This is a genomic window from Bacillus sp. WMMC1349, from assembly GCF_013155385.1.
Classification (GTDB): domain Bacteria; phylum Bacillota; class Bacilli; order Bacillales; family Bacillaceae; genus Bacillus.
Genome location: NZ_JABJUQ010000007.1, coordinates 965,344 through 1,080,686 on the forward strand (window position 1 = coordinate 965,344; position 115,343 = coordinate 1,080,686).

Annotated in this window: 114 protein-coding genes, 2 pseudogenes and 1 other annotated feature (2 of these 117 only partly in view); of the genes and pseudogenes, 67 read left to right on the plus strand and 49 right to left on the minus strand. The window is 38.3% G+C overall.

All coding sequences use genetic code 11. The features are described from left to right. Positions 1–381, minus strand: the 5' portion of a protein-coding gene (sigM, locus tag HOO54_RS07255; RefSeq protein WP_172293796.1) for an RNA polymerase sigma factor SigM. The gene continues 111 nt to the left of window position 1, outside the view; only the first 381 of its 492 coding nucleotides appear in the window; it begins with the start codon at positions 379–381; its stop codon lies off the left edge, out of view. Positions 382–695: 314 nt separating this feature from the next. Between sigM and HOO54_RS07260 the strand changes: the two genes are divergently transcribed. Beyond that, on the plus strand, positions 696–1,295 hold the full coding sequence (locus tag HOO54_RS07260; protein ID WP_172293801.1) for a lysophospholipid acyltransferase family protein: 600 nt from the start codon (positions 696–698) through the stop codon (positions 1,293–1,295). 68 nt (positions 1,296–1,363) lie between these two features. Here HOO54_RS07260 and HOO54_RS07265 read toward each other — a convergent pair whose 3' ends face one another. Both HOO54_RS07265 and HOO54_RS07270 read right to left on the minus strand, forming a co-directional pair. Beyond that, entirely contained in the window at positions 1,364–2,662 is a 1,299-nt protein-coding gene (locus tag HOO54_RS07265; RefSeq protein ID WP_172293804.1) for an acyl-CoA thioesterase/bile acid-CoA:amino acid N-acyltransferase family protein, read from the minus strand. Further along, a complete protein-coding gene (locus HOO54_RS07270; protein WP_172293808.1) occupies positions 2,659–3,255 on the minus strand; it encodes a TetR/AcrR family transcriptional regulator in 597 nt (198 codons plus the stop codon). The genes HOO54_RS07265 and HOO54_RS07270 overlap by 4 nt, the downstream gene beginning before the upstream one ends. 186 nt (positions 3,256–3,441) lie before the next feature. Between HOO54_RS07270 and HOO54_RS07275 the strand changes: the two genes are divergently transcribed. From HOO54_RS07275 to HOO54_RS07290, 4 genes are all read left to right on the plus strand, one after another. Then, entirely contained in the window at positions 3,442–3,870 is a 429-nt protein-coding gene (locus HOO54_RS07275) for a DUF805 domain-containing protein (protein ID WP_172293811.1), read from the plus strand. Between the two features lie 71 nt (positions 3,871–3,941). Further along, positions 3,942–4,340, plus strand: a complete 399-nt coding sequence (locus tag HOO54_RS07280) for a DUF805 domain-containing protein (RefSeq protein ID WP_172299417.1) — start codon at positions 3,942–3,944, stop codon at positions 4,338–4,340. Positions 4,341–4,437: 97 nt separating this feature from the next. Further along, entirely contained in the window at positions 4,438–4,860 is a 423-nt protein-coding gene (locus tag HOO54_RS07285; RefSeq protein ID WP_172293814.1) for a DUF805 domain-containing protein, read from the plus strand. 316 nt (positions 4,861–5,176) lie between these two features. Then, complete coding sequence (locus HOO54_RS07290) at positions 5,177–5,596, plus strand: DUF805 domain-containing protein (protein WP_172293817.1); 420 nt, start codon at positions 5,177–5,179, stop codon at positions 5,594–5,596. A 66-nt stretch (positions 5,597–5,662) separates the two neighbouring features. Here the strand turns inward: HOO54_RS07290 and HOO54_RS07295 are convergent, their stop codons facing one another. Then, a complete protein-coding gene (locus HOO54_RS07295) occupies positions 5,663–6,982 on the minus strand; it encodes a hemolysin family protein (protein ID WP_172293820.1) in 1,320 nt (439 codons plus the stop codon). A gap of 627 nt (positions 6,983–7,609) precedes the next feature. Here HOO54_RS07295 and HOO54_RS07300 point away from each other — a divergent pair. Then, entirely contained in the window at positions 7,610–8,983 is a 1,374-nt protein-coding gene (locus HOO54_RS07300; protein WP_172293822.1) for a hemolysin family protein, read from the plus strand. 240 nt (positions 8,984–9,223) lie between these two features. On the opposite strand, the gene crcB is transcribed toward HOO54_RS07300, so the two are convergent. The 3 genes from crcB to HOO54_RS07315 are packed head-to-tail and all read right to left on the minus strand — an operon-like array spanning position 9,224 to position 10,688. Then, positions 9,224–9,580, minus strand: coding sequence for a fluoride efflux transporter CrcB (crcB, locus tag HOO54_RS07305; protein WP_172293824.1), 357 nt, complete (start codon positions 9,578–9,580; stop codon positions 9,224–9,226). Beyond that, a complete protein-coding gene (locus HOO54_RS07310) occupies positions 9,577–9,969 on the minus strand; it encodes a fluoride efflux transporter FluC (RefSeq protein WP_172293826.1) in 393 nt (130 codons plus the stop codon). The genes crcB and HOO54_RS07310 overlap by 4 nt, the downstream gene beginning before the upstream one ends. A gap of 14 nt (positions 9,970–9,983) precedes the next feature. Next, positions 9,984–10,688, minus strand: coding sequence for a glycerophosphodiester phosphodiesterase (locus tag HOO54_RS07315; protein WP_172293828.1), 705 nt, complete (start codon positions 10,686–10,688; stop codon positions 9,984–9,986). A gap of 144 nt (positions 10,689–10,832) precedes the next feature. On the opposite strand from HOO54_RS07315, the gene HOO54_RS07320 reads away from it, so the two are divergent. Then, positions 10,833–11,912 carry a mechanosensitive ion channel family protein gene (locus tag HOO54_RS07320; protein ID WP_172293830.1) on the plus strand — a complete coding sequence of 360 codons (1,080 nt, stop codon included), beginning with the start codon at positions 10,833–10,835 and terminating at the stop codon, positions 11,910–11,912. Between the two features lie 15 nt (positions 11,913–11,927). Continuing rightward, positions 11,928–12,665, plus strand: coding sequence for an NAD-dependent protein deacylase (locus HOO54_RS07325; protein ID WP_172293832.1), 738 nt, complete (start codon positions 11,928–11,930; stop codon positions 12,663–12,665). A 27-nt stretch (positions 12,666–12,692) separates the two neighbouring features. On the opposite strand, the gene HOO54_RS07330 is transcribed toward HOO54_RS07325, so the two are convergent. Then, a complete protein-coding gene (locus tag HOO54_RS07330; protein WP_172293834.1) occupies positions 12,693–13,589 on the minus strand; it encodes a polysaccharide deacetylase family protein in 897 nt (298 codons plus the stop codon). 221 nt (positions 13,590–13,810) lie between these two features. On the opposite strand from HOO54_RS07330, the gene dat reads away from it, so the two are divergent. Further along, positions 13,811–14,659, plus strand: coding sequence for a D-amino-acid transaminase (dat, locus tag HOO54_RS07335; protein WP_172293836.1), 849 nt, complete (start codon positions 13,811–13,813; stop codon positions 14,657–14,659). Between the two features lie 39 nt (positions 14,660–14,698). Here the strand turns inward: dat and nhaC are convergent, their stop codons facing one another. The 5 genes from nhaC to HOO54_RS07360 form a co-directional block, all read right to left on the minus strand. Beyond that, positions 14,699–16,063: a Na+/H+ antiporter NhaC gene (gene nhaC, locus HOO54_RS07340; protein ID WP_375335800.1), complete on the minus strand. Its 1,365-nt coding sequence runs from the start codon at positions 16,061–16,063 to the stop codon at positions 14,699–14,701. A gap of 434 nt (positions 16,064–16,497) precedes the next feature. After that, positions 16,498–18,429, minus strand: a complete 1,932-nt coding sequence (locus tag HOO54_RS07345) for a TOMM precursor leader peptide-binding protein (protein WP_172293838.1) — start codon at positions 18,427–18,429, stop codon at positions 16,498–16,500. Next, entirely contained in the window at positions 18,429–20,252 is a 1,824-nt protein-coding gene (locus tag HOO54_RS07350; protein ID WP_172293840.1) for a putative thiazole-containing bacteriocin maturation protein, read from the minus strand. The genes HOO54_RS07345 and HOO54_RS07350 overlap by 1 nt, the downstream gene beginning before the upstream one ends. Before the next feature lie 118 nt (positions 20,253–20,370). Continuing rightward, a complete protein-coding gene (locus tag HOO54_RS25130; protein ID WP_172293842.1) occupies positions 20,371–20,745 on the minus strand; it encodes a heterocycloanthracin/sonorensin family bacteriocin in 375 nt (124 codons plus the stop codon). A gap of 210 nt (positions 20,746–20,955) precedes the next feature. Beyond that, positions 20,956–21,378: a universal stress protein gene (locus tag HOO54_RS07360; RefSeq protein WP_253907636.1), complete on the minus strand. Its 423-nt coding sequence runs from the start codon at positions 21,376–21,378 to the stop codon at positions 20,956–20,958. A 424-nt stretch (positions 21,379–21,802) separates the two neighbouring features. Here HOO54_RS07360 and bmrC point away from each other — a divergent pair, with 424 nt between their 5' ends. Continuing rightward, positions 21,803–23,557, plus strand: coding sequence for a multidrug ABC transporter ATP-binding protein BmrC (bmrC, locus tag HOO54_RS07365; RefSeq protein ID WP_172293846.1), 1,755 nt, complete (start codon positions 21,803–21,805; stop codon positions 23,555–23,557). Then, positions 23,554–25,572 carry an ABC transporter ATP-binding protein gene (locus tag HOO54_RS07370; RefSeq protein ID WP_172293848.1) on the plus strand — a complete coding sequence of 673 codons (2,019 nt, stop codon included), beginning with the start codon at positions 23,554–23,556 and terminating at the stop codon, positions 25,570–25,572. The genes bmrC and HOO54_RS07370 overlap by 4 nt, the downstream gene beginning before the upstream one ends. A gap of 15 nt (positions 25,573–25,587) precedes the next feature. Here HOO54_RS07370 and HOO54_RS24190 read toward each other — a convergent pair whose 3' ends face one another. Continuing rightward, entirely contained in the window at positions 25,588–25,716 is a 129-nt protein-coding gene (locus tag HOO54_RS24190) for a hypothetical protein (RefSeq protein ID WP_253907637.1), read from the minus strand. 789 nt (positions 25,717–26,505) lie between these two features. Here HOO54_RS24190 and HOO54_RS07375 point away from each other — a divergent pair. From HOO54_RS07375 to HOO54_RS07410, 9 genes and pseudogenes are all read left to right on the plus strand, one after another. After that, positions 26,506–26,937: a DUF5082 domain-containing protein gene (locus HOO54_RS07375; RefSeq protein ID WP_172293850.1), complete on the plus strand. Its 432-nt coding sequence runs from the start codon at positions 26,506–26,508 to the stop codon at positions 26,935–26,937. Positions 26,938–26,942: 5 nt separating this feature from the next. Beyond that, positions 26,943–27,203, plus strand: a complete 261-nt coding sequence (locus HOO54_RS07380) for a DUF5344 family protein (RefSeq protein ID WP_172293852.1) — start codon at positions 26,943–26,945, stop codon at positions 27,201–27,203. 20 nt (positions 27,204–27,223) lie between these two features. After that, positions 27,224–29,380: a deaminase domain-containing protein gene (locus tag HOO54_RS24695; protein WP_172293854.1), complete on the plus strand. Its 2,157-nt coding sequence runs from the start codon at positions 27,224–27,226 to the stop codon at positions 29,378–29,380. A gap of 26 nt (positions 29,381–29,406) precedes the next feature. Next, the gene (locus tag HOO54_RS07390) at positions 29,407–29,763 is read left to right on the plus strand and encodes an Imm3 family immunity protein (RefSeq protein WP_172293856.1); all 357 of its coding nucleotides are present in this window, start codon (positions 29,407–29,409) and stop codon (positions 29,761–29,763) included. Between the two features lie 419 nt (positions 29,764–30,182). Beyond that, the gene (locus HOO54_RS07395; protein WP_172293858.1) at positions 30,183–30,668 is read left to right on the plus strand and encodes a hypothetical protein; all 486 of its coding nucleotides are present in this window, start codon (positions 30,183–30,185) and stop codon (positions 30,666–30,668) included. A 201-nt stretch (positions 30,669–30,869) separates the two neighbouring features. Further along, positions 30,870–31,250 (plus strand): annotated as a pseudogene (locus tag HOO54_RS07400) (pre-toxin TG domain-containing protein); the annotation flags it as partial. Between the two features lie 123 nt (positions 31,251–31,373). Further along, a complete protein-coding gene (locus tag HOO54_RS24700) occupies positions 31,374–31,499 on the plus strand; it encodes a hypothetical protein (RefSeq protein WP_301539275.1) in 126 nt (41 codons plus the stop codon). A 101-nt stretch (positions 31,500–31,600) separates the two neighbouring features. After that, complete coding sequence (locus HOO54_RS07405) at positions 31,601–31,954, plus strand: hypothetical protein (protein WP_172293860.1); 354 nt, start codon at positions 31,601–31,603, stop codon at positions 31,952–31,954. 265 nt (positions 31,955–32,219) lie between these two features. Then, positions 32,220–32,708 carry an SMI1/KNR4 family protein gene (locus HOO54_RS07410; protein ID WP_172293862.1) on the plus strand — a complete coding sequence of 163 codons (489 nt, stop codon included), beginning with the start codon at positions 32,220–32,222 and terminating at the stop codon, positions 32,706–32,708. A 422-nt stretch (positions 32,709–33,130) separates the two neighbouring features. On the opposite strand, the gene HOO54_RS07415 is transcribed toward HOO54_RS07410, so the two are convergent. The 6 genes and pseudogenes from HOO54_RS07415 to HOO54_RS07440 form a co-directional block, all read right to left on the minus strand. Beyond that, on the minus strand, positions 33,131–33,853 hold the full coding sequence (locus HOO54_RS07415) for an ABC transporter permease (RefSeq protein WP_172293864.1): 723 nt from the start codon (positions 33,851–33,853) through the stop codon (positions 33,131–33,133). Beyond that, positions 33,846–34,584, minus strand: a pseudogene (locus HOO54_RS07420) (ABC transporter ATP-binding protein). Before HOO54_RS07420 ends, HOO54_RS07415 begins: the two are co-directional and overlap by 8 nt. Further along, positions 34,585–34,818: an AbrB/MazE/SpoVT family DNA-binding domain-containing protein gene (locus HOO54_RS07425; RefSeq protein ID WP_172293866.1), complete on the minus strand. Its 234-nt coding sequence runs from the start codon at positions 34,816–34,818 to the stop codon at positions 34,585–34,587. A 526-nt stretch (positions 34,819–35,344) separates the two neighbouring features. After that, complete coding sequence (locus tag HOO54_RS07430; RefSeq protein ID WP_172293868.1) at positions 35,345–36,565, minus strand: MFS transporter; 1,221 nt, start codon at positions 36,563–36,565, stop codon at positions 35,345–35,347. 15 nt (positions 36,566–36,580) lie between these two features. Further along, positions 36,581–37,624, minus strand: a complete 1,044-nt coding sequence (locus HOO54_RS07435; protein ID WP_172293870.1) for an ArsR/SmtB family transcription factor — start codon at positions 37,622–37,624, stop codon at positions 36,581–36,583. 237 nt (positions 37,625–37,861) lie between these two features. Next, positions 37,862–38,065 carry an alpha/beta-type small acid-soluble spore protein gene (locus tag HOO54_RS07440; protein ID WP_172293872.1) on the minus strand — a complete coding sequence of 68 codons (204 nt, stop codon included), beginning with the start codon at positions 38,063–38,065 and terminating at the stop codon, positions 37,862–37,864. A gap of 228 nt (positions 38,066–38,293) precedes the next feature. On the opposite strand from HOO54_RS07440, the gene HOO54_RS07445 reads away from it, so the two are divergent. After that, entirely contained in the window at positions 38,294–38,518 is a 225-nt protein-coding gene (locus HOO54_RS07445) for a hypothetical protein (protein WP_172293874.1), read from the plus strand. Positions 38,519–38,551: 33 nt separating this feature from the next. Here HOO54_RS07445 and HOO54_RS07450 read toward each other — a convergent pair whose 3' ends face one another. From HOO54_RS07450 to HOO54_RS07470, 5 genes are all read right to left on the minus strand, one after another. Continuing rightward, positions 38,552–39,652: an ABC transporter ATP-binding protein gene (locus tag HOO54_RS07450; protein WP_172293876.1), complete on the minus strand. Its 1,101-nt coding sequence runs from the start codon at positions 39,650–39,652 to the stop codon at positions 38,552–38,554. A gap of 88 nt (positions 39,653–39,740) precedes the next feature. Next, positions 39,741–40,628: a PucR family transcriptional regulator gene (locus tag HOO54_RS07455; protein ID WP_172293878.1), complete on the minus strand. Its 888-nt coding sequence runs from the start codon at positions 40,626–40,628 to the stop codon at positions 39,741–39,743. A gap of 20 nt (positions 40,629–40,648) precedes the next feature. Further along, the gene (locus tag HOO54_RS07460; RefSeq protein WP_172293880.1) at positions 40,649–40,858 is read right to left on the minus strand and encodes a YheE family protein; all 210 of its coding nucleotides are present in this window, start codon (positions 40,856–40,858) and stop codon (positions 40,649–40,651) included. Positions 40,859–40,923: 65 nt separating this feature from the next. Next, the gene (locus HOO54_RS07465) at positions 40,924–42,273 is read right to left on the minus strand and encodes a YheC/YheD family endospore coat-associated protein (RefSeq protein WP_172293882.1); all 1,350 of its coding nucleotides are present in this window, start codon (positions 42,271–42,273) and stop codon (positions 40,924–40,926) included. Beyond that, a complete protein-coding gene (locus tag HOO54_RS07470) occupies positions 42,270–43,352 on the minus strand; it encodes a YheC/YheD family endospore coat-associated protein (protein WP_172293884.1) in 1,083 nt (360 codons plus the stop codon). The genes HOO54_RS07465 and HOO54_RS07470 overlap by 4 nt, the downstream gene beginning before the upstream one ends. 188 nt (positions 43,353–43,540) lie before the next feature. Here HOO54_RS07470 and HOO54_RS07475 point away from each other — a divergent pair, with 188 nt between their 5' ends. Together HOO54_RS07475 and HOO54_RS07480 are read left to right on the plus strand one after the other, a co-directional pair. Further along, positions 43,541–44,671 (plus strand): DUF445 domain-containing protein, encoded by a 1,131-nt coding sequence (locus HOO54_RS07475; protein WP_172293886.1) that lies wholly within the window; start codon positions 43,541–43,543, stop codon positions 44,669–44,671. A 104-nt stretch (positions 44,672–44,775) separates the two neighbouring features. Next, the gene (locus tag HOO54_RS07480) at positions 44,776–45,129 is read left to right on the plus strand and encodes a YlbF/YmcA family competence regulator (RefSeq protein ID WP_172293888.1); all 354 of its coding nucleotides are present in this window, start codon (positions 44,776–44,778) and stop codon (positions 45,127–45,129) included. 359 nt (positions 45,130–45,488) lie between these two features. Here HOO54_RS07480 and ileS read toward each other — a convergent pair whose 3' ends face one another. Beyond that, the gene (gene ileS, locus HOO54_RS07485; protein ID WP_172293890.1) at positions 45,489–48,575 is read right to left on the minus strand and encodes an isoleucine--tRNA ligase; all 3,087 of its coding nucleotides are present in this window, start codon (positions 48,573–48,575) and stop codon (positions 45,489–45,491) included. A gap of 56 nt (positions 48,576–48,631) precedes the next feature. Beyond that, positions 48,632–48,856: a binding site (T-box leader), on the minus strand. A gap of 171 nt (positions 48,857–49,027) precedes the next feature. On the opposite strand from ileS, the gene HOO54_RS07490 reads away from it, so the two are divergent. From HOO54_RS07490 to HOO54_RS07505, 4 genes are all read left to right on the plus strand, one after another. Beyond that, positions 49,028–49,183 carry a hypothetical protein gene (locus HOO54_RS07490; RefSeq protein ID WP_172293892.1) on the plus strand — a complete coding sequence of 52 codons (156 nt, stop codon included), beginning with the start codon at positions 49,028–49,030 and terminating at the stop codon, positions 49,181–49,183. Positions 49,184–49,322: 139 nt separating this feature from the next. Continuing rightward, positions 49,323–50,186, plus strand: coding sequence for a Cof-type HAD-IIB family hydrolase (locus HOO54_RS07495; protein WP_172293894.1), 864 nt, complete (start codon positions 49,323–49,325; stop codon positions 50,184–50,186). Positions 50,187–50,432: 246 nt separating this feature from the next. Beyond that, positions 50,433–51,920, plus strand: coding sequence for a coproporphyrinogen III oxidase (locus tag HOO54_RS07500; protein WP_172293896.1), 1,488 nt, complete (start codon positions 50,433–50,435; stop codon positions 51,918–51,920). 116 nt (positions 51,921–52,036) lie between these two features. Next, positions 52,037–52,804 (plus strand): enoyl-CoA hydratase, encoded by a 768-nt coding sequence (locus HOO54_RS07505; RefSeq protein ID WP_172293898.1) that lies wholly within the window; start codon positions 52,037–52,039, stop codon positions 52,802–52,804. Between the two features lie 49 nt (positions 52,805–52,853). Here HOO54_RS07505 and HOO54_RS07510 read toward each other — a convergent pair whose 3' ends face one another. Next, the gene (locus HOO54_RS07510) at positions 52,854–53,039 is read right to left on the minus strand and encodes a YhzD family protein (RefSeq protein ID WP_172293900.1); all 186 of its coding nucleotides are present in this window, start codon (positions 53,037–53,039) and stop codon (positions 52,854–52,856) included. A gap of 126 nt (positions 53,040–53,165) precedes the next feature. On the opposite strand from HOO54_RS07510, the gene HOO54_RS07515 reads away from it, so the two are divergent. The 8 genes from HOO54_RS07515 (at position 53,166) to HOO54_RS07550 (ending at position 63,847) form a co-directional block, all read left to right on the plus strand. Further along, complete coding sequence (locus tag HOO54_RS07515) at positions 53,166–54,062, plus strand: ABC transporter ATP-binding protein (protein WP_172293902.1); 897 nt, start codon at positions 53,166–53,168, stop codon at positions 54,060–54,062. After that, the gene (locus HOO54_RS07520) at positions 54,055–55,329 is read left to right on the plus strand and encodes an ABC transporter permease (protein WP_172293904.1); all 1,275 of its coding nucleotides are present in this window, start codon (positions 54,055–54,057) and stop codon (positions 55,327–55,329) included. The genes HOO54_RS07515 and HOO54_RS07520 overlap by 8 nt, the downstream gene beginning before the upstream one ends. 752 nt (positions 55,330–56,081) lie before the next feature. Beyond that, positions 56,082–56,978, plus strand: a complete 897-nt coding sequence (locus tag HOO54_RS07525) for an ABC transporter ATP-binding protein (RefSeq protein ID WP_172293906.1) — start codon at positions 56,082–56,084, stop codon at positions 56,976–56,978. Further along, positions 56,971–58,239, plus strand: a complete 1,269-nt coding sequence (locus HOO54_RS07530) for an ABC transporter permease (protein ID WP_172293908.1) — start codon at positions 56,971–56,973, stop codon at positions 58,237–58,239. The genes HOO54_RS07525 and HOO54_RS07530 overlap by 8 nt, the downstream gene beginning before the upstream one ends. Positions 58,240–58,362: 123 nt before the next feature. Continuing rightward, positions 58,363–59,589 (plus strand): metallophosphoesterase family protein, encoded by a 1,227-nt coding sequence (locus tag HOO54_RS07535; protein WP_172293910.1) that lies wholly within the window; start codon positions 58,363–58,365, stop codon positions 59,587–59,589. A 12-nt stretch (positions 59,590–59,601) separates the two neighbouring features. Further along, the gene (locus tag HOO54_RS07540; protein ID WP_172293912.1) at positions 59,602–62,547 is read left to right on the plus strand and encodes an ATP-binding protein; all 2,946 of its coding nucleotides are present in this window, start codon (positions 59,602–59,604) and stop codon (positions 62,545–62,547) included. Between the two features lie 61 nt (positions 62,548–62,608). Beyond that, a complete protein-coding gene (yhaM, locus tag HOO54_RS07545) occupies positions 62,609–63,562 on the plus strand; it encodes a 3'-5' exoribonuclease YhaM (RefSeq protein ID WP_172293914.1) in 954 nt (317 codons plus the stop codon). 60 nt (positions 63,563–63,622) lie between these two features. Then, positions 63,623–63,847, plus strand: a complete 225-nt coding sequence (locus HOO54_RS07550) for a sporulation YhaL family protein (RefSeq protein WP_172293916.1) — start codon at positions 63,623–63,625, stop codon at positions 63,845–63,847. Between the two features lie 145 nt (positions 63,848–63,992). Here the strand turns inward: HOO54_RS07550 and HOO54_RS07555 are convergent, their stop codons facing one another. Beyond that, complete coding sequence (locus HOO54_RS07555; RefSeq protein WP_172293918.1) at positions 63,993–64,862, minus strand: peptidylprolyl isomerase; 870 nt, start codon at positions 64,860–64,862, stop codon at positions 63,993–63,995. A 161-nt stretch (positions 64,863–65,023) separates the two neighbouring features. Here HOO54_RS07555 and HOO54_RS07560 point away from each other — a divergent pair, with 161 nt between their 5' ends. Then, positions 65,024–65,110, plus strand: a complete 87-nt coding sequence (locus HOO54_RS07560; protein WP_003180245.1) for a YjcZ family sporulation protein — start codon at positions 65,024–65,026, stop codon at positions 65,108–65,110. 122 nt (positions 65,111–65,232) lie between these two features. Then, positions 65,233–65,331, plus strand: a complete 99-nt coding sequence (locus HOO54_RS07565; RefSeq protein WP_081605348.1) for a YjcZ family sporulation protein — start codon at positions 65,233–65,235, stop codon at positions 65,329–65,331. A 50-nt stretch (positions 65,332–65,381) separates the two neighbouring features. Here the strand turns inward: HOO54_RS07565 and HOO54_RS24900 are convergent, their stop codons facing one another. Beyond that, positions 65,382–65,564, minus strand: coding sequence for a hypothetical protein (locus HOO54_RS24900; RefSeq protein ID WP_309244901.1), 183 nt, complete (start codon positions 65,562–65,564; stop codon positions 65,382–65,384). A 73-nt stretch (positions 65,565–65,637) separates the two neighbouring features. After that, entirely contained in the window at positions 65,638–66,153 is a 516-nt protein-coding gene (locus tag HOO54_RS07570; protein WP_172293920.1) for a DUF3267 domain-containing protein, read from the minus strand. 213 nt (positions 66,154–66,366) lie between these two features. Between HOO54_RS07570 and HOO54_RS07575 the strand changes: the two genes are divergently transcribed. Next, positions 66,367–66,714 (plus strand): YhaI family protein, encoded by a 348-nt coding sequence (locus tag HOO54_RS07575; RefSeq protein WP_172299421.1) that lies wholly within the window; start codon positions 66,367–66,369, stop codon positions 66,712–66,714. Here the strand turns inward: HOO54_RS07575 and HOO54_RS07580 are convergent. Together HOO54_RS07580 and HOO54_RS07585 are read right to left on the minus strand one after the other, a co-directional pair. Next, positions 66,711–67,331 carry an HTH-type transcriptional regulator Hpr gene (locus HOO54_RS07580; protein WP_172293922.1) on the minus strand — a complete coding sequence of 207 codons (621 nt, stop codon included), beginning with the start codon at positions 67,329–67,331 and terminating at the stop codon, positions 66,711–66,713. The genes HOO54_RS07575 and HOO54_RS07580 overlap by 4 nt on opposite strands. A gap of 192 nt (positions 67,332–67,523) precedes the next feature. Continuing rightward, positions 67,524–67,880 carry a YtxH domain-containing protein gene (locus HOO54_RS07585; protein WP_172293924.1) on the minus strand — a complete coding sequence of 119 codons (357 nt, stop codon included), beginning with the start codon at positions 67,878–67,880 and terminating at the stop codon, positions 67,524–67,526. Between the two features lie 125 nt (positions 67,881–68,005). Between HOO54_RS07585 and yhzF the strand changes: the two genes are divergently transcribed. Then, the gene (yhzF, locus tag HOO54_RS25350) at positions 68,006–68,176 is read left to right on the plus strand and encodes a membrane protein YhzF (protein WP_483862009.1); all 171 of its coding nucleotides are present in this window, start codon (positions 68,006–68,008) and stop codon (positions 68,174–68,176) included. 71 nt (positions 68,177–68,247) lie between these two features. On the opposite strand, the gene HOO54_RS07590 is transcribed toward yhzF, so the two are convergent. The 3 genes from HOO54_RS07590 to HOO54_RS07600 all read right to left on the minus strand — a co-directional run bounded on the left by HOO54_RS07590 (position 68,248) and on the right by HOO54_RS07600 (position 70,589). Next, positions 68,248–68,775 carry a tryptophan transporter gene (locus tag HOO54_RS07590; protein ID WP_172293926.1) on the minus strand — a complete coding sequence of 176 codons (528 nt, stop codon included), beginning with the start codon at positions 68,773–68,775 and terminating at the stop codon, positions 68,248–68,250. 125 nt (positions 68,776–68,900) lie between these two features. Continuing rightward, the gene (gene serC / locus HOO54_RS07595) at positions 68,901–69,974 is read right to left on the minus strand and encodes a 3-phosphoserine/phosphohydroxythreonine transaminase (RefSeq protein ID WP_172293928.1); all 1,074 of its coding nucleotides are present in this window, start codon (positions 69,972–69,974) and stop codon (positions 68,901–68,903) included. A gap of 192 nt (positions 69,975–70,166) precedes the next feature. Beyond that, on the minus strand, positions 70,167–70,589 hold the full coding sequence (locus HOO54_RS07600; protein ID WP_172293929.1) for an HIT family protein: 423 nt from the start codon (positions 70,587–70,589) through the stop codon (positions 70,167–70,169). Positions 70,590–71,074: 485 nt separating this feature from the next. On the opposite strand from HOO54_RS07600, the gene HOO54_RS07605 reads away from it, so the two are divergent. From HOO54_RS07605 to HOO54_RS07615, 3 genes are read left to right on the plus strand one after another with little or no spacing between them, the layout of a single operon-like run. Further along, entirely contained in the window at positions 71,075–71,815 is a 741-nt protein-coding gene (locus HOO54_RS07605) for an ABC transporter ATP-binding protein (protein WP_172293931.1), read from the plus strand. Continuing rightward, the gene (locus tag HOO54_RS07610) at positions 71,808–73,031 is read left to right on the plus strand and encodes an ABC transporter permease (RefSeq protein ID WP_172293933.1); all 1,224 of its coding nucleotides are present in this window, start codon (positions 71,808–71,810) and stop codon (positions 73,029–73,031) included. Before HOO54_RS07605 ends, HOO54_RS07610 begins: the two co-directional genes overlap by 8 nt. Before the next feature lie 54 nt (positions 73,032–73,085). Next, a complete protein-coding gene (locus tag HOO54_RS07615; RefSeq protein WP_172293935.1) occupies positions 73,086–73,784 on the plus strand; it encodes an EcsC family protein in 699 nt (232 codons plus the stop codon). A 134-nt stretch (positions 73,785–73,918) separates the two neighbouring features. Here the strand turns inward: HOO54_RS07615 and HOO54_RS07620 are convergent, their stop codons facing one another. Both HOO54_RS07620 and HOO54_RS07625 read right to left on the minus strand, forming a co-directional pair. Continuing rightward, positions 73,919–75,052, minus strand: a complete 1,134-nt coding sequence (locus tag HOO54_RS07620; RefSeq protein ID WP_375335827.1) for a M20 family metallopeptidase — start codon at positions 75,050–75,052, stop codon at positions 73,919–73,921. Positions 75,053–75,248: 196 nt separating this feature from the next. Further along, positions 75,249–75,752 carry an antibiotic biosynthesis monooxygenase family protein gene (locus HOO54_RS07625; protein WP_172293939.1) on the minus strand — a complete coding sequence of 168 codons (504 nt, stop codon included), beginning with the start codon at positions 75,750–75,752 and terminating at the stop codon, positions 75,249–75,251. A 128-nt stretch (positions 75,753–75,880) separates the two neighbouring features. Between HOO54_RS07625 and HOO54_RS07630 the strand changes: the two genes are divergently transcribed. The 6 genes from HOO54_RS07630 to HOO54_RS07655 all read left to right on the plus strand — a co-directional run bounded on the left by HOO54_RS07630 (position 75,881) and on the right by HOO54_RS07655 (position 84,615). Continuing rightward, positions 75,881–78,010 (plus strand): transglycosylase domain-containing protein, encoded by a 2,130-nt coding sequence (locus HOO54_RS07630; RefSeq protein WP_172293941.1) that lies wholly within the window; start codon positions 75,881–75,883, stop codon positions 78,008–78,010. 134 nt (positions 78,011–78,144) lie between these two features. Further along, complete coding sequence (gene hemE, locus HOO54_RS07635) at positions 78,145–79,191, plus strand: uroporphyrinogen decarboxylase (RefSeq protein WP_309244867.1); 1,047 nt, start codon at positions 78,145–78,147, stop codon at positions 79,189–79,191. A 75-nt stretch (positions 79,192–79,266) separates the two neighbouring features. Then, complete coding sequence (gene hemH / locus HOO54_RS07640) at positions 79,267–80,205, plus strand: ferrochelatase (RefSeq protein WP_172293943.1); 939 nt, start codon at positions 79,267–79,269, stop codon at positions 80,203–80,205. A 14-nt stretch (positions 80,206–80,219) separates the two neighbouring features. Next, complete coding sequence (gene hemY / locus HOO54_RS07645) at positions 80,220–81,638, plus strand: protoporphyrinogen oxidase (RefSeq protein WP_172293945.1); 1,419 nt, start codon at positions 80,220–80,222, stop codon at positions 81,636–81,638. Positions 81,639–81,818: 180 nt separating this feature from the next. After that, on the plus strand, positions 81,819–82,391 hold the full coding sequence (locus HOO54_RS07650) for a TetR/AcrR family transcriptional regulator (protein ID WP_172293947.1): 573 nt from the start codon (positions 81,819–81,821) through the stop codon (positions 82,389–82,391). Between the two features lie 58 nt (positions 82,392–82,449). Further along, positions 82,450–84,615 (plus strand): YhgE/Pip family protein, encoded by a 2,166-nt coding sequence (locus HOO54_RS07655; RefSeq protein ID WP_172293949.1) that lies wholly within the window; start codon positions 82,450–82,452, stop codon positions 84,613–84,615. Positions 84,616–84,772: 157 nt separating this feature from the next. Here the strand turns inward: HOO54_RS07655 and HOO54_RS07660 are convergent, their stop codons facing one another. Next, complete coding sequence (locus HOO54_RS07660; protein WP_172293951.1) at positions 84,773–85,765, minus strand: ketoacyl-ACP synthase III; 993 nt, start codon at positions 85,763–85,765, stop codon at positions 84,773–84,775. Positions 85,766–85,879: 114 nt separating this feature from the next. Between HOO54_RS07660 and HOO54_RS07665 the strand changes: the two genes are divergently transcribed. Then, complete coding sequence (locus tag HOO54_RS07665; protein WP_172293953.1) at positions 85,880–86,923, plus strand: M42 family metallopeptidase; 1,044 nt, start codon at positions 85,880–85,882, stop codon at positions 86,921–86,923. Positions 86,924–87,238: 315 nt separating this feature from the next. Here HOO54_RS07665 and HOO54_RS07670 read toward each other — a convergent pair whose 3' ends face one another. Together HOO54_RS07670 and yhfH are read right to left on the minus strand one after the other, a co-directional pair. After that, positions 87,239–88,525: a glutamate/proton symporter GltT gene (locus HOO54_RS07670; protein WP_172293954.1), complete on the minus strand. Its 1,287-nt coding sequence runs from the start codon at positions 88,523–88,525 to the stop codon at positions 87,239–87,241. A gap of 253 nt (positions 88,526–88,778) precedes the next feature. Then, a complete protein-coding gene (gene yhfH, locus HOO54_RS07675) occupies positions 88,779–88,913 on the minus strand; it encodes a protein YhfH (protein WP_172293955.1) in 135 nt (44 codons plus the stop codon). Positions 88,914–89,087: 174 nt separating this feature from the next. Between yhfH and HOO54_RS07680 the strand changes: the two genes are divergently transcribed. The 4 genes from HOO54_RS07680 (at position 89,088) to HOO54_RS07695 (ending at position 93,910) form a co-directional block, all read left to right on the plus strand. Further along, positions 89,088–89,822, plus strand: a complete 735-nt coding sequence (locus tag HOO54_RS07680; protein ID WP_172293956.1) for an MBL fold metallo-hydrolase — start codon at positions 89,088–89,090, stop codon at positions 89,820–89,822. A 12-nt stretch (positions 89,823–89,834) separates the two neighbouring features. Beyond that, a complete protein-coding gene (lplA, locus tag HOO54_RS07685; RefSeq protein ID WP_172293957.1) occupies positions 89,835–90,824 on the plus strand; it encodes a lipoate--protein ligase in 990 nt (329 codons plus the stop codon). A 151-nt stretch (positions 90,825–90,975) separates the two neighbouring features. Then, positions 90,976–92,517: a fatty acid--CoA ligase family protein gene (locus HOO54_RS07690; protein WP_172293958.1), complete on the plus strand. Its 1,542-nt coding sequence runs from the start codon at positions 90,976–90,978 to the stop codon at positions 92,515–92,517. A 142-nt stretch (positions 92,518–92,659) separates the two neighbouring features. Beyond that, the gene (locus HOO54_RS07695) at positions 92,660–93,910 is read left to right on the plus strand and encodes a M48 family metallopeptidase (RefSeq protein WP_172293959.1); all 1,251 of its coding nucleotides are present in this window, start codon (positions 92,660–92,662) and stop codon (positions 93,908–93,910) included. Between the two features lie 60 nt (positions 93,911–93,970). Here the strand turns inward: HOO54_RS07695 and HOO54_RS07700 are convergent, their stop codons facing one another. The 6 genes from HOO54_RS07700 to HOO54_RS07725 all read right to left on the minus strand — a co-directional run bounded on the left by HOO54_RS07700 (position 93,971) and on the right by HOO54_RS07725 (position 101,015). Beyond that, complete coding sequence (locus tag HOO54_RS07700; protein ID WP_172293960.1) at positions 93,971–95,113, minus strand: S8 family peptidase; 1,143 nt, start codon at positions 95,111–95,113, stop codon at positions 93,971–93,973. A gap of 369 nt (positions 95,114–95,482) precedes the next feature. Beyond that, positions 95,483–96,055 (minus strand): histidine phosphatase family protein, encoded by a 573-nt coding sequence (locus HOO54_RS07705; protein WP_172293961.1) that lies wholly within the window; start codon positions 96,053–96,055, stop codon positions 95,483–95,485. Between the two features lie 60 nt (positions 96,056–96,115). Then, entirely contained in the window at positions 96,116–97,222 is a 1,107-nt protein-coding gene (locus HOO54_RS07710; RefSeq protein WP_172293962.1) for an acetyl-CoA C-acyltransferase, read from the minus strand. Positions 97,223–97,225: 3 nt separating this feature from the next. After that, complete coding sequence (locus HOO54_RS07715) at positions 97,226–98,656, minus strand: AMP-binding protein (protein ID WP_172293963.1); 1,431 nt, start codon at positions 98,654–98,656, stop codon at positions 97,226–97,228. Then, positions 98,643–99,197 (minus strand): biotin transporter BioY, encoded by a 555-nt coding sequence (locus HOO54_RS07720; RefSeq protein ID WP_172293964.1) that lies wholly within the window; start codon positions 99,195–99,197, stop codon positions 98,643–98,645. Before HOO54_RS07720 ends, HOO54_RS07715 begins: the two co-directional genes overlap by 14 nt. Positions 99,198–99,485: 288 nt before the next feature. Next, complete coding sequence (locus HOO54_RS07725) at positions 99,486–101,015, minus strand: FAD-dependent oxidoreductase (RefSeq protein ID WP_172293965.1); 1,530 nt, start codon at positions 101,013–101,015, stop codon at positions 99,486–99,488. A gap of 115 nt (positions 101,016–101,130) precedes the next feature. On the opposite strand from HOO54_RS07725, the gene HOO54_RS07730 reads away from it, so the two are divergent. Further along, on the plus strand, positions 101,131–101,988 hold the full coding sequence (locus HOO54_RS07730) for an SDR family oxidoreductase (protein WP_172293966.1): 858 nt from the start codon (positions 101,131–101,133) through the stop codon (positions 101,986–101,988). Between the two features lie 26 nt (positions 101,989–102,014). On the opposite strand, the gene HOO54_RS07735 is transcribed toward HOO54_RS07730, so the two are convergent. Then, the gene (locus HOO54_RS07735) at positions 102,015–102,245 is read right to left on the minus strand and encodes an IDEAL domain-containing protein (protein ID WP_172293967.1); all 231 of its coding nucleotides are present in this window, start codon (positions 102,243–102,245) and stop codon (positions 102,015–102,017) included. Between the two features lie 271 nt (positions 102,246–102,516). Between HOO54_RS07735 and HOO54_RS07740 the strand changes: the two genes are divergently transcribed. The 3 genes from HOO54_RS07740 to lepB all read left to right on the plus strand — a co-directional run bounded on the left by HOO54_RS07740 (position 102,517) and on the right by lepB (position 104,378). After that, complete coding sequence (locus tag HOO54_RS07740; protein ID WP_172293968.1) at positions 102,517–103,098, plus strand: competence protein ComK; 582 nt, start codon at positions 102,517–102,519, stop codon at positions 103,096–103,098. Positions 103,099–103,241: 143 nt separating this feature from the next. After that, complete coding sequence (locus HOO54_RS07745) at positions 103,242–103,853, plus strand: TVP38/TMEM64 family protein (RefSeq protein ID WP_172293969.1); 612 nt, start codon at positions 103,242–103,244, stop codon at positions 103,851–103,853. A gap of 12 nt (positions 103,854–103,865) precedes the next feature. After that, the gene (gene lepB / locus HOO54_RS07750) at positions 103,866–104,378 is read left to right on the plus strand and encodes a signal peptidase I (RefSeq protein ID WP_172293970.1); all 513 of its coding nucleotides are present in this window, start codon (positions 103,866–103,868) and stop codon (positions 104,376–104,378) included. 63 nt (positions 104,379–104,441) lie between these two features. Here lepB and HOO54_RS07755 read toward each other — a convergent pair whose 3' ends face one another. Continuing rightward, positions 104,442–106,217 (minus strand): S8 family peptidase, encoded by a 1,776-nt coding sequence (locus HOO54_RS07755; RefSeq protein ID WP_172293971.1) that lies wholly within the window; start codon positions 106,215–106,217, stop codon positions 104,442–104,444. A 189-nt stretch (positions 106,218–106,406) separates the two neighbouring features. On the opposite strand from HOO54_RS07755, the gene HOO54_RS25135 reads away from it, so the two are divergent. The 5 genes from HOO54_RS25135 (at position 106,407) to HOO54_RS07780 (ending at position 110,023) form a co-directional block, all read left to right on the plus strand. Further along, positions 106,407–106,610, plus strand: coding sequence for a DUF2690 domain-containing protein (locus HOO54_RS25135; RefSeq protein ID WP_216664732.1), 204 nt, complete (start codon positions 106,407–106,409; stop codon positions 106,608–106,610). Between the two features lie 617 nt (positions 106,611–107,227). After that, entirely contained in the window at positions 107,228–108,316 is a 1,089-nt protein-coding gene (locus HOO54_RS07765) for a Rap family tetratricopeptide repeat protein (RefSeq protein ID WP_172293972.1), read from the plus strand. A 613-nt stretch (positions 108,317–108,929) separates the two neighbouring features. Next, complete coding sequence (locus tag HOO54_RS07770) at positions 108,930–109,172, plus strand: spore coat associated protein CotJA (protein ID WP_172293973.1); 243 nt, start codon at positions 108,930–108,932, stop codon at positions 109,170–109,172. Then, on the plus strand, positions 109,169–109,432 hold the full coding sequence (locus HOO54_RS07775) for a spore coat protein CotJB (RefSeq protein WP_172293974.1): 264 nt from the start codon (positions 109,169–109,171) through the stop codon (positions 109,430–109,432). Before HOO54_RS07770 ends, HOO54_RS07775 begins: the two co-directional genes overlap by 4 nt. Positions 109,433–109,453: 21 nt before the next feature. Beyond that, positions 109,454–110,023 carry a manganese catalase family protein gene (locus HOO54_RS07780; protein ID WP_172293975.1) on the plus strand — a complete coding sequence of 190 codons (570 nt, stop codon included), beginning with the start codon at positions 109,454–109,456 and terminating at the stop codon, positions 110,021–110,023. A gap of 29 nt (positions 110,024–110,052) precedes the next feature. Here HOO54_RS07780 and HOO54_RS07785 read toward each other — a convergent pair whose 3' ends face one another. Next, on the minus strand, positions 110,053–111,240 hold the full coding sequence (locus HOO54_RS07785; RefSeq protein ID WP_172293977.1) for an MDR family MFS transporter: 1,188 nt from the start codon (positions 111,238–111,240) through the stop codon (positions 110,053–110,055). Positions 111,241–111,352: 112 nt separating this feature from the next. Here HOO54_RS07785 and HOO54_RS07790 point away from each other — a divergent pair, with 112 nt between their 5' ends. From HOO54_RS07790 to addB, 5 genes are all read left to right on the plus strand, one after another. After that, complete coding sequence (locus HOO54_RS07790; RefSeq protein ID WP_172293979.1) at positions 111,353–111,646, plus strand: SgrR family transcriptional regulator; 294 nt, start codon at positions 111,353–111,355, stop codon at positions 111,644–111,646. After that, positions 111,600–113,102 (plus strand): ABC transporter substrate-binding protein, encoded by a 1,503-nt coding sequence (locus HOO54_RS07795; RefSeq protein ID WP_172293981.1) that lies wholly within the window; start codon positions 111,600–111,602, stop codon positions 113,100–113,102. Before HOO54_RS07790 ends, HOO54_RS07795 begins: the two co-directional genes overlap by 47 nt. 162 nt (positions 113,103–113,264) lie before the next feature. Then, on the plus strand, positions 113,265–114,056 hold the full coding sequence (modA, locus tag HOO54_RS07800) for a molybdate ABC transporter substrate-binding protein (protein ID WP_172293983.1): 792 nt from the start codon (positions 113,265–113,267) through the stop codon (positions 114,054–114,056). An 11-nt stretch (positions 114,057–114,067) separates the two neighbouring features. After that, the gene (gene modB / locus HOO54_RS07805) at positions 114,068–114,724 is read left to right on the plus strand and encodes a molybdate ABC transporter permease subunit (RefSeq protein ID WP_172299425.1); all 657 of its coding nucleotides are present in this window, start codon (positions 114,068–114,070) and stop codon (positions 114,722–114,724) included. 96 nt (positions 114,725–114,820) lie between these two features. Then, a protein-coding gene (gene addB / locus HOO54_RS07810; RefSeq protein ID WP_172293985.1) for a helicase-exonuclease AddAB subunit AddB crosses the window boundary here: on the plus strand, positions 114,821–115,343 show its start. It continues 2,975 nt past the right edge of the window; 523 of the gene's 3,498 nt are visible here — the first part of the coding sequence; its start codon is at positions 114,821–114,823; its stop codon lies off the right edge, out of view.

Genomic DNA, 115,343 nt, shown 5'->3' on the forward strand with positions numbered 1-115,343 from the left:
ATAGTTCAGCTCTTTTAAATAATATAGCGTCAGCGCTTCCCGATAGTTGTCAGGCAATTGGTTCATATATAATGTCAACACTTCCTTTATTTCGACTTGATCAGCCGGGCTTTGGACCGCAGTTTGAAAAAGGCTTCCGATCAGATCGTCAGAAATGGTTACTTCCTTTTTATGTTTTCTGACATAATCAATAAATGCATTGCGGGCCACTTGAAAAAGCCATGGCTTCACTTTGCTATGATCGTAGGAGTGGATATGTATATATGCTCTCATAAAGGTCTCCTGCAGCAAATCCTCTGCTAGATGTTTATCTTTCGTCATGGAGAGCAGGAACCTGTAAACATCATTCATATACATTTGGTAAATTTCATCGATAGTCACTGCCTTTTCTCCCCTCTATGTTATAAACGCATAAGAAAGGTTTGAAGTTGCACTTAATTTGCCTATGTCTGTTTTTTCCACAATTTCTTACCCTTAGATATTATATCTATAATAGTAACAAAAATCTGCGAAAACTCTAACTTTTCGCTGTTTCCATTGTTTTTAAACTTTTAGACAGTCTGTTTAAACAAGGCAGGCTGTAGCTGAATCACTGTAGATAAGTAAAATCATTTTTTTAGTACCAGGTATCAAAAAAAATTGTTATAATAAAAGAAGAAAACCTCATTTGACAATAACAATAAAGGAAGTGCCATATGTATAAATTCACTGCTTATGCTGCAAAAATGATTCTTTCTTTACGCGGCGGAATTAAAGTATACAATAAAGAGAATCTTCCTACAGATACTGGTTTCGTAATTGCTTGCACACATTCTGGATGGGTCGATGTCGTTGCATTAGGTGCCGGTATTTTGCCTCATGAAATTCATTACATGGCAAAAAAAGAGCTTTTTGAAAAAAAATTGACTGGTTCGTTCCTTTCAAGCATTAACGCTTTTCCAGTCGATCGAGAAAACCCGGGACCAAGCAGTATTAAAACTCCGATCAAATTATTAAAAGAGGGAAAAATTGTGGGCATTTTCCCGAGTGGAACGAGATCTTCTGAAGATGTCCCTTTAAAAAGAGGAGCAGTCACGATTGCCCAGATGGGAAAGGCTCCGCTTGTACCAGCTGCATATAGCGGGCCATCCAATGGAAAAGAGCTATTCAAGAAAGGTAAAATGAAACTGATTATCGGTAAACCTCTCAATCAGGAAGATTTTTCTCAATATTCTTCAAAGGAAAAATTAGCGAAAATGACAGAGGCGTTGTCCGATAGTATTAAGGTTCTCGAGAAACAACTGGAGGAACTGTAAGAAAACAGTTGGGCTGTCTGCATGGATCAGGGGAACAGCCCGCGGAAAGCGAGCAAATTCCCCGATTTTTATTCATCCGCACTGCTTTCATGATATTCCTTGCTTGATGAGGAAGAAGTGACTTTTTCTAAAAATAAAAGCAGCTCTTCCCAAAATTTCTGAGAAGCACGGGCGTCTGACACAGTTTCCCCTCCATAGATAATGTTTTGGTTTTGACGAGCCGTAGTCGGAAAATAGGGCGGTCTGATATGATGACCTGCATTTTCAAAGCAAACATGTTGAACAAAATGTTGATAGCCGCTTAATATCAGCCGTTTAACCACTTTCTCGCTCATTAATCTAGAAGGCCATACTGCATCATCTGTACTTGAAGTTAAGAGAATCGGGCCTTTTATATGTTCCACTTTAATAATTGAAGGATGATCATCTTTTAAATGCTGGATAGCCTGCTGATAAAGTTGAACAAAGACTTGAGGTTGTCTTGTTATTTTTTGTTTTAAATATTTCCATAGCTGAGATGGTCTCAACAATTCAAGGGGAGCAAAGGCTAACGGTGTTCCGTTTAGACTCCATGAAGATGTTTTTCGGAAGTTTTTCAGCCCGACACCTTGAAAAATAATTCCTCCTCCGACATGTGAAACGACAAAACGGACTTCAGGAAAATGTGAAGCAATTAGAAGTGCTAATTCCCCACCTTTTGATCGTCCAAATATACCCATTTTCTTATGATTGATGCCTTTTTGATGAAAAATCCAGGTGATGACGTTTTGAAAATATTCAAGTGGAATTTCAACCAATTGTTTAGGGAGCTGTTTGTACTGAAAATAGGGAAGCGCAAGTGTTGCATATCCATGATTTGACAACAAAGTTGCGATGGTTTCATCAAGACCCTCATCAGATCCGCCTACTACAATGATGATGGGTGGTCGTTCAACAGAAAGTGGCCGAAAAAAGGTTCCAGTCCAACCATCTCCACCTACTTCTTGTCTGCATGTCGTCCCTGAGAGTAGCACTCGTTTGATGTCTTGACTCACGATAGTATTATCATTTTGTTTGATTTCAATCCGATAACGAGAAGGATGGACTGTTTTTTTCTGAAATGAATGAGAAGATCCAATTGCTTTCATCGACCAAAACAGCCCCATTTGTTCTTGCCCATCATATGTCCCATTTAATGGAGCCATGACATGAGGATCTACTACCCCAAATTCATTAGCTTGAAAAACGGCATGCGACTTCCATGTCATGTTTGCTTCATCTTTCACTGTCACCATCATGTTGATCAAATCATGGGGCTGAAGCCCACTCACTTTTAAATTAATTTTTTCATCCCATTTGGATTCTAAAGGGATGTGTAAACGAATCAAAACAGCATATCCTTTTCAAGTTTCATCTGAAACAAATCAACGCATTCATCAATGAAGTCATCGATACTGCCAGGAAATGTGTGATGGAATGCTGGAAAACGATGAAACATGATATATTGATTTAATAAACTAAAAAACATATGACTGATCATTTGAAAGTTGCCACTTGAAATCTTTTTATGGCCGTGCAGTTTTGAAAGATAGGTTGCTAAAAAATCATTTAAACGTTTAGGAATTTCCATAATTAACTCAGAAAGCTCTGGATCTTGTGCTGCTTCAGTTAAGTAAACCCAAAAAACGCTGTTTTTATCGATGTTCTCTTCCAAATAAGCTTTAGCAATTAAAGTCAAATCCTCTCGCAGATCTTCAGTCAATTTCTCTTTTATTCCATCAAAAAAATGACTTGATGTCACATGATGAACAACACTTTCACGAAATAAATTTCTTTTGTTTTCAAAATGTCTAAAAAGAGTTAAATGATTCACACCTGCTTTCTTGGCGATTTCTCTAGTCGATGTAGCTGTATAGCCTTTGTCTTTGAAAAGAATCAGTGCTGCCTGAATGATGCGTTCTCTCGTTAATTGTTTTGTCATTGGATTCTCCTAAAAATGTAATCGAGTGGTTACATTTTAAAAGGAATTGATCATGTAGTCAAGTGGTTGCATATTTTTACATGAATTTCCTATGATAAGTCTGTATTTGCTGTTTTTATTGTTGTTTTTATGGTATGATAGATTCGTTTTTCACAAATCAATATAGCAAACGATGGAGGAAATTGTATGAAGTGGTATTTGAATGTTTTAAAGAACTATGCGAAGTTTGAAGGAAGAGCAAGACGGAAGGAATATTGGATGTTTTTTCTTTTCGATTCTCTAGTTAGAATTGCGATTGCGCTTGTTGGCGGAGTCATCGGGGGGCTAATAGGTGGAACAATAGAAGGTTTCTTTGCAGGAATAGTCCTAGGATTTTATTTAGGAGCGGTCATTTATAGTTTAGCTGTATTGATCCCAACTTTAGCTGTCAGTGTTCGCAGATTACATGATACAGGGAAAAGTGGTTTGTGGATGTTGCTATCATTAGGTTTTATCATTCCTTTATTGAATATTATCTTAGGACTTGTATTGACTGTCTTTTACTGTTTTGACAGTGAGGAAAAAGAGAATCAATATGGTCCAAATCCTAAGGCAGATCTAAAAAGTATTGATTGATTTATATGTAGTTTTATAATTTTATAATATAGTTAATCGTTTTTGCACTATTTGATGATGGAGGAAGTTGTATCAAATGGTGTTTTAAGGCTTTTAAGAACTATGCAAAATTTGAAGGGAGAGCAAGCCGCAAAGAGTATTGGATGTTTTTTCTTTTCGATGTGATTGTTAGAATCATGCTCATTCTTATTTGCGGAGTGATTGGGTATCTAATAGAAGGAACACTAAATGGTTTTGGAGGAGGAGCTATAATAGGGATAGTATTGATCATCTATGTTTATCATTGGGTAATGTTAGTCCCACATTTGGCTTTTGGTGCTCGTAGACTGCATGATAGTGGACACAGTGGTTTGCTTTTATTATTACTCCTTGCTCCCATAGGTATTTTTGTTTTAATAGTTTTTATGTGTTTAGATAGCGAAGTAAAAGAAAATAAACATGGACCAAACCCGAAAGTGGCATTAAAGTAATCATAAGAATGTTTCATATTGTTTTAGTATATAAATATTTTATGGTATAATAAATTTGTTTTGCACTAATAATATGGTCTTTTTTGGAGGTAATCGTATGAAATGGTATTTGAAAGGTTTCAAAAACTATGCAAATTTTAACGGAAGAGCTAGGCGCAAGGAATATTGGATGTTCCAGCTCTTTAATTCTATCATTCTCCTAGCTCTATTCTTAATTGGAAGACAAACTGGGATAGCAGCAGGAGTAGCAGCAGCAGAAGGAACAGGAGAATTTGGAGTAAATTCACAACTAGCATTTTTAACGGGATATATCCCATTAATTGTATATGTATTGGTTGTTTTTATTCCAGCTTTAGCTATCACTGTCCGCCGGTTGCATGATATTGGGAAAAGCGGCTGGTGGGTGTTACTTGACTGCATCCCTATTATCAATATTGTGGGCTCTATCGTTGTGCTAGTCTTTACTTGCCTAGACAGTGTAAAAGATAATCAGTACGGATCAAATCCAAAGGCGTCTTAAAATAATTTGCAAACTTTACCCCAATTACTAGAGCTAAAACTTCTGGTAATTGGGGTTTATTATGATGAAATAAACCTAGATTGATATTCCGATCAAGGAGCTATAACCTAATAAAAAAAGGAGCAGTCTAAAAAGTCCTTTTTCAACATAAATCAGGGGGAATTGCGAGACCCAAGAGGAGCAAGGAACGAGCTCCGAGGAGGCTCGCGGATCGCCCGCGGAAAGCGAGCAAATTCCCCAATTTTTATTCATCCACACGACTTTCAGGACAACCCCAAAACTGTTTTGTTGTTGGACTCATCAAGGAGGTAATGAATTGAAGTGGTATTTAAAGGGATTAAAGAACTATGCAAAATTTGAAGGGAGAGCAAGACGAAAGGAATTTTGGATGTTCAGTCTCTTCAATGTTATAGCTTGCTTTGTTTTATTGTATGTTGGGAATTTCATTGGAGGGTTTGTTGCAGGACTGAATGCCGCTGGATATCTTGTAGCAACTGTATTAGCCAGAAAAATTGTATCGGTCCTGATCACGATCTATCTAATCGCCATTTTTATCCCATCCTATGCTGTCGGTTACCGCAGAATTCAAGATACGGGGAAAAGCGGTAAGTGGGTATGGTTAAATTTGATTCCGCTTATAGGTGCTATCATTTTAGTTTCAGTATTTTTTTGCAAAGACAGTGAAGCAAAAGATAATCAGTATGGTCCAAATCCGAAAGCAACTTTAAAAGAATAAAGTGTGAAGTTTACTTACATACATATAAAAAAGCTTACCGGCAAAATGTGTCGGTAAGCTTTTATACTATTCCGCTTCTTCAATCAGTTCTTCTACCGCTTTTTTAACCTCTACATATGAGACATGATGACCATCGATCTCATTAATGATAAATTCAAATCCTTGTTCGGTGAGCATGTCGCCTTTTTGGACATCATATTTTTGTGTGAGAAACCAGCCGCCAATGGTGTCAACTTCTTCATTGTTGAGATGGGTACCGAGCAAATCATTGACTTGGTCAATCAGTACTTTACCATCAAGAATGTAGTGGTTTTCTTCAATTTTGCGGATTTCATTGATTTCATCTATATCAAATTCGTCGCGGATTTCGCCAACGATTTCTTCAATGATGTCTTCAACTGTGACAAGACCTGCTGTACCGCCATATTCATCGGAAAGAATCGCCATATGGACGCGTTCTTTTTGCATTTTCAACAACAGATCATGGATTGGTATCGTTTCGATCACATGAATGATCGGATAGATAAATTGTTCAATCGTGTCTTCTTTGGTACATTCTCCGCTGATGCAGGCGGTCAAAATTTCCTTTATATTGACGACACCGATGATATTGTCTTTATCACCGTCTTCGATCGGATAGCGCGTATATCCTTCCGCTTTTGTAATATCGATCATGTCTTCAATTTTCATATCGTTTGGAAAACTGACAACTTCTGTTCTTGGAATCATGATTTCCTTGGCAAGACGATCATCAAATTCAAAAATTTTATTGACATATTTGAATTCAGATTGATTGATTTCACCGCTTTTATAGCTTTCTGACAGAATAATTCGCAGTTCTTCCTCAGAGTGTGCTATCTCGTTCTCAGAAACCGTCTCAAGACCGAATGTTTTCGTCAAAAGTCTCGCTGATCCGTTCAAAGCCCAAATAAATGGGAACATGATCCGGTAAAACCAGATCAGGGGTTTTGCGAACAGAAAGGAAATCTTTTCGGCCTTTTGAATGGCAAGTGTTTTCGGAGCAAGTTCCCCGACAACAACATGGAGAAACGTGATAATGGTGAATGCGATCACAACTGAAATAAGATGTGAAACAGAACTTGGGATATGAAACTCAGCAAACAGCGGTTTAAGCAGTTCGGCGATGGTCGGCTCTCCTAGCCAACCAAGACCGAGAGCTGTCAGAGTAATTCCGAGTTGGCAAGCTGATAAATATTCGTCCAAATGTGTGATCACTTGTTTGACCGAAACCGCTCGTTTATCTCCTTCAGCAATCAGCTGATCGACCCGTGTGCTTCTGATTCTGATAATCGCAAACTCAGATGCTACGAAAAATGCTGTTAAAGCAATTAAAACAGCAACAAAAATCAAATTAACTATTTCCAATTAGGACCTTCATTCTGACGTGAGAATGAAGGTAACACCTCCTGTTTAGTAAAAGATTAACTAAAGCAGCAGCATGAATGATTGGATCACCGTCTTGTCAACATTGCCAGTTCATATTGTCACGTACCTCATTTCATCGTTACGGGTGAAGAGGGAACTTGGACAGGGCCAACCTTTGCTGCTTGCGTTTAGTGATGAAATAACGTTTCTGTCAGGCGCAAGTTGCCCAAGGTTCACGTTATTATCAATATTCCGTTTTGTTATGTCCGCTATTGCCGTTAGCTGATCGCTACGATATGTCTCTGCCCCATCTGCTTCCCTCCTCACTCATCAAGTTATAGATATAAAATATTTTAATATATTAGAAGCTGTTTATACAAGTTAATTGAATAAAAACGGATTATAATTGATGGAAATATCTTTTATTTTCTAAAAATTCACGAATTTTCAGTTTGGATATTTGACTGATTCTTTTTTAATCAAGTATGATAATAGTATATATTGACTTGGAGGTGGTATGATGGGACCCTCTACATAGTCATTCATACAGAACGCACATCAGTCATACAGAAAGAATTTGAATTCATCAGGAGGTGACTCCTTATCCTGCATAGAGGATAGGGTTAAATGGACGATATCGTTAGTCTGATGATCATTGGCATTCTAATTGCTTTAACCGCTTTTTTTGTCGCTTCAGAATTTGCCATTGTCAGAGTGAGAAGCTCACGGATCGATCAGCTTATAACGGAAGGAAACAAAAAAGCAGTTCGTGCAAAACAAGTGATATCGGATTTAGATGAATATTTATCAGCTTGTCAACTCGGTATTACAATCACCGCTTTAGGTCTTGGGTGGATGGGGGAACCTGCATTCAAAAAGGTATTGCATCCACTTTTTGAAAGTATGCATGTTTCAGATTCCATTTCACAGCCACTATCAGTTGCCATTGCTTTTTCTGTTATTACATTTTTGAATGTGGTTGTTGGTGAACTCGCTCCTAAAACGATTGCGATCCAAAAAGCGGAGCAGCTTACACTTTGGTTGGCAGGACCATTGCACTTTTTCAATGTGGTCATGTTTCCATTCATTTGGGTATTGAATGTGTCAGCCAGATTGTTAACGATGTTATTCGGTGTGAAACCGGCGTCGGAAAACGAGGAATCACACTCAGAGGAAGAACTGCGAATCTTGTTATCAGAAAGCTATAAAAGCGGAGAAATTAATCCGTCTGAATATAAATATGTGAATAAAATTTTTGAATTTGACAATCGAATGGCTAAAGAAATCATGGTTCCTCGTACAGAGATTGCTTCTATACCTGTCGATTTACCGATTGAAGAGGCGCTTTCTGTTATGCTGAAAGAGAAATATACGCGCTGGCCGGTATATGAAGGTGATAAGGACCATGTCATCGGCATGATTAATACAAAACAACTGTTTACTGATCTGATGTTTATGTCAGAAGATGAAAAAAACCGGGTTACACTGAGAGCATACATTCGTCCTGTCATTGAAGTGATTGAGACGGCTCCAATTCAAAAGCTTCTGATCAAAATGCAAGGGGAACGGATACACATGGCGATCTTAACCGATGAATATGGGGGAACGTCAGGCCTTGTTACAACAGAAGATGTTCTTGAAGAAATCGTTGGAGACATTAGAGACGAATTTGATGAAGATGAAATGCCGCTTATTCAGAAAATAGCTGATCATGAATACATGATGGACGGAAAAGTGAGAATCGATCAAGTCAATGAGTTATTTGAAGAATCCATCGATGAGAAGGAAGTCGAGACAATTGGTGGTTTAGTGTTGAAAGAGAATATAGACATTGCAGAAGGTCAGACTGTACATGTCGGTTCCTTTGCAATTACTGTTCTTGAAATGGAAGGACGTCTGATTAAGCATGTTGAAATTAAGCAAGAACAAACAACTGAACATCTGGGACTAACACCGTCAGATCCGGTCGTTGTTCATCAAGTCACCTTGAGCGAAAAATAAGCTCAAGGTTTTTTAGTGTTTATATGTTCTATTTGCTAAGAAAAGAAAGCGCACCTCTGATTGAGCTTTCTTTGCGGAAGAATGATCAAGTAGAAAAGCAAACAAAGCGCACGTTTTCGGGAAAGTATCGTGGAGTCGGGTAAAGTGAAAATTATAATGCTTCAACATCTTGACAGGTTAGCGGCTAGCCTACAATGGAAAGTTTCAAGAATCCATTCTTTGGATTCTTGAATATTTTCATCATAATAAAAGAAGACTGCCAGCCCAAAATCCACCAATACAGCATGTCATCGTCATTAACATATATATAGTGCCTGCTTTTAAGCGTTTTTCTAATAAAAGCTGAACAGCTTCGACACTAAAGGTGGAGAATGTTGTAAATCCACCGAAAAAACCAGTTCCGATGACAATAGACAGTAATTGATGTTTTATATTAAGGCTAACAAAAATCCCTAACGCAAAAGAGCCGAGAATGTTAACTAGTAAAATACTAATCGGAATGTTTGGTTGCGGAAATTTGTTCTTGATCAGGCTACCAAGCCAAAATCTGAGGACAGAGCCGATACCTCCTGCGATCATAAAACCAACTGTCATCATGATTTGACCGCTCCTTTCCCATGCCTCGAGAGCCGGCTACTGAGACTTAAGCCTATGAATGCAAGACATACTCCGCCAGTAAGTGTTGCTCCTAAATAGATCATTCCCATATAAGGTGCAGAAGAATGAAGCAGCAGCACGGCTTCTTTAGAAAACGCGGACATTGTTGTATAGCCTCCACAAAAGCCGGTCCCTAAAGCTAGTTGAATATAAGGTTTTTTCGGGCGAGCGGTGAAAAAGCCGGTAAGAAGGCCTAAAAGCAAACTTCCAGATAGATTTTCAATTAAAGTAGACCAAGGAAAAAATGAGCCACCCGTCCACATGTTTAATACATAGCGAAAAAGTGAACCGAGTGTCCCGCCTAGAAAAACGGCAACATAAGACTTCATGAACTTCCTTCTTTCTAAAAATAATCAGGATAATCAGTAATAATTCCATCGATTTTCCAGCTTTGTAAACGACGTCCGGTCTTCTGTCCATTGACTGTCCATGCGAAAGCTTTCATACCATGGCGATGAACGGATTTGATTAAAAAAGGATTGAGCATCGTTTGTTTCATGTTGACATATTGCGCAAATGAAGAAATGTATTGCAGTTGATGTCGTGAGAACAATCCAAATCTCGGTCTGATCAAAACAGCGGTCGGCAGTGAAGGATAAAGTCTATGAAGCGTTTTGATGGCTTCAGGATCAAAAGATTGGACGATAATATTTAATGAAAAACCGAATTGATCAATCAGTTTTCCAAGCGAGTTTTCAATACCCGGCTGTGTTTTTGAAGACTTGATTTCAATAAGTAAACCCATTTTTTTGTGGTACTTTTGTAAAACAGCTTCAAGTGTTGGAATCTTTTCACCTTGAAAGGCAGGTGAAAACCAGCTTCCTGCATCCAATTTTTCAAGTTCATGCATTGTAAAATGTTTAACAAAACCAGTTCCGTTTGTCGTCCGATCCACTTTATCATCATGGATAACTGCTAGTTGATTGTCACGAGTCATTTGAACATCAAGCTCAATAAAATCAGCTGAGAGCTCCCACGCTTTTTCAAAAGCAGCAAAGGTATTTTCCGGTGCATAAGCTGAAGCTCCGCGATGAGCGATAATCTGCACAAATGTCAGCTCCTCTTTAAAAAAATCGATCCCTTATAAGAATAACGGAAGATATCAAGCAAGTAAATCAGGGTAAATCATAAGAAATTTTTCGAAGCTTTTAGTATAATGAATTCTTAACAGCGATCATAAGGAGAGAAAGTGATGTTTACACAATATATGACTATAGAGTTTGCTACTAAAATGGGTATCAGCGTTGGCATTTTGCTTTTATTTTTCTTACTTAGAAAAATATTTACGAAATATTTATTTAATCTGATTCTTAAATTAACAAATAAACCTAAAACTGATTTTTTTAATCAGGTGGCGCTTGCTTTTGAAAAGCCAGCTAGGTGGTTTTTTACGATTGTCGGTATCTATTTAGCGATTATTTACTCCCCCTTTTTTGATACTCATATGGCGATCGTTCATAAGTTATACAGGGTGTCGTTAGTTATTGTGATTGTTAGCGGACTTTACAATTTAACAGCTTCATCGTCAGTTGTGTTCGATAAAATTAATAAGCGATTTGAACTGGCTATGGATGATATTCTTGCACCGTTCTTATCTAAAGTTCTCCGTTTTATCATTGTCGCATTAGGAATCAGTGTAATAGCTGGAGAGTTCAATTATGATATTAACGGATTTGTTGCCGGTCTCGGGCTTGGCGGCTTTGCATTTGCGCTTGCAGCGAAAGATACAGTCGGAAATTTTTTCGGGGGAATCGTCATCATCATGGAAAAGCCCTTTACAATAGGGGATTGGATTGAAACGAATATTGTGATAGGGACGGTTGAAGATATATCATTTCGAAGCACAAAAGTCCGCACAGCTGGAGAAGCTCTTGTCACAGTTCCAAACTCAGTTCTGGCAAATGAAGCGATCAAGAACTGGACGAAAATGAGAAAACGCCAAATTACATTTTCACTTCATATTGATCCATCAACACCGCGGGAAAAGGTTGAAAGGTGTGTGGAACGATTTAAAGAGATGCTCCGAACGCATGATGGCGTTCACCAAGAAGTGATTATGGTTAATTTAGAGGTGTTGCAGGACACACATTTAAGCATCTTTTTTAATTTCTATACAAATACAACAGTGTGGGCGGAAAATTTAGAAATTAGACAAGATGTGAACTATCGAATTATTGACATTATGGATGAAGAACAAGTTGACTTTGTTTCACCTGGTCATCATTTGTTTGAATTGAGTAAAACGAAGTCGATGAACGAAAAATCTAAATAAAAGGAGAACGACACTATGCAGGGAGAAGCTGAGAAATTCGTTGATTTGCTTGAAAAGGCTCAGTATATTACTGTTTTAACAGGTGCAGGAATGAGTACAGAATCAGGTATTCCAGATTTCCGTTCTGCAGGTGGGATATGGACAGAAGATACATCAAGAATAGAAGCGATGAGCCGTGATTATTTTGAGCGTAATCCAAAGCTTTTCTGGCCGAAATTTAAAGAGCTTTTTCAACTGAAAATGAGCGATTCGTTTCAGCCGAATGCCGGCCATTGTTTCTTAGCAGAACTTGAAAAGCAGGGGAAGGATGTCAACGTGTTTACGCAAAATATTGACGGACTTCATATCGAGGCAGGAAGCCGCCATGTTTATGAACTGCACGGTTCACTCCAAACGGCGGCTTGTCCAAAATGTGGAACTCGATATGGACGAGCTCAAATGTTGCAAGAAGAAGTTCCAAAATGCTGCCGCTGTAGTATTATTTTAAAACCGGATGTTGTGTTGTTCGGTGACATCGTTCAGCATTTAGACACCCTTTTTCAAGTTCTCAATTCAACTGACCTGCTGTTGGTGATCGGGACCTCACTTGAAGTAGCACCTGTCAGATTTGTTCCTGAAGAAGCGCATATGATCCCAGGTTTAAAAAAGGTCATGATCAATTTGGATGAAACTGCTTATGATCAACTGTTTGATCTTGTTATACATCGGAAGATCGCTGAATTCATAAGTGAATTAAACCATTTTCCAATATAAAAAATCCCCTGGTTAACAGGGGATTTTTTATTCATGGATAGGAATCATCGACTGATCGATCACTTCAAATGAATAACCCATATTTTTTAGGTTAGTAATCAAGATTGGCAATGATTGAACTGTTGTTGGAATATCATGCAATAAGATTACAAGAGGCTGCTTTGTCTGCCGCTTTTCAAGCATGCTTAACTGATTCAAAACTTCCGGAACGTATTTTTGGCTTCTGTACTTCCAATCAAGGCTATCAATATTCCAGTCCCAATAAATAAATCCGTTTTTTTTCAACACTTTTGCCTGAGCATTGGTTAAGTATGGTTTGCTTCCATACGGTGTTCTAATCAGGTTGGTTTTGACACCAGTAATAGACTTGAGCGTTGCTTGTGCCTGCTTCATTTCTAGATTCGGAGAATGAGCATTTTTGTAAAACAATTTTTTGTTGTGGGTGACCCCATGAAGCCCAAGTTTATGACCTTGCCGTTTCATCTGAAGAACAGCTTCTCGATGGTATCTCATGTTTGGTTCAAGCATGAAAAATGTTGCTTTTACATCAGATTCACTTAAGATTTGAAGCAACCTTTGAGTCGCTGATGAAGGTCCATCATCAAAAGTCAAATAAACCGTTTTCCCCGGCTTTTTTTTCACAGTTGCCTGTTTCTTTTTGTCGTGTTTTTGTTTGGGAACATCCTGTTTTTTGCTCAAATGGTTAGCGAGTTTGTCTCGTGTTGTTTCTTTGAGCGGGATGCTGTCTCCTTCATGACGCATTTGACTGTTTTCTGTCATTGTCAATTCTTTTTTCTGTATAGTATCGGGAGATTTCGACAAATCCCAAACATAAAGAAGAATCAGACACAGAATGACAAAACATGCTGATTTCGTCAGTAAATAAAGCACAGATGGGGATGTTTTTTTCGAATCTTTGCGCATGTTACTCTCTCCGTATCATTTTCTAATTATATTAGAATCCTTATCTCATAAAATAAGGGATCATATTTTTCAAGTATACAGGATTAGAAGGAAGATGAATACAGCTTATCGAAAAAAATGTCATTTTTTAAAAGAAAATGTTGAAGGAATCCTATTTCTTAAAAAATTTTGACAATATTCACATGTTAGAATAAGAAGGAATGATGTAAAGGGGTGGGGAAATGAAGGTGCTTTTTAACGGTCGTTTCGTTGACCGGTACGAATGTAAGGTTGATATTGAAGATAGAGGGTATCAATTCGGAGATGGGGTTTATGAAGTGATTCGTATTTATAACGGTACCTTTTATCTGTTACATGAGCACATCGTTCGATTGTTTAGAAGTGCTTCTGAAATTGAGATGGTCCTACCATTTTCAGAAGCTGAGTTGAGAGACCAGTTAAAGGAACTGATCATCATCAACCAAGTTGATGATGGTGGAATTTATCTGCAGGTCACTAGAGGAACAGCGCCAAGAAAGCATCAATATAAACCAGGGCTTAAACCGCAATTCATAGCTTATCCGCTCCCAGTTGAAAAACCTGTCTTCCAACAGCAAACGGGTGTTTCTGTGATAACCGCAGAAGATTTGCGGTGGCTGAGATGTGATATTAAAAGTCTGAACTTGCTATATAATGTGATGGCAAAGCAAAAAGCTTATGAGGCTTCGGCATTTGAAGCGATTTTGCTTCGCGGCGGGGTTGTAACAGAAGGGACAACTTCAAATGTTTTTGTTGTCAAACATCAGATCATCTATACTCACCCTGCGACAAACTTGATTTTAAACGGTATCACACGGAGGAAACTGCTTGAGCTTTTTCGAAAAAACGGCTGGTTATATCAAGAAAAAAAGATTACGAAAGATCAACTGCTGACAGCAGATGAAGTCTTTATTTCTTCGACAACAGCTGAGGTCATGCCTGTCACTGTGATTGACGGGCAGAACATTGGAGCTGGGACACCAGGACGGCTGACAAAAGAAGTGCAAAAAGCATTCCAACATCATATTTTGCTAGAAACATCTAAAAAATAAACAACAGCGCCGTTTCCACATGGAAACCGGCACTGTTGTTTATGATTGACGAAAACCAAACAATATAGAAAATAGCGGTGATAAATAAAGAAAAAACACAAATGGCAAGTATTCGATCACAGGTACTCCAAGTGCAGTTGACATGAATGCACCACTGACACCCCATGGGATCATGGGATTAATAAGTGTACCGCCATCTTCAAGCGATCTTGATAAATGTTTGCGATCAATTTCAAGTTTGTCATAAAGCTTTTTAAAAGACTGCCCTGGAATTAAAATAGACAAATATTGTTCGCCTGTCAGCAAATTGATTCCCATACTTGCTAAAACCGTTGAGAAAACGAGCCTTGCTTTTGTACGGATACCTTTCATGACACCTTCAAGCAGGCTTGAGATCAGCCCGGTTTTTTCCATCAGACCGCCAAGAGCAAAAGCGATCATAATAAGTGAAACAGAACCCATCATCGATTGAAGCCCACCGCGGTTGAGAATTTTCTCAACTGCTTCATTTCCAACTGAAAAAACCGGTCCGTTTTGCATAGCAGCCAAAAATGAAGAGATATTGGCTGCAGGCTGGATAATCGCAGCGAGAACAATGGCTGAAACGATTCCAGCTACCAAAGATGGAATGACAGGTATGCGTCTGACAGCGAGAACAATCACCAGTAATGGTGGTAAAAGGGACCAGCCGCTGATGGCAACTGTACTTTCAATCCCTTTGACAATCGATTGGATGTTTTCTGTAGATGTGTCGGCAATTGTTAATGACCTTCCCATAAAAAAGAAAACCAAAATGGTGATCAAAAGTGCCGGAAATGTGGTGCCCATCATATGTCTAATATGCTTAAAAATCGGAATTTGCCCAACTCCTGCGGCAAAATTTGTTGTGTCTGACAATGGTGACATCTTATCGCCAAAACAAGCCCCGCAAATAACGGCTCCTGCAACCCATGTCAATGGAACCCCAGCAGCGTGAGCAACACCGATCAATGCGACACCAATAGTACTTACCGTTGTGAAGCTTGAACCAACTAATGAACTAATCATTAAACAGCTGATAAGGGCTGTCAAAAGCAAATATTGTGGTTCAATGATGTTTAATGCGTATACTGTCACAGTAGGAATTGTTCCGCTATACTCCCAGACCCCAATTAAGATTCCGATTAATGACAATATCATAATTGGTTGAATCCCATTTCGAATTCCGGAGATCATACCACTTTCAAGTTCTTTCCATGTATAGCCTTTTAAAGAACCAACAGTCGCAAGAAAGGCGACACAAATTAGCAAAGGTATGTGCGCTTCTGCATGGAAAATGAAGAGGCATGTGAAAATGATGATGAGCATGACAAAAAATAATAAAGCCGATATGGAAAAAGAAAATCGTTTATCTTTAAACAACATTTACACCTCATTAGTCAAATATTACTCTTTAACACTTTTATGCTTTTGTGCGTAAACGTATTATAACAGAAAAATAGCCAATTGACCTATAAAAAAATTAAAAAAACGGGCTAAGATTTTGAAAGCGCTGACTATCTCTTTAGGTATAATAGTCTCAGAAAGGCAGAATTGTATACATAGTTGTACCTAATTGCCGAACAATGGGGTGTTTTTTAATGGAGCTTAAGGTCGCGATGACTTGCCATGTTTATAATCTTATGATAAGGGTGAGAAATGCACCTATCTTGATTTGTTTTTAAAGCACTCCATGAAAAGGGAGAAATGTTGCGTGACATCTAACCAAAAAAAGAGCAGTTCATTCTGCTCTTTTGGGAGTGGTTACAGGTGAAGGGCGTTCTTCTTAAAGATAAAAAGAACAATCATAAAGAGACATGTTAAGGAAACGGGTGGGGATGGTGATTGAGTTGTTCGGGTTTCATCTTTTCTTCTGTAAACCCAAGTTTCCTCGGAACTGTTAACACTCGCTCAAGTCCAGTTAGGCGGGTGAGGCGGTGTCCGAATGTCATGGGCAACATACCCGGGATTAAGACTTTCACACAATATAAGCCATTTCGTTTAATCGCAGGGGAAGTTTGATCGACAACGATTACCTCAAGACTGAGGCGGTGAAACCTTTCAAGCAGATTGCGAAGATCTTCGCTCAAGTCAAAGTTTGCTTGGTCTAGTTTGAAAGCGTCTTTGAATGTTTGTAGGGGCTGTTTTTGATTTAGTAGAAACTGAAGACGGTTTTCAGCTTCAGGTAACCCGTATAGCATACTATGTTGTTCCATTTTCTGTACTAAAAAAGGGTTGGAGAGCATTTCTAAATATTGATCACGGTCAGCTGTGAATTTTTGATCATGCTTTAACATCATTCCAGCCAACTCGTGACACGCGCTTTTAACCGCTTTTATAGGATTTAGATGGGCACCGCCTGTGCAAATAAGATTTAAACCATGAGCCTTTTTGTTTTTAGCGATAGCCCAAATACTTGGAATACCGTGTTCCATGGTCGAATTGTAAACATGCAAATCATATCCTGCGACAGCGCGAATTCGTTCTAACATAAATTGCAACTCATGATCATCACAAGACTTAAGGTCAAGCTGTTGAAGAGGAAGCTGAGCATACCAGGTAATTAAAAAAGAATCGCGTTCAACGACTTCTAAAATGGCATGAAAGATTGCTTCTTCCAAACTGCTGCCTAACGCACATCCATTAGATGTCTCATACACAAAACTGTTCTTTCGTCCCAAACTATAGTAGGCTAGCGTCTCTGGTACTAATATCGGTCGTTCTTGTAAAAAAGAATAACCCCACACCCAATTCATTGGAAGATGTGGATCAAACGGTTTAAAGGGGAAATCAGCCTGCTGATACTGTTTTTCATCGTGCAATCCCGCTTTTCTCGGATCAAGTGCCAGCGTCTCTAACTGCTCGTAACAATCATAAATCATTGTTCGTTTGCCCCGTGGTTCGATTCCTGAATAACGTTCTAGTCCTTCTAAAATAGCCGTTAACTCGCTTTCTTCATATGAATGGCTCCTGCCGCCGACAGCTTCATTTCCAATCCATAAAGGCATATTGACAATCATATCAGCAAACGGCAGAATGGCATCATATCTTTTACTATTAAAAATCCCTGTTCGCTGATCAAGATATTCTGTCTTAAGTACACTTTTTAATTCAGCTAAATCGCGAACACGAAAACGATCAAGACTTGTTTTCGGATTTGGCTGAAGTTTAAGCAGGGCTAATTCTGCTGTATCTTCAGGTATACGGCTGCAAATCGGACATGATGGATCAGGGATAAAGGAGTGAGAAGAACTTTCTAATGTTTTCATATTGATGAACAGCAATCGATTTTCCAGATGATAATGACCGTGGTTTATGACATTTTCGATTTCTTTACAAATCAACAAAATCATCTGACGGCAGCCGTTCTTTGAGGCCCATGGGTCACGGTTGACCTCTCCCTCTAATTCCAGCAGTTGTTGACTGTCTGGACTGTTGATGATCCGTCTCATATCAGCACATTGAGAACACCCAGAGTCAGAGTTGCCCGGATCAACCAGTGGACCGATAATACCTTCACCAAATAAAACAAAACCGCGAAGCCATGGAATGCCGATTTGACGGAATTTTTCGTCTGCTTTGCGGTATAAATATGGGCGGCAAGTATCATGTACGACAATAGCAAGCTGAGTTCCGTTAGGTATTCCAGCCTCAAAATCAGCTTGACAGATCACCTTATATTTTGCGGATAATTGTTTTAACACACCGTCAGCGATCACACCGTCACCAATTAGTAAAATGGTGTGTTCCATCACACTTCCTCCTTTGAAAGACGCACAGCATAGATATCGAGGTGTTTTTTCAGAATGGGTTCAACCGGAAAATCATAAACAAGAAGTTGTAAACCGTGCTGTTTTAACTGTGTTAATGTCAATTTCATCAACTTTGGAAAATCTTCAATCATATCAATATGAACTGGCTTTATATGGTTTTGATTCACAATCAGAGAAATGTTTTTTTGTGGCTGTATATTCATTAGAGCTCGCTCCAATGTTTTCCTTAGTGCTAATGTGATATTTATACCCGCACTTTGGTACCATTGATCATGTAGACATACCCATATGACAGGAAAACCTGCTACTTCTGTGCCTGAAAAAATCTTTGCAGGGCTGTTCAACTGCTTCATGATATTCAAATAGTACTCACAATGATGATCATTGATCTCTTCTAAAGTGATTGGTGATATAATTTCTTTTCCATTCCACTCCCGTTTTTCCAATTCATGATTTAAACATGTTTGCAATCCTCTTAGTACGGCTTCTGCAAACATGTCTCCTGCTCCTACACCTAGAAACTGATTTTCCTCAATATAGGAATGAACAAGTTTTGAGCCATACATTTCAATCCCGATCAGTCCGGCCTCTCGTCGAGCTTCTTCATGGGTATATCCGACACAAATCTTTTTTGCTAAAAGTTCAGCTGGTCCTGTTGATAATGGATTGACAGGTTGCACATAACACTGTGACAAAGGGAGCTGTTTTAAATTTTTTTCTTCCCATAAATGAAAGATTCCGATTGTTTCACAAGTTAGTTGACTAAATAGTTGAAAGATATGACTTGTTTCTTTGGAATCGATTGTCATTCTCGTCTCCATGTCGTGGATGAAGCGAAGTTCAGCGGTGTTAGTATTGACAAGCGGATGAGAGGGGAACCAGTACCAAGTACTTTCCAACGTCACTAGGTCAAGAAGATAAACATGGTTTCGTTTCGATAATTGAGATAGGCCGGTAACGGCTTTAAATACTTCAAAAGCAATGATATTTGCGAGCATGTCTTTTCCTATGGAAGAATACGTTTCAAGTTTGTGATGATCCAAGAGAGCCGTATTGTGAAGGCGTCGCCATGCTGATTCAAAGCATCCATCATGATGATCCAGTGTGACAGGTCCCGCTAAGCCAATTTGTTTCAAACAGACTGCCGGGAAAAAACTTTTGCCTTTTTTTCTGCATTCTCTTTGGAGCTCACTGATTTTTTCTGGATCGGCATCTTCAGAAACATATAATACCCAGTCGAAAGGGATGATGGCTTCCTGCATATTTTGTGTTGGTATCACTTCAATCGTTGCATCATGTACATTTACCAGCTCTGAAGTTGGGTGCTGGACATAAATTGTGGTGAATCCCGTCTCAGCTAAGGCGCGCACCATTGAAACGACAAAGGAACCAGAACCTAGTAATAATACTTTTGCATTGCGGCATAATTGAAAGCGATATGCTCCTGAATTCGTAAAACTCTCAATCCATTCGATTTGTGATGCGTACGTGTTAAGCTCTTCACATTGCAACCTATGAGACTCATCACAACTTACATCCCGAACAAATCCGTTTTTTTGAAGAATATCTCCGATTTCAAACACTCTGTTACGGTATGGAGTGGATAATCCAGCTGTCAATTCTTCAAGGGTGTGTTTGCCATTAAACATAGGCGATAATTTTTCGATCCACTGATAAATGGAATCACCTTTTATTCGAAAGGAACCAGAGTTGTTTCTAAAATAAACGCCACCATTTGGATCACGAAGAAAACATGTATCTTGCTTCACCTTTAAGCGAGTGGATGCGGTCAAGTTTGTCATGCAGCTCCTCCTTAAGATGATGTAAAAAAACACATACCATTATATGTCATCCGGTTTGTCCAATATGTTGAGCAGATAAAGCCCCTGCAGTTCGTACAGGGGCAGTATTCGATCAGGACTACATACCACCATACCAGCAACAGTGACCAGCGCAACTCCAACAGCTTCCGCAGCTGGCACAGCTGGCGCAACTCCAACAGCTTCCGCAACTGCCACAGCTGGCGCAACTCCAACAACTTCCGCAACTGCCACAGCTGGCACAACTCCAACAGCTTCCGCAACTGCCACAGCTGGCGCAACTCCAACAGCTTCCGCAACTGCCACAGCTGGCACAACTCCAACAGCTTCCGCAACTGCCACAGCTACCACAACTCCAACAACTTCCTGAATGCATCATATTAGCATCATGACGGATAGGATCCCAAGCCATCATCTCACCTGCCTGGAAATGATCCATCTCTAATGATTGTAGTTCATCATGAAAATGTTGCATGTTTCCACCTCTTTTTTCATATTCATAAACTAAATTTTCCTAAGGTATTGAAAGAAAATAAACACCCGGGGTCTCTCGATATCAAAATATGGGATTTGTTAGGTGGTTGTTACTGCTTTAACCGCCTATTTTCTAATGAAAGAACCTAGTGGAAACTTTCGAGAAGTCATATAAAAAAACCGGCCTGATCAGACCGGTTAAATGAGAACCTTATTTGATGATTAAGACAGGTATTTCTGATTCAGTGGAAATCTTGTCACTGACACTGCCAAACAACAATTTTTTTATGCGATTTTGGTCCCGAGTCCCTGTAATAATCAGATCGGCACCGAGTTTTTCCGCGTGATCAAGGATTGCGTTTGCAGGATCACCTTCTAAAATAGCAATTTCAGCTGTAAGCTGATTCTCGTTTAAGACTCGTTTTGCTGAAGCAAGTGCTTCTTCTGTGCTGTCTTCATAGATGATAGGTTCGTCATTTAATGTTTCATATGGAGGAGAGATTTTTACCTCCTGAACATGTGCGATGAACAATTTGGAACCGAGCCTTTTTGTCAGTTCAATTGCTTTCATAAGGGCACTTTTGCTTTCATCTTTTTCGTCAAATGCAACAAGGATTCGAGCCGCTTTAAACAAATGAATCATTCCTTTCAAGAATGGATTTATTATTGTTATACCCGTTTTTTGATAAAGTTTAACAATCAAGTTGACAATAAAAGATTCGTATAATAAGATGGAAAATATTAATAAGAATGGGAGGTTACCGTCATGTTGAAAACAATAAATCAAACATTTCTAAGAAAATTGAATCATAACGTGGCGGTGGAAAACCTCTCTTAGATTATTCTTCAAAATGCAAGTGGAGGCGTATGTCGCGTTAAGAGCGGGCATACGCCTTTTGATTGATATGAGAAAGGCATGCTGCAAAATAAACAGTATGTCTTTTTTTCATATATAAATAAGTAAGAGGAGGGATTTTTGTGCTCATTATTAGAAAAAGAGAAAGCCATGATTGTAAGGAAAAACTTGAAGGCGGTTAACAAAATGGAGGGATGTCATCATGTTTTCTGTTTTATGGAAGTTAGGTTGGTTTTTTAAGGACTCTTGGAAGCGCTATACAATAGCGATTACCCTGCTTTTAATTGTGAATGTGTTAGAAATGTTTCCCCCGAAGCTATTCGGAAATGTAATTGATGATATCCAAGCAGGTACTTTTTCGATGGCAGCCATGCTCCGTTATATTGGTTTATTTATCTGTTTGGCAATCGTTGTGTATATGTTGACGTATTACTGGATGTATCAATTGTTTGGCGGTGCAAATCTGATTGAAAAACTCCTCAGATCCAAACTAATGGGGCATTTATTAAAAATGACTCCGACTTTTTATGAAAAGAACCGAACCGGAGATTTGATGGCAAGAGCGACGAATGATTTAAAAGCCATTTCAATGACTGCTGGTTTTGGAATATTAACATTGGTTGACTCGACAGTTTATATGTTGACACTTCTTTTTACGATGAGTTTTTTCATTAGCTGGAAACTGACACTTGCGGCGATTATTCCTCTCCCATTAATGGCAGCGGCCATCAGTGTATACGGAAAAAGAATTCATCAGCGTTTTACTGAAGCGCAGCAAGCGTTCGGCGATTTAAATGATCAAGTCCTTGAATCAATCTCAGGTGTCAGAGTGATTCGTGCGTATGTCCAAGAAAGAAGCGATGTCAGCCGGTTTAACAGGATGACAGCAGATGTGTACGAGAAAAACATGAAAGTAGCACGGATTGAAGCTCTGTTTGAACCAACTGTTAAATTGCTAGTCGGCATCAGTTATTTAATTGGCTTAGGCTATGGCGCTTATCTTGTCTTTCGTAGTCAACTTACTTTGGGGGAACTTGTTGCATTTAATGTTTATCTTGGCATGCTGATCTGGCCGATGTTTGCTATCGGTGAACTGATCAATGTGATGCAAAGAGGGAATGCGTCACTTGATAGGGTAAATAAGACATTGTCCTATCTGCCCGATGTGACAGAAGCACCGCATGTTGAAAAAACGAAACCAGGGGATCTTGTCTTTGACAATGTTAGTTTTTCGTATCCAAGCTCAAGTTCAGACAATCTTAAGTCCATTTCATTTACTGTTTTAAAAGGGCAAACCATTGGGATAGTAGGGAGGACAGGAAGTGGAAAAACGACATTGATCAAACAGCTTTTAAGACAATATCCAAAGGGAACAGGAACGATCACCATTTCTGGTGTGCCGATCGAGAACATCTCTCTTGACGAATTACATAGCTGGATCGGATATGTCCCTCAAGATCATGTATTATTTTCAAAAACGATGAAAGAGAATATTTTGTTTGGGACTCAAGATGGAAAAGACCAGGATGTCAAAGGTGTTATTCGAGCAGCTCATTTAGAAAAGGATCTCGAACAACTCCCTGAGGGACTTGAGACAATGGTAGGAGAGAAAGGTGTCGCCTTGTCTGGCGGACAAAAACAACGAGTTTCAATTGCTCGAGCATTAATCAAAGAACCACATATCTTGATTTTAGATGATTCGCTATCGGCTGTTGATGCAAAAACAGAACGGGTGATGATCGAAAATATTCGGGATAAACGGAAAGAAAAAACAACGTTCATCATCTCACATCGTATGTCAACAGTCGAGCATGCTGATGTCATACTCGTGGTAGAAGATGGAAAAATAACGGAACGGGGCACTCACCGAGAGCTGATTGAAAGAAAAGGCTGGTATTACGAGCAATATGAAGCACAGCAGCACACTCCAGTGGAAGCAGGGGGGAATGGCGCATGAAGACTGGTAAGCGACTTATCCAATACTCCCTTTTTTATAAAAAAATTCTGATCTGTGCACTGCTCATGCTGGTCGTGGCTGTTTCAGCAGAACTGACAGGTCCGTTTATCGCAAAAAAGATGATTGATGAACACATTTTAGGAATTGAAAAAACATGGTATGAAGTCTCTGAAAAGAGTAAATACTCTGTTTCTTATAAAGGCAGGGAATATGTTAGGGAAGATAGAATGTCCTCTTCTGGTCGAAAACGTAAACAAGTTCACATTTTTCAAATCGGAATGGCGTACTATTTTGTTGATGAAGCGATACAGTTTGACGGTGAGCGAACGGTAATGAATGGGAGACTGCGGATACAAAGCGGGACCCAATCGGTGACCTATCCGACCGTCCGCCTCTCACCTGCTGAAGTGTATTCGTTTTATGAACCGGAAGTAGGCGGAATTGTCTCATTGGTTTTATTGTATTTTGGTCTCTTAATTTTCTCAATATTTTTCCACTATGGTCAAGTGTATTTATTGCAGAAGAGTGCCAACCGAATTATTCAAAAAATGCGCAAAGATGTGTTCGCTAACATTCAAAAGTTACCCATTCCTTTTTTTGATCATTTACCAGCTGGTAAAATTGTTGCGAGGGTGACCAATGATACCGAAGCAATCCGCGATCTTTATGTCACGGTATTATCTACATTTGTTTCAAAAATCATTTATATGGTCGGAATTTTCATAGCACTGTTTATATTGGATGTGAGACTGGCAACGGTTTGTCTTGTAGTTATTCCGCTTATTGTAATTTGGTCAGTTGTCTACCGGCGTTTTGCAGCAGGTTACAATCATAAACTCCGATCAATCAACAGTGATATTAATGCGAAAGTGAATGAATCCATTCAAGGAATGACAATTATTCAGGCGTTTCGTCGTCAAAAAGAGACAATGCGTGATTTTGAACAATTAAATAACAGTCATTTTCATTACCAAAATAAAATGCTTAGTTTGAATTGTTTACTGTCACATAATTTAGTCAATTTTCTCAGAAATGGAATGTTTGTCGCATTAATTTGGTATTTTGGAGGAGCGGCCCTCAATGCAGAGGGAGTCATCTCGATCGGTGTTTTATACGCATTTGTTGATTATTTGACGCGTCTAATTGAACCGATTAATGGCATTGTCAGTCAGTTTGCCAAACTTGAATTGGCCCGGGTTTCAGCGGAGCGTGTCTTTCAGCTTCTAGATGAGCCAGGTGTTGAAGTGACGGAAAAAAGCACCGAGAAAGTAAAAGGTCATGTGGTGTTTGAAAATGTCTCATTTCGATATGATCAAGGTCATGATGTGTTAAAAAATATTTCATTCGAGGCGAAACCAGGCGAAACGATTGCATTAGTCGGTCATACAGGATCTGGAAAAAGTTCAATTTTGAATGTGCTGTTTCGCTTTTATGACATTCGTAAGGGTGATGTGAAAATCGATGGAAAAAGTATTTATGATGTTTCACAGCAACAAATTAGACAGTATTTAGGTATCGTATTACAGGATCCTTTCTTATTTACCGGAACGATTGCTTCAAATGTCAGCCTTGGCAATGAAGAGATCTCAAGGGAAAAAATTGAAGACGCCTTAAAGCAAGTTGGGGCTGATCAATGGCTAACTCAGTTACGTAAAGGCCTTGATGAACCAGTGATAGAAAAAGGAGGGACGCTTTCTTCAGGACAAAGACAGCTGATCTCGTTTGCCAGAGCGCTTGCTTATGATCCAGCTATCCTCATTTTAGATGAGGCAACGGCAAATATCGATTCTGAAACAGAAGCCATTATTCAAAAGGCACTTGACGTGGTGAAAAAAGGACGAACAACTTTTATCATTGCCCACAGGTTGTCAACGATTAGAAATGCGAATCAAATCCTTGTTCTAGACAATGGAAATATCATTGAACAGGGGAATCATGAACAATTGATCAAACAGAAAGGCCAATACTACCAGATGTATGAACTTCAAAAAGGCGAGGGGATCTGTGTTGGTTAGCGAGTTTCCCCCTCGCTATTCAATAAGCCTGTCCGCCGAATCAGATTTTCCGCATGTGAGCGATTGAAAGACAACGTATTCATGCAAGAGCGAACAGCCAACAAATTGTATGAGTTCCCAGTTTATCGTTGTTACAAATTGCATGCCGACTCCTCCTTTTAGAAGTTAGCATATGAACCAAGGGCGGAGTGGGTGTGGATTTTGTTTGAAATCATTGGAATTGCGAAAAATACAGGAAGATCAATACTGAAATTCGGAGAAAAGTCAGTGGAGGTATGTTTTTCCACTGGCATTATTTTTTGGGGGTTATTTCTCTCAGGTAACTACTATTGTTAAGTGGTTCAATAGAATGTTGTACGTTTAAACCTATATCCTTTATTGGTAAACAATGCTTCCAAAATATTGAACAAACCCGAAACATTCAAATCCTGTTTCTAAGCTCTTTTGCAAGAGCTAAAGCTAAATCAACGCAATGACCTTGAGTTTCGGCATGCAGCAAATATAAGTGGTTGTTGTTAGCAAAAATATTACGAACAAACATTCTTATGAATGTTGAAAAAGAACGTATGTTCCTGTATAATTGAAGAAGGATAAACAAAACAACTGGACTTACAATAAAGATGATGTGAACAATCAAAAGTGGAAAAACCCAAAAAATTAATTATTATTTGTTCGAGCTTACTGTTTAAAGACTCCAGAATGATGTGTTACAGAACAACTGAACTATTGACCACTTAAATCTGTGGTCCCCAATCCCCATTTTTAAGATCATCCAAAAAAAATAGACCTTTTTAACTTACTTCTTTAAGCGATCTTCATAAAATAGAGGCCTAGGGATCTATTCAGATCTTTTCTTAACTGTTCTAAAATTGAAGAGATATACAATCATTCGGTGGATAAATCTGTATAATTCCTATTATTGAGGTGAAACGAATGAGTGATATAGGTATATTGAATGACATAAAAGGGGCAATTAGCGGACATTCGGAAGATTTAGAAGGCAAGATTGAAAAATTAAAAGCCGCAAAAAAAGAAATAGAAAAAGAACATGAAGAGGGCATTGTCCAGATTAGGCAGATCCTAAACCCGCACCTTGACAAACAGTGGACTGGCGAATTAGCCACTGACTTTGATGAGGAACGAGATGTGGCACATACAAAGATGCATGATATTGTAAACGAGAAATACTTAGATTATATCTCCACTATTGAAAGCAAGATTACCAGTTTGGAACATAAAAAAGGCTTTTTTGAGGGATTAGGAGGTCTAGTAGCGGAGGCAGATGATTTAGTGAAAAAAGGAGAAAAAGCAGTTGATGATTTGAGCAATACAATAGGCAAACTTAAAAGAAAAATGGGCTGGTGATTTCCATGACGAAGATTAAACTGAAACATGGTATTGTGATGAAAAAAATAAATACTGTCAAGAAAGCAGTAGAAGATTTAGAGTTGGCAAAAAAAGGATCTCACGGCAAAAACAAATTGTCCTACACAACAACATATAAAAGCCAAGAAGACTCCTTTATCAATATGCTGGACGGCTACAAACAAATTGTTCAACAAAATATCAAGGATGTAAAAGGTAATGTTGATCTACTAAAAGAACAAGACGAGGCAATTGCCAGAAAATAAACGGGGGAAAGGGAAATTCGATGGCAAAAAATAAAAAGAAGAAAGATCATGGCAAAGATAATGAGTTAGACAGTTCAGCTAAAGTTTTTGAAGCCAGTACTTTAATTGAAAGAGCCGATCAACGAAAAAAAGATTATAAAAACCTGAAAGAGAAACTTCAGACATTAAAAACAGCCTGTCTTGGAGTAGCCGATTTAGGCGATGATTTCACAGGAAAAGGCGCAGATAACATTAAAGAGTTTTTTAGAGGACAGGCTGAGGTTGTCGACAGTTGGATCAAACTTGCCGATATGCAGATTTCTTTTTTTAATGGGGTTTCTGGTGATATCAAAGACAAAAAACTGACCGATTCGTACATTGAAATGTCTTTTTTAAAGACTGAATTGAAAAATGCAGATAAAAAATCCGATCAAATAGTTGACTCCCTTAAGAGTAACATGGATCGGATCATAGACCGAGTGAATGATATCGTTGATCTGGATAAGTGGACTGACCACAATTATACAGTAGAGATGTCAAAAGCACAAACAACTCGGGAAAATGCAATTGATGCAGTAGACGATCTCGATAAATCTTTAACAGGCGAATACATAAGAGCTACGGCTGAAGCCAAGAGTGTCTCCGATAAATACAAAGCATTGATGCAGGCTACAAGTAATGGAAAAACCGCCTCTCCTATGTATTTTGATAAGAAAGCTTTTCACTCGAATAAGTCATATAAAGAAGCAATCAAAACCGACAAACAGGCGACTACATATATTAAAGCGAAAAAAGAGCAAGCAAAAGCAAGAGAACTGCAAGCAAAACAAGAAGAAGAAATGGAACGCCTGAAGAAACTGCAAGAAGAAGAAGAGAATAAGCCATGGTATCAAAAAACGTGGGAAACCGCCAAAAACTTCACAGGCGAGATAAGTGGAGCTTATGATATAGAAAGAGCAGCTACAGGCGTTGACCCAGTCACAGGTGAAAAACTGACACCCGCTGAACGTGTAGCAGCCGGAGCAATGGCCACAGCTGGATTCATTCCAGTTGTCGGTTGGGCTGGTCGTGCCGCAAAAGGCGGAAAGGCTATCTATAAAACAGCAAAAACCTTTAGTGCCGCTGAACATGCACTATCAGCCTATAAAACGACAAAAGGCATGCAAGTCCTAAAAATGACGGAAATGGGCGCCTACGGCCTTGCTGCTTCAAACGGCTTTAGTGAAGCCCTTACGGGTAAAGATATGTTTGGTCAGAAAGTGTCAAAGGAAAAACAAGCACAAGGCTTTATTGACGCAACATTAAATATGGTCGGGGCAAAAGCCGCAGCTGGAACAAGAGCTGTAAGTGGGACAACCAGAGCCGCAACCAGGACAAAAAACGTAGTCAAACCAAGTCAAAGAATGACCCATCTGATTAAAGCAGCAACTAAAAAATACCCGCTTGCGAAATCACCGATAGATGTTATTATGAAACAAACAAAGAAAATGCTTAAACATGTAGGACGTATCAAAGTTCCTGTAAAGCCAAGATTGCATGTACATCAGCCGGTTGCCGCAACAGGGCATCACATCGGTATACCGAGCATCCATATGCATGTTGAGAAAAAGACTTTAGGTGAAATCGGCCATGGCATTATGAAGTTTGCTCGTGGTACGGGTACTAAGACTGTTGAGAAGGATGTTGGTAAAGGGACTAAGGGTACGGGTAAAGTATATCCAACTAGACAAATAGATTCAGTAACAGAAGCGCATATAATTGATAGAGTGAAGGAACTAAGAGGAAATTTATCGAGTAAATATAAGAAATCTGGTAATTTTGCTGTTGCCGAAGTGGATGTCAGTGGGATAAGCAAATCGGAATTTTATGCTCAAAGTAGCATAAATGAACTTAAGGGAAGTCTTGTGCATAAGGTGCCTGATATTTCTTTACAACCTGAAAATCCAATGTTTAAGGCTACAGAAGCAGTTGGTAAAAATGGATTTAATTATTTAAGGAATACAGATACGGAGTATAAAATACTAAATGATATAGCTTCTAGGCTTGGGGATAATACACAAGCTAGTGGTAGAATTAAGTTATTTACAGAATTGGATACTTGCGACAGTTGTAATAAAGTTATAGCAGAGTTTGCAGCTAAATATAAAAATATTGAATTAGAAGTCGTACACAACAATGGTAATAGAATTATTCCTTAAACTAAATTCTTTGGAGGAAAGTAATTATGAAAGATTGGGAGTATAATGAATTATTTGAAGCAATTCAGGAGACATATGAAGAGTTGTTAGATGAAGATAGGGGATATAAGTATGCTATAGCAAAACTATCAGATGAGTTTGATAACTTAGGTAAGATAGAAGATGTTATTGTGGATACTGCTATTGGTGAGATTGCAATTGGACATGATAAAGTTTTTATTGGGCTTATTGAAGGTATAACAAGGAGATTAAGCAAGTTTAAAGATATAGATGCTTCAAATGAACTGACAAAAGAGGAAATAGCAGATTTAACTAATAGGATAGAAAAAGTATTAGTGGGTCTTAGTAAAGTTGAGATAGATTATAACCCATCTGCCGAGTAAGTTATATTAGCTTCTCAACATTAGATAACTATAAGGAGCACTTGATTGTCTTTTTAGGCAACAAGTGCTTTTTTTGTAAGGAGTCATTGTTTTGGATAACAAAAATAACTGTATGAAATTCACAACTCATGAAGGTAGTACCATCACGGCATTCTGTTTTAGTACAGTGTTTATGAAAATAATAAGATAAGAGGCGAGATGACATTTTACATGTCAATAGGACTTTATGGTACTGCAAAACCAACAAACTAAAGACAATGAGAAAGCTCGTAATGTTAAAAGTGGTAACGATACGGATACAAAAAGATAGTGAAACTTTTAAAAGATAAAAATTTCCAGAAAGCAATAGATAAAGGGTTGAAATATTTGGGTGAAAAACCCATCTTTAAAAAGTTATTAAGGAGTGGAACAGTAGGAACATGGAATATATGAATATAAATATGAAAAAGTTGAAAGATAGGTTATGTAATGATTTAAACGCAATTAAAAATATTGATGTTTCACAGATAGAAAATATTAAAACACCAAATATTGTTGAAGTTCGTGAATGCTTTATTCTTGATATAAAAAACAATTTAAATACTAAAAATATTAATTGGGAAAGAGTAATGAAATTTCATCGAGATAAAACAGGTTATGAGGCATCTTGTAATGAACTCAGAGTCAATGATTATATTCAGAATACAGATGAAACAACTGTCCTTCTATACGCATTTGAAATGATGGATGGTTGGGAAAAACAACTTAAAGATAGATTTCCGCAGCATAAATTTATCTTAATACTAAGCTATGACCAAGGATATGCTACTTTACGATTTCATAAAAAAAGAGAGGATGAAAGTAATTGGTTGAGTGCAGACTTGGAAAAATATAAGCAGCAAGCAATTTTAGTAAAGGAACTATAATCTGAAGCTTCTTTTTAGAAAATTGTGCTTTAATCTTATGACTAAAAGGATTTGCATTCTCTATGTAAGCTAAACTGTGTAAGTGAAAGAGCGTACAGCTCTACTTCACAGTTTAGTTTTTTTATTATTAAACTATGAATATATGAATGATCCATAAGCAAGAATTACTGAATAACTGTCTATTTTTATTTTCATCCTACAGAAAGAGCAGCTACAGGGGTTGACCCAGTCACAGGTGAAAAACTGACACCCGCTGAACGTGTAGCAGCCGCAGCAATGGCCACAGCTGGATTCATTCCGGTTGTCGGGTGGGCTGGTCGTGCCGCTAAAGGTGGAAGAGCCATTTATAAAACAGCAAAAACCTTTAGTGCCGCTGAACATGCACTATCAGCCTATAAAACAACCAAGGGTATGCAAGTCCTAAAAATGACGGAAATGGGCGCATACGGCCTTGTCGCTTCAAACGGTTTTAGTGAAACCTTCACAGGTAAAGATATGTTTGGTCAGAAAGTGTCAAAGGAAAAACAAGCACAAGGCTTTATTGACGCAACATTAAGTATGGTCGGGGCAAAAGCCGCAGCTGGAACAAATCACAGTGCCCATCTGGCTACAGTAGCAACTAAGAGATACCCTGTGGATTGTATTGGTAAAAAAGTGTTCATTTTTATTTGGCAGAAACTGTTGAATTTAGTTTAGCAGTTACAAATGGCTAGATACCGCAATGATCGATCTGTTTTTGGTATATTTAAAGTAGGAAAACAAGTACAAGGCTTTATTAATGCTATATTAAGTATGGGCATGGCAAGAGCGCAGTCAGGACAAAAAACGTAGCCAAGCCAAATCGAGCATGGTCCATCTAATTAAAGCAACGAGTTATACTTGATAAATATTTAAAACAACTTCATATTATGAGATAATACCAGGGGGTTTTTATGAGACAGGAAGTGAAGTTACCAGAAACTAGAATTCAGCCTTTAAGAATACCTAAAGGATGGACTATTGTTCATAATAGTTTTCGGGAAATAGACCCAAAGTTTTTAGTATCCGATGATGAAAGGTGGCTTCTCTTTACTCAAGATCTGCTACAATTACATTTTTCGAAAAAAGCATTAATTCTTGACATGGGTTGGTATCCTGATGCATCGGAAAAAGGTAGTTATCAATTGGTGATCATACAAAATGAAGATTGGGAACACCCTTTAATAGAATTTGATTCAAGTGATTACTATGAAGTAGTTGAAAACATAGAAAAGTATTTGAATCAAATAACAAATCATCAACTATAGTTGTTTTTGACCTCAAACAATTTAAAGATATGTTTAGGGGAGCTGTCTAAAAAGTCCTTTATCAACATGAATCAGAGGGAATGGCGAGACTCCCGCGGAAAGTGAGCAAATTTCCCGATTTTTATTCATGCACCACTATTTTCAGAGCACCCTTGAGTGTCTGCAACTATGGCGGGAATGTGAAGGGTGGTCAGGAGGGTTCTCATGAGACTGCTGATGTTATTCATTCATTTAGGTGGAAACAAATTATGGGGAGATGGTTTAGATGTGTATTATAAAATGGAGAACATGGGATGAACCAGTGACTAAGGAAGAAGTAGAGAATGTTGGAGAAAAATTAGGAGTGAAATTTCCTTTAGATTATATAGAAGTAGCTATGAATTATAATGGGGGGCATGTAAGCCATAAGTTATTTCAAGTTGAAGGAAAAGAAAAGGTATTCGGAACATTACTAACATATGACAATGAAGGTGATGAGTATATACTAGACATTTTCAATGATTATAAGGATACACTTCCAAAAAAGATCGTTCCTTTTGCTTTCGATCCTTCTGGAAACTTAATATGTTTTGATTATAAAGATCATGAAGACCAGCCAATTATAGTTTTCTGGGAACATGAAAATGCTTGGGAAAAAGAAGTCTTGATACGAGAAGAAGGTTTAACAGAAGAGCAGGCTGAAGATCGTGCAAGAGAAAATATATGTTCCGTCGCAGCAACATTTACGGAGTTTCTTGCTCTGTTACATAACTAAGAATAGCTCATAATTATGTTTACTTTGATGAAGAAAGGTTGTAATACTTGAATATTGTGAGAAGTACGATAAGATCATGGGACAGGTGAAATGATTTGGCACGACAATAAATAAACAAAATCGTCCAAACTGGTTTTAGATCGTCAATTATCGAAAAGAGAAAGTCATTCCAATCACCGGCTAGTCATGTTACCGGTACTGGTAGAACAATTTATGTTCTGTCCAACTTCATTTCCACAGTTCTAGATTTGAGAGGTGTCAAGGGCAAATGTCAAGGAGAGGGGAAACCTTTACCCTTGATAAGCTAGTAAAGGTGCTAAACACACTTCAAATGACAAAACAAAAGAAACACTACATTTGATCAAAATCCACATTTTTCGTGGATAATTTCGAGAATGGAAATATAATATTCTTCCAGTTTCTCATCTTTTGCAGATCTTAGTGAAAGCTAAGATCGCAATAATTAATGACAAGACAGCATATCCAATTGTCCACCAAAAATGTTCACTGAATGCAGTATAATGACCTGTTAAAATATCTCTTGATAATTCAATTGCGTGAATAAAAGGTAAGGCATAAGAGATCTTTTCAAATGTTTGACCTAGAAGCGTTAAATCTATCCAAGCACCGCTTAGGGATGAAACTAGGAAAATATAAATTGTGCCAATGCCCTGTATCTGTTTATCCGTAAATAAAGCCCCTAAAAACAAACCGAAAAAAATGGACATAATGGCTATCGGTAATAATACTATGATACTCATAAAAAGATCTATCCATTCAGTAGATAAACCTACAGCCATCGCTACCAAATAACAAAAGACTGCTTGTAAAACAGCTAACGGTACCATTGGTATCGCATAGCCAAGTACATAATCGGCTACTTTTAATGGGGAGGCTAACAAACGGACAAGAAGTGTAGTCTGCTTATCTTTCGCAATTAATAATGCAGAAAACATTGTTAAGAAAGCAAATCCAAAGACAATGATACCTGGAGTAAAGTGATTTACTTTAAATATATCTAACGGAGCATTTTTTTCAATCGTGGTGAAAACAATTAAAAAAATGATTGGTAAGGCGATTCCAAGTATAATTGACAGAGGGTCACGAAGTATTTCCTTTCGATTGCGCACTGCAAAATTAAGCATAAACATCTTCCTCCCCATCACAAATAGCTAAAAAAGCTTCTTCAAATGATGTTGTATTCATTTGCTGTTTTAATCCTTCGGATGTACCAAGTGCTTTTAATGAGCCTCTTTGTAAAATACAAATACGATCTGCGAGAGCTTCAGCTTCTTCCAAATAATGTGTTGTTAACATAATTGTCGTTCGCCCTCTTAACTTTTCAAGTGTTGCCCATAATTCACGACGAGAACGAACATCTAGTCCTAATGTTGGCTCATCTAAGAAGAAAATTTGGGGATTTGTAATGAGTCCCATCGCAATATTTAACCTGCGTTGCATACCACCAGATAATGTCTTAGCCTTTGCATTTTCCTTCTCCGTTAAATGGAATAATTCTAGCATTTCAGATGCTTTGATTTTTGTTTCTCTTTTTGAGTTCCCATAAATACCTGCCATAAACTCCAGATTTTCACGTACTGTTAAGTTCGTTGCCACAGCGGTTTCCTGTGTAGAAATATTGATCTTAGGTTTAATTTTTTCCATATGGGTTAAAAATACTATCTCCCAGAACAATGGCATCTCCACTAGTAGGCGCAATGATCCCGCAAAGCATACGAATCAGTGTTGTTTTCCCAGCACCGTTTTCACCTAATAAAGCAAAAAATTCTCCTTTCTTAACGGAAAACTCAAGATGATTGACAACCACTGCATCTTTATACTTTTTTGTTATCTGGTTCAGTTGAATAACATGCATTTACTCATCTTCACCTTCTTCATTGATATTTTTAGCATTCAAAATATCGTTAGCGAATTGGAAAAAGATCTCTTCTTTCACTAGTGCAATACCTTGTTGTTCATCACCTAACATAAGTAACGAATCCCCTGGTCGAATATTAAAAGCATCTCTCGCCTCTTTCGGAATTACAATTTGCCCTTTCGTTCCTACTTTAACAGTTCCGAAAATATGCTTTCCTTTGGGTGGTTTCATGTTCAATTCCTCCTAAGTATGATTTGTAATACTTTTCATACTAATCATACTTGTTGCTTACAAATTTCAAGTGAGGACTTATAACAAAATAAGTGTCATGCCTCATTTAAAATTTCGTTCCCCAAGGTAGTAAACAACTATTTAAGTTTTCATGAACAATGTGATTTTATTATTTATTATCAGGGAGTTAGGGCAAAATGCTTCCGCGCTCTGCATCATGGAAGAGATAACTCTCATGATTTGGATGTTATATAGTGTGGGATGATATTAAATCGAATGAAAGTGCAAAATGATTAGCAGGAACTTATAACCCCAATATGGGTAATAATGAGAACCATATGTGTACCTAAAAGGGAGAGTTAAGATGTTTGAACAACCGATAGGAACCGCAGAAGCGCGTACGAGTCAATATGAGAGTTAGAAATGAAATGCTGCTCGTCATACAGGATTCTTGAGTCTTGGTATCAAGATGGCTTCCCTCCGTACATGACAGGCAAATACAAGCTTCAATTCCATCGCAAATTCATCATGCTATCGTTTTTTCCGTTTTATGGCTATCAATAAACTTAAAATATGGCATGGTCATTCCTAATAAAGAAACAATACAAATAATAGAGCCTATGAATAAGTACAATGGACGTATTCCCCATATATCGCTTAAAAAACCACCAGCAAGAATGCCTAAAGGCATAGCACCTCTAATGATTAATAACCTGACAGAGAATACTTTTCCCATTAGATGATGAGGGATCGTTTTTTGAAAAATCGCAGTATTATGTACACTGAAAATAGCTATAACGACTCCACCTAATACTTCTGTCGCAATACCTAACACAATACTTGTATTAAAAAATAGTGCAATAAAAGTAAGACCACCAATGAACAAAGCACCCAGCATGAATAGTCTGCGACTCTTATATACTATTTTCCCAACCAGTAAAGCACCGAAGATATATCCAATCGGAAAGCCAGCCATAAAATATCCGTACTCAGCATAACTTCCACTTAACTCCTCTGTTATATAAGGAAGTGTTGTAACCATAGTTACACCTACACCGAACTGTACAACTCCCAAAAACACCCCTAACCAAACAATAATTGGCTCTGTAAAGAAGAAGGATAACCCTTCAACAAATTCTTCTAACCATGTTTTTCTAATTTGTTCAATTTTTCTAGATTCATGGATCAATAATAATGTAAAACCACTCGTTGTAAGTAGGATACTGACTAGAATAATGGTTAGTGTTACACCAATATATTCAATAATAATGCCTCCTAAGATGGGGGCTATCAATGTCATCAATCTAACAGTTCCATCTATGCAGGCATTTGCTTTTTCTAAATGATCTTCTGAAACAATGGTGGGAGTTATTGCTTGATTTGCTGGAACATATAGCGGAGTAATGAGTCCAACTACTATTTGAACTAAGTATATATGCCAAGGGGTAAGTGTCTCTGTGAATGATGAAAAGAGTGGAATTAGAAAAATAATGCCTCGTGTCCATTGCGAGAAAATCATGATCCATTTACGACTCCAGCGATCAATGAAAGGGCCAATGAACAGTTGAAGAATTAAAGAGGGGATAAAGTATAATATCCACATACTTCCTAATGCTAATGTAGAACCTGTTAATTGATAGATTAAAATGGAATTACAAAAGGTTCCAAATGCTCCACCTAATTCAGAAATGCCATTTCCAATCCATACGGACACAAAAGACCTGTTTTTTAATATTGATGTCTTCATTTATTTCCACCACCTTCATTTATTTAGATAGAATTCTAATTCTTTAAACATGAGTTCAAACACATCTGTTTTTAAACAGTATTTTGAATCAATTATTTCTACTAATTTTGCTGCTCTTAACATTTTGAGATGATGATGAATAGTAGATTTTCCAATATTAAGTTGTTCGGTGATATCCTGTAATGTGCGATTTTTTTCTGATAACAATTTAACAATTTTAAGACGTGCCTCATCACCTAATGCCTTATGTTTCAGTACTAAAAAATGATTTGGGGTGTACTGATCATTCGGGGTTATACTTTCATTTGAAACTGGATAATAAAAAACCTTCATTCCTTCAATATCTGCCTCAATATTCCATGGTCGATAAATATATTGAGGTATCAACAAAACAGTATGAACACTTGGTTCTGGCATATATGTCACTCCACCGGTAGCCCACTGTACTAATCCTTCAGGTGTTAATTTTTTTTTCATTAATTTTTTTGATTCATAATCATTTTTTAGAATAACTTTTGTTTCCTCGAGACTTTTTTCCATGACCTCTTCGTACCACTTGCTCATAACTTTGATAAGATGTTCCTTTAAAAGAGTGACCTCATACTTACTTATGAATTCGATGTATGTGGGGAAGAATGGGTTGTGATGTGTTACTTTTCTTAATATTTCAATTGAGCTTTCTTCACCTTGTGCAGCATTTTCCCTGTATATTTGATATTCGTTTCCTACAAAAGGGAGGCATATGAACCTCATTTCTGAGTCGTTAAGGTCTTTAATATATGTAATAAAATCGGACAAATGATTAAATTCTTTTTGATGGAGTAATTGGAGCAAAGATTTCCATGTATTGTTCTTTTCTACAAAGTGTAGTTGTTCCAATAATTCTTTTGAGATTGATTGCTTTATTTGCAGCCAATAATCTTCTGGCCTATCTAAGGATTGGATTAGTTTAGTATTTGTTATTGCGGCAATTCCTAAGGCACATTCCCATAGTGTTGAATAGGTTAGTTGAACATTGTATGTTTCCCTTTTTCTACTCGTAAATTTCAAGATATCCACTTTATCACCCCATAAATATGATTAGTTACAGATTAACATATATTCTAAATATATAGAACAAGAAATTTCATATTTATAGAACTTGAATATAAACTTTGGTTCCTCTTCATGTTTCCTTTCTTTTCATATCCGAATTGCATAAGAATTCATTCGGAAAATGGTGCTCGGATTTTGGAAAAGGAGAATAAAAAAGAAGGTGTGATCAACACACCTTCGTATAAGCCATTTATGAAATTATCAATGTTGTTGCCCGCCCATTACCCGCTGAGCTTGGGAAACAAGACGCTTGGTGATTTCACCACCGACAGAACCGTTTGCACGGGAAGTCGTATCAGCACCAAGGTTTACACCAAATTCAGATGCGATTTCTGTTTTCATTTGATCAATAGCTTGGGCGGCACCAGGGACAAGCAATTTGTTAGAATAACTTTGGTCAGCCATTTTTATTCAAACTCCTTTCAAAAAAATAGTGTGGTTGGGCTAGCTGGACTTGCACCAGCTGTCGGTTTTCTAATGAGGAAAAACCGTTGCCTTTCTATGGCTTAGCCCAATATACTTTTTAATATGAACCGATGAATGAAAATCATACAATGATAAAATGAGTAGATGTTGGAAGATGAAATTTGAATCAGTTGGGAAAAGCTAAGAAAAAAATCAGGAGGATTGTCAATGTGCCCTGTATGCAATGGCATTCTTGTCGAGACAAAAGCTTGCCCAAAGTGTGGCGGTGAGATGACGAATATCGGAAAAGTGACCGATTTTTTTGGTCCTTACAGTCCTTATATGGAGTTCGATTCTTTTTTACAGATGAAAAAAACAAGCTGTCTCCATGTGTACTCTTGTGTTGACTGTTCTTTTCAAGACACTGTTGAAATAAACAAGATCGAAGCATAACAGCTTCGATCTTGTTTATTTATTCAAACGCGTTTAACGGATGCGAATCTCTGTTGATGGATCAAAGAAATGCGCTTTATTCATATCAAATGCAAGAGGGAGAATAGAGCCTGGATGGACATCTGTTCGTGAGTCTACTCTTGCGATAAATGGTTGTCCACCTGCCTGAGAATAAAGCATGGTTTCAGAGCCCATCAATTCAGCTACTTCAATGTTTGCATCAATTTTTGCTTGTTTTGCAGCTTCAATGAAGACAAGTTCATCATGAATGTCTTCAGGTCGAATGCCCATGGTGACATCTTTTCCTACATAGCCTTTGTCACGTAACACTTTCATCTTACCTTCTGGGACCAATATGGATATATCCCCGAATGTAAAGGTATTGTTTTCTTTTAAAGTACCTGTGAAAAAGTTCATCGCTGGAGATCCGATAAAACCGCCAACAAAAACGTTTTCTGGGTTTTCATACACTTCTTTTGGGGCACCCACTTGCTGAATGATTCCGTCCTTCATAACGACAAGTCTTGTTGCCATTGTCATCGCTTCTGTTTGGTCATGTGTAACATAAATCGTTGTTGTTTTTAGACGATGATGAAGTTTGGTAATTTCCGCGCGCATTTGTACACGAAGCTTGGCATCGAGGTTTGATAAAGGTTCATCCATCAAAAATACTTTGGCATCACGAACGATCGCACGACCTAAAGCGACCCGCTGACGTTGTCCGCCTGAAAGGGCTTTCGGTTTTCTGTTTAAAAATTCTTCAAGCCCTAAAATTTTTGCAGCTTCCTCGACACGGCGTTTAATTTCGTCTTTCGGAAATTTTCTCAGTTTTAATCCAAAAGCCATATTGTCAAAAACACTCATATGCGGATAAAGTGCATAGTTTTGGAATACCATTGCAATGTTCCGATCTTTTGGAGCAACATCATTCATTCGTTGACCATCGATCGTGAATTCACCTTTCGTAATTTCTTCTAGTCCCGCTATCATCCTGAGTGTTGTCGATTTTCCGCAGCCAGATGGTCCGACAAAGACAATAAATTCTTTATCCTGAATATGCAAATTAAAATTGTCCACCGCTGTTACTTTGTTATCGTAAACTTTGTAAATTGAATCAAGAACCAGTTCTGCCATTTTTAATCTCCCTCTTTCTGAAAGCGCTTTATTTATACATTTAGTTTATAAAAATGGGCAGGGAGTGTAAATGGACATGGTGCACAATTTATTTTGGCATGTTGCTATATAAGTTCAAAATAAAATAGACAGCGGCCGCTTCTTCAAATTGTCTAATATCAATCGCTGTGTGCTCAATAAATTTGTCAATTCTATATTGCAGACTATTTCGGTGAATAAATAAATGTTTTGCTGAAAGAGATGCATTTAAGTTGCACTTTAAGTATGTGCGAATTGTTAAAAGCATCTCAGAATCAGACAATTCGTTTTTAATGGCATCAGATAATATACCCGCTGTTGTTTCTTTAGGGTTTTTCAATAAGAATGAAGGGAGACATTGATAAAAGGAGAGGACTTTCTCTCGGTCTCCGTTCGCCAAGACGTATTGAAACAGCCGTTTTTCAAAAGCGATTCTTTCTTGAAGTGATGCATTCACATGATGAAGCTGGCCGCTAAAAAATACTGGGTTTGCCAAAAAATCGCTTGTCAGTGCGTCAGACAGCTCAGCCAGTCGTTTTTTTGATAAAAATGGCGCTGGATTTTCATGGATGATCACCGCTTCATTACGATCATACCAAACCACGAGGGGACGTTTAAAAAAGCCGCTGATCGCTTCTTTTATGGCTTGTCTTTCCTCAGGGGCATGCTCCATTCTAAAAAAATGTCCTTGGATCGTTCGAATGTTGTCTTGATTCACCAAAGGAGCATTTGCAAAAAAATACTGGTACCAATTTTTTTCGGCGGGTGAGAACCAGAACAGATTTTGCTCAGAAAAAGGTTTAAATAAAGTAGAAAGAAGCTGTTTTTCCTGATCGGTGATCGCGTCTTTTAAAATGCCGAATGTTTCACCTTCATCTGATTGAAACCAGTATGCTTGATGTCTAGACCCATAGGTTATCATTTGTTCACCATATAAAGCTTTTAATCTTTCCAACATTCGCAAAACTTCCTTTTCATTTACTCGTAAATATGGAAAAGCATTAATTCGTGAATTTCACTTTTCAGTGATGGCTCGTCATCATGGGGGGGATATGTGCTCCCCCATTCAATCTCTCCAGACTGATGATAAATTCCTTCATAATGTGTTCCTTTATGATAAAACGAGATTTTCCAGCCAGGCAGTTTTTCCTTTTTAAATAATGGTTTCCATTGAAAATGACAAATCATCAAGCGTCACTCCTTATCAAAGTGGTAACGGATTTGTAATCATTTTATCTTATTTACAAGAAAGATTATAGATGAATTTCTGACTGCCACATTTTTTCCGGATATTGGATCGCTTGTTCTGTTAAATATGAAGCGTATTCGAAATTTCTTCGATTCGTTAAGCGGCTCACAGATGTTAAGCTTGGATGGGTGAAAATACCTCTTCCGGGACGGGAATTTGCTTCAAACATCCAGACATGACCTGCTAGGTCAATGCCGAGATCAATGCCGATTTCACCAATTAATCCAGTGATTTTTTGATCAAGGACACGGCTAATCAAGAGTGCCGTTTTTGTGAGTTTTTGCAGAATGAGAAGCCTTTCTTGCGGATGACAATTGATTTGTGAAAGTGTTTTAACAATCCCGCCGCTAGACATATGTGTGGTGCAACCACCTGTTTTTGCAATTTTGACGGCGATCGCTGTTACCGTCCAATTTCCGTTCCTATTCTTGTTTGTATGCACTCTAAAATCAGCTGGTTGACCATCCACTCTCATCCGTTCAATTCCTTGCTGGGCGAGATAATCCATTTGTTTGTACTGATCCAGAAATGCAGTAGCTGATGAAAAAATGTGTTGACCTTCTTTTGATTTGGCAACGATTTTGTTTGTCGTTTGTTTGGAAAGTTGAACAATGCCCTGACCTAAGCTGCCGTCGACGGGTTTCAAGTATATCATTTGATACTGATCGATCATGGTTTCGATTGTCTTTGCACTAGGCTCAAGTACTGAGTATGGAAGCAGGCACGCGGTTGAGTCATTTTGTTGTAAAGCTTGATACAGCTCCCATTTGTTGAAAAAACGGGGGTTAAACCAAGGGATTTGATATTCGTTGATAAGCCGTATTTTTGTTTTTTGTAAAAAGTCGGCATTCTCAGCTTGTCGGTTTGGTAAACGATCATAAACGACATTCGGAAGAGGGACAGTGATTTGTTCCCAGCTATTTTTCCTGAAAATGAGACCTTTTACAGAACCATCTTCCCATTGAATATGGTGAGCCCCGAAGAGGTAGCAAAAGCCGCCTAGCGGAAGATCCATCATCAATAATTTTGCGAAGAATAACGAGCGTCCTTTAACTGGCTCTACCTCTGATTTTGTAAAACCGGCAGTGAAAATTCCGATTAGCGGCCCAATATAGATGGTTTTGTCGTGAAACACTAATGCTGCCTTGCCGCGATATGGAATCCGTAAGGCTCGATACAAATTTTCAGAAAGCAATATCGTATGCTGCAAATCACTGTCAAAAGAGATATGGCATCTCTCTACATTCGTCCCAAATGCTACATATAAAAACCCATCCTGTTTTAATATTGACGGGAGTACCATTTTGTTTTTGCTGTTTTGATGAATACCGACTGCAAATCGTTCGTCAATCATTTTTTTTCGGCGGCTTTCTTGTTTACTTCTTCTAAAAATAAGCAATATGCTAAAGGCCCATTATATAAAAAGTCTCTCATCGTTTCAGAGGATTGACTTAAAAATGTTTTTTTTCCAGGTTTTGAATTGACATCGATAAGCCAGACTTTTCCGTCTTTTGTCAGGCAAATATCAAGACCTATTTCAAACAAACGGCCATGCTCCGCTTCAAGTGCAGAAGGGACGGCTTGATGAATCGTATTTAGGTCATCCAGCAAGATCGTCTGGCGTTTTTTTGGAATTGACAAAAGCCAATTTTCAAAACTCATTGCTTCGGTTGTTCCTGTTGTATTGGTGAGCAATGCGTGTTGATAACTCCGTCTAACTGTTTTTCCAGCCAACTTCCATTCGCCTGAGCTATTTTTCTGCAATAACAGCCTAATATCACATGGATAACCTTCTTGATCTTGAATATCAAGATAAGACTGTAAAAGATAGCGATGTTGAAGAATTTTCTTGCACCATGTTTCAAAAGAAGCCTGTTTAGAGAATGATTTGAGTTGTTTATGTTTTCCGACTTGATAAGAGGCTTTCACTGTTTTTCCGGTCATCTCCAAATAAATGATGCCTCGGCCACCAGAATAGGCAGGTTTAAGAACGCAGGATTTTTCTTTCGCGAGACGTCGCAAAATGTCTTGACCACTTTTGGCAATGGTTGTGAGAGGCAAATATGCCTGAACAATTGAATTTGTTTTTAACGTTTTGAAAACCGTCCATTTATCAGGGAGCCCATACCCAAGGAAAGATGTTTTTGGATATTTTTTGAGCCATTCTACAATAGGCTTTGCTTTTCTAGACCGCTGATCTTTACCGTAGAAACAGCGGTCATAGATCCAGTCTGGAATTTCGCATTTAATTTCATTCCATTGAGCTGATTTTGGATGATAACTTTGTGCTTTGATCTGTGTAGAACCAGGAGTAATATCTAAAGGTGTAAAGCGGATGAACCGAATTCCATCATTAGAAGCCCTAATTGCCAGTTCTTCGGCATAGTCTTTTTCATGCTGGCGGGCTAGGGACATAAATCCAAACGTCATCATGTGAATTCCCCCTCGTTTTGTAAAATCTATGCTGTTAAACACCACAATCCCCTTAAACAATTTTATTTTTCAGGCGCCCGTATCATTCCCTTATTTGCTCGTCGATCTCTTAGCTACTATAATAACGATAGTGGAAAAGAGCGCATCTTTAGATGTTAGGTGAAATGGAAGGTAGTTGAAAAAAAGAAATGTATGTTTTTGGTATTTTTTTAATGATGATTGTAATAGGTGGATTAATCGGGGCAATAACGAATCATTTTGCTATCAAAATGCTGTTTCGGCCATATCAACCGCTATATCTATTTGGAAAGCAAGTTCCGTTTACTCCGGGATTAATTCCGAAAAGACGTGATGAACTGGCGAGACAGATGGGGCAGATGGTCGTCAACCATTTGCTGACAGCGGAGGGGATAAAAAAAAGACTGGCTTCAGATACTGTCAAACAACAAGCATTAAAATTAGGAGAAAGGTTGTTGGCTTTTTTTAGCAAATCTGAGCTAACAACAGAAGAAGCATTGGAGAAAATCGGAGTTAAAGACGCTGCAAATAAAGCAGATCAATTTGTACATATGTGGACGGATGAGAAATTAGCTTCATTTTTAGTAAAATATGAAAATGAGCCATTGAAAGAGCTTATTCCAGAAGAGGTACAAGAAAAATTGCGAGTAAAAATTCCGATGGTCTCAGATTATATTTTACAGCGTGCCATCAGCTATTTTGAAAGTGAGGCGGGGAAAAATCGCCTTGGCAACATGATTGACGATTTTCTCAAGGAACGCGGGATGCTCGGCAGTATGGTACAGATGTTTTTAGGAAATAGCAGTTTAGTTGACCGGGTTCAACCGGAGATTTTGAAATTTCTGAAAAACCGAGAGACCGCCAAACTGTTAACAGATTTGCTTGAAAAAGAATGGGACAAGCTGAAACAGTATTCTTTTAAAGAAGCTGATGAAAAGTGGAATCTGAAAATATTGATCATGAACTTAAAAGAAAGGTTGATCAAGCCATTTTTACTCAGTCCTTTTTTTGAAAGAACAATTGGCTCCTATATAACGGTTGTCGAAAAGACTTTAACAAACCGTTTACCAGACCTGATTGACCGTCTGCTTGAAGAAGTTGCCCGTCATCTGGATCATGTCCTAAAACGACTTCAGCTAGATGATATCGTCAAAGAGCAAGTAGACAATTTTCCCGTCGAACGCCTCGAAGAAATGGTATTATCAATTTCAAAACGGGAGTTTAAAATGATTACATATTTGGGCGGACTCCTTGGCGGGATTATTGGTGCTTTCCAAGCACTTATTGTGGTTTTAATCTGATCATCAGGCAACAATTTTGAACAAATCATAGTGATGACTGTTAAAAATGATCCATAGTCTGTTATAGTGAAGTGGTGTCATACTTAGGAAAGGAGTGTATAAATATGACAGTTAATTTATACGATACGGCTTATGAATTGGAAAAAGCATTGCGCCAAAGTGAGGAATACTCTCACTTAAAGAGTTTATATGATGATGTAAATGCTGATGAAGCTGCAAAAAGGATGTTTGACAATTTTCGTGATATTCAATTAAATCTTCAGCAAAAACAAATGAGTGGTGAAGATATCACCCCAGAAGAAGTCGAACAAGCCCAAAAATCTGTTGCATTAGTTCAGCAACACGACAAAATTTCCAAGCTGATGGAATCAGAACAACGGATGAGTATGCTGATTGCTGAATTAAATAAAATCATCATGAAGCCACTTGAAGAACTTTACGGAAATCCTGAAAGCTAAGCTAAAGTAAAAAGATAAGCTGACAGCGCTGTTTTGGTGGTGTCAGCTTATTTTTTACTAAAGGTATATGATCTGGAATTTTTAGATTTCATTGATTGAGTCATGTTCCTAATTGACAAGGTATTTATGCTCGAGCACCTTATTTCAGGCTGTGCATTTAGGGGATGACGAATTGTATGGCAGCGTAGATGTAGATGTTAATCAAAGTTAAAACATACTTCAAATCAGCAAACAGCCCAGAAGATAGTGCCCATCAGTTTATTCTTAAATGCAAAATACGCTATATCAAAATGTTAAAAGCGATTTGTCATCAAGAGAGGATTCGGGTTGCCCAACATTCATCATAACGATGCTTCATTCTAGCAGATGGCTAGTATCAGTCGGTTGTTCCCGATAAAACTCTCTTTCATGGCTTTTGATTGTCCGATATGAAGGTTATTGACGAGAACATTTTCTCGGATGAGCTGTTCGTTTTGTTGAATGGCTTTCCTAGTTTCTTCGTCACCATCAAGAGTAAGGTCCACCCGAAGATAAACAGGAAGATCGAGTCGTTTACGTTCATCTTGAATCACGCGAATGACTTCTCGAGCTAGTCCTTCGAGACGTAGTTCTTCTGTTATGGCCGTATTTAAGATTACATGAAATTGTTGGTTTACTTCCATTGTTAGACCGGAATCGACGACTCGCTCGACTGTTAAAAGATCCATCGTAACTTCAAGTTCGTGATGATCTACAGGAACGATCACTTTTTGATCTTGAACAACTTTTGCTGCGTCATCTGTGGATAATTTTTCTAAATAACTTTTAACAAGCCCTGTATTTTTGCCGAGAACAGGACCAGCCGCTCGGAAGTTTAGTTTCAGATCGTAGCGGATTAGATGTTCTGACGACTCCTGAATGGTGATATTCTTGACATTGATTTCGTCTTTCATAATACTGCTATACTTCTGAAGTGTTTCTGCTTTTTTTGAATTGGACGGAATGATCACTAATTCAGAAAGCGGCTGCTTTGTTTTGATTGCTTCTCTGTTCCGAAGGCTACGGGCCAGCTCTACTACTTGCAGAACATCATTCATCTCTTGTTCTAATTGTCGATCTACTTGATGATCATTTATTTTTGGAAAATGGGTCAAATGTACACTCTCTTCAGTCAAATTAGAATGAATATCTTCTGCGAGAAAAGGGGTAAATGGAGCTAAAAGCCTGCTTGTTTGCACAAGTACTTGATGAAGTGTATGATAAGCGGCTTTCTTGGTGTCTGTCATCCCTTCTTTCCAAAAACGACGACGGGAACGACGAATGTACCAGTTGCTGATTTCATCAACGAATGTTTCAATTGTTTTGGCTGCTTTTGTAAAGTCATAATCATCCAATGCTTCAATGACAACAGCTGTCACACTATTTAAACGAGATAGTATCCAGCGGTCAAGAAGTGTCTTCTCCCCTGTTGCAGTTTCTTCAAAACTGTATTTGTCTATGTTTGCATAAAGCGTATAAAAACCGTGTGTATGAGTAAGCGTATCAATTATTTTTGATTTTGCTTCTTTTACGACTTGTTCAGAAAAACGTTTGTTATTCCATGGTGCACTATCTGCCAGCAATGCCCAACGAAGCGCATCCGCACCAAATTTTTTGACAAGATCGATTGAATTCAGGGCATTTCCTTTGCTTTTTGACATCTTACGTCCTTCATCATCCAAAATGTGACCTGTTGAGAGAACGCATTTGTAGGGAGCTTTGCCAGTAAACATAGTCGAAACAGCCAACAAACTGTAAAACCAGCCCCGTGTTTGATCAATTCCTTCACAGATGATATTAGCCGGGAATTGTTTTTCAAACTGTTCTTTATTTTCAAACGGATAATGATGTTGTGCAAACGGCATAGAACCACTGTCAAACCAAACGTCAACCACTTCTGGAACGCGGTTCATAGAATCTCCGCACTGATCACATTTTAATTGAATCTGGTCGACAAATGGTTTATGAAGTTCTACATCTCCAATCTCGCCAATCGCTTTTTCTTTAAGAATAGCTAGGCTGGATGGTGCATATTGATATTCACATGACTCACAAATCCAGACGGGAAGCGGTGTCCCCCAGTAACGGTTCCGTCCAATATTCCAGTCAACCATATGTTCGAGAAAATGACCAAACCGTCCATCTTTAATATGGGTTGGATACCACTCAACTTGCTGATTGTTTTTTAGAAATTGATCTTTGAGCTCTGTCGTCTTAATAAACCAACTTTCGATCGCATAATAGAGTAAAGGAGAATCACATCGCCAGCAGTGTGGATAACTGTGTTCATATTTTTCTTTATGAAAAAGCAGTCTTTCTTTCGCTAAATATTTCACGATATCAATGTCACACTCTTTCACTAACTGTCCTTTGAGAAGGGGGATATCCTCAGTGTAGCGTCCTCGACTATCAACAACGTTGAAAAATGAAAGTTGGTGTTTTTTGACTAAATGATAGTCATCTTCACCATAAGCAGGTGCAATGTGGACGATACCTGTTCCGCTTTCTTCGTTTACAAAATCCGCTTCAACAACAAAGTGACCGCGTTCTGGCTTCACAAAAGGAAATGGCGCCATATAACCGATATTCTTGAAATCACTTCCTTTATGGATGGAAATCACTTCGTAATCTTCGCCAAGGTTCTTGTTTGCTAAACTTTCAGCAATGATGTAAATGTCACCTCCTTTTTTCGCTTTTATATAAGTTATCTGAGGATGAACAGCTAATGCTACATTTGCAGGTAAGGTCCATGGAGTTGTTGTCCAACCTAAGAAAAATTCGTTTTCTTTTCCTGCCACTTTAAATTTTGCGGTTACTGAAAGATCTTTTACATTTTGATAGCCTTGTGCTACTTCATGTGAACTCAAAGTCGTTTGGCAGCTAGGACAGTAAGGCGTAACCTTGTGTCCTTTATACAATAAGTTACGATTATGAAGATGACTTAAGATGTACCAAACACTTTCAATGTAATGATTTTCAAGGGTTACATAAGGATCATCCATATCAAGCCAGTAACCAATCGCTTCTGTAAATTCACGCCACTGCTTTTCATAGTGAAAGACACTTTTTTTACATTCTTCAATAAATTTCTCAACACCATACTCTTCGATTTGCTGTTTACCTGATATGCCTAATTGTTTCTCAACTTCCAGTTCTACTGGTAATCCATGGGTATCCCAGCCAGCTTTCCGTAAAACTTGATAGCCTTTCATCGTTTGATAACGGGCTATGAAGTCTTTAATAACACGACCAAGCACATGGCCAGCGTGTGGAAGCCCGTTCGCTGTTGGAGGTCCTTCATAAAAGACAAACGTTTCTGCACCATCTCGATTTTCGATTGAACGATGAAACACATTCTTAGCCTTCCAGTATGCCTTGATACGATTTTCACGATCAAATGCTACTTCTTTCGGATTAACAGTGTACATTTTATCGCCCCCTTTAAAACCTTCAATTAAAATGAAAAAAACCGCCCCTGTCTATAAACAGGGACGGATTGAAACCGCGGTACCACCCAAATTCCGTGTTGATTGTTTTACACGGCACTTCGTTCACAACGAGTAACGGTTGTTAACCGGTTTTCCCTACCTCATGTTCAGGAAAACTTCTCAGAGATGATTTTCAACTTTCATATGTCATCGCATTTCAGCTAACAGCGACTCTCTGTGGACAAGGATAAAAGCCTACTCTTTCTCATCAGCGAATATACAAGTATTTTCCGATATCATACATTAGAACCTAAAAAAAGTAAAGATGTAAACTATTTAACTGGAATTATTTCATCTTTTTGATTATATTTTTAAAAAATCCTTGTCAATTTTGAAAAATGTTGCGATAATGTTAAATGTAAGTGCTTTCATTGTTTGCCGGGGGTACGATCATGGTAAAACTGACTAGCGGCAAACGAGCGAAAGGGGTACAGAGAAACTTAAGTGACAGTGCCAATTTTGTCAGATCAAAGGGGTTTACTATATTCAGCGACTTGAATGAAAGGGGCATTGAAGTCGCTTTTTCTGGAATAAGGGAGACATCATGATCGTATCCAATATTTTAAGGGGAAAAAGCCTGCTATTCTAGGCTTTTTTTATGTGGAGCAAAAGCAGTCTGTTCTAAAGCGCTGGTTCAGGACATATTCTCTATAACAGGTACAGTCAGCAAAGAAGGGGGATCTTCTGATGTCAAAACAAATGCTAGCGCTGAATATAGACGGAACGCTTATTCGAACCAATGGACGGCTTCATCCGGCAACAAAGCAAGCAATTGAATACGTAAAGAAAAAGGATGTATACATTACACTTGTAACAAATAGACATTTTCGTTCTGCGCAAAAGATCGCAAAGTCATTAAATATTGATGGGAAGTTGATTGCCCACAGTGGTGCTATCATTGCAGACGAAATTGATGAACCTTTTTTGGAAAAAAGAATTCCTGAAGAAAAAACGTTTAATATCGTGCAAATATTGGAGAGTTATGAATGTAATATTAGAATTCTGCATGAAAAATATTCAATTGGCAATCGAAAAAAAACAAACTCAACTTTGCTTGCCAAAACAATGATTCATCCGTCTGATCCCATCTTTTATCCTGTTCAGTTTGTCGATTCTTTAAGTGATATGTTAATGGATGAACCGGTCAGTGCACCAGTGATTGAGGTATATTGTCCAAGTGAGCAAAAAGAAGAAATTAAACAAACAATTGAAAATGCTTTTACTTCTGTAGATGTAATAGATACAGGTGGAAAAATACTTATTGTCCAAAATGGAGTTTCAAAAGTAACCAGTTTGGCCATACTTGCTGCTGATTTAGGTTTCAAAATGGAGGATGTTGTCGCCATCGGTCATGACTTTGATGATTTGCCAATGATCGAGTTAGCCGGGCTCGGTGTTGCGATGGGCAATGCACCCCAAGAAGTGAAACAAAAAGCAGATTGGGTGACGCGCAGTAATGATGAACAGGGTGTTGCCTATATGATTAAAGAATATTTTCGTAAGCAGCAAAGCAAAGATTTTCTCAGAAGACTTCATATTAAAAAAATATAACAAGCTTCAAACCCCCGTTTTCATGAGGAAAACAGGGGTTTTTATTGTGGTCTAAAAACTACTTTCTCAACATGAATCAGAGAAAATTGTGAGACCCCACAGGAGTAAGGAACGAGCTCCGAGAAGGCTCGCGGAAAGCGAGCACTACTTTCAGGACACCCCCGACTATTTTTTTAAACCATAAATTGATTTTGTCCAATTATTTTTGTACACTAAAGAAAGTTTTGAAATGGAAAGGTGATCAAATTGCGCATTTCTATAAAAGGCATTCATGATGAACGATTTAAGAGACCACTTGAGCATATTGCTCATTTATTTTTTGAAGAGTCAGAGGTTGTATTTGGCGAAACAGAAAACGAATGTCTTATCATTATGTTAAATTATCAATGTGATCATACTGGTGTGCGGGCATCAGGCATTATTCAACAATCAGACATTCACGCTGAATATCAAAAAGTGTTCGACTCACATTTGCCAGAAAAAGAAGTTTTTAAACAGGTGAAACATACAGTTTCCTATGTTTATTTAAGCGTACTTCAGCAGTATACAGGAATTATTCAAAAATGGGGCATTCTGACCGGAATTCGTCCGACAAAGCTATTGCACAAAAAACTGCAAAACGGGCGGTCGAAGGAAGCTGCTCATGCCGAGCTGAAAAGGGAGTACTTAATCCATGATGAGAAAATCGAGCTGATGCAGCGCATCATCGACCAGCAGTTGACGGCTGTACCTGATTTATATGATTTGCAGAGAGAAGTCAGCATTTATATCGGTATTCCATTTTGTCCAACGAAATGTGCGTACTGTACATTTCCCGCATATGCCCTTAAAGGACAGACCGGAAGAGTCGGTTCATTTTTATCAGGACTTCACTATGAAATGCGAAAAATCGGTGAATGGCTCAAACAGCACGACATCAAGATTACAACGGTTTATTTTGGCGGAGGCACACCGACAAGTATTAGCGCAGAAGAAATGGATTTGCTTTATGAAGAAATGTACCAATCGTTTCCGAATGTTCAAAATATCCGTGAAATGACAGTTGAAGCAGGCCGCCCTGATACGATCACAGAGGAAAAGCTTGCGGTTTTAAAAAAGTGGAACATCGACCGCATCAGCATTAATCCGCAGTCATACGAAAATGAGACCTTAAAGGCGATTGGACGTCACCATACAGTCGAAGAAACAATTGAAAAATATCACCTTTCTCGGAAACATGGAATGTCTAACATCAATATGGATTTAATTATCGGTCTCCCGGGAGAAGGTGTAACAGATTTCCGGCACTCCCTTCAAGAAACTGAAAAACTAATGCCAGAGTCACTGACGGTTCATACGTTGTCATTTAAACGCGCATCGGAAATGACGAAAAATAAGCATAAATATAAAGTAGCGGATAGAACAGAAATTGTTGAGATGATGACTGATGCCGTATCTTGGACAGAACAGCATGGCTATCATCCCTATTATTTATATAGACAAAAAAATATCCTCGGTAATCTTGAAAATATTGGATATAGTCTTCCCGGTCAGGAAAGCATCTATAATATTATGATTATGGAAGAGAAACAGACGATTATTGGCATTGGTTGTGGGGCAGCAAGTAAATTTATCGATCCAAATACGGGGAAAATTACACACTTCGCTAATCCAAAAGATCCAAAAACGTATAATGACAGGTTTGAATATTATACAGAAGAAAAACTTCGTTATCTGTCCCAACTTTTTCGATAACATTGAATATCGTTCCTCCTGATCAATTTTATTTAACTAAAAAAAGGTGTTTCGCTATAAAAAGTGGAAATATGACTATGTTCATCATAAAAATGAATTTGACGGAGGTACTGGGGATGGAATTTATTCATTGGCAAGACCATGGTCAGATGTTTGAGATTATTCTCAATCGTCCTGACGCGTATAATGCTTTACATGAAAAAATGCTTGAGGAACTAAAAGAAGCTTTGATTTTAGCTGAAGAAAGTGAAGCAAACATTATGTTGCTAAAGGGAAGCGGGAAAGGGTTTTCTGCAGGCGGCGATATAAAGATGATGTTGTCTTCCGGGGATGTCAAGCAATCAGAGCATGTCATTGATACGATTTCTGATATTGCAATGATGATTTATACAATGCCAAAAATTACGATTGCAGCTATTCACGGGGCAGCTGCCGGGCTTGGCTTGAGCCTGGCGCTCGCCTGTGACCATGTCATGGCTGAAAAAGAAGCGAAATTAGCCATGAATTTTATTGGAATTGGACTTGTTCCTGATGGTGGGGGACACTTCTTCTTGGAACGGAAAGTCGGAGAAAGAACAGCAAAGGAATTGATATGGAGCGGTAAAAAATTACTGGCTGATGAAGCTTTTAAACTTCAGCTTGTTGAAGAAGTATTCAGTGGTGATCTTCACCACCATGTGGATGTAAAGGTTGAAAAACTTTTGCGTGCTCCACTCTCAGCCATGATTGAGTCAAAAAAAATCTACCAAAGCTTGAATGTTGAGCGACTACAAAAAACACTTGAACTTGAAAAAACATCACAAGTCAAAATGAGATCGACAAAAGATCATCAGGAAGGGATCAGAGCATTTTTAGAGAAGCGCAAGCCGCAGTTCAATCAGTAGTGTCATAGAAAAATTGTGGTGGGCGGCCTTTTTAAAGGGCCGCTCTTTGTTATCTTTGAAAGACGATCATTTTACCAGCAGAATTGACGATCCGGTGGGTATGCTCGGAAAATTGTTTTTCTTTTAGGAGATGTTCTCCTTTTTCTTTTGCTTCTTTTTCATTCAGTGCTTCAAAATGTTCATTCAATAGTGTTTCTCCAGAGGGAGAAAAAACAGTTACGTAATAAGTTTCCATTCTATTCACCTTTTTCTCTAGAATTTTCTGTTCATTCCATTTATATATTTATATAAAAATCAAAAAAATCCTTTTTTTTATGATTTTTGTAACGTATCATTGAAGATTGAAAGGAGATTTTTTTAAATGCTAAAAATTAATCATGTAACAAAAAAATTTGGATCTTTTACAGCTGTAGATCATTTAACACTTGATATTCCAGAGAAGCAGATGTTTGGTCTTCTTGGTGCCAATGGTGCTGGGAAAACTACGACATTTCGAATGATATTAGGGCTTTTAAACGCAACAGAAGGCAATGTGACTTGGAAAGACAAACCGATCAATTACAATGTTAGTAATCGAATCGGTTACCTGCCGGAAGAGCGCGGACTGTATCCCAAACTGAAAGTCAAAGATCAACTCGCCTATCTCGGAAGGTTGAAAGGCATGACAAAGCAAAATGCGCTTAAAGAAATGCACAACTGGCTCGAACGTTTCCATGTTACCGAATATGCAGATAAAAGAGTTGAAGAGCTTTCAAAAGGAAACCAGCAAAAAATTCAATTCATCACAGCTGTCCTGCACAAGCCAGAGCTTTTAATTCTTGATGAACCATTCAGCGGATTGGATCCAGTCAATGTGGAACTATTAAAAGAAGCTGTCATTGCCTTGAAAGACAGCGGCGTTTCGATCGTATTTTCGAGTCACAGAATGGAACATGTCGAGGAACTTTGTGAGTACGTTTGTATTTTACAGCGGGGAACACCTGTTGTTCAGGGGAAACTAAAAGAGATTAAACGTTCTTTCGGCAAAAAAAATGTGACGATCCATTCAGATATCGATTTGAATTTCTTAAAAGAAACAAAAGGGATTACGAAATGGCGGGAGACATCAGAAGGTGTTAGCTTGCAAATCGAAAACGAAGACATTTCCCAGGAGCTGTTTTCTATGTTGCAAGGACGTGGATTTATTAGAAAGTTTGAACTTGAAGAGCCTTCTTTAAATGATATTTTCATTGAAAAGGTAGGTGCACGTTATGAATAAGTTTTGGATTGTGCTTTTTCATACATACCTTAGTAAACTAAAAACAAAATCGTTTATTATTTCAACAGTAATTACAATCGGGCTAGTTCTATTGGTCACCAACCTCGGATCCATCATTTCTTTATTTGATGATGGCAAGGGCGATGAACCGGATAAAATTGCTGTTATTGATCAATCTAAACAGCTCTATCCGGCGTTTGCTCAACAAGTGAAACTGGCAGACAAAGACAAAGAAATTAAGATTTTCAAAGCGAAAAAGTCTGAAAAAGAATTAGAAAAAGACATTAAAGATGAAAAGCTTGAAGGTGTTTTACTTTTAGATAGAGATCAAAAAGGCGAATTAACCGCAACATATAAAGCGCTAGATGTTGCTGATTCAACTGCTGTTTCTATTTTTAAACAGGCGATTTCACAAACAAAAATTGTCGTTGGTACGGCTGAATTAAAAGTACCACAGGAAAAATTGCATCAGCTGTTTACGCCTGTTGAAGTCAAAAAGGTCGCATTAAAAGAAGGGGCTAAATCAGAAGAAGAGCTCCAGAAAGCGACAGGGCTTGTTTATGTTGTTTTGTTTGTCATCTACATTTCTGTTCTCATGTACGCTTCAATGATTGCCACTGAAGTTGCAACAGAAAAATCATCTAGAGTCATGGAAATTTTAATTTCTAGTGTACCACCTATTCAGCAAATGTTTGCCAAACTGTTCGGTGTCGCATTATTGGGCATTACTCAGCTGGGGGCTTTATTTCTTACCGGTTATCTGTCTATGCAAGCAAATCAAGAGAAAGCAACTGGAATGGGAGATGTGATTAAAGGCTTTTTTGATGTTTCAGGTGTTCCTGTTGCAACGCTCGTTTATGGGGTGATTTTCCTCATACTCGGTTATTTCCTTTATGCGACATTGGCCGCATTTCTCGGAAGTGTTGTGAGTCGGATTGAAGATGTACAGCAGACCATCTCACCGATGATCCTGCTGGTTGTGGCAGGCTTTATGATTGCTATGTTTGGCTTAAATGCGCCCGATTCGCCATTTATTACCGTGACATCATTCATCCCGTTTTTTGCGCCGATGATCATGTTCCTGAGAGTTGGCATGCTCGATATTCCGGTTTGGGAAGCAGCGTTAGGTATTGGAATCACCGCTCTGACGATTGTCATTCTCGCAGTAGTGGGAGCGAAAGTTTATAAAGGCGGAGTGCTCATGTATTCAAGCGGTGGCGGCTGGAAAAATATTAAGCAAGCACTCCGATTATCAAAAGATCAATAGTTTTGAAGAAAAAGGTGTCCTACTAACTGAGCGGGCACCTTTTTTGTGGTGGGGAGAAGAAAATCAGAATTGGACGTGACCATATAGTAGAAGGAAACATGGAATCTCTAACATCAATATCGTTTAATTACCGGTATTCCAGAAGAAAATGTAATATAATTTTGTCTTGAATGTGCACCGAAAATGACGAAAAATAAGCACATGATTAGGGATCTTGAAAATACTAACTAATGTCCTTCCGAGACAGGAGAGTATCTATATAGGAAAGTATTGGTTTGATACAGCAAATAAATTTATCGATCCAAAAATACGGGTAAAATTGCGCATTCCGCTAATACAAAGGATTCAAAAATGTATAATGATAGATTTGATATATCCCACTCTCTGCCATGGTCAAAATAAAAAAATGACCAAATCCTTAATGTTGAAGTCAAAATATTGTGGATGAATAAAAATTGGAGAAGCCTCTTTGGAGCTTGTTCCCGCAGGAGCCTCACAATTCTCCCTGCCCGCTTTTTGTTACCTTTGAAAGACAATCAGATGTGTGTGCTCGGAAAATTACTTTTTTTCATGCAGTGCTTCAAAATGTTCAGTTAGAAATGTTTCTCCAGATTGAGAAACTACGGTTACATCATAAGTTTCCATTATATTGATCTATTTTCGTATATATATTTATAAAAAATCAAAAAAAACCCTTTATTTCTGTTAATTGTAAAGTATAATTAAAGATTGAAAGGGGGAATTTTTAAAAAATGCTAAAAATTTCTAATACCACAAAGAAATTTGGGTCTTTTACAGCAGTAGACCATTTAACACTTGATATTCCAGAGAAGCAGATGTTTGGCCTGCTAGGTGCCAATGGTGCTGGGAAAACTACGACATTTCGAATGATCCTAGGGCTTTTAAACGCAACAGAAGGAAGTGTGACTTGGAAAGACAAACCGATCAATTACAATGTTAGTAATCGAATCGGTTATCTTCCGGAAGAGCGCGGACTGTATCCCAAACTGAAAGTCAAAGATCAACTCGTCTATCTCGGAAGGTTGAAAGGCATGACAAAGCAAAATGTACTCAAAGAAATGCACAACTGGCTCGAACGCTTCCATATTACCGAATATGCAGATAAAAGAGTTGAAGAGCTTTCAAAAGGAAACCAGCAAAAAATTCAATTCATCACAGCTGTCCTGCACAAGCCAGAACTATTAATTCTTGATGAACCATTCAGCGGACTTGATCCGGTCAATGTGGAACTATTAAAAAAAGCTGTCATTGCCTTGAGAGATAGTGGCGTTTCGATCGTATTTTCGAGTCACAGAATGGAACATGTCGAAGAACTTTGTGAGTACGTTTGTATTTTACAACGGGGAACACCTGTTGTTCAGGGGAAACTAAAAGAGATTAAACGTTCTTTCGGCAAAAAAAATGTGACGATCCATTCAGATATCGATTTGAATTTCTTAAAAGAAACAAAAGGGATTACAAAATGGCGGGAGACATCAGAAGGTGTAAGTTTGCAAATTGAAAATGAAGCTATTTCTCAGGAATTGTTTTCAAAGTTACAAGGGCGCGGATTTATGAGAAAGTTTGAACTTGAAGAACCTTCTTTAAATGATATTTTCATTGAAAAGGTAGGTGCACGTTATGAATAAGTTTTGGATTGTGCTTTTTCATACATACCTTAGTAAACTAAAAACAAAATCGTTTATCATTTCAACAGTAATTACAATTGGGCTAGTTCTATTGGTCACCAACCTCGGATCCATCATTTCTTTATTTGATGATGGAAAAGGCGATAAACCGGATAAAATTGCTGTTATCGATCAATCAAAACAGCTGTATCCAGCGTTTTCTCAACAAGTGAAACTGGCTGACAAAGACAAAGAAATTAAAATTTTCAAAGCGAAAAAATCTGAAAAAGAATTAGAAAAAGACATTAAAGATGAAAAACTTGAAGGTGTTTTACTTTTAGATAGAGATCAAAAAGGCGAATTAACCGCAACATATAAAGCACAGGATGTTGCTGATTCAACGGCTGTTTCTATTTTTAAACAGGCACTGTCACAAACAAAAATTGTCGTTGGTACGGCTGAATTAAAAATTCCACAGCAAAAGCTTCAACAGCTGTTTACGCCTGTTGAAGTCAAAAAGGTCGCTTTGAAAGAAGGAGCTAAATCTGAAGAAGAAATCCAGAAGGCATCAGGACTTGTTTTTGTCATCCTGGGCATAATTTACTATTCTGTTATCCAGTATGCAGGAATGATGGCTACTGAAGTTGCAACAGAAAAATCATCTAGAGTCATGGAAATTTTAATTTCCAGTGTTCCACCTGTTAAACAAATGTTTGCTAAACTGTTCGGTATTGGATTGCTAGCAATTACCCAGATGGCTGCCATATTTCTGACCGGTTATATCGCTCTTCAAGCAAATCAAGAGACAGCAGCAACTGATATGATTAAAGGCTATTTTGATGTTTCGGGTATTCCTGTTACAACGCTCATTTATGGTGCGATTTTTCTCATGATCGGTTATTTTCTTTATGCAACATTGGCAGCATTTCTTGGAAGTGTTGTAAGTCGGATTGAAGATGTACAGCAAGCGATCTTACCGATGCAGATGCTTGTTATGGCAGGCTTTTTCATTGCCATATTCGGCGTAAACACGCCTGATTCACCATTTATTACTGTGACGTCATTCATCCCGTTTTTTGCGCCGATGATCATGTTCCTAAGAGTCGGCATACTTGATATTCCGGTTTGGGAAGCATCGTTAGGTATTGGGATCACCGCTCTGACGATTGTCATTCTCGCAGTAGTGGGAGCGAAAGTTTATAAAGGCGGAGTGCTCATGTATTCAAGCGGTAAGGGATGGAAAAATATTAAGCAAGCACTCCGATTATCAAAAGATCAATAGTTTTGAAGAAAAAGGTGTCCTACTAACTGAGTGGGCACCTTTTTTTATCATGAATAGAACGTGCATTCGTATAACAGCCATGATAAAATGAAAGTCAGAAATGGTTGTGAAAAGGAGCGGAAGATGGCAAATTTAACTTTTATTCATGCGGCTGATCTCCATTTAGACAGCCCGTTTCAGGGGATTCACCAAGTGCCAGAACCGATTTACAAGCGGATTAAAAACAGTACATTTAAAAGTGCTGCCAATGTGTTTCAGCTTGCCATCCAAGAACAGGTTGACTTCATTTTACTTGCTGGTGATCTTTTTGATGAAGCAAATCGTAGTTTAAAAGCTCAGCTTTTTTTACGTAAGCAGTTTTTAAAACTCCAAGAAAAAGGTATAAATGCGTATGTCATCTTTGGAAATCATGATCATCTAGGTGGTGAATGGACACCGATTGAATGGCCTGACAATGTCCATATCTTCTCATCGGAAGACATTGAAGAAAAATCGTTTTATAAAGATGGTCAGCTTGCCGCCAGTATTTACGGATATAGCTATCCAGAGCGTGCTGTATTTGCAAACAAGGCAAGTGAAATGAAAAAATTGACAAATGCACCTCTACATATCGGAATGATTCATGGAACACTGTCTGGTGAGAGTGGTCATGATCCGTATTGTCCTTTTTCATGGCAAGATTTAAAAAACAGCCACATCGATTATTGGGCACTCGGACATATTCATAAAAGACAGGTGATTTCAGTTGAACATCCAACGGTGATTTATCCGGGGAACACACAAGCCCGTCACATCAAGGAGAAAGGTGAGAAAGGCTGTTTTCTTGTCCATGCCTCAGATGGTCATTTGTCATTTGAATTTCAATCGACATCTGATGTTCTTTGGGATGTGATTCAGATTGATGTCTCAACTACACAAAATGTGACACAATTAATCCATCTCATTGAAGAACACTTCAAAACCTTACATCAAAATGGGAAGTCTTTATGCGTGAAAATGTTATTGACAGGTGAAGCACCGCCATATTTAGCGGAACATTCAGCTGGCATCGTTGATGAGCTGCTTGAGATTTTCCATGAAGAGGAGCTGGCAGAGGAATCATTCATCTGGATAGTTGGAATTGAGGATCACACAGCGATCACCTTGAACAAAATAGAAAATGACTCATTTTTTCAGGAACTGATTAGTGAAATCGATCAATTCAAAGATTTTGATGACATTCTCGGAAGCTTGAGACACCACCCTGTTTTTAGACGATATGGTGAAGTATTTCACGAAGAAGTGTTTCAGGAGATTCGCGATCAAGCGAAAAAAATGTTGTTTGATGAGTTAAGGACGTTAAAACGATAAGGGAGGATACAGGTGAAAATTCAAGCTCTTCACATATATGGTTACGGAAAATTTATCAATCAAATATTTCATCTATCACCTTCAAACCTCCACTTAATCTATGGGCTGAATGAAGCTGGAAAAACCACGCTGATGTCATTTATTGAAAGCGTGTTGTTCGGGTTTCCAAAAACAAAGCGCTATGAACCGAAAACAGGCGGGACATACGGAGGAATGCTTGAGGTACATCATCACGAATTCGGACATCTCCGCATTGAACGGACGGCAGGAAAGCCTGAACGGGTGAATATCTACTTAGAAAATGGCAGTATTCGCTCAGAAGACTTTCTTAACAAGCTATTATCCAATATGGACAGGCCATTGTATAAAGCAATCTACTCGTTTGATGTCTTCGGTCTTCAGGAGATTCATAAGATGAACCGTGACAAAATCGGGCGTTTTTTACTTTTTTCAAGTTTGTTCGGTTCTGACGCCATTTCAAAAATGGATGCGAACCTGTTAAAAAAACAGGAAGAACTGTTTAAACCGAATGGTCGAAAACCTGAGCTTAACCAGGAACTGGAGCGGTTAAAACGGCTTTCAGAGGAATTAAAAAAAGCGAAAGCGCGTGAAGGAGAATATCATCATCTCCTAAGCGAGAAAAAAGCAACTAAAGTGATGATCAACAAACATGAGCAGCTGCTCCGCGAATTTACAGGTGAGCTCGAGCGTTTGAAGCAGGCACTTCAAATCTATCCTTTAATTGCCGAAGAACACGTCCTGATAAACGAATTGAAAACATGTCAAAGCGATTTTCCTGAAACGGGATTATTTGAGTTGGAAAAATATGAATCTCATCTTCATCCCAAATTAGCTCAGTTGAAAGGGCTTGAGGAAAAGAAATCTGATTTGATGAAACAATCTGTTGAGTTTTCGCCTCAAAAAGGGCATTTACAGTACGAAGTGAAAATTGAAGAGCTTCTAGCAGAGTATCAATTTTACCAATCATACAAAGAAAAAATCATGATATTAACTGAACAACTAGCTCAAATGGAAAAACATGTCAAGGAGGGGATGACACGGTTAAAAATAGACAATGAAACAGAGATTTTAAAAATAGACACTACATATGAATATGAATGGAAACTGCAAGAAACCATTCAAATTTATCTGCAGTTATGTGACAAGAAACGGATGCTTGACGAACATTTTGAGCGGACAAGAGCAGACTTGGAAGAAACAGAACAAGCATGTGCCAGTTTGGCTAAAAAAGTAATGGCAGAGGATGTTCGTCATCAAAAAGAAGAAGCCCTTAGCCGTTTCGAGGCGACAAACGGGCAATTAGGAAAACGGGAAGAGTTGAAAAGACAACTGTCTTTTCTGAAAAAAGAACAGAAAGATCGGATGAAGCGAAGAACCATCGGAGCAGTTTTGACCATATTGACTGCTTTTGTTGCCTGCATATCAGCACTGTTTTTCAAGGAATGGTTTTTAGTGATGTTGATCGTTCCGATTTCAATTGTCTTCGTGTTGTTTTTTCTAAAGAAATCTGAACCGTCTTCTGTCATGATGTTTATTGAAAACCAGCTTGACAACCTTGAAGATTCCACTATCAAGCATGGACCAGAACAGACAAAATTAAGAGAAGAGCTATGGCAGGATGAGCAATCAAGACAATTTCTCATGATGAAACGAGCTGAACTAAAGCAAAGGGAAACGGACTATGAAAGAGCCATCCAAAAATATGAGAATTGGGAAGCAGAAATCCATCCTTATCAGCAGCAAGCAGACGATTATGTAAAAGAGTTGAATCTGGCAATCGAACCAGCATTTTTACTTGATGCTTACAGTTTGATAAAAGAGCTGAATAAAGACTTGACAAAAAAATGGGAGCTAAAAGAGGAACTCAACCACTTTCAAGAAAAAAGCGCATCCTTTGAAGAACGGCTTATGAATATCGCCGCAAGGCTTCACCACTCTGAAGAAAGTATACCTGACCTGATGTATTCTTTGAAAAGTGAACTTGATACCGAAAAGCAAAGACTTATGAAGGAACAGGAACTCAATATGTCTATTGATCATACTGTTGAGCAAATCAAGGATCTAACAAGGGAAGCAGACTACTTCAAATCGAAAATATCTGAATTGTTTGCGGAAGCTGGAGCAAGCGACCGTGAGATGTTTATCAAGCTGGCAAAACAAGATAGAACCAACAAGGATCTTAAAGCAAAACTCAACCAAATTCAAAGAGAACTTCGTACAAAAGATGAGATTGCGATTACACTGGCCTCAGAGAATGCTTTTACAGGACTAGAGGAACAGCTGAGCAATGTTAAAAAACAAAAAGCCCGTACAGAACAGCAACTGATAGAGGAAAGAGAAAAGGTAGCATTGCTTACTGCTGAGCAGCGAAGACTTGAAGAATCGGGAACGGTTTCTGAATTGACACATCAGCTAGAAATGCAAAAAGATCAAGTTGCTCAAGCCGCAAAAAAATGGGCTTCAATTAAGTTGATCAGACAAGCTGTGAAAAATAAACTTGATGAACATAAAAGAATTCGTCTTCCCAAGCTTTTAGAGACAGCGGAATCATTGTTAAAAACATTAACGGGTAACCGTTATGAAAAAATTTATTTCTCTGAAACGAATGATTCAATCATGGTACTGAAAAAAGATGGAGCGGCTTATCACGCCCATGAATTATCACAGGCAACTTGTGAACAGCTTTATTTAGCGATTCGCTTCGCACTTGCTCTATCCCATCAAAAAGGAGTCCGACTTCCTTTTCAGCTTGATGACAGCTTTGTTCACTTTGATCATGATAGATTTAAGCGTGTGGTAGAGTTATTAAAGGAATTATCAGGAGGAGATCAGCAAATTTTATACTATACATGTCATGATCATGTAAAGGCGTCTTTTCATGATGAAGAGGTGACAGTGCTTTCTCCGCCATTACCAGAAATGGTAAAAAAAGCGTAACGAACAAATCATAGTGTATGCTATAATCAATCATATGTAAGAAAACGGAGGGAGCTTTACAATGGCAAAAGGTATCATGCTACATGAAGTTGGTGAGCAGGTCGATTTATACTTGCTGATCAAATCGTCAACAAAAGGGATTGCAAGTAATGGAAAACCATTTCTAACACTGATGCTGCAGGATCAGTCAGGAGACATTGAAGCAAAGCTTTGGGACGCTAAGCAAAATGATGAAGTAACCTATGGACCGCAAACGATTGTGAAGGTGGTCGGTGATATTCATCATTACCGCGGGCGCAATCAGTTAAAGCTGAGAAACATCAGACCTGCCGGTGCAAATGACAATGTACATATTGATGATTTTCTCGAGACCGCTCCAATTCCTAAAAATGAAATGATGGAAGCGATCACCCAATATATTTTTGAAATGAAAAACCCAAATATTCAGCGGATGACAAGACATCTGGTCAAAAAATATGGAAAAGAATTCAGCGATTTTCCAGCCGCGACAAAAAATCATCATGAATTTGTATCTGGATTAGCATACCATGTTGTCTCAATGTTAAATCTAGCCAAATCTGTAGCTGATTTATATCCGACACTTGACAGAGATCTGCTTTATGCGGGTGTGATCCTTCACGATCTAGGCAAAGTAAAAGAGCTTTCTGGACCGGTGTCCACCACATATACAGTTGAAGGGAATTTGCTTGGTCATATTTCAATCATGGTAACAGAGGTCTCAAAAGCAGCGGAAGAGCTTCAAATTGATTCAGAAGAAGTGCTTATTTTACAGCATTTAATTTTAAGTCATCATGGTAAACCTGAATGGGGAAGTCCGAAACCACCGATGGTCAAAGAAGCGGAAGTTCTTCATTATATCGATAATCTTGATGCAAAAATCAATATGATGGATCGAGCACTTTTGCGAGTGAAGCCAGGAGAGTATACTGAGCGTGTCTTTGCGCTGGATAACCGTTCCTTTTATAAACCCACTTTTCATCAATCACCATCATAACTTGTCTCTTAGCCGCATATATTCAGGTAATACAGTTTATCTGAAAAAGGGGGAGAACGGATGCTGTTTTTTCCATGGTGGGTTTATCTCTGTATTGTCGGCATTGTCTTTTGCGCATATAAGCTGATGGCAACAGCAAAAGAAGAAGAAACAATTGATCAGACATTTATCGAAAAAGAAGGACAGATTTATATGGAGCGCATGAAAAACGAGCAAGAAAGACGGAAAAAAACTTCTTCAGATCAAAGCGAGCCTGAAGCGGAAAGCAAGCACTCAATTGCCTGACATATTTATTTTTTAAGGGGCATTCTCAAACTTTGAGATGCTCCTTTTCATTTCCCATTGTTTCTAATTTGAATTTTGCAATGTAGTTAAAGAAATAAGCATGAGACTGGTACAAAACCAACCTCATGCCTATTTATGCGGAAAATTAGCCTTGTCCATTCATTTGCGGCATTTTCTCACGTTCTTCTACTTGTTTTTTTAATGTTTTATCTTTAACATTTAAATCGGCTTTCTTTATTAGCATGTCCACAGCATTTTGAATTTCATTTGGGTTATTTATTTTTAATTCTTTAAGTTGTTTCTTTAAATCTTTTTTCATATCTTCGTATTTCCCGCGTTTTTCAATTATCTTAATAATATGGTAACCGTGTTTTGTTTTAACTGGTTTACTGATTTCACCTACTTTTAAAGCAAATGCAGCTTTAAGAAATGTTTTATCCATTTCTGGCTCTTTTTTGCCATGCCAGCTAAGATCTCCACCAATTATAGACGATGAGTCTATTGAGTACTCTTCTGCCAGGTCTTCAAATTTTTCACCTTTTTTCAGTTTTTTCGCAACTTCTTCAATGGTTTTCTTTTCTTTGACGATAATGTGGCTGATATGATATTTCCCTTTTATACTGTCATAAAATTGTTTCACATCTTTGTCTGTTACTTTTATGTTATCTTCTGCCGCTTTTTTCCTGAGAAGCTCAGTTTTAATTTGTTTTTTTACGAAATCTTCGCCTTTTTGATCAATCATTGCATCGATTTGTTGACCAGCTATTTTTTTATATTCATCCAGTCTTTTGTCAATTTCTTTGTTTGAAACTTTGTATTTATCTTCAAGAACTTTTTTTTCCAGAAGAACATCAAGACCAGAAACCCCATTTTGTTCTAATAATGTATCATATAGCTCTCCTTTTGTTATATCTCCAGCTTTTGTTTCAGCGACAACTTCAGAGTCTCCCCCTTTACATGCACTAAGGGTAAGAATACTAGTGGCAGCAACTGCCGCGATTACCATTTTTTTCATATTGAAAAACACTCCTAATCATAACAATTTAACTTCCTTTGAATTGTATCATATCATATTCTGCCATGCTGTAAAAAGATTTTCAATAGAGGGGCATTCGTCTAGTCAAAATTTTTTCTCCGCCATACAAATATAGTGATCAAGAAAAGGAGGTCAATAACATGAGTGGAGGATACTCAAGCGGTTTTGCTTTATTGGTCGTGTTATTTATTTTGTTAATCATCGTCGGTGCAGCTTACCTGTACTAAACACTTAAAAAATAAGGAAAAGAACCGCTTTTTGGGTGGTTCTTTTCTTTGTAAGCAGAGAGCCTAATCGTTTTGTGATATTCGTGCATACACTAATGTAACGACTAAGAGGAGGTGTCAACATGGGTGACGGCTATGTAGGAGGTTTCGCAGGCGGTTTCGCACTGCTTGTGGTACTGTTCATTTTGTTAATTATTATTGGTGCTTCTTGGATATGTTAATAAACAAAAGGATAGCTGCCTGATCAATTGCGATCGGCAGCTATCTTTTTTTATACTGCAAATGAGATTTCAATAAATGATGAGATCAATAAAATTAAAATCAGGACATTAATGATTCTAAATACCTTATCTTGCCGTTCTTCAGGAATCTCTTTGATAAGGCATAATGAGTTTGTAAGATTGTTGATGTTAAACACAGTAAAGACCGCAAACAAAATGAAATAAAAAACAATAATTAGAGATCCCCCTCTCTATTTCTTCCCATACTACATTATCAAATATTGATTGAAAAAGATAGATTATTCATTATTTTTGGATTAAAATATCAAAGTCGTCTGCTTCTTGGTCAACATAGCTGTTTTTTGGTGCTTGAGCTAGTTTCCAGGCGAGTAAAAAGTCTGGTAAACAATAACCGAAATGGATACTTGATATGATACAGAAATAATGAGCAAGCTCTGGTATCATGGCCCCCGCATAGAAAAAAAACGGGGTGATGACTGAGAAAGGAAGAAGCAATGAAACAAGCATTGTATTTTTCGGAATTTCTCTCCACGTTCGCATTTTTACCCAAAATATCTTTTTTTCAAGTTTTTTTCTGCTGATGTTCGGTAATAAGTGTAAGATTTTATGAACGATAATCGTCACAACTAAAATTCCAGTGAACAAAAGAGCATGATCGCCTTTTTGCACAGTTTGTGGATGGATTAGCTGCATCGCTAAATATTCAGGAATAAAAAAAATAATCATTAAACTAATGGCAGCGAGTACAATTCGCATACCTCCATAATCTTTTGTTAGATTAATGGTTTTCCAGCAACTCATCAGTGACATCCTTCCATTTTTAAAACTGATATATAAATCCTCAGAATAATTTACTCTTCTGGGTGAGAAAAATCAATCCCTTTTTGAAAAAAAATTCGTCATTTTAACAAGAAATGACGAGAGTTCAAAAAGGGGACAAAAATCTTCATATTGAACTTTCAACTAAAGGAAATATCGGCTAAAATAAAATAAAGGGAGAGAGATGTGAGAATTATGAGTTCAATTGATGATCGTCTTACACGATTGGAATATTATATGAAGCTGCTGTTGAATACGGCAGAGATGGATCAATATCCATATTATAAAATGTTAATAGAGCGAGGCTTGACTGAGGAGGAAGGGAAAGAAACTGAACGTATGTGTGAGGAATTGACAAATGAGTTGACAGAACAAAAAGCGCAAGGATATGTGATGTTTGAACATCTTCTTACGCTTTTTGCTGGACAGCTAAATGAAAAACTTGAAGTGCACGAAACGATTTTTGCCCTTCATAGACAGGGTCTTTACAAATCGCTAATGAGCGAATTTATCAACATTATGAAAAAACATGGGATCGATTAATTTTTAATTGGTTCAAGTGGTTTGGGCATGTCTAGAGATGCAGCAGTTTCTTTTGTTTCCTCTTTTTTCTTCATTTTGCCATTATCACTGATAAACTCATTTTCTATATTAGAAAACGATTTTTCAAAAATCTCCATGAAGTCATCTCCATAAATATGGCGAATAATCGTCATCATTTCTACGATCTCAGGAAACTTTCCGTACAGCTGATGAAGAGGTTGGGCACCTTTTAACACGGCGTTTCTAGATGGATCATAGGACTCGAGAATTTTGAGAAAAATATCTTCACCTTTCGAAGTTAGCTGAATGTACGTATTCCGTTTATCATTTAACTTTTTAGAGAATTCTAGATAACCTCTTTCCTCAAGCTTTTTTGAAAAATTAAATGCTGTGGATACGTGCATCACACCAAATTTAGCAATTTCAGAAATAGATGCTCCGTTTAGTTGATAGGCAATCCATAAAATATGATGCTCATTGATGTTTAGGTCATAAGGCTTAATCCACTGCTGCCAATCTTTTTCAATCGATTTCCAAAGCGCTTTGCTTAGCTGTGCCATTCGTTGACTGAATAAAAGTGCGTCTTTAATAGAATAGGGCTGTTCCACTCGATTCATTCACTTCACCTGCTTCTCTTTGTCTTAATAATTTCTATTATGCCAATAAAATAAAGATTAATAAAGATGTAAATTTACGAAATTTTTAAAAATTAAGTTTCTTTATGTCAAATCAAGGTTTTACTTAAAAAAAGAGCGTGAAAAGTTCTTATTCACACCCCTTTTTTAAGGCTATTTTTTTCGCTGAATATATTAGTTTTGTAAGGTTTTCTCTAATTGTTTAATCTTGTCTTCTATCTCAGCGATTTCCTTTTTGAGATCGTGTTGATGGGGTTTGATGACCTCTTTCCATTCCTGTATAGATGACTGAAGTTCACTACCGACATCTTTAATGATTTCAGCGCCTTCTTGTGCTGTTTTAACAACTTGTTCTTTTAAAGCGACTCCATCGGTTTTTAATTTTTTCACTGTATCTTGAAATTTTGCACAGTTTGTTTTAAGTTGCTTTCTAAAATTTTTACCTGAAGTTGGTGTAGTAAGCAGAGCTGTAACGCCGCCAATTACTCCACCTACAAGCAGTCCTGCCGCTAAAGATCGACCTTTTGACATATACATCACCCCGAATATATTTTTGATCTGAATTGTCACATAACAAGAATGCATTGCATAGCTTGCTTTATTTTAGCATACTTTTTTAAAAAGGAGGGAGAGGGTTGTCTGTCATCTTGATTGTTTTGACATTAGTAAGCACTGCTTTTACCATCGGCTCCTTTTATTACTTAAAACTTCTTGCGTGTTCTTCATCATATCCGCCTAAACATATCCTTAAACAAAAAACGATGTTTTGTGTGGGAGGTGCGGGACTGGCATTTTTGCTTCTTTTTTTTATTAAGCTTCTTATATAAATATCGTTCACGTTCGCTTTTTTTTGACCATAAAAACGAAAAAACCTCTTAAAAATAAGAGGTTTGTCATGTTATTTCGGTTGTTCAGTCAGTCTTGAACGTTCCGTAATAACATATACGATTGGAAAAATGATAAACATGGCAACCGTGTTGATCAGTGTCGTTGGTAATACGACGACCGAGAACAATGTAGTAAATCCTTGATTCCCTGGCAGACCACTAATGAAAAGTGCTGCCGTCAGGAAGATAGCTCCTGATAAAATTGTTCCTGCCCCAGTCAATCCGCTAACGATAACAGTGTTTTTCTTCAGGTTTTTCAAGGCTAAAAATGAAACAAAAAAGATGACAGCTGTGATCGGTTTATCAATAACGTTTGGCAGTTGTCCGCCTGGGAATCCAGTTGTTAAGGCAGAAATGATGCCTGTCACGATACCGATCGTCAGAACATGTTGTACTTTTGGAAAAAGCATGATTCCCATAAACATCATAATTAACATCATATCAGGCTTCATTCCGAAGAAAAAAGGCGGAATGACTGTATGAAGCGCTGCTCCAATCGCAACAATTAGGGCCATTACGACTAACTCTTTTGTTTTCATGACTATTCTCTCTCCTCATCTAGGCTCTTTTTTAGCTTCCCAATAATATGCTCATCATTTATTGCGAAAGCTTTATGAAATTATATCAGACTTTAATAGGGAAGTGGAAGCCTTTTTATGGATGATTAGACTGACTCCTGAAAATGCTTCATAAACGAAGCCAGTTTCTCACAATCCTCTATAGAAACGGCATTGTAAATCGATGCCCGGCAGCCGCCAATTGAACGGTGTCCGCCAAGACCTACCATGTTTTCTTGTTTAGCTTTGGTGATGAATGATTTTGTCAGTTCATCATTTGTCAATGTAAAGGTAACATTCATGTTGGAACGACTATCAGTTCTAGCATGTCCACGGTAAAACCCATGACTATCGTCAATTGCTTTGTATAAGATCTCTGCCTTCTTGCGGTTGCGCTGTGCAATGGCAGAGAGTCCCCCTTGTTCTTTCAGCCATTCAAGCACAAGTGATAGCATATAAATGGCAAAAGTCGGAGGGGTATTATAAAGTGAATCTGTTTTTACATGTGTAGAGTATTTTAAGATTTTCGCAACCTGTTCGTTTTCCTGGGAAAGCAGGTCCTTTTTTAGAATCACGACGGTTACCCCTGAAGGTCCGAGATTTTTTTGGGCGCCGGCATAGATGATACCAAATTTTGAAACATCGATGGGTCTGCTTAAAATATCGCTCGACATATCCGCGACAATCGGAATTGAACAATCAGGAAACTGTTGCCATTGCGTCCCGAAAATTGTATTATTGCTTGTCAGATGCAGATAGGCACCGTCAGTTGGGACTTCTGAAATACTAGGGATATACCGATATGTGTCAGTTTCACTTGTCGCGATAATGGATGTATTTCCAAAAAGCTTTGCTTCAGCAAGCGCCTTCTCAGACCAAGAGCCAGTCATCACAAAATGTGCAGTTTTTTCCTTTGAGAGAAAGTTCATGGGAATCATTGAAAATTGAAGGCTTGCTCCACCTTGAAGAAATAACACTTCATAATCTTCAGGTATTTGCATTAGTTCTTTTAATCGGGCTTTTGCATGTTGATGTACAGCATCATATTCTTTGCTTCGATGGGATAACTCCATAACGGACATCCTTGCCCCATTAAAATCAAGAAATTCGTCTTTCGCTTTTTGCAACACTTCTAAAGGCAGTGCTGCAGGTCCTGCATTAAAGTTTGTTGTACGTATCATCACAATCGCTCCCTGTTCATGTGTAAAAATATAAAACAATCCTAACATAAAAGTTTCTCGTCATACATAAAAATTTGAATTGTGCGAATTTTGATCGGTAAGGATTTACTTGTGCAAAGGGGAGTTTTGGGATTGTGTAAATTTTGTGACAGCCGCGAAATGAAAACAGAAATGGCGGAGCGCCATTTCTGTTCATTTTAATCGGTTATTGATAGAAGAGGCGATATGTTGCAGATCTTCCGCTGTATAGTCATCTGCATGTGTTTTCCAGACTGCACCAAAGCCGTCCCCTTTTCCATAACGAGGAATGATGTGCATATGATAATGAAATACCGATTGTCCGGCTTGTTCACCATTGTTATTGAGTAGGTTTAATCCGATTGGTTGATATTCTTCTTTAATGGCTTTGGCGATTTTTGGTACAGCTTCGAAAAACTCTCTTGAAACATCAGGTGTCATTTCATAGATGTTTGTTTTATGGACTTTTGGTATCACCAGAGTGTGTCCTTTGGTGACTTGACTAATATCGAGAAAAGCCATCACATGCTCGTTTTCAAAAACTTTAGCAGAAGGAATTTCCCCCTTTAGAATTTGACAGAAAATACAATCGCTCATCCTTTGCCTCCTTTTTTACCGAAAGGTTATGTATAAGCACTATATTACCACATTTTTTGGGAAAATACGAAAACAGGGTGAACGGCTCCCCGCGTTCACCCTGCACCCTGAAGAAGGTTAGCTGTTCATAAAGAACTTCACACTGCCTTTTGCAAGTACCTCTTTATGAGGACTTGAAAACGCCACATTATTTCCTGCGACAAACACCTCATTTGATTAACATCTTTTTAGGATGCTTTTTCAATTCAGTGAATGAAAGAAATTTAAGCATTGACATGTTACACATTCTTTCCAAACGGACTTGCTGATTTGTTGTCTTTGACAAACACCTCATTTGCAAGGTTTGTTAAGCTTTCCTTCTTCATCAATTAGATTGTCCAAGAAAGCTTTAAACTATGCATTGATTTTTCTAACATGATGAAATCGTTTTTAATAACACCTTATTTTTGGTACTATTAAGAAAAATGCGAGAAAGGAACGAACGTATGTCACTATTGACTGTAACAGACCTAACTGGTGGGTATACAAGGAATCCAGTATTGCGTGATGTGTCATTTTCGATCAATCGGGAGCAGATTGTCGGTTTAATCGGTTTGAACGGGGCAGGTAAAAGTACAACAATTCGCCATATTATCGGCTTAATGGAACCGCATAAAGGATCTATTAAGCTGAATGGCAAAACATTTCTTGAAGATCCGGAAAACTATCGTTCACAATTTACGTTTATTCCAGAGACACCAATATTGTATGAAGAACTAACGCTTCGCGAACATTTGGAACTGACGGCGATGGCCTATGGATTATCAAAAGAAACGCTTGAAAAAAGGTTACCGCCACTATTAAAAGAATTCCGAATGGAAAAGCGTTTAAAATGGTTTCCAGCCCATTTTTCAAAAGGAATGAAACAAAAGGTCATGATTATGTGTGCGTTTTTAGTCGAACCAGACCTTTATATTATTGATGAACCATTCCTCGGACTTGATCCGTTAGCCATTAATGCATTGCTTGAACGCATGAAGGAAGCAAAGAAAAAAGGTTCAGCCGTTCTCATGTCAACACATATATTAGCCACTGCTGAACGATATTGTGATTCCTTCATCATTTTACATAATGGTGAAATACGGGCAAAAGGAACACTTGCAGAGCTCAGAGAGCATTTTTCAATGAAAGAGGCAAGTCTAGATGATCTGTATCTTGAGCTGACGAAGGAAGAGAGCGATGAATAGCATTCAAGGAATTTGGAAGGCGAGAGTTGAGGAGCATACTAAGGAAACAAGAGCTTATTTAAAATATATGCTAAACGATCATCTTGTGATTGTCATGATTTTTTTTATCGCAGGAGCTGCCAGTTGGTATAGTAAATGGTTGAAAACGATTCCTGACGGCTTTCCAGCTTACTGGGTGATGGCTGTTTTGTTTTCATTCATTTTGACAAGTTCATATGTCAGGACGCTGATTAAAGAAGCGGATTTGGTGTTTTTATTACCGCTTGAAGCAAATATGAAACCTTATTTTAGCCAAGCTTTTCGGTTTAGTTTTATCATCCAACTGTTTCCATTGCTTGCGATCATGCTGATCTTAGCGCCGCTTTATTTTGCAGTAAGTGGAATGACCTTATCAACTTATCTTTTTATATTACTGCAAATGCTTGTGCTAAAAGTTTGGAATATGACCATGCAATGGCGAATGACATTCCTTGGTGAAAAAAACATTAGAATGACAGATCAGATCGTTCGTTTTTTTCTGAATATATGTGCTGTTTACTTTGCATTGAAGGCTTCCTATATGTTTGCGATTGCGATATACATGATCATGGTTGCATTACTTGTATATTTCACATCATTTGCTCGAAAAAAATCGTTTAAATGGGAACAGCATATAGATGATGAAATCAAAAGAAAACAGCGTTTTTACAGACTGGCAAACTTGTTTACAGATGTGCCGCATCTCAGAAAACGTGCAAAAAGAAGGGCGTATCTTGACTGGCTGTTCAGCTTTATCCCATATGACCAGCGCCAGACATTTACTTTTATGTATAGCAGGGCTTTTATTAGATCGAATGATTATCTCGGTATCGTGTTGAGATTGACAGTCATTTTTGCCATTATCATTGGCTATTTTTCAAATTATCAATGGGTGTCTGCTGGACTGATCATCTTTACAGTATTTATCACCGGAATTCAGTTGACCCCGCTGTTCAATCATTTTTCTCACCTTTCTTTACAGGAGTTATATCCTGTCAATCAAAGAGAGAGAGAAAAAAGTTTCTTTGGGTTGCTTCATATTGTGTTAAGTGTTCAAGCATTCATATTGGCAGCCGCATTGGGTATTAAGTTAAACTGGTCTGGGATGTTTATCGGTTTAATAGGCTCTCTACTGCTGATATTTGTGATCATGAAGCCTTATTTTAACAGCAGATTAAAGAAAAATGCACGCAGATAAAAATGAATCCTTTTCTTTTACAGATCGTAAATATAAGAAGAGGTGAAAAAGGGCATGAATGAAAACCAGCTGTTTTTAGATGAAGCCTATCGTTGGAAACTGAAGTTTTTACGGAAGTCATCGATGGTTGAACGGCTGTCTAAAGGTGTACAGACAAAAATGAATGCCCAGATTCCTGATAAGGTACACAAGGCTGTCACAGAAGCCGTCAAAAAAATGGTTGAAGCAACATTGATAGGCTCAAATTTGACAACCGTTCAGAAAGACACAGGCACACTTACTCTAAAGGAAAAAAACCAACTTGCTCAAAAGGCGATTGCTCAATATCAGAAAGCAGCTGCTGCAGAAGGAATTGGAACCGGTGCTGGAGGGATATTTCTCGGATTAGCAGATTTTCCACTTTTGATCAGCATTAAAATGAAATGCTTGTTCGAATTGGCATCGATTTACGGATACGATGTTAAACAGAAGGAGGAACGATTGTTTCTCCTCTATATTTTTCAGCTAGCTTTTTCAGGAGAAAAACATCGAAAACATCTATTTGCTATCATCGAAAATTGGGATACTGAAAAAAGGGAAATCGATTGGAAAACATTTCAGCAGGAGTACCGAGATTATCTCGATTTTATTAAATTGTTTCAATTTATTCCTGGTTTTGGAGCAGTTGTTGGTGGTACAGCAAATTATAAATTATTGGGGCATCTTGGAGAGACTGCAAGACATATTTTTCATTTGCGACTTATAAAAGAGTAGTCGAATGAAGCAAAAAAAGGGCTGTCTAAAAAGTCTTTTATCAACATGATCAGGGGGGATTGCGAGCTAGGAGAAGGCTCGCGGATCGCCCGCGGAAAGCGAGCAAATTCCCCGATTTTTATTTCAGCCATAATTCAACATTTCTGGTGATAAGAAATGACAGCTCTGGCCATGATTTTGGCAGCAATCAGCATCGCTTTCTCATTGAAGTCAAATTGTGGATGGTGATGAGGAAAGACATTTTCTGTCATTTCAGGTGCTGCGCCAGTAAAGAAAAACGTTCCTTTTACATGCTGGAGATAATAGGCGAAATCTTCTCCACCCATTTGCATTTGGCTCTCTGTCACTTTTTGGACATCTGGCGTGTTCCTGGCGATATCAGCAAGAAAGGCTGTTTCTTGAGGATGGTTATTAACAGCCGGGTAACCTCTCTCATACAAGTATTGATAATCTCCGCCATGCATGCTACAAATACCTTTGACAACTCGTTCAATTTCGTTTTCAATTAAATATCTGATCTTTTCATTAAATGAACGAGCCGTACCGATTAAAACGGCTTTGTCAGCAATAACATTAAAAGAATTTTCGGCGAGAAATGACCCTGTTGAGATTACTGCTGGTTGTGTCGGATCTAGTCTGCGGCTGACAATCTGCTGGAGTGCGGAAACAATTTGTGAACCAATCAAGACTGCGTCCTTTGTTTCATGAGGCTGTGCAGCATGACCACCTTTCCCATTGATGGTAATCGTGAATCGGTCAGCAGCCGCCATGATTGGTCCTGTTTTATATTGAACCGTACCAAGTGGCACTGTTGCCCATAAGTGTGTGCCAAAAATGACATCCACTCCATCAAGGCAACCATCTTCAATCATTGGTTTGGCTCCACCAGGTGTATATTCTTCTGCATGTTGATGAATCATAACGAGCTTCCCTGTTAAATGTTTTCTATTTTCATTTAATACTTTTGCAAGAACAAGAAGTGTGGCAGTGTGTCCATCATGGCCACAGGCATGCATAACACCGGGAACCGTTGACCGATAAGAAACGTTTTTTTCATCTTGAATCGGAAGAGCGTCAAAATCGGCTCTTAAAGCAATAACAGGTCCAGGCTGTTCGCCCTCAATATAGGCAAGAACTCCGCCCCCGCCAACATTTGTGCGGATTGGAATACCAAGCGTCTGATAATAAGAGGCAATGGATGCAGCCGTTTTCTTTTCTTGAAAAGACAGTTCGGGATATTGATGAAAATGGCGTCTTAAGGTGACCATTTCATCATAGTGACTTTCTAACTGTTCACAAACAAACTGTTTTAAGCTTGTGATATCCAAAATAATTCCTCCTTTAAGGAATGATGACTTTTTTAAATTTTATGACAATTTAAGTGCTATTTCAATCTGTTTGTAAGATTTTGGAGAGATTCATTTCCTTGGAAATAATAAAAAAACTGCCAGACATTCAGGCAGCTTATTTGACAGAGTAATATGAACGAATATAAGAGGGACGGGAAAAAATGGTGCCATCATGGTTGATTCCTTCAGCTGAATGATGTTTTTTATGAGCTTCCAAGAAAGAAGTTGAATTTTTCCAGTCTTGAAAGGCTTGTTCTGTTTCCCAGAGTGTTAAGACAATATATATATCGCCTTCTGTTGGTCTAAGCATTCTGAGCGCTTTAAATCCAGGCTGATGTTCAACTTTTTCTGCTCGATTTTTAAAACGGGTTTCAAATAGCGGTCTTCCTTCAAAGGTCACAGGAATATTGTTGAGGACGGCAAAACCGGATGGATCCAATGTTCCAGATTGGTGGATCACTTCATAATGGTGAGGCGCTTGAAATACACTTTTTCCAGTCGCTTCTTGGAAAAGAATGGCGGAGTCATTCCCTTTCATAAATAGCATGTGCTCAAGATCATGTTGTTTTGCAAGCTTTTTTAAAAAATCAACTGTTCCATATGTAATATAGAAATTCATTTTGTTCACCCCTTTATTGATAGTATAACAAAAGGACAACTTAAAATTCTATCAACAAAACAAGCAAATATGAAACATAAAACGAGGAAAAAAATCCCACAATAAATATAAAGGAATGAGGTGAATAGATGAAAAAGAAATTTTTCATTCCAGTCATGATTGTAGTTGCCATTATGTTTTTTTCTTTAATTGGATATATTACAATTTTATTCTTAGGGGACTATGTTATTGATGAAAAGAAATTGATTTTCCACGCATCTTCAAAAATCATTGATCAAAACGGTGAAGAAGTAGCCAGTCTTTATACAGAAAACAGAAGGCCAGTCTCTATTCATGAAGTTCCCAAACATGTTAAACAGGCATTTATTTCTGTTGAAGACCAACGTTTTTACGAACATCATGGCATCGATTTGAAATCGGTGGGTCGCGCTGTTTACAAAGATGTTTTAGCTGGCAGCAAGGTCGAAGGAGGCAGTACGATCACCCAACAGCTTGCCAAAAATATCTTTTTAACAAATGATAAAACATTTTTTAGAAAAACAAAAGAAGTGATTATTGCCATTAATCTAGAGAGAGACTACAGCAAGGACAAGCTTTTGGAAATGTATTTAAACCAACTTTATTTCGGGCACGGTGTCTATGGAATTCAAGCAGCTGCCAATTACTTTTTTAGTAAAGATGTAAAGGACTTAACGCTCAGTGAAGGGGCGGTTCTTGCCTCACTTCCTAAAGCGCCCAATGCTTATTCACCGATTCTTCATCCGAAAAAAAGCAGGGAACGGCGTAATGTTGTCCTGAGCATGATGAATGAACAAGGATATATCACTTCAAAAGAAGTGGTCAGAGCACAAGGAAGCACATTGGGTCTACATGTTAAAGAAAAATCGAAAAACCCTTGGCTTGATAGCTATATAGACCTTGTAATAAAAGAAGCAGAAGAAAAGTATTCGATTTCCAGAGAACAGCTTCTTCAAGGTGGATATACAATCCGTGTTCCACTTGATGTATCCGTTCAAAAAGCGGCTTACAAACTCATGCAGGAAGATCACTACTTTCCTGGAACTGACCAACATGCAGAAGGCAGTGCAGTTTTTATTGATAATCAAACAGGGGGCGTGATTGCTGCTATTGGTGGGAGGGATTTTACTCCAAGCGGCTTTAATAGGGCAGTGGCAGCCCGTCAACCTGGATCGACTTTTAAACCGCTGGCTGTTTATGGACCAGCAATGGAAGAAAAGCGCTATAAACCATACTCTTTACTTGAGGATAAACAGCTTTCATATAACGGCTATACTCCAAAAAATTATGATATGCGCTATGAAGGAAAAGTGTCAATGGTTGATGCGCTAACATATAGCAAAAACGCCCCTGCTGTCTGGATGTTAAATGAACTAGGTGTTGAAACTGTAAAACCTTATTTAAATAAGCTAGGCATGGACATTCCTGATGATGGACTCTCATTAGGATTAGGTGGCTTGGAAAAAGGGGTATCACCTCTCCAATTGGCTGGTGCATACCGGTCATTTGCCAATTCAGGAAAGTATGTTAAACCATATTTGATAAAAAAAATTACTGATGAAAACGGAGAGGTTTTGTTTCGCCACCAAGAGGAATCCGAAAGAGTTTTCAGTAAACAAACTTCATGGAATATGACACGGATGCTTCAAGAGGTTGTCAAGACAGGTACTGGAAAAGCTGGCGATTTTCCTGGAGAGATTGCTGGAAAAACAGGTTCCACTTCTTATACAGGTAAAGAAGGCGCAACAAAAGACGTATGGTTTGCAGGCTATACACCCGAAGTGACGGGGGCTGTCTGGATGGGTTATGATAAAACAGATGAAACCCACTATTTAAAAGGTGGAAGCTCATATCCGACAATGTTGTTCAAAGATATTTTGAAACAGTCCAATCAGAAACATATTTCATTTGAAAAACCTGAAGGAATCAAAGATTTGGAACGGCCAATACATTTGAAAGATTTAGAAACTGTGAATGCTAATTATTCCTTTACACCGCTCGGATTGATTACGGTGTCATTAACATGGCAAGAACAAGAGGATAAAAGAGCAGAATATAGAATTTATGAAAAAAAGGATGGAGAAGAACAACTGATTGATACTGTTAAAGGTAAAGGAAGCTATGAAATTCCATATTCCAATATCTTTTCGGGTTCGTCCTACAAGGTTGTTCCATACAATCCGCAGACGAAAACAGAAGGGAATGGGACTGAGTTTATTAAACCTGAATTGTTTCATTAAATTGATGAATTGGTGAATTCATCAATTTTTTGAACAATAAGTATGAATTGTATACTGATGATCAAAAAAACGTTATATTTGAAGAAGCTATTTTAATGGACGTGCGGTTTGCAAGTGAAAGGTGGAAATCGAGAGTGAATAATAAAGCTTTTAATGACACGTTTTTAAAAGCGTGCCGAGGAGAAAAGAGCGATCATGTTCCTGTGTGGTATATGAGGCAAGCGGGAAGATCACAGCCGGAATACCGAGCATTAAAAGAAAAATATAGTTTGTTTGAAATTACACATCAGCCTGAATTATGTGCCTATGTGACAAGGCTGCCTGTTGAAAACTACGGTGTTGATGCAGCGATTCTTTATAAGGATATTATGACACCGCTTCCAGGAATAGGTGTTCAAGTTGAAATTAAAAATGGAGTCGGTCCTGTGATCGACAATCCGATCAATTCTCTTGCAGATGTTGAAAAACTTGGTGAACTAGAGCCAGAAGAGGATATTCCATATGTGCTTAAAACAATTAAATTGCTAACGGAGGAACAGCTGAATGTTCCATTGATCAGCTTTACAGGAGCGCCATTTACATTGGCAAGTTATATGATAGAGGGCGGACCTTCGAAAAACTACAACAAAACAAAAGCATTTATGTACAGTCAGCCTAAAGCATGGGAACTACTGATGAAAAGATTAGCGAAAATGGCGATTGTTTATGTGAAGGCGCAAATCCGTGCCGGTGCAAATGCGATTCAAGTGTTTGATTCATGGGTGGGGGCGCTCAATGCAAATGATTACCGGACCTACATTAAACCAACAATGGATATGTTGTTTAAAGAATTAAAAAAAGAAGGTGTGCCACTGATCATGTTCGGAGTGGGGGCGAGCCACCTTGCCCGTGATTGGCATGATCTTTCACTTGATGTCGTAGGACTTGACTGGAGAATGAGTATTCAAGAAGCAAGGGATCAAGGACTTGTCAAAACCCTTCAGGGAAATCTTGATCCAGCTATATTGCTTGCTCCATGGGAAGTGATTGAAGCAAGAACAAAATCAATTTTGGATCAAGGAATGATGACAGACCGGTTTATTTTTAATCTTGGACATGGTGTTTTTCCTGAAGTCAATCCTGATACACTGAAAAGATTAACATCTTTTATTCATGATTACTCCTCTTCTAAAACCTTGTGAGCAATTATGTTGGACTTTTCCGGTTAAACTGTCAAAATACTTAGAGATGCGAGATCTAAAGAAGAGGTGTTCATGTTGAGTAAAAAGAGGATGGGGCTTCTTGTTATGGCGTATGGAACGCCGTACAAGGAAGAGGATATTGAACGGTATTACACACACATTCGACGAGGCCGAAAGCCAGAGCCGGACATGCTTCAAGATTTGAAAGATCGCTATCGTGCGATCGGTGGAATATCTCCACTTGCAAAAATCACTAATGAACAGGCGACACAATTAGAAAAACATTTAAATCAGATTCAAGATAAGATTACATTTAAAGTATATATCGGACTTAAACATATTGAACCGTTTATTGAAGATGCCGTTTACGAGATGCATAAGGATGGGATCACAGAAGCAGTCAGCATTGTGTTGGCTCCGCATTTTTCTACATTTAGTGTTAAGTCTTATCAAAAGCGAGCAGATACAGAGGCAGAAAAACTGGGCGGCTTGACGATCACATCAATTGACAGCTGGTATGATGAGCCGAAATTTATCACATATTGGGCAGAGCAAGTGAAACAGACATTTGCACAATTGACACCAGAAGAGAGGGAAGACGCTGTTGTGATTTTATCGGCACATAGCCTTCCCGAGAAAATAATTGAGCTAGGGGACCCTTATCCTGACCAACTCAAACAATCTGCCAGATTGATAGTCGAAGAGGCGGGGATTGAGAATTATGCGATCGGTTGGCAAAGTGAAGGGAATACACCAGACCCTTGGCTTGGGCCAGATGTTCAAGATTTGACACGTGATCTAGCAGATCGAAAAGGTTACAAGACGTTCATTTATGTACCAGTCGGTTTTGTAGCAGACCACTTGGAAGTGTTGTATGACAACGATTTTGAATGCAAAGCTGTGACAGATGATCTCGGAGCAAGCTATTACAGACCGGAAATGCCTAATGCAAAACCGGAATTTATTGATGCTTTAGCTACCGTTGTCTTGAAAAAATTGGAGAAAGAATTGTAAAGAAGGCGATTGATATGAGTAGCGAACGAAAGCGGATTGTCATTATCGGCGGCGGTATTACAGGATTGACCGCAGCTTTCTACTTGGAGAGAGAAATCAAAAAAAATCATCTCTCTGCTGAAGTGACGCTTGTTGAAGCGAGTCCAAGGCTAGGTGGAAAAATCCAGACCGTTCACAAAGATGGCTATATTATTGAAAAAGGTCCAGATTCCTTTTTAGAACGAAAACAGAGTGCACCGCAGCTTGTTAAAGATTTGGGAATGGAGCATTTACTTGTCAATAATGCAACAGGACAGTCTTATGTTCTCGTCAATGAAAGTCTCTATCCAATTCCTGAAGGTGCAGTCATGGGTGTGCCGACAAAGATCGGTCCTTTTTTAACGACAAGTTTGTTTTCTTTTCATGGAAAATTGAGAGCTGCAATGGATTTGGTTCTTCCGGCAAGCAAACCCCAAGAGGATCAGTCACTGGGAGAATTTTTTAGACGGCGTGTTGGCGGAGAAGTCGTTGAGAACTTGATTGAACCGCTTTTGTCAGGTATATATGCAGGCGATATTGATCGGCTTAGTCTGATGTCAACATTTCCACAGTTTTATTTAACAGAGCAGAAATATCGAAGTTTGATTGTTGGAATGAAAAAATCAAAAAGTGGAAATGCCAAAAAACCAGCAGTAAAGAAGAAGGGGCTTTTTCAAACATTAAAAACCGGATTACAAACGATTGTCGAAGAATTGGAAAAACAGCTTGAATTGACGACAATCTATAAAGGAACAAAAGTAGTCAGTATAGACCGTGACCAAGATCAGTATAGTTTGATGTTGGATAATGGAGGTATTCTTGATGCCGATGCAGCAGTGATGACAGCACCATATAAAGCGATCACTTCGATATTTCAAGGTGAGGATTGGCTGGAAGGACTGGAAGATATTGTTTCAACATCTGTTGCCAATGTGGCACTCGGTTTTCCTGAAGAAGCTGTAGAGATGAATCAAGAAGGGACAGGTTTTGTCATTTCACGGAACAGTGATTTCTCGATTACTGCTTGTACATGGACAAATAAAAAGTGGCCTCATACAACGCCAAGGGGTAAAGTTTTATTAAGAGCCTATGTCGGAAAAGCTGGAGACGAATCGGTTGTTGAACAGTCAGACAGTGAAATGATTAGAATCGTCCTCGAAGATTTAAAACGGATCATGAAGATTGATGGTGAACCGGAAATGAGCTGTATCACAAGATGGAATGACGCCATGCCGCAGTATCATGTCGGTCATCAACAAAAGATTAAGAAACTGAGAGATGGTTTGAAAACATCTTATCCCGGGATTTTTGCAACAGGCGCTTCTTTTGAGGGAGTCGGAATTCCCGATTGTATTGACCAGGGGAAACAAGTCGTCTCTGATGTACTTGCATATTTATTTGAACAAACAAAATAGAAAAATATGAAAAGCTGTCGATATGAAACATGACGGCTTTTTTTTTTGTCGAAAAAACCACAAAAAAATGTTTTCTGAGAAAACAAATTAAATGTTTGCATTTCGAATAAAGTTGTGTTAAATTACATATTATACTTAATGACTAAAACGTTCAAATAGTCATTTTAGGAGTGAAAAAGCATGAGCATAGATCGAAAAGCGCTTATTATCGAAGCTGCAGCAAAATCATTTGCTCAATTTGGGTATAAGGCAACAACGATGGATCTGGTAGCAAAGCTCGCGAACGTTGGCAAGGGTACCATTTATACTTTTTTCAAAAATAAAGAAGAATTATTCAGTGAAATCTTTTCTTCTTTGTTAGCTGAAATGAAACAAACAGCAGACGAGGCTATTGATCCTCATCTTCCGTTTCATGAAAATGCGCATCGTGCGTTAATTGCTATATTAGAATACAGAAAAAAGCACCAACTGACCATTAAAATTTTTCAAGAAGGTGCGGAGCTTGGCACACCAGCTGCTAAGGAAGTGATAGAAAAGCTTGAGCGAATGATTATGACTTACATTAAGAAAAAAATAAAAGAAGCCATTAAAAATGAGGATATTAAACCTTGCGATGCTGAGTTAAATGCATTTGTTATTTTTAAACTTTATGTTGCCCTTATCTTTGATTGGGAAAAACATCATGAACCATTAAAAACAGAAGATATCGCAGAAATGCTCAAAATGTATATTTTAAAAGGATTGTCCCTTTAGATAATCCTTTTTTTAAAGGGCCAAAAAGTGCGGCCAATTTTTAGGAGGCGTATCAACAATGAATGTTTTACGAAACCAGTGGAGAGAACTGTATACAAATAAAAAACTGTTGATTTCTGTTATCGGAGTTCTCTTTATTCCGCTGATTTACAGTAGCGTCTTTTTGGCAGCATACTGGGATCCTTATGGAAATGTCGATCAGCTTCCTGTGGCTGTCGTGAATGCTGACAAGGGAACGACATATGAGGGAAAAGATCTTCACATCGGTGACGATCTTGTCAAAAAAATGAAGGAAGATAAAAAGTTTGATTGGCATTTTACATCAAAAGATGAAGCATTAGATGGTCTGAAAAATGAGGAGTATTACATGGTGGTCGAAATCCCTAAAGATTTCTCGAAAAATGCCAGCACTGTATTAGATAAGAAACCGAAAAAACTGCAATTAATCTATCATACAAATGCCGGCCGAAACTATGTTGGTGCGCAAATTAGTGATAAGGCTATTGAGAAGCTTCAACATTCTGTCGGTTCGGAAATCACTGAGCAGTATGCTGAAGTCATATTTGATAATTTCGGTAAACTTGCTAAAGGGCTTGATCAAGCAAGTGAAGGAGCCGGAAAACTTGATCATGGCTTAAAAGATGCGAGAAAGGGCAGTCAAAAGCTTGAAAAGAATCTAAAAAAATTGGCAAAATCACAAATGAAATTTAATAAAGAAGGAATGAAAAAATTCGGAGCAGGAAATGCTACTTTGAACAAAAAAATCCATGAGCTTGATTCAGCACTTGCTCAATTCCAACAAAAAAGCGGGGAGCTCTATAACGGTTCAAAAAAACTGCAAGAAGGTATGTCACCGCTCGTCTCAGGTTTAGGACAGATGAATGAAAAAGCTGAGAAAATTAGTCAATTTGAAAAATTGATCTCAGATGAAAAAATCTCACAACTTGAAACCACACTTTCTAAGGCTGAAAAGGCTAAAAAAGACATTACTCAAATTGCAACTGAGATTACAAAACTTGAAAAAGCATTGAAAAACCAAAAAGGTAATATTAAAAAAATTATTGAATCCAGTAATCTTTTGACAAAAGAACAGAAAGCAGCTTTAGCAAAACAGATAGAAGAGAAGGCAGGCGATATAAAACTGCCTGAATTAGATCAGTTGAAATCGCGAATTCCCGATCTTAGTAAACTGCCTGATCTTTCGAATATCAAAAAAGAAATTGAGAAATTAAAAAATGTGCCTGATGATGTAAACAAACTTTATAAAGGTTCACAAAAAATTCAAAAGGGAATGGACAGTCTGACAGATGGGTTATCTGCATATAATGAAAAGTTCTCTCAAGCAAAAGCTGGATCTTCTAAAATTGCTAATGGCAGTCAGACGCTAACTGAGAAGTTTGCAGATCTACAAAGTGCTTCTAAAAAGCTAGAAGATGCTTCATCTAAATTGGCAGATGGTGCCACAACACTTGATGATGGTCTTGGTAAACTGTCTGATGGAAGCGGCAAGCTATCAAATAAACTTTCTGATGCAGCTGATAAGACAGGTAATATTAAAGCTGGAAAAGATAACTATCATATGTTTTCTAATCCTGTTGGTGTTGATGACGACAAAATTAACAATGTTTCAAATTATGGAACGGGATTAACACCATATATATTATCGCTTGGTTTATTTGTCGGTGCCTTAATGATTACCGTTGTGTTTGATGTGAAAGAGCCTTCAGCCCGCCCTGAATCGGCATTAAGCTGGTTCTTTAGTAAGTTTAGTATTCTTCTTCCAGTCGGGATATTGCAAGCTGTCATTGCTTGCACAATCATTCTCTTCGGGATCGGTCTTGAAGTAGAAAGTATCTGGAGATTTTATGTATTTAGTATCATCATGAGCATTACATGCGTGCTGATCATTCAGTTTTTGGCAGCAGCACTGGGTAACCCCGGTCGGTTTATCGCTGTTATCATCCTTGTGCTCCAACTCGGAGGAAGTGGTGGAACATTCCCAGTAGCGCTTGTCCCTGAGTTTTTCCAAAAGGTTCATGCTGCACTTCCGATGACTTACAGTATCGCTGGTTATAGGGCAATTATTTCAAGCGGAGACTATGGTTATATGTGGGAACAAGCCGAGGTACTCGGCGCCATTGCAATCATGATGATGGCATTGATCATAATTTATTTCGGAGTCTTGTTAAGAAAAGGAAAAGTGACAGAACAGCCTGCTTCATAGATGAAAAGCGGACATCAATTAACGATGTCCGCTTTTTTTAATGATTTGGAAAGGAGCTGTCTAAAAAGTCCTTTTTTAACATAAATCAGGGGGGAATTGCGAGACTCCTGCGGAAAGCGTGCAAATTCCCCAATTTTTGTTCATCCACTACTTTTGATTAGAAAGTTTTCACGCCCCATTTTACTATCATACCTGAGTATGTAAGACCACCGCCAAAGCCGTAAAGTATCAGAATGTCTCCTTCCTTCAACATCTTATTTTGAACCGCGTTATCGAGAGCGAGAACAATGGAAGCAGAAGATGTATTGCCAAACCATTCAACACTTGTTAGTGCCTTTTCAATGGGGATTGCCGCTTTTTCACAAATTGATTCGATCATTCTCAAGTTAGCGCTGTGAGGTACGAACCAATCGATCTGTTCAATCTGCATTTCTGCCTGTTTAAGTAGTTTTTGAATTCCTTCAGGGATAGTTCGCACCGCCCATTTATAAACTTCGCGTCCATTTTGGATCATTTTCCCGTTCCCCTTCAGTTGCTCTCCTTTTAAATCATTTCTTAAACCTGTTCTATACAAGTGTCTCGCTCCATCTCCATTTGTACTTTGGACAAAGGTAATAAAGCTCGGGGTTTGCTCTTCTCGTTCAAGCAATAAAGCACCTGCCCCGTCTCCAAATAAAATACATGAACTACGGTCTGTGTAATCTGTTACTTTTGATAATGTTTCTCCAGCAATGACAAGAATTTTCCTGTGCAGTCCTGAGGTAATCAGGCCGTTGGCAACATGAAGAGCGTATGTTAAACCAGCACAAGTTGCATTTAAATCAACTGCTCCAATGTCAGTCCAGCCAAAATATTCTTGAACTTGACAAGCTGTGCTCGGAAAAGAGTAGTCGGCAGTTGTTGTAGAGACGATGACCATCTCAATATCATCAAGTGTGCCAGCATACCTATTTTTTAAATCTTTGACAGCTTGAATACAAAGATCTGATGTGAATTCATGTTCACTTGCCAATCGTCGTTCTTTCATGCCCGTCCGTTGGATCATCCATTCATCAGAAGTGTCAATCATTCTTTCCAAATCTTTGTTTGTCAGCCGTTTTTCTGGCACATAAGTACCGATTGCAGAAATACGTGCTTTTGATCCATTCATAAAGCTCACTCTCCTTTTTCATATTATAGCACAAGGTATTAGTATCTGGTGCTAATTTTCTCATCAGTCTGAATCATGTATACTAAATAAAGAAATACCAGAGGAGGAATCAAAATGGGATCTGTTAATGAAACGATGCAACTTATTAAACAGCTAGTCTCAATACCTAGTCCGACAGGAAATACATATGAGATCATTGACTTTATTAACCGTCTGCTTAAGGAACAAGGAATCGAAACGAAGCGAACTCAAAAAGGAGGTCTGATTGCTGTCGTTCCTGGATGTGACAAGGCACGGCACAGGGTATTGACCGCGCATGTTGATACACTTGGAGCAATGGTAAAAGAGATTAAAGAAGACGGTCGTCTGAAAATCGATTTGATTGGGGGATTTAACTATCATTCTATTGAAGGTGAGTATTGCCAAATTACCACTTCCTCTGGCAAAGTATATAGCGGAACCATTTTAATGCACCAAACATCTGTTCATGTTTATAAAGATGCGGGAAAAGCTGAACGCAACCAAAAAAATATGGAAGTCCGAATTGATGAGCCTGTCTGTAATGAAAAAGAGACGAAGGCACTCGGAATTCATGTTGGTGACTTTATTTCTTTTGATCCAAGGGTCGAGATCACTTCTAGCGGTTTTATCAAATCTCGTCATTTGGATGACAAAGCCAGTGTTGCCTTACTCATTCAACTGATCAAAAAAATTAAGTCGGAAAACATCACGCTTCCTTATACAACGCATTTTTTAATTTCTAATAATGAAGAAATCGGTTATGGCGGCAATTCTAATATTCCGTCTGAAACCGTTGAATATATGGCCGTTGATATGGGGGCAATCGGAGATGGACAATCATCAGACGAGTATACGGTATCGATTTGTGTTAAAGATGCAAGTGGTCCATATCATTACAAACTTAGACAGAACCTTGTCAGGCTTTGTGAAAAGCATGGAATAGACTATAAATTAGACATTTATCCGTACTATGGATCAGATGCATCTGCTGCGATTCAATCTGGGTATGATATCGTTCACGGTTTGATCGGTCCAGGAATAGATGCTTCTCATGCATTTGAAAGAACACATAAGAGATCTTTGGAACATACAGCAAAGCTTCTATATTATTATGTTCAGTCTGAGATGATCGAATAGGAAAAAAAGCCACCCAAAACGGCCGGACGTCGCTTTGGGCGGCTAAAAATGGATCTCTTTTTCTATAGTACAGTATATGTGAAAGTGAAGAAAACGATTGGACGGGTTTGGGTTTATGGGTCAATCTGCACCGAGGATGTCCTGAAAGTAAGGTTCATTTATAAAAATTGGGGAATTTGCTCGCTTTCCGCGGGCGATCCGCGAGCCTCTTCGGAGCTCGTTCCTTGCTCCTGTGGGGTCTCGCAATCCCCCCTGATCATGTTGATAAAGGACTTTTAGAAAGCCCCGTTTTTTTTCTATTAGAAAAGATCTAGTTCAGCTGGACATTTTTATATCTTGAGGTTCTAGTTTATTCAATTCTGCTTGTCCTTTCATCATATTATATTCGCCTTCCCATTTTGACATGACGACTGCAGCAAGAGCGTTTCCTGTGAGATTAACGACTGTGCGTGCCATGTCCATAATGCGATCGACACCTGCAATAAATGCTAGCCCTTCACTCGGGATACCAATCGTTCCGAGTGTCGCTAAAAGAACGACAAAAGATGTGCCGGGTACAGCGGCCATTCCTTTTGATGTAATCATCAGTACAACAATTAATGAAATCTGCTGACCGATTGACAGGTCAATCCCGTATACTTGTGCCAAAAACAATGTGGCAATCGCTTGGTACAAAACAGAACCATCTAGATTGAATGTATAACCAATCGGAATCACAAATGAAACAATCGCTTTCGGACAGCCGATTTTCTCCATCTTTTCCATCACACGGGGAAGAACGGTTTCTGAGCTTGATGTACTAAAAGCAAGCAGTAGCTCGTCTTTTATGTAAGCCAAAAATTTTAATATATGAATACCAGCTAATTTACCGACGATTCCAAAGATGACAAACAAGAAAAATGCTAATGCAAAATAAACGAGTAAAACGAGTTTTCCTAAAGAAAGAAGTGAAGAAAAACCGAATTTTGAAACTGTAACACCGATTAAGGCAAACACACCAAATGGCGCAACCTTCATCACAAGATTTACAACATGAAACATCGCGTGGGAAGTCGCCTCAAAAAAGGAAAGAACCGGTTTGCCTTTTTCGCCGATTGCTGAAACACCTAATGCAAAAAGGACGGTAAAGCAAATGATCGCCAACATGTCCCCATCAGCTAGAGAGTGGAAAAAATTTGTTGGTACAATGTGCAGAAAAGTATCTGCAATCGATGTTTTCCCTGCTTCTTTTTCACTTTGAACATACTGGCTAATATCTGTTTTCTCATGATTAGAAAAGTGAACACCTTCTCCAGGATGCAAAAGGTTTCCTAGTAAAAGACCTAACAAAATTGCAAAAGTAGTAATGATCTCAAAATAAAGAATTGTCCGAAATCCAAGCCGGCCAATTTTTTTACCATTACCAGCACCAGCGACACCAACGATTAAACTGGATACAACGATAGGGATAACAATCATTTTGATTAATCTTAAAAATAAATCGCCAATCGGTTGAAGATATCTTTCCACAGCCGGATTTCCAAACCAAATGGCACCAACAGCTACACCTAAAATCAAGCCAAGAAAAATTTGCGTGGCCATACCCATTTTAAATTTTCTCATAAACGTCCTCCCAACATTCAATTATTATATGAGAATATTAATGAAATAAACATTAAATTAAGTATAACGAAATAAAAAGCGCTTCGTCCAATAAAAAACAAACGTCCGAATAGATCGAAAATTTTTAAAAAAAGGATCATTATTATTAATCTGAAAAAAATAAATTTTGAATAGATTCATCAAAACAAAAAAAGCTGGCGAATGGGAGGTGGAAAATCCCATTCGTCAGCTTTTCGTTCTATTCTATCATTCTTTAAAGCTCTTTCACTTTTAAACATTTGCAGCATGTATTTCCATAACATTCATGCTGTTCTTCTATGTCATGACCGCATTTTGTGCATTTTTTGGCAGGTAAATTTCTGAAAAAATCGGTAATTTTCGCAAGCATTGTGATTCCCCCAGTAGATTGAATTACCATCATTGTATTATAACAGTTCAATTAAGTGCAATGGCTGTTTCATGACAAATGTGAGGACATTTTATGACAAAACATAAAGCATGCATTTTCACAGAAAAATGGGTATATTGAATAAAGGGATACATATAAAGAGGTGTGATAAACATGAAGATCACGGTTATTGGCTGTTATGGCGGTTTTCCTGCAGCAAATGAAGCGACTTCCGGTTATTTGTTGCAATCCGGTGATTATTCACTGCTTATTGATTGCGGCAGTGCGGTTTTGTCCAAACTACAGCAATTTTTACCTGTTGAAAAACTAAACGCCGTTATTTTATCTCATTATCACCATGATCATATAGCTGACATTGGACCTTTACAGTTTGCTAAATTGGTCGGTTCACAGCTGGGAAAAGGCGATCGGGTACTTCCGATATATGGACATTCGTTTGATGAAGGACAATTCTTGCGCCTTACATATAAAACCCATACTGTAGGTAGAGCGTATGATTCAGAAAAGCCTCTAACAGTAGGACCGTTTACGGTGAATTTTTTGAAGACAGTCCACCCGGTTGAATGTTTTGCTATGCGTATAACAGATGGTGTACACTCTGTTGTTTATACAGCAGATTCAAGTTTTCAAGAAGCGTTTATCCCTTTTTCAGATGGAGCTGATTTGTTAATAAGTGAGTGCAGCTTTTATGCTGATCAGGATGGGATCAATGCCGGACATTTAAACAGTCTTGATGCCGGGCGAATAGCACGGGATGCTGGAGTCGGACAACTTTTGCTAACACATTTGCCGCACTTTGGAGATCATCAAGAGCTAATAGAAGAGGCAAAAACGGTTTTTAATAGAGGAGTTCATCTTGCGAAAACTGGTTTTGTTTGGGGAGACTAAGGAGGAGCGGACATGCTATTTATAGATAATCAACATATTACAGATCCACGAATCAATTTGGCAATTGAGGAGTACTGCTTAAAATACCTTGATCCTGAACAGACATATTTGCTGTTTTACATCAATCAGCCATCAATCATCATTGGGAAAAATCAAAATACAATTGAAGAAATCAATACGAAATATGTTGAAGATAATGGGATTATTGTTGTGCGGCGGCTGTCTGGAGGTGGGGCAGTCTATCATGATCTTGGAAACTTGAATTTTAGCTTTATCACCAAGGATGACGGCAACAGCTTTCATAATTTTAAGAAATTCACAGAACCTGTCGTTGCTGCTTTACAGCGGCTAGGTGTAAAAGCTGAGCTGAGCGGTCGAAATGATTTGATGGCAAACGGTCGAAAAATTTCTGGGAATGCCCAGTTTTCAACAAAGGGAAGAATGTTTAGCCATGGAACACTTTTATTTGACTCTGAAATCGAACATGTTGTCTCAGCATTAAATGTCAAAAAAGAAAAAATTGAGTCTAAAGGAATTAAGTCGATCCGCAGCCGTGTTGCTAATATTAGTGAGTTTCTAAACGAAAAGATGACAACAGAGGAATTTCGTCAATTGCTGCTCCGTTTTATTTTTGATACGGATGGAGACATTCCTGAGTATAAACTAACTGATGAAGACTGGAAACAGATCAAACAAATTTCAAAAGAACGCTATCAAAACTGGGATTGGAACTATGGGAAATCACCTAAATTCAACCTTCAGCATTCTAAACGTTTCTCAGCTGGATCGATTGACATTCGTCTGGAAGTTCAAAAGGGTATTATTCAAGAGTGCAAGATTTTTGGGGACTTTTTTGGTGTTGGTGATGTCAGTGAGATTGAAGAAAAGCTCTCAGGTGTTCAATATGGGCGAGAAACCATTGAAGAAGCACTTCAAGGCATTGATCTCAAAGTTTATTTCGGTAACATTTCAAAAGAAGAGTTTTTTGAGCTCATTTATTAAAAAAGCCGTCTAAAAGCGGCTTTTTTTATAGGGATGGAAGATATTTTCTGCTAGAGTCTTGAGTGTTGTTTGTTCATTTACTATAATGGGAATAGATTTTGATTATTAAAAAAATGAATGGGTATTCATTCATTTTTAAAGGGGTGGGAGAATGAATTTAGTTTCAAAACTAGGGGAGACTGCTAAATTAAAGCCTGATAGGACCGCTTATATTTTTGGAGATCAAACAGAAACATACGGGGGACTACAAGAAAAAATTGATCGTTTTGCTGGGGGATTATATGAGATAGGGGTAAAAAAAGGTGATCATATTGCACTGCTTTTAGGAAATACACCACATTTCCTAGTTTCCTTTTTTGGAGCATTAAAAGCTGGAGCTGTCATCATTCCCATCAATCCAACCTACACACCAACAGAGATTGGTTATTTGTTGAAGAATGGGGATGTAAAAGTTGTCGTCGCAGACGGTAAGTTGTTGCCATTATACGAAAAGATGCACGAAATGTTTCCAAAAATCGAACAGGTCATCCTTTGTGAAACAAGTGAACCGCTTCAAGAATCAGAAAATCTTCAGGTAAACAAGAAATTGAAATCGTTTGCAAACCTCATGAAATCTTCTGTTCGGGTTTTTTCTGAGCCTAATCAGGATGATATTGCAGCGATTCTCTATACATCAGGAACGACTGGAAAGCCAAAAGGAGCGATGTTAACACATCAAAATCTCTTTTCCAATGCTAATGATGTCGCCCAATATTTAACTATGGATGAAGATGATCTTGTTGTTGCAGCATTGCCAATGTTTCATGTGTTTTGCCTAACGGTCTGTATGAATGCTCCTCTTATGAATGGAGCAGCCGTTCTCATCATGCCAAAATTTAGTCCGTCTGCTGTTTTTGAATTGGTGAAAAAGCATAAAGCAACAATTTTTGCCGGTGTCCCAACAATGTATAATTATTTGTACCAGCATGAGGGAGCAAATGAAGATGGATTTGCTTCTGTCCGTATTTGTATCTCAGGAGGAGCAGCTATGCCTGTCGCCCTGTTAAACAATTTTGAAAAAAAATTCAATGTCCTTGTTTTAGAAGGCTATGGTTTATCAGAAGCATCACCTGTTGCATGCTTTAATCCATTTCATACTGGAAGGAAACCCGGTTCAATCGGTACCAATATCCTTAATGTAAAAAACAAAGTTGTGAATGAGTTTGGTGAAGAACTTCCACCCAATCAAGTAGGTGAATTGATTGTTAAAGGACCAAATGTCATGAAGGGTTATTATCAAATGCCTGAGGAAACGGCTCATACAATTAAAGATGGCTGGCTATATACAGGTGATTTGGCAAGGCAAGATGAAGACGGATATTTTTACATTGTCGACAGAAAAAAGGATATGATCCTTGTCGGTGGTTACAATGTCTATCCGAGAGAAGTTGAAGAAGTGCTGTACAAACATCCAGATGTTGCTGAAGCGGTCGTCATTGGTGTTCCTGATCCTAATAAGGGGGAAGTGGTGCAATGTTATGTTGTACCGAAATCAAAGACATTGACTGAAGAGGAGATTGTTTCACATTGCGAGAGACATCTCGCGAAATACAAACGGCCATCAACCATTACCTTTTTAGATGAAATTCCGAAAAATTCTACTGGTAAAATCCTAAGAAGAGCTTTAAAAGACATTTTAACAAAACAATCATAGCAAGAATGGGACGTGAATCGCGTCCTTTTTTTTTATGAATTCAAAAAGCAGTGTGCCGATATCTGCGAAAGACTTGTTCTAATGTTTCCTTAAAAAGCTTACAATAGAAAGTAACTGCTACCTGAGAAGGAGTGATTCATCCATGTGGAAATGGATTACGGGAGCCGGTCTGCTTTATGTACTGTACGGAGTTTTTTTCTATTGGTATTTATTCATGACCGGAGAATCTTCCGTTCCTGAGGCATTAAAAGGGACAAGTGCAGATCCGGCAACATTTATGAATCAGCATGAGCTTGTCCTTACAGAAGAATATTCGAGAATCAAAGATTTTATATTTTTTCTCAGAATTCCGTTTGAATGGTTTTTGTTTTTTATTTTGTTAATTGCCGGTTTATCAAAAAAAATGAAACAATGGGCAGAGCAAACATCAAAGCGAAAGTTTATTCAAATAACTGCTTATGTGTTCACCTTATCATTCATTATGGTGCTCGTATCCTTGCCGCTCGATTGGATGAGCTATCAAATGGCGCTTGATTATGGCATTTCAACCCAAACTCAAGCGAGCTGGATCAAAGATCAAATCATCGACTTTTGGATTAATTTCCCTTTAACGTTAGGTGCGGTGATGGTATTTTATTGGCTTGTCAAAAAACATGAAAAACGCTGGTGGCTCTATGCATGGGGTTTAACAATACCTGTGACACTATTTTTGTTTTTTCTCCAACCAGTTGTGATTGATCCTTTATATAACGATTTTTATCCGTTGAAAAATAAAGAACTGGAATCAAGTATTTTAAAGCTGGCAAATCAAGCGAATATTCCTGCTGATCAAGTGTATGAAGTTAATATGTCTGAAAAAACCAATGCGCTAAATGCTTATGTAACCGGGATCGGTGCCAATAAGAGGGTTGTACTTTGGGATACGACTTTAAATAAATTGGCTGAGCCTGAGATATTATTTATTATGGCGCATGAAATGGGACATTATGTAATGAAGCATGTCTATATCGGACTTGCAGGGTACTTGCTGTTATCACTTGTTGGTTTTTATCTCATTGCTAAACTATATAAATGGGTGATTAACCGCTATGGGAAGCGGCTTCACATTAAAAACAAAACAGATCTTGCTGCCTTACCGCTTCTTCTCCTCATCATCGGTGTCCTTTCTGTTACAGCAACACCTTTTACAAACGCGGTTTCAAGGTACCAAGAAAAAACGGCTGATCAGTATGCAATCAAATTAACAAAAAATAACGATGCTGCTGTTTCAACTTTTCAGGAACTGTCAAAAGCAAGCTTAAGTGAAGCAAATCCACCATGGCTTGTGAAGATTTTTAAATATGGGCATCCGACAATCATGGAGCGTATTCAATCTATTGAAGAAAATAAATAAATATTGAAAAAGCTAGTCCATAAAAGACTAGCTTTTTCAGTCACTTGCTGTTAAAATATGTTATTGAGCGGCAGCTTCAGCATTGATCAACCCTTTGCCATAATAGAAGGCACTTCCCAAATGAGTCGCTGTTTTGGAGAGACGGTCGCGAATTTGTGAAGCTGAAAGCGATGGGTGTTTGCTCTTGACTAAAGCTGCTGCTCCTGCTACATGAGGAGATGCCATAGATGTTCCGTTTAATGATTTATATGAGTTACCAGGATATGTGCTGTTTACAGCGGCACCTGGAGCCATAACTTCAAGTTCATCACCAACACTTGAAAAATACGCTCTTTGACTATTATTATCGACGGCTCCGACGGCAATGGCTGAATCATATTTAGCTGGATAGCCAATTGTATTTCTGCTTCCAGATGATCCGCTGTTTCCTGCTGCTGCTACAACAACAACCCCGCTTGAATATGCACGATCTACCGCTTTTTTCAGTGCAGTTGAACCAGATGATCCACCAAGGCTCATATTAATGACATCCATATGATTGTCTGTCGCCCATTCGATTCCATCAATAATAGCGCTGTATGTTCCACTTCCGCTTGAATCTAATACTTTAATGGCATATAAAGAAACATTTGGTGCAACACCGATAACACCTATTGAATTATTGAGTGCGGCTACCGTTCCGGCAACATGTGTACCATGTCCATTACCATCATTGAAAGGATCGGAATCCCCAGCTACAAAGCTTTTTCCACCAGCTACTTTTAAGTCCGGATGTGCGGAAGAGATTCCCGTATCGATAATTCCGACTTTCACATTTTTTCCAGTAACATCTTGAGCTTGAACTTTATCAGCTTTAATTAATGAAATCCCGTAAGGAACTGTTTGCGCTAATGTGTGAGCGACATGGTCTTCTTCAACATATTCAATACTTGGTTCTTTTTTTAGCTCTTTTAGCGCTTTTTGATCAAGGGTAACTTTTGCGGCATTAATTGATCTAAAGTGTTTGTCCACTTTCCCGCCGTTTTCCTTGATGACATCTTTTTTAGCACTCGTTGTTTTCAATGAAGACTTAAATCCAACAATATAATCTTTTTTGACATCTTTCGCCGACGATTTGACGGCATTGGCCGGATGACTGAAAGCCATTGAGAAAACCAGAAGCAGAACTGTCAACAGACTATACCATAACCTTTTTTTACCCACTACACTTTCACACTCCTAAGATTTTATTCAGAATAATCCGAATTCATAAACAAGATTATCTTTTCGAATTATTCTGTAAATTCATTATATAAAAATAATGTAATAAATGGTAGACCTATTTTTTGAAAAAAAAATCTACTTTTTTATGATTGTTTTCACTTATTTATGAAAAATTTTAAAGTTCTATAGAATGAGAAAAAACAGTGATTAAATTTATGATTTCTATGAAAAAGATCACAGTCATCAATGGTGATCAACAATCTCAGTTTACTAAAGTTTTCCATGTATTTCGGGTTTGTCAGGGAATATCACAAATAAATATAATTAAAATGCGAACAGCTAAGTTGTCTGTTGTCCGCATTTTTCTTGTTAATTAGACAAATGGTCTGACAAGTTATAGTCTTCGACATGCCATTTGTTTTTCAACATTCTAATATTACTCAAGCAAGCATTGACGAGTTTTGTCTGATGAAGTTCGCTATCATCGATTGCGATTTTTGTAAGTAGGGTATGGATAGCAGCACCATGGGCAACGAGCAAGATTTTTTGGTTTGGATATTGTTCGCTAATCTTTTCAATACCTGCTATCAGACGTTCAGCCAAGTCTTCCTTTGTTTCTTGATTGGGGTAGTTTTTATCAGGGTACAGTTTCATTCTGTCAGCAAAAGCCATCCCCTCTGCATCACCGTAATTCCTCTCGATAAAATCTTCCATTTCAATAATGTCAATATGAAGATATTGATTAATAATTTCTGCTGTTTCTTTTGCTCTTTTTAAAGGACTTGTGATGATCAAGTCCCAAGAAGTACCTTTTAAACATTCACCAGTTTCTTTTGCCTGTCTTTTTCCGGTTTCATTTAACGGGATATCAGTTCTTCCTTGGAGCCGTCCTTGAGCATTCCAATCGGTTTCTCCGTGCCGTATTAAACAAATCGCAGTCATAAAAAGCTCCTTTCTTAGATGAATCAATACTTTTGATGATAAAGTCATTATACTAAATATTTAAGCACATGAATCAATAACTTCAAATAATAGAGCTGTTCCGATTCCGCCGCCGCTACCAATCGCAGCGACGACATACTTTAGATCAGTTCTTCGTTTTGCTTCATAAAATAAACGTGTGACTAAAATACTACCAGAAGCACCGTAAGGATGACCGAGTGCCAAGGCTCCTCCGTTGACATTGAGTTTGTGATAGGGAATTCCAAGTTCTTTAGCGCAAGCTACGATTTTAACGGCGAATGCTTCATTTATTTCAAATAGATCAATATCTTTCACTGAAAGTCCTTGTTTTGTTAACAACTTTTGAATGGCTGGTACCGGGGAAATTTGCGGCACATTCGGATCAACTCCGCTAACCTCGCTATCAACAAATCGTAACACAGGCTTTAGACCAAACTCTACGGCTTTTTGTTCTTCCATGACGACGACAGCACATGCTCCGTCATGAATTCCACAGCTGTTTGCCGCTGTTACGGTCCCTCCCGGCTTTTTGAAAACTGGTCTAGCCTTTGACACGATTTGATCAATTGACCGTCGCATCCGGCTTAAACTTTCGTCAACTGTCCATTTTGGGAACGGTAATATTTCCTCTTCATAATAACCATTTATATGGGCAGACATGCTTCTTTTATAGCTTAATTTAGCATAGTCATCCTGCATCTTTCGTGAAATATCGTAGATTTCTGCTGTTTTCTCTGCGGCGTCTCCCATATCCGGGTCTCCCCATTCATCAGGTGAAAATCGCGCTCTTTTTGGAAAAGGAGAAAGGCTGGCACTTTCTGTCCCTCCAGCGATATAACAGTTTCCTGCACCAGACTTGACAAAATAACAAGCGGTACGGATGGCTTCCAGACCAGCACTGCATTGCCGATCTATCGTCATCCCTGTTACAGAAGCTGGAAGACCAGCAGAAAGAGCGGATAAACGTGCGATATTACCGCCAGGACCCACAACATTTCCAAGTATGACTTCATTCATGTTTTCACCGATTGGTCTGGCAAGGAAGCGGATAAGGTGAGCAGCCAGTTCATGGGGTTCACTCGATTTTAACCAGCCGTGTTGTCTGCCGATAATCGTTCTTTTTGCATCTGTGATGACAGCTTTCATGTTTTAAAGACCTTTCAATTGTTGTTTTAGGAGGTGCCGAGCGATTTTCCCGCTCGTTGTATGCGGCATCTGCTCGGTGTAATGCCATATTCTCGGCATTTTGTAGTGAGCAAGCTGCCGTTTACACCAGGCTTTTAGCTCTTTAACGGAAGCTTTTCCTTTAATAATAGCGGCTGCTTTTTCTCCCCAATAATCATCATTCACCCCGATGACGGCAACCTCTTCCACATCGGGGTGTGAGGAAAGAACACTTTCAATTTCTTCCGGGTAAATATTAATGCCCCCGTAGACAATCATGCTGTTTTCTCTGCCAGCTAAATAAAGATAGCCGTCTTCATCCTTCCAGCCCATATCATGAACTGTCATCCAGCCGTTTTCATCAGGGGAATGAAGGTCAGGCTGTTCCTGTAAATAGCCGCTAAACACCATCGGGCTTTTAACGTAGATTTTCCCAATTTCACCAGGTTTGGCTGACATTCCTGAACTTGTCCGAATGTCGACTTCTACATTATGAAAAGGAAGTCCGACTGAATCAGGCTTTTTCTCATCATCTTGTGGAGCAGACACAGAGATGAAGCTTAGTTCTGACGTTCCATAAAAATGATATAAAGAGAGAGAAGGATATTTTTTTCTTAACTTCTCTTTGGCATGTTTACTCCAATTCGCTCCTGAAGAAATCGTTTTGACAGGTTTATCAATCCGTCTGTTTTCAGCACTCAATGCATTTGTCATTGTCGGCACTGTATAAAGTGTTGTAACAGGTTGCTGTGCGATTGTCTGTTCAAGATCAGTCAGCGAAAATTTTTTCAATAGATCAATTGTTCCGCCTAAAAATAATGTATTCATCGCACCGTATAAAAAATGTGAAAAGAAAAGAGAACCTGGTATGACGACTCTGTCTTCTTTTGATAATTGAAAGTTTCGGCTGCTATTATGAAAGCTCTCAATCCAAGATCGATGTGATCTGCTAAATGCTTTTGGCGAACCTGTGGACCCTGAAGTAAATCCAATATAAAAAGGAAGATCATCATTTACATGTGGTACAGGGTCTAATGGTGTGTTCTCAATTTCTTGCAGGCATGTTTCCAAAAGGATAACATTTGAGTGGCCACAAAAAGGGTGTTCTGCAATGATGAGATCTGGTTTGCAAAGTGAAAGTCTTTCACTACATTCAGTCAGACTAAAGCGTTGATCAAATGGAATAGCTGTCCAGCCTGCCATCGCTGCACCTGCAAACAGCTGTAAAAAAGGAACACCGTTTGGCAATGAAAATACAAGTCTTTCATTCATTCTTTTTTTTCGTTTTAGCCAGCTGGCCGTTCGTAAAACAAGTTGATACCATGTTTGATAATCAATGATTTCTGTCTCTGTTTGGATGGCAATCTTTTTTGGATCATGTTTTGCATGAGATTGGTATGTTTCAGTAATCGGCACGTTTATAGTCCTCCGTTTGTAATACTTTTCTTAATTTCAACACAAGGAACGCAGCTATGGCGGATTTAAGTAAATCACCGGGGATATAGACGAGACTGAGCACTGCGGCCTTTTTTAACTCAATATGCATAAGAAAAGCTTGAACCGGAATACCTACTGCATATAATAGGAAGATTCCAAATAAAATATGAATGAAAAAAATCTTTCGAAAATGTAATCTTGATAGTTTCGTGACGGTTAGCGAAATGCAAAAGGCAACAACAGGCCAGGCTAATATGTATCCCGCACTTGGGCTAACAAACACGCTTAATCCACCCCGGCCTCCTGCTAGAATGGGAATGCCGCTTGCCACAAGCAGCAAAAAGACGATGAGGCTGAGAGCTGCATTTTTTGGTTTATTGATTCCTCCTGCAAGCATGACACCCAATGTCTGCAATGTAATCGGAACCTGTGTAAAGGGAAGTGTGAGCGGCGGGACAAAACCGAGAACCGCTATAATGGCTGTACTTAATGAAATAACCATCATATCTTTTATTTTCATATGTGACTGTGATCCTTTCAACATTTATTGGTGTGATTGTTTTTAAAATATCATTGTCTTTTTTCATATGTCAACTTTGTTTAAAAATGAATGGGGGGGTCCTGAAAGTCGTGTGGATGAATAAAAATTGGGAAATTTGCTCGCTTTCCGCGGGCGATCCGTGAGCCTCCTCGGAGTTCGTTCCTTGCCCCTGTGGGGTCTCGCACTGGTTGGCTGTTCCCTCAGGGGTCTCGCAATTCCCCCTGATTCATGTTGATAAAGGACTTTTTAGACAGCCCCATATTCACACTAACTTTCCGGTTTTTCTAATGGCAGAACTGCTGGTCCTTCGATCACTTCTCCATCGATTGAAAACCTTGAACCATGGCATGGACAATCCCAAGTTCGTTCTCCATCATTCCACTCGACCTCACATCCCATATGAGTGCAGGTTGTATCAACTAGATGCAGTCTCCCATTTTGATCTCGATAAGCGCCAGTCCGTTTTCCGTTAATTGAAACTACAGCTCCTTCGTCATTGGTAAGCTCATCCGCTTTGCCAAGTGGTGGTTCAAGTTTTCCTTCCACAAAATGTTTGGCAACATCTGTGTTAAATGAAATAGCTTTTTTAACACTTGGATTGGCATGGAAACGAGCTGGTTTAAAAATTTCTTGATAACGATTGTTTTTATTTGTAATGTGGTCCGTCATGATTTGAGCTGCGAGAGTACTGGATGTCATCCCCCATTTCTTAAATCCAGTTGCCACAAGAATTCGTTTTTCATCTTTCCCTATTGGTCCAATATAAGGGATTTTATCAAGGGTCATTAAATCTTGTGTTGACCAACGATAAAGGATATCTTCAACACCAAGCACACTTTCTGCAAATGACTCAAGTGCTTGATAATGCTTCATTGTATCTTTTCCTTGACCTGTCTTATGACTTTCCCCACCAACAAGAACCATTTTTTCTCCGTTGATCATAACGGAGCGCAGTGAACGGGAAGGCTGATCAATGCTTAAATACATTCCTTCTGGATAAGGGGATTTTGGCTTGATGGCAAGGATATATGATCGCATTGGTTCAAGCCTTGCAAAGTAAAAACCCTTTTTATCATGGAACGGAAAATGTGTACAGCATAACACATAATCGCTCATAATCGTTTGCCCGTTTCTTGTGATGACTTTTGGATGATCACCAGCTTTTATGTCTTGAGCGACCGTGTTTTCAAATATTTGACCACCCCCTTGTTGGATCGTTTCTATTAAATGTTTTAAATAATCGAGGGGATGAAATTGTGCTTGATTTTTCATGACTAATCCAGCTTTTATATCAATTGCGACAGGTAAGTCATGGATCATTTCTCTATCAATTCCTAATTTTTGATAGGCTTCATGCTCTTTCGTCATTTTTTTGACTGAAGCTTCTTCGGTTGTATAGATGATTGCATCCTGTTGTTCAAAATTGCAGGAGATGTTTTGGTCTTGAACAAGGTGTTTAATAAATAAAAGTGCTTCTAGATTTGCTTCATAATAAAGCCGAGCATTTTCTATCCCAATGTGGCTGATCAATTCATCATAAATTAGATCATGTTGGGCAGAAATTTTGGCAGTCGTATGCCCGGTAGTACCATTTAAAATGCGATCAGCATCAAGCAAAACAACACGATAACCTTTTTGTGTCAGCATATAAGCCGTTGTGATACCTGTTATACCTCCGCCGATAATTGTGACATCTGTATTTACATCATCTGTTAAGTTCTGAAATGAGGGAAGATGAGTACTGTCTCTCCAAAATGATCCAGGTGACAGCGGCAGTTTAGATTGCTCCTTCGTCATATGAGTTCCTCCTAGTTGTTCGTTATCCTTAAATTTTCCATTGTGAAAGTATTCATACATAAAAACGGCTTGTCATAAAATAATAAGGTTTAATGGAGATCAAGGAGGAATCGATTTGAGTAAACAACCAAAAAAAGTACTGCCTCCACAGCATCAAACACACCAACCAGGATTAGAGTATTTGATGAATCCTCGTCCTGTTTTTGACAAACCGAAAATGGGTAAAAAATTAGCAGGAAAAACGGCGATCATTACAGGAGGAGATAGCGGCATTGGTAGAGCGGTATCAGTATTATTTGCCAAAGAAGGCGCAAATGTAGTCATTGTCTATTTTAATGAACATATAGATGCAGAAGAAACAAAGACATATGTGGAAAGAGAAGGTGCAAGATGCAAACTGATTGCCGGTGACATTGGAGATGAAGCGTTCAGTGATGAAGTGGTTCGTCAAACAAAAGATACTTTTCCGACGATCGATATTCTCATCAATAATGCAGCTGAGCAACATCCGCAAAACAGCATTGAAAACATCTCAAGCCGACAGTTAATTAGAACGTTTCAAACCAATATGTTTTCAATGTTTTATTTGACAAAAGCAGTACTTCCTTATTTAAAACCTGGTAGTTCGATTATTAATACAACGTCGGTTACAGCGTATGCTGGCAATGAAACATTAATTGATTATTCAGCGACAAAAGGAGCGATTACATCTTTTACACGTTCACTGGCTTTGTCACTTGTTGATCAAGGCATTCGAGTAAACGGTGTAGCACCAGGACCGATTTGGACACCGCTGATTCCATCGACATTTACGGAAAAACAAGTCGAAACTTTCGGTTCAACAGTACCAATGGGGCGGCCGGGGCAACCGGTAGAAGTAGCGCCGAGCTACCTATTTCTTGCAAGTGAAGATTCTTCTTATATGACTGGTCAGATTCTTCATATAAATGGTGGAAAAATCATCAATGGATAAAAAAGCCAATCCGTTTAGGATTGGCATTATTCGCGTGATTTAAGCGCAATATATTCTTTTGAAAGCTCAAGAAAAGCTTGTTTGTCTCGGCTATCTAATGCTTCATTGATTTTCTCTGTCAAGATGTGCAAACGTCGTTTATATAACGACTCATCAAGGATCATTTGAATATAAATGTCCATTGAGGTGAGATCAGCATCTTTTTGATGGCTGGTGTGGGACTTCATGAGCTCAGTGTACGATTTTTTGTCTTTCATAAAGATTCCCCCTGATACCTTTTTTATAGTATAAGGGTAATGAAACAAGAAATCAATAAGTATTTTTAATTTTTAGAAAATTATTTTAAAAATCATATTTTCTGAGGACAAAAGTCGATAATATTCGAGGAAAAAACTAAAATTTTTTGTCTACAAAAAATAAAATTTCATTTTAAAAACATTTTTTCAAATAAATTGGAAATAATCCTGTCGTTTTCTAACTAAAAGTGTTAGATTAATAGTATAAATTTACTAATGAGGAGGATTAATGATGAATCATGCAGAAGAAATGGAAAAAGATACTTATGAAGTGAACAGTTCCACAATGGCTGTGCTGCCTGTGAACGAGGGGGAAAAACCCGCTTCAAAAGTGCTTGAAACCGACAGGACATTTTTAGTTAAAATGAGGCCTTTTCAAATCATAGACAGGAGCTGTCGTTATTTTGGGTCGAGCTATGCCGGAAGAAAAGCTGGTACATATGAGGTTATTAAAGTTTCACATAAACCGCCAATCATGGTAGATCACTCGAATAACATCTTTCTTTTTCCAACCTTTTCTTCAACAAGACCACAGTGTGGCTGGCTTTCCCATGCCCATATTCATGAATTCCGGGCGGCGAAATTTGACAATACATTTGTTACTTTTGTAAATGGAGAATCATTGGAGCTGCCTGTATCGATCACATCTTTTGAAAACCAAGTATACCGGACAGCATGGCTAAGAACCAAATTTTTGGATCGGATTGAAGGCAGATCAATACAGCAAAAACAGGAATTTATGCTGTATCCGAAAGAAGATCGCAACCAGCTAATCTATGAATTTATTCTCAGGGAGTTGAAAAAGCGGTATTAAAGAAGTTTTTTCTAAAAAAAATGAAAAACATGATTAAAATGGTCAAGATGCTTCAAACTAAAAGGAAATATTTTTTTGTCAGTGATTTAAAGTTTGTCCATGAACGTGTAAAATAAGGATAGACAATTCCCTGAGGAGAATGAGTGTTGGAGCAATTTTTCAGTTACTTTACAGAAGAAAATGTAGCAGAGTTTTTCCAGAGCTATCGGGCATTTGGTCCTTTTATTGCCATATTGCTTCCGTTTATTGAAGCGATTTTGCCATTTTTACCGCTTCTTGTTTTTGTTGTTGCCAATGTTAATTCGTTTGGTTTGTGGCAAGGGTTTCTTTTAACATGGATCGGGGCTTCAGCTGGATCGATAACCGTCTTTCTTTTTATCCGCCATTTCGGCCAACAAAAGTTTTTACAATTTATCCGTACACATCAATCGGTCAAAAAACTAATGGTATGGGTGGAAAAACGCGGTTTCGGACCATTGTTTCTCCTCCTTTGCTTCCCATTCACACCATCAGCTGCGGTTAATGTTGTCGCAGGACTTTCACGGATTAGTCTGTTGCCGTTTTCCCTTGCAGTGTTATGTGGAAAGTTAGTGATGATTTTTATTGTCAGCTTTATCGGTCATGACCTCAAGGCACTGGTTACACAGCCTTTACGAACAGCGTTCGTCATTTTTGTGATTTTAATATTGTGGTATGCCGGAAAACGGGTTGAGCATCGTTTAAATGTGAAATTCAGTCAGAGAGAGCATGACTAGGGGGACATAGATGTGAAAAAGCGTTTTTTGGTCATTGCCGGACTGGTTGTCATTATCCTTGGATTTCAGGTGAAAAATATCGTTTTTATTGATTATACAGTTGAAGGAGTCAGTATGAATCCAACGTTTCAGGAAGGAAATAAACTCCTGATCAACAAGTTTGCCCATCACTTTAAGACGGTGAGCAGATTTGATATTTTGCTGTTTAAAGGACCTGAGAAGTCTGTTTTTATCAAAAGGGTCATCGGGCTTCCAGGTGAAACGGTCAAATATGAAGATGATCAGCTGTATATTAATGGACGGCCAGTCAAAGAACCTTATTTAGATGATTTGAAATCTGTAACTGCAGGTGATCTGACTGGAGATTTTACATTGAAGGAGATCACGGGAGAGGAGAAGGTTCCTGAAAACCAGTACTTTGTCCTTGGAGATAATCGGATTCATAGCAACGACAGCCGTCATTTTGGCTTTGTTTCAGAAGACGATATCGTTGGGATTGTAACGGAGCGAATTGATAAGAAATGAGTTTTAAACAGTAAAAAAACCTTTAAGACCCATTTTATAGAGGGACTTAAAGGTTTTTTTGCCTTACTTTAATTTAATGGAATTGAGCCGTTTTCTCAACTGGTTTTTGATCGCTGATTTTTTTAGTTTATTTACCGCTGACTGGGCAGCATATTTGGTTTTTTTCGTTCTGCTTCTTTCCGCTTGTCTGACTTTGATTTTCGCTGTTGTCACTTTTTTACTGTAAGCAAGAGCGGCTTTCTTTTTGACTTTGTTGAGCCTGCTTTGCAACTTTGTTTTATCTTTTCCTCTATGAAGTTGATTGATCGATGTTTGAGCTTTAGAAATATTTCGATCACTGCGCTTTTTTTCAGCGTATGAAACAGTCTTTTTTGCATTTTTAAGCAGGATTGATCGGACCATGTTAAGTCGTTTTTGCAAATTCGTCCTAAAAGCTGTCTTATATAGTTCATTGATCGCTTTTTGTGCGGCATCAGCAGTGGTTTTCTTTTTATATTTTTCAGCATGTTTCACTTTAGATGCAGCTGCTTTTTTGAGCTGCTCGATCACTCGATCCAGTCTTTTTTTCAGGGCTTGTTTATCAGTGTTTGATGGTAGTAGGTCAACAGCTTTTTTCGCTGTGGTAATGGTGGATTTCCGCTTGCTTTTTTCTGCTTGTTTGACAGCTTGTTCTGCTTTTGCAAATGCCATCACATTATTTTTATAGTGAATCAGTCCATAGCCAAACAGCTTATCACGACCAGCCAAGCCCAAATCACTGACATAGTTCTGCATTTTTGTTCGGAGATCAGTATTTCGGCTTGTGGGATACTGTTGTTTTAATAAAGCCAACATTCCAGTAACGTGTGGAGTGGCCTGTGATGTCCCATCTCCAATCGCATATTGCTGATTTAAGTATGTGCTAATAATCGATGTGCCGGGAGCGGAGAACTCAATGGCAGCACCGGTGTTAGAGAATGACGCCAGACTGTTTTTTTCATTAGTTGCTGATACAGCAATGACACTGTTGTAGGCAGCTGGGTAACTAACAGGTTTTCCGTTTCCATCATTACCACTGGCCGCTACGAGAATAATCCCCTTTTGATAGGCTTTATCTAAGGCATCATGGAGAATTTTGCTATCACTCGTTGTACCAAGACTCATATTGATAATATTGATACCGTGCTGAATCGACCAGTCGATCCCCTTTAAAATACTGGCCAGATCTCCCGTTCCTTTCTTATTAAGTGCTTTTACCGCATATAATTGAACGTCTGGTGCAACTCCATCTATTCCATAGCCATTATGTTTAGCCCCAATAATCCCGGCGACATGTGTTCCATGGCCGTTATCATCACGATATGATGAAGTGTAGCCAACCGTTGAGACACCGCCGGCAATTGTTAAGTCATCGTGCGGGGAGATTCCACTGTCGATGACAGCGACTTTCGTATTTTTTCCAGTAATCCCTTTAGACCAAGCCAGTTGAACTTGAAGGGGTGTCAAATTCCATTGTTCAAATGAATACCCGCTATCACTTGTTTCGTTTGTGAATGCTTTTAGAGTTGTTCCATCTAGAGAAGTAAATGAAACATTTTCTTCAACATACAAAACATCTGGATCATCTTCTAACTCCTGAACTGTTTCTTCATCAGCAGTAACAGCAACAGCCGGAATGTTTTTGTACGTTTGTTCAACCGTTTCAGCACTTTCTAAAGCGGATTCTTTTCCGTCTTGATTTTTATATACGACAATGACTTCACTGTCAGGTTGTTTTTCGTCTCCCTGACTACGATACGGAAAAGTGAAAGCGCTAAAAAACAAAGCAGCAGAAATCAAGATTTTCCAAATGTACTTCATACAGTTCTCCTCCTTTGCTAGGCGGTATTTATTATTTATATCGGGAGAATTTCTTTTTTTCAAAGAGGAGAATAGGTATAAAAGAGAAAAACCGTAATATGATGTGGATTGAGTGTGGAGAAGAGATGGAGAAAACTTTCGCTAAGGTTTTCGGGATCTGTGTGATTGTTTTTTTATTGTGCATAACGAATGAAATGCCGGCACAAGCGGAAAACCATTCGTAAGAGCTATCAAAACTATGCTTCAAGCGGATCAACAAAAGCAACAGCGAGACTCATAAACAGCAGTAATCAACAGTTTGGAATTGCCTTCAGCAGTGTTTGTAAAACAGCATGGGCTAAAATCACACTGGACAAAGCAGTTCCATCAGGATGGAGGCAAATGCTTAGGTAAAAAGAAACACCGATGGCAAGCAGTTGAGCTGCAGCTCATCGGGAGGTAACGGAAAAGTCTTGCCAGGGCAGAAATCCTGCTATACGCCTGATCCAAGATCATTATATGCAATGGGGAAATTTTATAATCCATCTACTGGTGGTACTATGCTTATCCAAGCTCTTATTGAAAAAAGGTATGGAAGTGAAAGGGCTGTCTCAAATTTGGTACTGCCTCAAGCATTTCACCAGATTTTTGTGTCTATTTGTGGATGGATTCATATAGGGCAAGGGAATTGCGAGACTCTTTCGGTAACAGCGTACTAGCGAGACGCCACAGGAACAAGCTCCGAGGAGGCTCGCGGATCGCCTGCGGAGAGCGAGCAAATTTCCCGGTTTTCATTCATGCACACGACTTTCAGGACACGTTCGTTTCCCTATATTATGGGCGAGAGTGACAATACCAAGCTTGATGTTGACCTGCGAAGATGAAGGCTTCAGAAGCCGAGGTTTTGTTTGACATGACAAAGTATAAGAGAGTGTTTTTTAAAAATATGAATATAGTACCAATGTTATTCATTAATAAAACTGAAAAATATAGTATAATAGAATTAGATATGAAAACTGAAAGGAGTCTGTATGAACAAACTTGCTGCAGCGGAAGTAGCCAACAATTTAAACGCTTGGTATCGTGCAATTAGAAGAAGTGATACCGAACAGTCTATTTATTTATTTGAACAAGTTAAACCAATCCTGGCAGAGATGGAGGAAGATCGAGAAATTTTAACTTACTTTTCTTTGCTGGAGTTTAAACATAAAATGATGCTGTACGAAACTTGCGGACAAACTATTGAACATCCTCAGCTAAGTACTGATCCCAATATGATTTCTTACTATTATTACCTGTTTTCAGGTGCTTATGAAGTCTATCAAAACAACTATGAACAAGCGATTAGACTTTATAAAATGGCTGAAAAAAAGCTTGCACATGTGCATGACGAAATCGGAGTTGCTCAATTCCATGATAAAGTAGGAAAATTATATTATTATTTAGGCCAGAATTTAGTTTCACTAAATCATACTCGCCAAGCCTTAGACATCTTTAAAAGTTATCAAGGGCATGATATGAATCTTGTCTCTACATATATTACCATGGCGGGAAATTACACTGAGATGGGGAAATATCGAGAAGCAGAGTCATATTTAACTGAAGCTCTCAGTAAAGTAAGAAATGCAGGTGATCATTTCAAAGAAATGCAACTTTTAGAAAATTTCGGCCTTCTTTACTCGACGATGGACAAATCGGAGAAGAGTCTTCAATATTTAGAGACCGTGTTATCTGATCAAACATATGTAGATTCAGAATATTATTTTGGTGCTGTTTTTTTGATGATTAAAGAACTTTTTAAAATGGGGGAACACGATCGGGCGATTGCTTTTTATCAAGAAGGGAAGGAAAGAGCAAAAGGTTCTCAGAATAAAGTATTTGATGCAAAAGTCAATATTTTATACACAACCTATGCAGTAGGAGATAAAAAAGCAGTCCATCATAGTAAAAAGGATTTTAAGTTACTATTCAACTCGAAGCAATACGACAGCGTGCGAGAATTAGCACTATTAGCGGCTAATGTTTACAGGAAGAAGTCTCTTTATAAAGAGGCAGCCTATTTTTTCTTGGAAGCTATTAAAGCAGAAGAAAAAATGAAAAAAGTGGAGGGATTGTTATGAAAAAACGGTTTATTATTACGGCATTGACTGCTGTTGTTTGTTTATCTGGTGAGATGCATCTGCTTGAAAAAATGGTCGGGTAATATGTGATGCATGTCTTTATAATGAAATATAACTTTCATCGTTACTGGCTCTGTTTGTGGGCGTTACGATGAGGTTTCTAAAGCAGTTGTTCATATTATGTAAACTAACTGCTTTTTTGTTTGTTCGGAGAGCTGTCTAACCTCGGTATATTTTGAAGTAAAGTCGTTATGCCGCAGAATCTTGCTGTTGATCAAAAGCCATTATTAAGAAGTGTAAGGCAAAAAATCGTGAGGAGATGCTCTGTGATCCTGTTGATAAGCATAAAGGATCGTTTCTAAACCTTTGTGAGCTCTGTAGTGTCTGTGAAAAGCTAACAGTTTTAAACTGTTCGAAATCTAAATAAGCCATTTTAAGCTGTCATTCAAGGTCTACTGCCCCACAAACTTCAATTGAATAGTCTTATGAAGATCGTTCATTAGAAAAAATGCCGGAACCCCAGTTCTGGTTTTTTTCATGAGTGAGTAAACATAACGCAGGGAGATTATGAATAAACTAACTTAGATTCTATTACAAATAGAGGTGAACCGATGTGAAGCATTCTGAGGAATCATTCACCAAAATAAAATCATATCGTCCTTTTCACAGTGCCTTTGATCCATGTCCACCGCTTGGGAGAAGATACTACCGAACACCTCCCCATTTATATTTAGGTTTTCAACCCCGCGGTCTTCAACAATTCGCACCAATGGAAGCTTTAAGAAGAGGAACACTTTGGCCTATTTTTTATGATTATTATGAAAATCCGTATGAAAATGGGAGGGAAGGAGGATGAAGAACACTTTAACACAGGACTACTATGAAAAGCTTCTTGAAATTCAGGCAGTTGATTTTGTGCTCGTCGAATTAATGCTCTACCTTGATACACATCCAGATGATATGGATGGAATTCAACAATATAATCAGTACGCTAGATACTCAAAAAAATTGAAAAAGAAATTTGAATTGAATTACGGCCCTCTTCTTCAGGGGAATCCAGATGAGACAGAATCGTACTGGAGTTGGAAAAGAAGTCCTTGGCCATGGCAAGTTTAAAGACGGAAGGGAGTCATGCTCATGTGGCTGTATGAAAAAAAATTGCAATACCCTGTGAAAGTGAGGGAGTGCAACCCAAGACTTGCTAAATTTTTGATTGAGCAATACGGTGGAGCAGATGGAGAATTGGCAGCTGCCCTTCGCTATTTGAACCAGCGCTACAGTATCCCTGATAAAGTGGTCGGCCTGCTGACGGACATTGGTACAGAAGAATTCGCACATTTAGAAATGATCGCTACGATGGTTTATAAATTAACAAAAGACGCAACACCTGAACAGTTAAAAGAAGCCGGTCTCGGTCCCCATTATGCAGATCATGATAAAGCCTTGTTTTATCACAATGCTGCTGGCGTTCCGTTTACAGCTACATACATCCAAGCTAAAGGTGATCCGATTGCAGATTTATATGAAGACATTGCCGCAGAAGAAAAAGCAAGGGCGACATATCAATGGCTGATCGATATGTCTGATGATCCTGATTTAAATGATGGGCTGGCATTTTTAAGAGAAAGGGAAATTATTCACTCACAACGATTCCGTGAAGCCGTCGAGATTTTAAAAGAAGAGAGAGATAGTAAAAAAGTATTTTAAACAAGATGTAAGCCGAAAATCCATGATTTTTATGGTATTTTCGGCTTTTCCAATGCTGAAATCGCAAAGTATTGAGCGATTCCTCCCGAGATGATGATTGCGCAACACGTCAGAAAAAGTACGGTACCACCAAATTTAATCAACATCAGCCCTCCTAAAAAAGGTCCAATTGTCCGGGATATGTCCCAATTCAAACCGAAAAAAGCAAAATAGCGACCACGCATATGGACAGGAGCAAGCTTAGAGACAAAACTTTGCATATGATGTAACAAAATGCTTTCCCCACAAGTAAATATAAAGATTGAAAATATGAGCCAAACGAGAGATGAAGAAAACGCAAAACCTAATGCAGAACCTGCATAACAGCTATAAGAAATCATAATAATCGTTTTCATCTCTAGCTTTTCGGACCCTTTCACAAGGGGGATTTGCAGGGTGATACCTAGCAATGCACGACAGACATTAAAAATAGTAAGAATCACTAAAAAGTCATCAAAAAGCACTTCTAAGTAGAACCGGTAATTTGTTTCAAGCTGTGAATATAACAAACTGATCGGGAGCATAAACAACATTAGCACTAAAACTGAATGATGTCCTTTAACAGAAAAAGTTTTTTTATGCTGGAAAATCTTTTTTTGGTGTTTTGACGGATATGTCTCTGGCATTTTAAAATAAACAGCAAACCAATATAGAAGAAATGCGCATGCTTGGAAGCTGAATATCATGACAGGATGACAAGAATAGACAGCAAGTCCAATGACCGGACCGATTGTTGCACCAAAGCGTTCTATAACATGAATGACAGCAAATACTTCAGCACGCATCCCGCTTTTGGTACTGTCAGTGATTTGGGCTCGCTGAGCAGGGGTGTATAAGCCAGCTCCAACACCGTTCATCGTATAGAAAAGTGCTAATAACCAAATGTTTTCTACCATCATAAATCCGCATGCCGAGACGACTTGGCACCCGAGCGCTGTCAAGATGACTGTTCTTCTCCCGATCCGATCTGTCCATCCGCCAGCAACCAATGTTACAATAATTTCTGTTAACGGGCGGATGCCGACGATAACCAGTACGGATAAAAGATTGTGACCAAGTGTGTTTTGGAGATAAAGAAGAAGAAAAGGCGAGAGCATTGCCGCGGTTATCCCTGTCAAAAACTCTCCAAAAAAACAAATCAAAACCGGAGTACTATATCTTTGCTTAAAATGTTTCATCATTCCCCTCCTTAGGCTGTGTGTACCTAAGTGTAAAGTGAGAAACAATTCGTAAAAAGGACAAAAAAATGAGCGGGAAATTTCATCTTTTTCATAATGTGGAGCTGATGTAATGAAAATGATCGAGCATTATTTGAAATTAAGTACAGAGTTTAGCAGTGAAGCTGTAGCAATTTCAATTCAGGAAGTCGCCGGAATTTTATGTTGTACACCAAGAAATGCAAAGCTTATTTTAAGCAAGCTTGAAAACTTACAATGGATCAGATGGAAAAGAGGGGGTGGTAGAGGTCATAAATCTGAAGTGCAATTTTTAAAGCAACCATGTACATTACTATTTGAAACAGTGAAAAAAAAACACGGTGGAAGGAAAGATTGGTCAAGCAAGACGGTTTTTAGAGGCATATGAGACAACATGTCCGCATCTCCGCTTAGCTTATCAACACTGGTTAAGTGATGTGTTCGGTTTTCAAAGTGAGACCGATGGCAATCAGGAACAGGATGTATTGCGGCTCATGACTTCGTTCCAGCCAAACCACTTCAAACGGTTGAATCCCAGCCGCATATTTCTTCGGTCAGAAAACCATATTGTCAAACAAGTTTATGACACTCTGATCAAATACGACGAAAAAAAAGCCCAGTTTCAGCCACATCTCGTACACTTTTGGGAGTGTGATCCTGAACAGAAAGTATGGACATTTTTCTTAAGAAAAGGTGTTTACTTTCATCATGGTCAGCTACTTACAGCAGAAGATGTCCGCTATACATTTGAACGTTTTTTAAACGATTCAGAAAATAAATATAAATGGTTGGCTGAAGACATTGATGAGATTAGGGTCAAAGATGATTATACTTTTGATATTTGTTTACATACGAAAAATACTCTTTTATTATACTATCTTTGTGATGAAAGGTTGTCTATCATATGTGAACAAAGTGCAGACAGACTGGTAAATGGAACAGGACCTTTTCGACTTATCCGTCAAGATGGCAAAATGCTTGCCTTAAAAGCACATGAACATTATTTTAAAGGACGTGCTTTTTTAGATAGGATTGAATTATGGTATATGGACTCACATTCGAGTGTCGTAAGTTACGGTTATGATATGGCAATAGGAACGGAAAGCAAAATCAATGATGAATGGTATATAGAAAGAAATATTCAATATGTGTCCATCAATATGAAAAGACCGGGTCCTTTACAACATAAAGTGTTTAGACAAGCTTTAAAACAAATCATATCACCTGTGGAAATGGTTAATGAATTAGCTGGACAGCGGACAACACCGACTGCTGGTTTTATGCATGTAAGTGATGTTGTGGAAAAACAAGCTGTTGATCTTCTATTAGAAGAATGTTGTTATCAAGGAGAGCCTCTCAAGCTCTATACATTTGCAGAACAAGATCATCAAGAGGATACAGCTTGGATTAAAAAAAGATGTGAGCGATTTGGAATTATGATAGAACCTTATCACTTTCAAGCAGAAGAACTTATCCGAGAAGATATCATTTATCAGGCTGATCTGATTCATGACAGTGCAACTTTCAATGATTCACAAGAAATCAGTTGGTTCCATTTGCTTTTCACAAAAAACAGTTTTTTACATATTCACTTATCACCCGAATGGGAGGAAAAGGTGAGGAATGTGAAAAAACAGCTTTGCTCTATTGATGAACACGATAATCGGATCAAGCTGCTCAGCGATTTGGATCGCGAGTTGACCGAAGAGGTATGTGCATTGCCGTTATATCAAAATAAGATTCGGGTTAAAGCTGGACAAGCCATCAAAGGTATTGTCCTTAACCAAGAAGGATGGATCAATTTTTATGATCTATGGTTTGGAAAGTATTCAAAGTTGACATGACGTTTTGCAACTTTATAAATGCCTCGTTCACCATTTTCATGTCGGTTTCATATTTCAGCTTTTCACCTATCACCATGGTTGTGATCAATGACATTTCAAAAAAATGAAGTTTGACGTAAAATAATCATTAGCGCAGAAAAGGTGTGAATTGGAGTGAAATAAATGAAAAAACGGTGTTTACTGTTAGTAGTGTTGTTGGTTACTGCAGTTATTGGTTTAGGCTGTCAGTCTAAAAAAGGTGAATTAAGTCAAGATCATGGGAGTGTGCAACTTACGGTTTCTGCAGCAGCTAGTTTGAAAGATGTTCTCACTGAACTAGCGTCAAAATTTGAGAAGGAACACAAAAGTGTCAAAATCAGGTTCAATTTTGGTTCATCAGGTGCTTTGCAGCAGCAAATTGAACAGGGGGCCCCAGTAGACTTATTTTTTTCAGCTTCTGAAGATAAATTCAACAAATTGGTAAGCAATGATTTCATTTTACAAAACAACTCAGTCAAACTGTTGAAAAATGACTTGGTCCTGATCATTCCAAAAGGAAAAACACAGGAGATTAAAAGCTTTAAAGATTTAACAAAAGACAATGTTGAAAAACTTGCCATCGGCATCCCTGAATCAGTTCCTGCTGGGAAATATGCGAAAGAAACTTTGTCAAATCTTCATCTATGGAATCAAGTTCAATCAAAATTGGTTTATGGCAAAGATGTAAGACAAGTGCTTTCATATATTGAAACAAATAATGCAGACGCTGGCATTGTTTATCAGACGGATGCTCTTGCTTCCGATCAGATCAAAATAGTAGACATCGCTAAAAACAATCTACATAGCCCGATTATTTATCCGCTTGGTATTGTGGAAAATACGAAGCACCCCAGACAGTCTCAAGAATTTTATCAATTTTTGCAGAGTGATCAGGCCATTGAAGCGATGGAAAAGTACGGATTTAAGAAAGGCTGATCACTGATATGTTGCCTGAGGAATTTCTTTCACCTATTAAAATCTCTATCCAAGTGTCAGTTGCTAGTGGGATCATTGCTGTCTTGTTCGGGACTATTGTCGCAAGAATTTTAGTGCGTAAAACATTTAAAGGGAAATCCGTCATTGAAACAATGATGATGCTACCGCTCGTTCTTCCTCCAACTGTTGTTGGTTTCTTCTTAATTGTCATCTTTGGCAGACAAAGCGTAATCGGTCAGTTGATTGAGAAGGTATTTCACGCACCGATTATCTTTACTTGGTGGGCAGCTGTCATTGCGGCTGCAGTTGTCGCTTTTCCGCTTATGTATCAGTCGGCAAAGTCAGGTTTTTTGGGCGTTGATCGTGAAATAGAAGATGCCGCAAAAGTTGACGGGGCAAGCGAATGGCAAGTATTTTTATTCGTGACACTACCGCTCGCTTCAAATGCAGTTATAACTGGCAGTGTGCTTTGTTTTGCTAGAGCACTCGGTGAGTTTGGGGCTACACTTATGTTTGCCGGAATTATACCAGGGGAGACACAAACGGTTCCTACTGCGATCTATGTGGCGATAGATTCAGGGAATTTAGAATTGGCCTGGTTGTGGGTAGCATCAATCGTACTCATTTCGTTTTTGATGTTGTTTTTTGTACAGTTTAAACAAAAATAATAAAATCCTACCTCCATTTCCCTAGTTTTGGAGAATGGTTATTTTATTGCAGGTTCGATAAAATAAAAGAAATGAAAGTAGAAAGGAGCCGGACACGTGGGAGTATTATTTTTATCAGGCAGGTCCGGGAGTGGGAAAACGACGTTTATCTTAGATGAAATGAGGGGAAAACTTCGCCAGCACCCCCTCGGTAAACCGATCATTTTTCTAGTCCCGGATCAGATGACGTTTTTAATGGAATATGAGCTTAGTAAGACCCCTGATTTAGGTGGAATGTTTCGAGCTCAGGTTTACAGTTTTTCAAGGCTAGCCTGGTGGATTCTTCAACGTACTGGGGGGATTAATCGTAAATTTCTAACAAGTTCAGGAATTCAAATGTTGCTGCGCAAGCTGATTGAAGAACATAAAACAGAATTTAGAGTTTATCAGAATGCGAGTGATAAGAACGGTTTTACTGAACAGGTCGAACGGATGTTAGCCGAATTTAAAAGGCATTGTCTGTCACCTGAAAGTATTCGGGAGATCATTCAAGGTAGCGAGGTATCAGAATATGAGGATGAACGAGTGCTTTCTGATAAGCTGCATGATCTGTATATTTTGTACAGTAAGATGGAAGAGA

What these genes read in the sequence shown, in the direction of transcription:
- HOO54_RS07260 (WP_172293801.1), top strand. Translation starts at nt 696, where the DNA reads ATGTATAAATTCACTGCTTATGCTGCAAAAATGATTCTTTCTTTACGC.
- HOO54_RS07270 (WP_172293808.1), bottom strand. Translation starts at nt 3,255, where the DNA reads ATGACAAAACAATTAACGAGAGAACGCATCATTCAGGCAGCACTGATT.
- HOO54_RS07275 (WP_172293811.1), top strand. Translation starts at nt 3,442, where the DNA reads ATGAAGTGGTATTTGAATGTTTTAAAGAACTATGCGAAGTTTGAAGGA.
- HOO54_RS07285 (WP_172293814.1), top strand. Translation starts at nt 4,438, where the DNA reads ATGAAATGGTATTTGAAAGGTTTCAAAAACTATGCAAATTTTAACGGA.
- HOO54_RS07300 (WP_172293822.1), top strand. Translation starts at nt 7,610, where the DNA reads ATGGACGATATCGTTAGTCTGATGATCATTGGCATTCTAATTGCTTTA.
- crcB (WP_172293824.1), bottom strand. Translation starts at nt 9,580, where the DNA reads ATGATGACAGTTGGTTTTATGATCGCAGGAGGTATCGGCTCTGTCCTC.
- HOO54_RS07310 (WP_172293826.1), bottom strand. Translation starts at nt 9,969, where the DNA reads ATGAAGTCTTATGTTGCCGTTTTTCTAGGCGGGACACTCGGTTCACTT.
- HOO54_RS07320 (WP_172293830.1), top strand. Translation starts at nt 10,833, where the DNA reads ATGTTTACACAATATATGACTATAGAGTTTGCTACTAAAATGGGTATC.
- HOO54_RS07325 (WP_172293832.1), top strand. Translation starts at nt 11,928, where the DNA reads ATGCAGGGAGAAGCTGAGAAATTCGTTGATTTGCTTGAAAAGGCTCAG.
- HOO54_RS07330 (WP_172293834.1), bottom strand. Translation starts at nt 13,589, where the DNA reads ATGCGCAAAGATTCGAAAAAAACATCCCCATCTGTGCTTTATTTACTG.
- dat (WP_172293836.1), top strand. Translation starts at nt 13,811, where the DNA reads ATGAAGGTGCTTTTTAACGGTCGTTTCGTTGACCGGTACGAATGTAAG.
- nhaC (WP_375335800.1), bottom strand. Translation starts at nt 16,063, where the DNA reads ATGTTGTTTAAAGATAAACGATTTTCTTTTTCCATATCGGCTTTATTA.
- HOO54_RS07345 (WP_172293838.1), bottom strand. Translation starts at nt 18,429, where the DNA reads ATGGAACACACCATTTTACTAATTGGTGACGGTGTGATCGCTGACGGT.
- HOO54_RS07350 (WP_172293840.1), bottom strand. Translation starts at nt 20,252, where the DNA reads ATGACAAACTTGACCGCATCCACTCGCTTAAAGGTGAAGCAAGATACA.
- HOO54_RS25130 (WP_172293842.1), bottom strand. Translation starts at nt 20,745, where the DNA reads ATGCAACATTTTCATGATGAACTACAATCATTAGAGATGGATCATTTC.
- bmrC (WP_172293846.1), top strand. Translation starts at nt 21,803, where the DNA reads ATGTTTTCTGTTTTATGGAAGTTAGGTTGGTTTTTTAAGGACTCTTGG.
- HOO54_RS07370 (WP_172293848.1), top strand. Translation starts at nt 23,554, where the DNA reads ATGAAGACTGGTAAGCGACTTATCCAATACTCCCTTTTTTATAAAAAA.
- HOO54_RS24190 (WP_253907637.1), bottom strand. Translation starts at nt 25,716, where the DNA reads ATGCAATTTGTAACAACGATAAACTGGGAACTCATACAATTTGTTGGC.
- HOO54_RS07375 (WP_172293850.1), top strand. Translation starts at nt 26,506, where the DNA reads ATGAGTGATATAGGTATATTGAATGACATAAAAGGGGCAATTAGCGGA.
- HOO54_RS07380 (WP_172293852.1), top strand. Translation starts at nt 26,943, where the DNA reads ATGACGAAGATTAAACTGAAACATGGTATTGTGATGAAAAAAATAAAT.
- HOO54_RS24695 (WP_172293854.1), top strand. Translation starts at nt 27,224, where the DNA reads ATGGCAAAAAATAAAAAGAAGAAAGATCATGGCAAAGATAATGAGTTA.
- HOO54_RS07390 (WP_172293856.1), top strand. Translation starts at nt 29,407, where the DNA reads ATGAAAGATTGGGAGTATAATGAATTATTTGAAGCAATTCAGGAGACA.
- HOO54_RS07395 (WP_172293858.1), top strand. Translation starts at nt 30,183, where the DNA reads ATGGAATATATGAATATAAATATGAAAAAGTTGAAAGATAGGTTATGT.
- HOO54_RS24700 (WP_301539275.1), top strand. Translation starts at nt 31,374, where the DNA reads ATGGCTAGATACCGCAATGATCGATCTGTTTTTGGTATATTTAAAGTA.
- HOO54_RS07405 (WP_172293860.1), top strand. Translation starts at nt 31,601, where the DNA reads ATGAGACAGGAAGTGAAGTTACCAGAAACTAGAATTCAGCCTTTAAGA.
- HOO54_RS07410 (WP_172293862.1), top strand. Translation starts at nt 32,220, where the DNA reads ATGTGTATTATAAAATGGAGAACATGGGATGAACCAGTGACTAAGGAA.
- HOO54_RS07415 (WP_172293864.1), bottom strand. Translation starts at nt 33,853, where the DNA reads ATGCTTAATTTTGCAGTGCGCAATCGAAAGGAAATACTTCGTGACCCT.
- HOO54_RS07425 (WP_172293866.1), bottom strand. Translation starts at nt 34,818, where the DNA reads ATGAAACCACCCAAAGGAAAGCATATTTTCGGAACTGTTAAAGTAGGA.
- HOO54_RS07430 (WP_172293868.1), bottom strand. Translation starts at nt 36,565, where the DNA reads ATGAAGACATCAATATTAAAAAACAGGTCTTTTGTGTCCGTATGGATT.
- HOO54_RS07440 (WP_172293872.1), bottom strand. Translation starts at nt 38,065, where the DNA reads ATGGCTGACCAAAGTTATTCTAACAAATTGCTTGTCCCTGGTGCCGCC.
- HOO54_RS07445 (WP_172293874.1), top strand. Translation starts at nt 38,294, where the DNA reads ATGTGCCCTGTATGCAATGGCATTCTTGTCGAGACAAAAGCTTGCCCA.
- HOO54_RS07450 (WP_172293876.1), bottom strand. Translation starts at nt 39,652, where the DNA reads ATGGCAGAACTGGTTCTTGATTCAATTTACAAAGTTTACGATAACAAA.
- HOO54_RS07455 (WP_172293878.1), bottom strand. Translation starts at nt 40,628, where the DNA reads ATGTTGGAAAGATTAAAAGCTTTATATGGTGAACAAATGATAACCTAT.
- HOO54_RS07460 (WP_172293880.1), bottom strand. Translation starts at nt 40,858, where the DNA reads ATGATTTGTCATTTTCAATGGAAACCATTATTTAAAAAGGAAAAACTG.
- HOO54_RS07465 (WP_172293882.1), bottom strand. Translation starts at nt 42,273, where the DNA reads ATGATTGACGAACGATTTGCAGTCGGTATTCATCAAAACAGCAAAAAC.
- HOO54_RS07470 (WP_172293884.1), bottom strand. Translation starts at nt 43,352, where the DNA reads ATGATGACGTTTGGATTTATGTCCCTAGCCCGCCAGCATGAAAAAGAC.
- HOO54_RS07475 (WP_172293886.1), top strand. Translation starts at nt 43,541, where the DNA reads ATGTATGTTTTTGGTATTTTTTTAATGATGATTGTAATAGGTGGATTA.
- HOO54_RS07480 (WP_172293888.1), top strand. Translation starts at nt 44,776, where the DNA reads ATGACAGTTAATTTATACGATACGGCTTATGAATTGGAAAAAGCATTG.
- ileS (WP_172293890.1), bottom strand. Translation starts at nt 48,575, where the DNA reads ATGTACACTGTTAATCCGAAAGAAGTAGCATTTGATCGTGAAAATCGT.
- HOO54_RS07490 (WP_172293892.1), top strand. Translation starts at nt 49,028, where the DNA reads ATGGTAAAACTGACTAGCGGCAAACGAGCGAAAGGGGTACAGAGAAAC.
- HOO54_RS07495 (WP_172293894.1), top strand. Translation starts at nt 49,323, where the DNA reads ATGTCAAAACAAATGCTAGCGCTGAATATAGACGGAACGCTTATTCGA.
- HOO54_RS07505 (WP_172293898.1), top strand. Translation starts at nt 52,037, where the DNA reads ATGGAATTTATTCATTGGCAAGACCATGGTCAGATGTTTGAGATTATT.
- HOO54_RS07510 (WP_172293900.1), bottom strand. Translation starts at nt 53,039, where the DNA reads ATGGAAACTTATTACGTAACTGTTTTTTCTCCCTCTGGAGAAACACTA.
- HOO54_RS07515 (WP_172293902.1), top strand. Translation starts at nt 53,166, where the DNA reads ATGCTAAAAATTAATCATGTAACAAAAAAATTTGGATCTTTTACAGCT.
- HOO54_RS07520 (WP_172293904.1), top strand. Translation starts at nt 54,055, where the DNA reads ATGAATAAGTTTTGGATTGTGCTTTTTCATACATACCTTAGTAAACTA.
- HOO54_RS07525 (WP_172293906.1), top strand. Translation starts at nt 56,082, where the DNA reads ATGCTAAAAATTTCTAATACCACAAAGAAATTTGGGTCTTTTACAGCA.
- HOO54_RS07530 (WP_172293908.1), top strand. Translation starts at nt 56,971, where the DNA reads ATGAATAAGTTTTGGATTGTGCTTTTTCATACATACCTTAGTAAACTA.
- HOO54_RS07535 (WP_172293910.1), top strand. Translation starts at nt 58,363, where the DNA reads ATGGCAAATTTAACTTTTATTCATGCGGCTGATCTCCATTTAGACAGC.
- yhaM (WP_172293914.1), top strand. Translation starts at nt 62,609, where the DNA reads ATGGCAAAAGGTATCATGCTACATGAAGTTGGTGAGCAGGTCGATTTA.
- HOO54_RS07550 (WP_172293916.1), top strand. Translation starts at nt 63,623, where the DNA reads ATGCTGTTTTTTCCATGGTGGGTTTATCTCTGTATTGTCGGCATTGTC.
- HOO54_RS07555 (WP_172293918.1), bottom strand. Translation starts at nt 64,862, where the DNA reads ATGAAAAAAATGGTAATCGCGGCAGTTGCTGCCACTAGTATTCTTACC.
- HOO54_RS07560 (WP_003180245.1), top strand. Translation starts at nt 65,024, where the DNA reads ATGAGTGGAGGATACTCAAGCGGTTTTGCTTTATTGGTCGTGTTATTT.
- HOO54_RS07565 (WP_081605348.1), top strand. Translation starts at nt 65,233, where the DNA reads ATGGGTGACGGCTATGTAGGAGGTTTCGCAGGCGGTTTCGCACTGCTT.
- HOO54_RS07570 (WP_172293920.1), bottom strand. Translation starts at nt 66,153, where the DNA reads ATGAGTTGCTGGAAAACCATTAATCTAACAAAAGATTATGGAGGTATG.
- HOO54_RS07575 (WP_172299421.1), top strand. Translation starts at nt 66,367, where the DNA reads ATGAGTTCAATTGATGATCGTCTTACACGATTGGAATATTATATGAAG.
- HOO54_RS07580 (WP_172293922.1), bottom strand. Translation starts at nt 67,331, where the DNA reads ATGAATCGAGTGGAACAGCCCTATTCTATTAAAGACGCACTTTTATTC.
- HOO54_RS07585 (WP_172293924.1), bottom strand. Translation starts at nt 67,880, where the DNA reads ATGTCAAAAGGTCGATCTTTAGCGGCAGGACTGCTTGTAGGTGGAGTA.
- HOO54_RS07590 (WP_172293926.1), bottom strand. Translation starts at nt 68,775, where the DNA reads ATGAAAACAAAAGAGTTAGTCGTAATGGCCCTAATTGTTGCGATTGGA.
- serC (WP_172293928.1), bottom strand. Translation starts at nt 69,974, where the DNA reads ATGATACGTACAACAAACTTTAATGCAGGACCTGCAGCACTGCCTTTA.
- HOO54_RS07600 (WP_172293929.1), bottom strand. Translation starts at nt 70,589, where the DNA reads ATGAGCGATTGTATTTTCTGTCAAATTCTAAAGGGGGAAATTCCTTCT.
- HOO54_RS07605 (WP_172293931.1), top strand. Translation starts at nt 71,075, where the DNA reads ATGTCACTATTGACTGTAACAGACCTAACTGGTGGGTATACAAGGAAT.
- HOO54_RS07610 (WP_172293933.1), top strand. Translation starts at nt 71,808, where the DNA reads ATGAATAGCATTCAAGGAATTTGGAAGGCGAGAGTTGAGGAGCATACT.
- HOO54_RS07615 (WP_172293935.1), top strand. Translation starts at nt 73,086, where the DNA reads ATGAATGAAAACCAGCTGTTTTTAGATGAAGCCTATCGTTGGAAACTG.
- HOO54_RS07620 (WP_375335827.1), bottom strand. Translation starts at nt 75,052, where the DNA reads ATGGTCACCTTAAGACGCCATTTTCATCAATATCCCGAACTGTCTTTT.
- HOO54_RS07625 (WP_172293939.1), bottom strand. Translation starts at nt 75,752, where the DNA reads ATGAATTTCTATATTACATATGGAACAGTTGATTTTTTAAAAAAGCTT.
- HOO54_RS07630 (WP_172293941.1), top strand. Translation starts at nt 75,881, where the DNA reads ATGAAAAAGAAATTTTTCATTCCAGTCATGATTGTAGTTGCCATTATG.
- hemY (WP_172293945.1), top strand. Translation starts at nt 80,220, where the DNA reads ATGAGTAGCGAACGAAAGCGGATTGTCATTATCGGCGGCGGTATTACA.
- HOO54_RS07650 (WP_172293947.1), top strand. Translation starts at nt 81,819, where the DNA reads ATGAGCATAGATCGAAAAGCGCTTATTATCGAAGCTGCAGCAAAATCA.
- HOO54_RS07655 (WP_172293949.1), top strand. Translation starts at nt 82,450, where the DNA reads ATGAATGTTTTACGAAACCAGTGGAGAGAACTGTATACAAATAAAAAA.
- HOO54_RS07660 (WP_172293951.1), bottom strand. Translation starts at nt 85,765, where the DNA reads ATGAATGGATCAAAAGCACGTATTTCTGCAATCGGTACTTATGTGCCA.
- HOO54_RS07665 (WP_172293953.1), top strand. Translation starts at nt 85,880, where the DNA reads ATGGGATCTGTTAATGAAACGATGCAACTTATTAAACAGCTAGTCTCA.
- HOO54_RS07670 (WP_172293954.1), bottom strand. Translation starts at nt 88,525, where the DNA reads ATGAGAAAATTTAAAATGGGTATGGCCACGCAAATTTTTCTTGGCTTG.
- yhfH (WP_172293955.1), bottom strand. Translation starts at nt 88,913, where the DNA reads ATGCTTGCGAAAATTACCGATTTTTTCAGAAATTTACCTGCCAAAAAA.
- HOO54_RS07680 (WP_172293956.1), top strand. Translation starts at nt 89,088, where the DNA reads ATGAAGATCACGGTTATTGGCTGTTATGGCGGTTTTCCTGCAGCAAAT.
- lplA (WP_172293957.1), top strand. Translation starts at nt 89,835, where the DNA reads ATGCTATTTATAGATAATCAACATATTACAGATCCACGAATCAATTTG.
- HOO54_RS07690 (WP_172293958.1), top strand. Translation starts at nt 90,976, where the DNA reads ATGAATTTAGTTTCAAAACTAGGGGAGACTGCTAAATTAAAGCCTGAT.
- HOO54_RS07695 (WP_172293959.1), top strand. Translation starts at nt 92,660, where the DNA reads ATGTGGAAATGGATTACGGGAGCCGGTCTGCTTTATGTACTGTACGGA.
- HOO54_RS07705 (WP_172293961.1), bottom strand. Translation starts at nt 96,055, where the DNA reads ATGACTGCGATTTGTTTAATACGGCACGGAGAAACCGATTGGAATGCT.
- HOO54_RS07710 (WP_172293962.1), bottom strand. Translation starts at nt 97,222, where the DNA reads ATGAAAGCTGTCATCACAGATGCAAAAAGAACGATTATCGGCAGACAA.
- HOO54_RS07720 (WP_172293964.1), bottom strand. Translation starts at nt 99,197, where the DNA reads ATGAAAATAAAAGATATGATGGTTATTTCATTAAGTACAGCCATTATA.
- HOO54_RS07725 (WP_172293965.1), bottom strand. Translation starts at nt 101,015, where the DNA reads ATGACGAAGGAGCAATCTAAACTGCCGCTGTCACCTGGATCATTTTGG.
- HOO54_RS07735 (WP_172293967.1), bottom strand. Translation starts at nt 102,245, where the DNA reads ATGAAAGACAAAAAATCGTACACTGAGCTCATGAAGTCCCACACCAGC.
- HOO54_RS07740 (WP_172293968.1), top strand. Translation starts at nt 102,517, where the DNA reads ATGAATCATGCAGAAGAAATGGAAAAAGATACTTATGAAGTGAACAGT.
- HOO54_RS07755 (WP_172293971.1), bottom strand. Translation starts at nt 106,217, where the DNA reads ATGAAGTACATTTGGAAAATCTTGATTTCTGCTGCTTTGTTTTTTAGC.
- HOO54_RS25135 (WP_216664732.1), top strand. Translation starts at nt 106,407, where the DNA reads ATGAAATGCCGGCACAAGCGGAAAACCATTCGTAAGAGCTATCAAAAC.
- HOO54_RS07765 (WP_172293972.1), top strand. Translation starts at nt 107,228, where the DNA reads ATGAACAAACTTGCTGCAGCGGAAGTAGCCAACAATTTAAACGCTTGG.
- HOO54_RS07775 (WP_172293974.1), top strand. Translation starts at nt 109,169, where the DNA reads ATGAAGAACACTTTAACACAGGACTACTATGAAAAGCTTCTTGAAATT.
- HOO54_RS07780 (WP_172293975.1), top strand. Translation starts at nt 109,454, where the DNA reads ATGTGGCTGTATGAAAAAAAATTGCAATACCCTGTGAAAGTGAGGGAG.
- HOO54_RS07785 (WP_172293977.1), bottom strand. Translation starts at nt 111,240, where the DNA reads ATGAAACATTTTAAGCAAAGATATAGTACTCCGGTTTTGATTTGTTTT.
- HOO54_RS07790 (WP_172293979.1), top strand. Translation starts at nt 111,353, where the DNA reads ATGAAAATGATCGAGCATTATTTGAAATTAAGTACAGAGTTTAGCAGT.
- modA (WP_172293983.1), top strand. Translation starts at nt 113,265, where the DNA reads ATGAAAAAACGGTGTTTACTGTTAGTAGTGTTGTTGGTTACTGCAGTT.